107 protein-coding genes and 2 pseudogenes (2 of these 109 cut by a window edge) are annotated in these 115343 nt (G+C 61.6%); 80 read left to right on the forward strand and 29 right to left on the reverse strand.

Annotated elements, in window-relative coordinates; all coding sequences use genetic code 11:
• Both LB564_RS16680 and LB564_RS16685 read left to right on the forward strand, forming a co-directional pair.
• Positions 1-335, forward strand: the 3' end of a protein-coding gene (locus tag LB564_RS16680) for a ParB/RepB/Spo0J family partition protein (protein WP_224539322.1). The gene continues 1780 nt to the left of window position 1, outside the view; only the last 335 of its 2115 coding nucleotides appear in the window; the start codon falls outside the window, past its left edge; the stop codon is at positions 333-335.
• A gap of 764 nt (positions 336-1099) precedes the next feature.
• The gene (locus LB564_RS16685) at positions 1100-1411 is read left to right on the forward strand and encodes a DUF736 domain-containing protein (RefSeq protein ID WP_140682099.1); all 312 of its coding nucleotides are present in this window, start codon (positions 1100-1102) and stop codon (positions 1409-1411) included.
• A gap of 96 nt (positions 1412-1507) precedes the next feature.
• Here LB564_RS16685 and LB564_RS16690 read toward each other — a convergent pair whose 3' ends face one another.
• Positions 1508-2029 (reverse strand): MucR family transcriptional regulator, encoded by a 522-nt coding sequence (locus tag LB564_RS16690; protein ID WP_411961763.1) that lies wholly within the window; start codon positions 2027-2029, stop codon positions 1508-1510.
• Between the two features lie 435 nt (positions 2030-2464).
• Between LB564_RS16690 and LB564_RS16695 the strand changes: the two genes are divergently transcribed.
• Positions 2465-3670, forward strand: a complete 1206-nt coding sequence (locus tag LB564_RS16695; RefSeq protein WP_411961765.1) for a DUF932 domain-containing protein — start codon at positions 2465-2467, stop codon at positions 3668-3670.
• 235 nt (positions 3671-3905) lie between these two features.
• Here LB564_RS16695 and LB564_RS16700 read toward each other — a convergent pair whose 3' ends face one another.
• The gene (locus tag LB564_RS16700) at positions 3906-4121 is read right to left on the reverse strand and encodes a helix-turn-helix domain-containing protein (protein WP_224539327.1); all 216 of its coding nucleotides are present in this window, start codon (positions 4119-4121) and stop codon (positions 3906-3908) included.
• Positions 4122-4201: 80 nt separating this feature from the next.
• Between LB564_RS16700 and LB564_RS16705 the strand changes: the two genes are divergently transcribed.
• The 3 genes from LB564_RS16705 to LB564_RS16715 all read left to right on the forward strand — a co-directional run bounded on the left by LB564_RS16705 (position 4202) and on the right by LB564_RS16715 (position 5437).
• Complete coding sequence (locus tag LB564_RS16705) at positions 4202-4510, forward strand: DNA -binding domain-containing protein (protein WP_224539329.1); 309 nt, start codon at positions 4202-4204, stop codon at positions 4508-4510.
• 134 nt (positions 4511-4644) lie between these two features.
• Complete coding sequence (locus tag LB564_RS16710) at positions 4645-4974, forward strand: transcriptional regulator domain-containing protein (RefSeq protein ID WP_224539331.1); 330 nt, start codon at positions 4645-4647, stop codon at positions 4972-4974.
• A gap of 79 nt (positions 4975-5053) precedes the next feature.
• Positions 5054-5437, forward strand: coding sequence for a DUF2285 domain-containing protein (locus LB564_RS16715; protein ID WP_224539333.1), 384 nt, complete (start codon positions 5054-5056; stop codon positions 5435-5437).
• Here LB564_RS16715 and LB564_RS16720 read toward each other — a convergent pair.
• Positions 5419-5664 carry a hypothetical protein gene (locus tag LB564_RS16720; protein ID WP_224539335.1) on the reverse strand — a complete coding sequence of 82 codons (246 nt, stop codon included), beginning with the start codon at positions 5662-5664 and terminating at the stop codon, positions 5419-5421. The genes LB564_RS16715 and LB564_RS16720 overlap by 19 nt on opposite strands.
• A 265-nt stretch (positions 5665-5929) precedes the next feature.
• Between LB564_RS16720 and LB564_RS16725 the strand changes: the two genes are divergently transcribed.
• The 20 genes from LB564_RS16725 (at position 5930) to LB564_RS16820 (ending at position 24417) form a co-directional block, all read left to right on the forward strand.
• On the forward strand, positions 5930-6211 hold the full coding sequence (locus LB564_RS16725; protein ID WP_224539337.1) for a helix-turn-helix transcriptional regulator: 282 nt from the start codon (positions 5930-5932) through the stop codon (positions 6209-6211).
• 24 nt (positions 6212-6235) lie between these two features.
• Positions 6236-7102, forward strand: a complete 867-nt coding sequence (locus LB564_RS16730; RefSeq protein WP_224539339.1) for a replication initiator protein A — start codon at positions 6236-6238, stop codon at positions 7100-7102.
• A 312-nt stretch (positions 7103-7414) separates the two neighbouring features.
• Complete coding sequence (locus tag LB564_RS16735) at positions 7415-7879, forward strand: DUF2840 domain-containing protein (RefSeq protein WP_224539341.1); 465 nt, start codon at positions 7415-7417, stop codon at positions 7877-7879.
• Positions 7876-8436, forward strand: a complete 561-nt coding sequence (locus LB564_RS16740; RefSeq protein ID WP_224539343.1) for a S26 family signal peptidase — start codon at positions 7876-7878, stop codon at positions 8434-8436. Before LB564_RS16735 ends, LB564_RS16740 begins: the two co-directional genes overlap by 4 nt.
• Before the next feature lie 34 nt (positions 8437-8470).
• Positions 8471-8797 carry a DUF736 domain-containing protein gene (locus LB564_RS16745; RefSeq protein WP_224539345.1) on the forward strand — a complete coding sequence of 109 codons (327 nt, stop codon included), beginning with the start codon at positions 8471-8473 and terminating at the stop codon, positions 8795-8797.
• Positions 8798-9187: 390 nt separating this feature from the next.
• Positions 9188-9892, forward strand: a complete 705-nt coding sequence (locus LB564_RS16750; RefSeq protein WP_224539348.1) for a lytic transglycosylase domain-containing protein — start codon at positions 9188-9190, stop codon at positions 9890-9892.
• Positions 9893-10139: 247 nt separating this feature from the next.
• Complete coding sequence (locus tag LB564_RS16755; protein WP_224539350.1) at positions 10140-11879, forward strand: relaxase/mobilization nuclease domain-containing protein; 1740 nt, start codon at positions 10140-10142, stop codon at positions 11877-11879.
• A 33-nt stretch (positions 11880-11912) separates the two neighbouring features.
• On the forward strand, positions 11913-13901 hold the full coding sequence (locus tag LB564_RS16760; protein WP_224539352.1) for a conjugal transfer protein TraG: 1989 nt from the start codon (positions 11913-11915) through the stop codon (positions 13899-13901).
• A gap of 8 nt (positions 13902-13909) precedes the next feature.
• Positions 13910-14344 (forward strand): CopG family ribbon-helix-helix protein, encoded by a 435-nt coding sequence (locus tag LB564_RS16765; protein WP_224539791.1) that lies wholly within the window; start codon positions 13910-13912, stop codon positions 14342-14344.
• Between the two features lie 307 nt (positions 14345-14651).
• Positions 14652-15614, forward strand: coding sequence for a P-type conjugative transfer ATPase TrbB (gene trbB / locus LB564_RS16770; protein WP_224539793.1), 963 nt, complete (start codon positions 14652-14654; stop codon positions 15612-15614).
• The gene (locus tag LB564_RS16775; protein ID WP_263493360.1) at positions 15611-15961 is read left to right on the forward strand and encodes a TrbC/VirB2 family protein; all 351 of its coding nucleotides are present in this window, start codon (positions 15611-15613) and stop codon (positions 15959-15961) included. Before trbB ends, LB564_RS16775 begins: the two co-directional genes overlap by 4 nt.
• Positions 15961-16224 (forward strand): VirB3 family type IV secretion system protein, encoded by a 264-nt coding sequence (locus tag LB564_RS16780; RefSeq protein WP_224539354.1) that lies wholly within the window; start codon positions 15961-15963, stop codon positions 16222-16224. Before LB564_RS16775 ends, LB564_RS16780 begins: the two co-directional genes overlap by 1 nt.
• Before the next feature lie 12 nt (positions 16225-16236).
• The gene (trbE, locus tag LB564_RS16785) at positions 16237-18786 is read left to right on the forward strand and encodes a conjugal transfer protein TrbE (RefSeq protein ID WP_224539355.1); all 2550 of its coding nucleotides are present in this window, start codon (positions 16237-16239) and stop codon (positions 18784-18786) included.
• On the forward strand, positions 18783-19532 hold the full coding sequence (trbJ, locus tag LB564_RS16790) for a P-type conjugative transfer protein TrbJ (protein ID WP_224539357.1): 750 nt from the start codon (positions 18783-18785) through the stop codon (positions 19530-19532). The genes trbE and trbJ overlap by 4 nt, the downstream gene beginning before the upstream one ends.
• Positions 19533-19598: 66 nt before the next feature.
• Positions 19599-19853, forward strand: coding sequence for a putative entry exclusion protein TrbK-alt (trbK-alt, locus tag LB564_RS16795; protein ID WP_263493367.1), 255 nt, complete (start codon positions 19599-19601; stop codon positions 19851-19853).
• Complete coding sequence (gene trbL, locus LB564_RS16800; protein WP_224539361.1) at positions 19850-21244, forward strand: P-type conjugative transfer protein TrbL; 1395 nt, start codon at positions 19850-19852, stop codon at positions 21242-21244. The genes trbK-alt and trbL overlap by 4 nt, the downstream gene beginning before the upstream one ends.
• A complete protein-coding gene (trbF, locus tag LB564_RS16805) occupies positions 21241-21927 on the forward strand; it encodes a conjugal transfer protein TrbF (RefSeq protein WP_224539363.1) in 687 nt (228 codons plus the stop codon). The genes trbL and trbF overlap by 4 nt, the downstream gene beginning before the upstream one ends.
• 53 nt (positions 21928-21980) lie before the next feature.
• Positions 21981-22988, forward strand: coding sequence for a P-type conjugative transfer protein TrbG (trbG, locus tag LB564_RS16810; RefSeq protein ID WP_224539797.1), 1008 nt, complete (start codon positions 21981-21983; stop codon positions 22986-22988).
• Positions 22985-24193, forward strand: a complete 1209-nt coding sequence (locus LB564_RS16815) for a TrbI/VirB10 family protein (protein WP_224539364.1) — start codon at positions 22985-22987, stop codon at positions 24191-24193. The genes trbG and LB564_RS16815 overlap by 4 nt, the downstream gene beginning before the upstream one ends.
• On the forward strand, positions 24190-24417 hold the full coding sequence (locus LB564_RS16820; protein ID WP_224539366.1) for a DUF2274 domain-containing protein: 228 nt from the start codon (positions 24190-24192) through the stop codon (positions 24415-24417). Before LB564_RS16815 ends, LB564_RS16820 begins: the two co-directional genes overlap by 4 nt.
• Here the strand turns inward: LB564_RS16820 and LB564_RS31735 are convergent.
• The 5 genes from LB564_RS31735 to hisC form a co-directional block, all read right to left on the reverse strand.
• Positions 24409-24855 (reverse strand): LysR family transcriptional regulator, encoded by a 447-nt coding sequence (locus tag LB564_RS31735; RefSeq protein WP_411961760.1) that lies wholly within the window; start codon positions 24853-24855, stop codon positions 24409-24411. The genes LB564_RS16820 and LB564_RS31735 overlap by 9 nt on opposite strands.
• A gap of 83 nt (positions 24856-24938) precedes the next feature.
• Positions 24939-25535 (reverse strand): acyl-homoserine-lactone synthase, encoded by a 597-nt coding sequence (locus LB564_RS16830; protein ID WP_224539370.1) that lies wholly within the window; start codon positions 25533-25535, stop codon positions 24939-24941.
• Between the two features lie 80 nt (positions 25536-25615).
• Complete coding sequence (locus LB564_RS16835) at positions 25616-26395, reverse strand: helix-turn-helix transcriptional regulator (protein WP_224539372.1); 780 nt, start codon at positions 26393-26395, stop codon at positions 25616-25618.
• 82 nt (positions 26396-26477) lie between these two features.
• A complete protein-coding gene (locus tag LB564_RS16840) occupies positions 26478-27257 on the reverse strand; it encodes a TetR/AcrR family transcriptional regulator (RefSeq protein WP_224539374.1) in 780 nt (259 codons plus the stop codon).
• A 9-nt stretch (positions 27258-27266) separates the two neighbouring features.
• Positions 27267-28382, reverse strand: a complete 1116-nt coding sequence (gene hisC, locus LB564_RS16845; protein ID WP_224539375.1) for a histidinol-phosphate transaminase — start codon at positions 28380-28382, stop codon at positions 27267-27269.
• A 226-nt stretch (positions 28383-28608) separates the two neighbouring features.
• Here hisC and LB564_RS16850 point away from each other — a divergent pair, with 226 nt between their 5' ends.
• From LB564_RS16850 to LB564_RS16885, 8 genes are all read left to right on the forward strand, one after another.
• A complete protein-coding gene (locus LB564_RS16850; protein WP_224539377.1) occupies positions 28609-30252 on the forward strand; it encodes an ABC transporter substrate-binding protein in 1644 nt (547 codons plus the stop codon).
• Positions 30253-30297: 45 nt separating this feature from the next.
• Positions 30298-31338, forward strand: coding sequence for an ABC transporter permease (locus tag LB564_RS16855; RefSeq protein WP_224539799.1), 1041 nt, complete (start codon positions 30298-30300; stop codon positions 31336-31338).
• 85 nt (positions 31339-31423) lie between these two features.
• Positions 31424-32350 carry a nickel transporter permease gene (nikC, locus tag LB564_RS16860; protein WP_224539379.1) on the forward strand — a complete coding sequence of 309 codons (927 nt, stop codon included), beginning with the start codon at positions 31424-31426 and terminating at the stop codon, positions 32348-32350.
• Between the two features lie 17 nt (positions 32351-32367).
• A complete protein-coding gene (locus LB564_RS16865; RefSeq protein ID WP_224539381.1) occupies positions 32368-33213 on the forward strand; it encodes an ABC transporter ATP-binding protein in 846 nt (281 codons plus the stop codon).
• Positions 33210-34004 (forward strand): ABC transporter ATP-binding protein, encoded by a 795-nt coding sequence (locus LB564_RS16870; RefSeq protein WP_224539382.1) that lies wholly within the window; start codon positions 33210-33212, stop codon positions 34002-34004. The genes LB564_RS16865 and LB564_RS16870 overlap by 4 nt, the downstream gene beginning before the upstream one ends.
• An 18-nt stretch (positions 34005-34022) precedes the next feature.
• On the forward strand, positions 34023-35081 hold the full coding sequence (locus tag LB564_RS16875; RefSeq protein ID WP_224539385.1) for a porin: 1059 nt from the start codon (positions 34023-34025) through the stop codon (positions 35079-35081).
• 105 nt (positions 35082-35186) lie between these two features.
• Positions 35187-36362: a serine hydrolase domain-containing protein gene (locus LB564_RS16880; protein ID WP_224539388.1), complete on the forward strand. Its 1176-nt coding sequence runs from the start codon at positions 35187-35189 to the stop codon at positions 36360-36362.
• 75 nt (positions 36363-36437) lie between these two features.
• On the forward strand, positions 36438-37919 hold the full coding sequence (locus tag LB564_RS16885; RefSeq protein WP_224539390.1) for a M81 family metallopeptidase: 1482 nt from the start codon (positions 36438-36440) through the stop codon (positions 37917-37919).
• Positions 37920-37952: 33 nt separating this feature from the next.
• On the opposite strand, the pseudogene LB564_RS16890 reads toward LB564_RS16885, so the two are convergent.
• Both LB564_RS16890 and LB564_RS16895 read right to left on the reverse strand, forming a co-directional pair.
• A pseudogene (locus tag LB564_RS16890) lies at positions 37953-38413 on the reverse strand (Lrp/AsnC family transcriptional regulator).
• Positions 38414-38920: 507 nt separating this feature from the next.
• Positions 38921-39502 (reverse strand): amino acid synthesis family protein, encoded by a 582-nt coding sequence (locus LB564_RS16895; RefSeq protein WP_224539392.1) that lies wholly within the window; start codon positions 39500-39502, stop codon positions 38921-38923.
• 160 nt (positions 39503-39662) lie between these two features.
• Here LB564_RS16895 and LB564_RS16900 point away from each other — a divergent pair, with 160 nt between their 5' ends.
• The 25 genes and pseudogenes from LB564_RS16900 (at position 39663) to LB564_RS17020 (ending at position 70653) form a co-directional block, all read left to right on the forward strand.
• Entirely contained in the window at positions 39663-41462 is a 1800-nt protein-coding gene (locus LB564_RS16900) for a helix-turn-helix domain-containing protein (protein ID WP_224539394.1), read from the forward strand.
• Positions 41463-41617: 155 nt separating this feature from the next.
• On the forward strand, positions 41618-42595 hold the full coding sequence (locus LB564_RS16905; RefSeq protein WP_224539396.1) for a flavin reductase family protein: 978 nt from the start codon (positions 41618-41620) through the stop codon (positions 42593-42595).
• Between the two features lie 22 nt (positions 42596-42617).
• A complete protein-coding gene (locus LB564_RS16910) occupies positions 42618-44129 on the forward strand; it encodes an aldehyde dehydrogenase (protein ID WP_224539398.1) in 1512 nt (503 codons plus the stop codon).
• A gap of 32 nt (positions 44130-44161) precedes the next feature.
• Positions 44162-45238 carry an LLM class flavin-dependent oxidoreductase gene (locus LB564_RS16915; RefSeq protein WP_224539400.1) on the forward strand — a complete coding sequence of 359 codons (1077 nt, stop codon included), beginning with the start codon at positions 44162-44164 and terminating at the stop codon, positions 45236-45238.
• A gap of 2 nt (positions 45239-45240) precedes the next feature.
• On the forward strand, positions 45241-46068 hold the full coding sequence (locus LB564_RS16920) for an alpha/beta fold hydrolase (RefSeq protein ID WP_224539800.1): 828 nt from the start codon (positions 45241-45243) through the stop codon (positions 46066-46068).
• Positions 46069-46326: 258 nt separating this feature from the next.
• Positions 46327-47160 carry a transporter substrate-binding domain-containing protein gene (locus LB564_RS16925; protein WP_224539802.1) on the forward strand — a complete coding sequence of 278 codons (834 nt, stop codon included), beginning with the start codon at positions 46327-46329 and terminating at the stop codon, positions 47158-47160.
• A 52-nt stretch (positions 47161-47212) separates the two neighbouring features.
• A complete protein-coding gene (locus LB564_RS16930; RefSeq protein WP_224539402.1) occupies positions 47213-48187 on the forward strand; it encodes an amino acid ABC transporter permease in 975 nt (324 codons plus the stop codon).
• A complete protein-coding gene (locus LB564_RS16935; RefSeq protein WP_263493362.1) occupies positions 48184-48927 on the forward strand; it encodes an amino acid ABC transporter ATP-binding protein in 744 nt (247 codons plus the stop codon). The genes LB564_RS16930 and LB564_RS16935 overlap by 4 nt, the downstream gene beginning before the upstream one ends.
• 123 nt (positions 48928-49050) lie before the next feature.
• A pseudogene (locus LB564_RS16940) lies at positions 49051-49424 on the forward strand (IS110 family transposase); the annotation flags it as partial.
• Positions 49425-49967: 543 nt separating this feature from the next.
• Positions 49968-50648 carry a carboxymuconolactone decarboxylase family protein gene (locus LB564_RS16945; RefSeq protein ID WP_224539404.1) on the forward strand — a complete coding sequence of 227 codons (681 nt, stop codon included), beginning with the start codon at positions 49968-49970 and terminating at the stop codon, positions 50646-50648.
• Positions 50649-50788: 140 nt separating this feature from the next.
• Positions 50789-51616, forward strand: coding sequence for a BTAD domain-containing putative transcriptional regulator (locus LB564_RS16950; protein WP_224539406.1), 828 nt, complete (start codon positions 50789-50791; stop codon positions 51614-51616).
• 349 nt (positions 51617-51965) lie between these two features.
• Complete coding sequence (locus LB564_RS16955; protein WP_224539408.1) at positions 51966-52643, forward strand: DUF6008 family protein; 678 nt, start codon at positions 51966-51968, stop codon at positions 52641-52643.
• 213 nt (positions 52644-52856) lie between these two features.
• A complete protein-coding gene (locus tag LB564_RS16960; protein WP_224539410.1) occupies positions 52857-53066 on the forward strand; it encodes a hypothetical protein in 210 nt (69 codons plus the stop codon).
• Position 53067: 1 nt separating this feature from the next.
• On the forward strand, positions 53068-54057 hold the full coding sequence (locus tag LB564_RS16965; protein WP_224539411.1) for a DUF1702 family protein: 990 nt from the start codon (positions 53068-53070) through the stop codon (positions 54055-54057).
• Positions 54054-56006 carry a CRTAC1 family protein gene (locus LB564_RS16970; RefSeq protein ID WP_224539413.1) on the forward strand — a complete coding sequence of 651 codons (1953 nt, stop codon included), beginning with the start codon at positions 54054-54056 and terminating at the stop codon, positions 56004-56006. Before LB564_RS16965 ends, LB564_RS16970 begins: the two co-directional genes overlap by 4 nt.
• The gene (locus LB564_RS16975) at positions 56006-56998 is read left to right on the forward strand and encodes a hypothetical protein (protein ID WP_224539415.1); all 993 of its coding nucleotides are present in this window, start codon (positions 56006-56008) and stop codon (positions 56996-56998) included. Before LB564_RS16970 ends, LB564_RS16975 begins: the two co-directional genes overlap by 1 nt.
• On the forward strand, positions 56995-62595 hold the full coding sequence (locus LB564_RS16980) for a type I polyketide synthase (RefSeq protein WP_224539417.1): 5601 nt from the start codon (positions 56995-56997) through the stop codon (positions 62593-62595). The genes LB564_RS16975 and LB564_RS16980 overlap by 4 nt, the downstream gene beginning before the upstream one ends.
• On the forward strand, positions 62592-63095 hold the full coding sequence (locus LB564_RS16985; RefSeq protein ID WP_224539419.1) for an acyl-CoA thioesterase: 504 nt from the start codon (positions 62592-62594) through the stop codon (positions 63093-63095). Before LB564_RS16980 ends, LB564_RS16985 begins: the two co-directional genes overlap by 4 nt.
• Before the next feature lie 649 nt (positions 63096-63744).
• On the forward strand, positions 63745-64467 hold the full coding sequence (locus tag LB564_RS31740; protein WP_224539806.1) for a helix-turn-helix transcriptional regulator: 723 nt from the start codon (positions 63745-63747) through the stop codon (positions 64465-64467).
• Positions 64446-65774 (forward strand): ABC1 kinase family protein, encoded by a 1329-nt coding sequence (locus LB564_RS16995; protein ID WP_224539421.1) that lies wholly within the window; start codon positions 64446-64448, stop codon positions 65772-65774. The genes LB564_RS31740 and LB564_RS16995 overlap by 22 nt, the downstream gene beginning before the upstream one ends.
• Before the next feature lie 53 nt (positions 65775-65827).
• Positions 65828-66943 (forward strand): hypothetical protein, encoded by a 1116-nt coding sequence (locus tag LB564_RS17000; protein ID WP_224539423.1) that lies wholly within the window; start codon positions 65828-65830, stop codon positions 66941-66943.
• Between the two features lie 3 nt (positions 66944-66946).
• Positions 66947-68119 carry a hypothetical protein gene (locus tag LB564_RS17005; protein ID WP_224539425.1) on the forward strand — a complete coding sequence of 391 codons (1173 nt, stop codon included), beginning with the start codon at positions 66947-66949 and terminating at the stop codon, positions 68117-68119.
• On the forward strand, positions 68097-68657 hold the full coding sequence (locus LB564_RS17010) for a GNAT family N-acetyltransferase (protein ID WP_224539427.1): 561 nt from the start codon (positions 68097-68099) through the stop codon (positions 68655-68657). Before LB564_RS17005 ends, LB564_RS17010 begins: the two co-directional genes overlap by 23 nt.
• A gap of 5 nt (positions 68658-68662) precedes the next feature.
• Positions 68663-69124: an SRPBCC family protein gene (locus LB564_RS31745; RefSeq protein WP_224539429.1), complete on the forward strand. Its 462-nt coding sequence runs from the start codon at positions 68663-68665 to the stop codon at positions 69122-69124.
• Between the two features lie 170 nt (positions 69125-69294).
• A complete protein-coding gene (locus LB564_RS17020) occupies positions 69295-70653 on the forward strand; it encodes a peroxidase family protein (RefSeq protein ID WP_224539431.1) in 1359 nt (452 codons plus the stop codon).
• A 100-nt stretch (positions 70654-70753) separates the two neighbouring features.
• Here LB564_RS17020 and LB564_RS17025 read toward each other — a convergent pair whose 3' ends face one another.
• The 4 genes from LB564_RS17025 to LB564_RS17040 form a co-directional block, all read right to left on the reverse strand.
• Positions 70754-72097, reverse strand: a complete 1344-nt coding sequence (locus LB564_RS17025; RefSeq protein WP_224539433.1) for a tyrosine-type recombinase/integrase — start codon at positions 72095-72097, stop codon at positions 70754-70756.
• 272 nt (positions 72098-72369) lie between these two features.
• The gene (gene hsdR, locus LB564_RS17030) at positions 72370-74676 is read right to left on the reverse strand and encodes an EcoAI/FtnUII family type I restriction enzme subunit R (RefSeq protein WP_224539435.1); all 2307 of its coding nucleotides are present in this window, start codon (positions 74674-74676) and stop codon (positions 72370-72372) included.
• The gene (locus LB564_RS17035; RefSeq protein ID WP_224539437.1) at positions 74673-76526 is read right to left on the reverse strand and encodes a restriction endonuclease subunit S; all 1854 of its coding nucleotides are present in this window, start codon (positions 76524-76526) and stop codon (positions 74673-74675) included. Before LB564_RS17035 ends, hsdR begins: the two co-directional genes overlap by 4 nt.
• Positions 76523-77980, reverse strand: coding sequence for an N-6 DNA methylase (locus LB564_RS17040; RefSeq protein ID WP_224539439.1), 1458 nt, complete (start codon positions 77978-77980; stop codon positions 76523-76525). Before LB564_RS17040 ends, LB564_RS17035 begins: the two co-directional genes overlap by 4 nt.
• 349 nt (positions 77981-78329) lie before the next feature.
• On the opposite strand from LB564_RS17040, the gene LB564_RS17045 reads away from it, so the two are divergent.
• The 3 genes from LB564_RS17045 to LB564_RS17055 all read left to right on the forward strand — a co-directional run bounded on the left by LB564_RS17045 (position 78330) and on the right by LB564_RS17055 (position 80053).
• The gene (locus tag LB564_RS17045; protein WP_224539441.1) at positions 78330-79088 is read left to right on the forward strand and encodes an SDR family oxidoreductase; all 759 of its coding nucleotides are present in this window, start codon (positions 78330-78332) and stop codon (positions 79086-79088) included.
• A 165-nt stretch (positions 79089-79253) separates the two neighbouring features.
• Positions 79254-79565 (forward strand): ArsR/SmtB family transcription factor, encoded by a 312-nt coding sequence (locus LB564_RS17050; RefSeq protein ID WP_224539442.1) that lies wholly within the window; start codon positions 79254-79256, stop codon positions 79563-79565.
• 2 nt (positions 79566-79567) lie between these two features.
• Positions 79568-80053 (forward strand): SRPBCC family protein, encoded by a 486-nt coding sequence (locus tag LB564_RS17055; protein ID WP_224539444.1) that lies wholly within the window; start codon positions 79568-79570, stop codon positions 80051-80053.
• A 34-nt stretch (positions 80054-80087) separates the two neighbouring features.
• On the opposite strand, the gene LB564_RS17060 is transcribed toward LB564_RS17055, so the two are convergent.
• Positions 80088-80888, reverse strand: a complete 801-nt coding sequence (locus tag LB564_RS17060) for a class I SAM-dependent methyltransferase (RefSeq protein ID WP_224539446.1) — start codon at positions 80886-80888, stop codon at positions 80088-80090.
• A gap of 109 nt (positions 80889-80997) precedes the next feature.
• On the reverse strand, positions 80998-82134 hold the full coding sequence (locus tag LB564_RS17065) for a LacI family DNA-binding transcriptional regulator (RefSeq protein ID WP_224539448.1): 1137 nt from the start codon (positions 82132-82134) through the stop codon (positions 80998-81000).
• Between the two features lie 603 nt (positions 82135-82737).
• Here LB564_RS17065 and LB564_RS17070 point away from each other — a divergent pair.
• The 6 genes from LB564_RS17070 to LB564_RS17095 all read left to right on the forward strand — a co-directional run bounded on the left by LB564_RS17070 (position 82738) and on the right by LB564_RS17095 (position 88757).
• Positions 82738-83700, forward strand: a complete 963-nt coding sequence (locus tag LB564_RS17070) for a sugar-binding protein (protein ID WP_140703191.1) — start codon at positions 82738-82740, stop codon at positions 83698-83700.
• Positions 83701-83820: 120 nt separating this feature from the next.
• Positions 83821-85359, forward strand: coding sequence for a sugar ABC transporter ATP-binding protein (locus LB564_RS17075; RefSeq protein WP_224539808.1), 1539 nt, complete (start codon positions 83821-83823; stop codon positions 85357-85359).
• 54 nt (positions 85360-85413) lie between these two features.
• Positions 85414-86409, forward strand: coding sequence for an ABC transporter permease (locus LB564_RS17080; protein WP_140703193.1), 996 nt, complete (start codon positions 85414-85416; stop codon positions 86407-86409).
• An 83-nt stretch (positions 86410-86492) separates the two neighbouring features.
• Positions 86493-87272, forward strand: coding sequence for an SDR family NAD(P)-dependent oxidoreductase (locus LB564_RS17085; protein WP_224539450.1), 780 nt, complete (start codon positions 86493-86495; stop codon positions 87270-87272).
• Positions 87273-87280: 8 nt separating this feature from the next.
• Entirely contained in the window at positions 87281-87874 is a 594-nt protein-coding gene (locus tag LB564_RS17090) for an SDR family oxidoreductase (protein WP_224539452.1), read from the forward strand.
• Positions 87858-88757, forward strand: a complete 900-nt coding sequence (locus tag LB564_RS17095; RefSeq protein WP_224539454.1) for an aldose 1-epimerase — start codon at positions 87858-87860, stop codon at positions 88755-88757. Before LB564_RS17090 ends, LB564_RS17095 begins: the two co-directional genes overlap by 17 nt.
• Here the strand turns inward: LB564_RS17095 and LB564_RS17100 are convergent.
• The 4 genes from LB564_RS17100 to LB564_RS17115 all read right to left on the reverse strand — a co-directional run bounded on the left by LB564_RS17100 (position 88754) and on the right by LB564_RS17115 (position 93156).
• A complete protein-coding gene (locus LB564_RS17100) occupies positions 88754-89515 on the reverse strand; it encodes an SDR family NAD(P)-dependent oxidoreductase (protein ID WP_224539456.1) in 762 nt (253 codons plus the stop codon). The two genes, LB564_RS17095 and LB564_RS17100, sit on opposite strands and share 4 nt — an antisense overlap.
• Positions 89512-91062 (reverse strand): sugar ABC transporter ATP-binding protein, encoded by a 1551-nt coding sequence (locus LB564_RS17105; protein ID WP_224539457.1) that lies wholly within the window; start codon positions 91060-91062, stop codon positions 89512-89514. Before LB564_RS17105 ends, LB564_RS17100 begins: the two co-directional genes overlap by 4 nt.
• A 54-nt stretch (positions 91063-91116) precedes the next feature.
• Entirely contained in the window at positions 91117-92079 is a 963-nt protein-coding gene (locus LB564_RS17110; RefSeq protein WP_224539460.1) for a sugar ABC transporter substrate-binding protein, read from the reverse strand.
• A 66-nt stretch (positions 92080-92145) separates the two neighbouring features.
• A complete protein-coding gene (locus LB564_RS17115) occupies positions 92146-93156 on the reverse strand; it encodes an ABC transporter permease (protein WP_224539462.1) in 1011 nt (336 codons plus the stop codon).
• A 246-nt stretch (positions 93157-93402) separates the two neighbouring features.
• Here LB564_RS17115 and LB564_RS17120 point away from each other — a divergent pair, with 246 nt between their 5' ends.
• Positions 93403-94443: a LacI family DNA-binding transcriptional regulator gene (locus LB564_RS17120; RefSeq protein WP_224539464.1), complete on the forward strand. Its 1041-nt coding sequence runs from the start codon at positions 93403-93405 to the stop codon at positions 94441-94443.
• Positions 94444-94730: 287 nt separating this feature from the next.
• On the opposite strand, the gene LB564_RS17125 is transcribed toward LB564_RS17120, so the two are convergent.
• Genes LB564_RS17125 through LB564_RS17140 form a run of 4 tightly spaced genes read right to left on the reverse strand, consistent with a single transcriptional unit; the run spans position 94731 to position 98553 of the window.
• On the reverse strand, positions 94731-95909 hold the full coding sequence (locus LB564_RS17125) for a mandelate racemase/muconate lactonizing enzyme family protein (protein WP_224539466.1): 1179 nt from the start codon (positions 95907-95909) through the stop codon (positions 94731-94733).
• Positions 95910-95918: 9 nt separating this feature from the next.
• Entirely contained in the window at positions 95919-96908 is a 990-nt protein-coding gene (locus LB564_RS17130; protein ID WP_224539468.1) for a transketolase family protein, read from the reverse strand.
• Entirely contained in the window at positions 96905-97753 is an 849-nt protein-coding gene (locus tag LB564_RS17135; RefSeq protein WP_224539470.1) for a transketolase, read from the reverse strand. The genes LB564_RS17130 and LB564_RS17135 overlap by 4 nt, the downstream gene beginning before the upstream one ends.
• A gap of 5 nt (positions 97754-97758) precedes the next feature.
• Positions 97759-98553, reverse strand: coding sequence for an SDR family NAD(P)-dependent oxidoreductase (locus LB564_RS17140; RefSeq protein ID WP_224539471.1), 795 nt, complete (start codon positions 98551-98553; stop codon positions 97759-97761).
• Between the two features lie 120 nt (positions 98554-98673).
• Between LB564_RS17140 and LB564_RS17145 the strand changes: the two genes are divergently transcribed.
• The 11 genes from LB564_RS17145 to LB564_RS17195 all read left to right on the forward strand — a co-directional run bounded on the left by LB564_RS17145 (position 98674) and on the right by LB564_RS17195 (position 111957).
• Positions 98674-99894, forward strand: coding sequence for a mandelate racemase/muconate lactonizing enzyme family protein (locus tag LB564_RS17145; RefSeq protein WP_224539473.1), 1221 nt, complete (start codon positions 98674-98676; stop codon positions 99892-99894).
• 137 nt (positions 99895-100031) lie between these two features.
• Positions 100032-102425 carry a thiamine pyrophosphate-dependent enzyme gene (locus LB564_RS17150; protein ID WP_224539810.1) on the forward strand — a complete coding sequence of 798 codons (2394 nt, stop codon included), beginning with the start codon at positions 100032-100034 and terminating at the stop codon, positions 102423-102425.
• Positions 102426-102458: 33 nt separating this feature from the next.
• Positions 102459-103469, forward strand: coding sequence for a C-terminal binding protein (locus tag LB564_RS17155; RefSeq protein WP_224539476.1), 1011 nt, complete (start codon positions 102459-102461; stop codon positions 103467-103469).
• Entirely contained in the window at positions 103466-104191 is a 726-nt protein-coding gene (locus tag LB564_RS17160; RefSeq protein WP_224539477.1) for an E3 binding domain-containing protein, read from the forward strand. The genes LB564_RS17155 and LB564_RS17160 overlap by 4 nt, the downstream gene beginning before the upstream one ends.
• A gap of 82 nt (positions 104192-104273) precedes the next feature.
• Positions 104274-105044 (forward strand): GntR family transcriptional regulator, encoded by a 771-nt coding sequence (locus tag LB564_RS17165; protein ID WP_140703225.1) that lies wholly within the window; start codon positions 104274-104276, stop codon positions 105042-105044.
• Between the two features lie 264 nt (positions 105045-105308).
• Positions 105309-106373 carry a substrate-binding domain-containing protein gene (locus LB564_RS17170; protein ID WP_224539479.1) on the forward strand — a complete coding sequence of 355 codons (1065 nt, stop codon included), beginning with the start codon at positions 105309-105311 and terminating at the stop codon, positions 106371-106373.
• Between the two features lie 61 nt (positions 106374-106434).
• A complete protein-coding gene (locus LB564_RS17175) occupies positions 106435-107502 on the forward strand; it encodes a substrate-binding domain-containing protein (protein WP_224539481.1) in 1068 nt (355 codons plus the stop codon).
• A gap of 68 nt (positions 107503-107570) precedes the next feature.
• Complete coding sequence (locus LB564_RS17180) at positions 107571-109073, forward strand: sugar ABC transporter ATP-binding protein (RefSeq protein WP_224539482.1); 1503 nt, start codon at positions 107571-107573, stop codon at positions 109071-109073.
• Positions 109074-109130: 57 nt separating this feature from the next.
• Positions 109131-110108, forward strand: a complete 978-nt coding sequence (locus tag LB564_RS17185; RefSeq protein ID WP_224539484.1) for an ABC transporter permease — start codon at positions 109131-109133, stop codon at positions 110106-110108.
• The gene (locus LB564_RS17190; protein WP_140703233.1) at positions 110105-111073 is read left to right on the forward strand and encodes an ABC transporter permease; all 969 of its coding nucleotides are present in this window, start codon (positions 110105-110107) and stop codon (positions 111071-111073) included. Before LB564_RS17185 ends, LB564_RS17190 begins: the two co-directional genes overlap by 4 nt.
• A gap of 2 nt (positions 111074-111075) precedes the next feature.
• The gene (locus tag LB564_RS17195; RefSeq protein WP_224539487.1) at positions 111076-111957 is read left to right on the forward strand and encodes an SMP-30/gluconolactonase/LRE family protein; all 882 of its coding nucleotides are present in this window, start codon (positions 111076-111078) and stop codon (positions 111955-111957) included.
• A gap of 10 nt (positions 111958-111967) precedes the next feature.
• On the opposite strand, the gene LB564_RS17200 is transcribed toward LB564_RS17195, so the two are convergent.
• The 5 genes from LB564_RS17200 to LB564_RS17220 form a co-directional block, all read right to left on the reverse strand.
• Positions 111968-112660: an amino acid ABC transporter permease gene (locus tag LB564_RS17200; protein WP_224539489.1), complete on the reverse strand. Its 693-nt coding sequence runs from the start codon at positions 112658-112660 to the stop codon at positions 111968-111970.
• A gap of 3 nt (positions 112661-112663) precedes the next feature.
• The gene (locus tag LB564_RS17205) at positions 112664-113329 is read right to left on the reverse strand and encodes an amino acid ABC transporter permease (RefSeq protein ID WP_224539491.1); all 666 of its coding nucleotides are present in this window, start codon (positions 113327-113329) and stop codon (positions 112664-112666) included.
• A gap of 68 nt (positions 113330-113397) precedes the next feature.
• Positions 113398-114201, reverse strand: a complete 804-nt coding sequence (locus LB564_RS17210) for a transporter substrate-binding domain-containing protein (protein WP_224539493.1) — start codon at positions 114199-114201, stop codon at positions 113398-113400.
• 282 nt (positions 114202-114483) lie between these two features.
• Positions 114484-114699, reverse strand: coding sequence for a hypothetical protein (locus LB564_RS17215; protein WP_224539495.1), 216 nt, complete (start codon positions 114697-114699; stop codon positions 114484-114486).
• Positions 114696-115343: the 3' portion of a COG4280 domain-containing protein gene (locus LB564_RS17220; protein ID WP_224539496.1), read on the reverse strand. The gene runs 108 nt beyond the window's last position; 648 of the gene's 756 nt are visible here — the last part of the coding sequence; its start codon lies beyond the right edge, outside the window — the gene reads right to left on this strand; its stop codon occupies positions 114696-114698. The genes LB564_RS17215 and LB564_RS17220 overlap by 4 nt, the downstream gene beginning before the upstream one ends.

Here is a 115343-nt window from a genome sequence, read left to right on the forward strand (position 1 = left end):
CCTATCTCGGGCGGATCACCAAGGCGAACATCCTCGCGGCAGTTGGCGAAGCTGTCGGCGGTGAAGCGGCGGAGAGGCTTGCGGCGTTGAAAAAGCAGCCGATGGCCGAGGCCGCCGAACAGTTGCTGGCCGGGACCGGTTGGGTACCCGCGCTGCTTCGGACCATGAAGCCCGCGACGGTTGCGGGTCAGCCCTATGTCGAGGCCGGGGACGCTGTGGCGGACGAGGCTTCCGCTGCCGACCAAGTATCCTTGAGCGACACACATGCGGCCTATTCCGAGGGCGACGGTGCGAGCAAGGCAGCAGGTGAGGGCTTCGACGTCGCCGCCGAATGAAGGGCAGTACCCGGGCCGTTAGGGCGGCTCCGGGTACTGCTAGAATTTTCCGGCCACGCTGTTCAGCGTGGCCGGTGACCTCGACCGCACGACATTGGGACAAAGGCAACGCGGCGGCGGCTCCTCTCATGGCGATGCCCCGTCCGCCACATGTCTGTTTCTGCTTGAGGCGAATGGCACGACAGTCCATCGGTCCAGCTTGACGCATATTCGCCGTGTTGCTGATCTCGACCATGCCCGCATTGCGTCATCCGGATGAACCATTGGAGAGGTTCGAAGTGTGATCGTCTGGCCCTTAGGCATGTGTCTGCATCCGTGCCGCTACCGACGAGGTACCTGCCAGCGCGAGTGTCTTGCCTTGATTTCCATTCTCCAAGGGCGACGGCAATCGCGGCCTTGCCGACAAAGATGAGCTGGATTCAGATCGGCCCAGGAGCGTTTGCAGTCCCGATGAGAAGCACGACCACGTAGCCATTGTGGTGGTTCCTTCTGTCTGGCTGGCCGGCCACGCCCACTGCGTCCTCGAATGGATTGGTCTGACCGAAGACCGGCTTCGCCTCGATCGTCTTCCTGCAACGCCCAGCACTGGCCTTTTTCCGCCGCCGGCCCAGAAGGCCGGCTTTGCATCGCGAAACAAAAAAACCATCGCTGGCCGCCTTCCACTTCGTTCCAGCCCTGTGGGTGCAGACCGATCGTCCCCGGTCTCAAGACCTCCATCGAGGTCGCGATGGGCGCGGCCCGATCCAACAGAAGGAACCACCACAATGGCCACCATCGGCATGTTCACCAGCACCGCAAAGGGCTTCAAGGGCTCGGTCAAGACCCTCAACCTCAACGTCAAGGCCGTCGATTTCGTCCCCGCCGAAGGCGACAATGAAAAGGGTCCGGACTACCGCATCTTCGCCGGCGCCACCGAGTTCGGTGCGGCTTGGAAGAAGACCTCGCGAGAGGGCCGCGACTACCACTCCGTCAAGCTCGACGATCCGAGCTTCCCGGCTCCGATCTACGCGAGCCTGGTCGAGACCGAAACGCAGGGCGAATTCTCCCTCATCTGGTCCCGCCGCGCCGCCGAGTGAAATCGGCACCAAGCAGAACGAAGCCCCGTCCGCTGACGGGGCTTCGCCATGTTCAGATCCGCCACGCCCACAGGATATTCAGTTCGATGGAGCAGGCTAGGCCTTGGCAGCAGTTTTGCGCGGTTTCTTGGCCGGCGACTTCGCGGCCACCGTCGTGGTCGCCGCCGCGGCGGCGCGAGGTGTACGTTTTGATTTGGGCGTCGGTACAGGCTCTGCAGGCTTGCGGCCAAGCCCGATCGCCTTTGCCAGCACCGACCGAGCGGCAGCATAGTTCGGCGCGACCATAGGATAATCGGAAGGCAGGCTCCACTTCGCCCGGTATTCGTCAGGGCTGAGATCGTAGTGCGTGCTGATGTGCCGTTTGAGGGATTTGAACTTCTTTCCATCCTCCAGGCAGATGATGTAGTCCGGGGTCACCGATTTGCGGATCGATACGGCAGGCTCCAGTTTCACCACAGGCTCGGCCGCAGGCGCGCCGATCCCCTGCAACGCAGCATGAACGTCGCTGATCAGCTTTGGCAGTTCCGCGACCGGCACCGGGTTGTTCGCCACGTAAGCGGCGACGATATCAGCAGCGATGGATACGAAATCAGCTTTTTCCTGCTGCTCGTTTGAAATGGTCATGGATCTTTTCCTATGGTCATCGGATCGGTAAACGTGTCGGCGAAAAGTTTCTATTTCGGCAAACAAGAAAACAATTCGTTAGTCTCCCAACACTGCTCGCGGCATTGTGAAATTTCAAGGCGGCAAGCTTCGCTTCGGTTTTTTTGGAACAGCAGCGGACGAACTTTGCGCAGAGCCTTCAGGGAAGCGAAGGGACTTTCCCTCGCTTCCCTGCCATTGCCGTCTGTTGCAGAGCAGGGCCGCCGGCTCGCAAAGCGTCCGACTGATCCAACTCTCGAAATCTAATTCACGTCCGCTTCGCTCGACCGCGCAGCCCGGCTCCGCGCGACCGCATTGGCCCCTATCACTCCCGCGCGCTCACGCGCCCCCGGAAGGCATGCCGGGGGACATGCCTTCGGCTTTGACGGAAAAGGAGTGAGAACAATGAACATGATCACGAATACCAACGGCACCAATAGCAGCCCGCAGCAGCCTGTTTCCGGCGGCTTTCGCGTGGACATTTCGCGCGGCGAGCGCGTCGGTCGCGTGTCGTCGGAATGGTTTTCGCGACCCGACGATGAGCGCTATCTGTCGCTGACCGAGCTTTACCACGCCGTGCGCGCCCGTGCGGACCGAGCCACCGCCCGCACTGTGGAAAGCCGGGCAGTGAAGGTTGAGGCAAGTCGCGACAATGCGGAAAGGCTAGCGCTCATTGTGCCCGGACAGGACCAACCGATAGCCCCCACGCATTGGAGCTTCGGCCAGTTGTGCAGCCTTGTTGGCGCGCCCGCCACCTACATGCGCCAGCTTCCGGCGCCGCTGGCAGGCATCAACCTGCAGCATGGTCTGCTTTCCCATCGTGCCGAGCTTGTGAAAACCTTGGAGACGGAGGACGGACGCGTCGAGCTTCGCGCCGTCACCGGCCCGGATTACGGCCGCATCTGGGACCGTGAGCTTGTCGCGGCGGTCATGAAGATCGCTGGCAACGGCACCGGCGACACCATGTGGAAAGTGCCAGGCGTTCTGGATTGGGCGACCATGATGCATAATCCCTTTGTAGACATCACCAAGGATACCACCACGCTTTACGCCAGCGACCGCGACGTCTTCCTGTTTCTGGTGGACGACACCCATCCGATCGAGGCCGGGCGGCTGCCTAACGGAGAGCCGGATTTGTATTTCCGTGGCTTCTACTGCTGGAATTCGGAAGTCGGATCAAAGACGCTCGGCATTGCCTCATTCTATCTCCGCGCGGTCTGCATGAACCGTAACCTTTGGGGTGTTGAAGGCTTTGAAGAAATCAGCATCCGGCATTCGAAATTTGCAGCGCAGCGTTTTGCCCACGAAGCAGCGCCGGCCTTGACCAGTTTCGCGAACTCTTCGCCCGCGCCGTTCATCGCCGGCATCAAGGCGGCTCGCGAGAAGATCGTTGCCAGCAGCGATGACGACCGCGAAAACTTCCTGCGCAAGCGTGGTTTCTCGAAAGGTGAAACCGGCAAGATCGTCGAGTCCGTCTTGCAAGAGGAAGGCAGGCCGCCTGAAAGCATCTTTGATTTCGTGCAGGGGATGACGGCGCACGCCCGTACCAAATCCCATCAGGACAGCCGGCTTGAGCTTGAAGGAAAGGCAAAGGCACTGCTGGAAAAGGCGACCTGACCGTCCGACACATTGCGCGGCCGAAATTCGGCCGCGCAGCTTCATGCCGGAATTTTCAACCCATCCGCCATCCGGTTCGACGGCGGCGGCCGCGCTTGGTGGGCGGCCGCCGCTCGCCGTGCTCCGCCCGGCTCGCGATGCGACTGCAGGTCATGATGGCTGTCGAACGCATTTTTTGGGATTATGCACCGTCCCGTCAGTCGCAACGATCCGCTAAGAACTACCCAGTGTCGACTTACCGGTTTGATACTCTGATGAGCTCGCATGGGTCCACGTTAAGCGCAGTCGCGATTCTGCCGAGAACACTGACGCTCGCCGAAACTCGAGCACGCTCGATCGAACCGACGTAACGCATGCTCAACGCTGAGCGGGCCGCCAGTTCCTCCTGCGTCATATCCTGATCATGGCGCAAACGACGCAAATTGATCGCCATGATCTCCTTGAGATCCATGACGACTACGGACCAGAAGAGGAACTATCGTTCTAGGAATGATCGTTCCTATTCGTTATAGTCAGAGCCCGATCTGAAGAATGGTTCTGTTGAAATGGACAGTTCACACTGTGCTTAAACCTCTGCTCGATCCCGGTGTCGCAGACATTGCGCCGGACGCCTCCATCCTGACCGGCTACGACGAGGAGCGTCTTCTCACCTACATTCGGCTTCTCGATGCCGCAGCCGAGGATGCTGATTGGCGCGAGGTGGCTAAGATCGTACTGCACATCGATCCTGAGAAGGAGCCCGATCGCGCGTTCAAGGCTTGGGAAACACATCTCGCTCGTGCTCGATGGATGAAGACTAACGGCTACCGGTATCTCCTGGCCGGCGGTGCACCACACTAGGCCTGTCGAACCTGGAGCTGTGCTGAATCAGCAAAGCGGTTTGCCGACTCTCTGACTACCCAAGCGGACTGTCGCCTCGGAAGCTCATTGCGAAGCTCGCGATCGAATGCGGGTCTCCGACGAGGACCGTTGCCATGTCGCGAAGCGATTGGGCCGATCCGGGGGCATACGAACACATGTGCGGCTACGAAGCCGACAAGTTTGCCGCCGAATATCTGATCCGGAACGCTGATTTCGCCGCTGAATGCAGCCGGCAGGCATCACGTTCGCTGAAAGGAGAAGTCGTCGGTTCGCCGGACTTCGCCGACCGTTGGGGCGCGCGATTTCACAATTGTCGACGGGCCTCTATCCTCAGAACACATCATCTGGACGGAACAGGCTTCGCCACGGGTTCTTCGCGCAACGAGGTCGACAACTGCCTCGCCGCCGGCCCTTCGACATACTCAACTCACCAAGAGTCATAGGTGGACCGATGCTGAACAGGTTCATGTTCTCTGGCCGTCGCCATCGGGGCATCATATCGTCTCCGGCGAACCAGAAGGCTTGCTCGACTTCAACGCCGTTGTCCTGCCGCTCGATGGGAATTTCGAAACGAGGCTCGACGCTGCGCGCAGGTTCTGGCGGGAACTGAATGGCCGTCCGCTTGGCACCCTGTACGGTTCCCTACCTCAACAAACCAAGCTGAGGCACGTTCTCAATCTACGCGCCTTTGACGGAAGGCTCGCGCAGGCTCCCTATCGCCGGCTAGCGGCGGAACTGCTGTCGCGCGAGCCCATTGCACCGCGGGATTGGCGCGATCATCACCTTCGCCACAAGGTGCGGGCAATCCTGCGACGGGCCGACCGCCTGGTCGCCGGGGGCTATCGCGACCTTCTCATCTATCCTCAAAGCCGCCGTCGCAACGCCGTCTATGAAACCAGGCTCTGAGCGAAAATAGCCTTCGCCAAGAACGCGGTGAAGCAGTCCAACGCCTGTCGATGGAGGGGATTGCGCGGTGTCCAAGCCAGAAAATCTTCAACTGAAATCCATTCTTTGGGCACGGGAGCACAGCCGTAGTGGATGAACTCGATACATACGTGGAGCGCTTCGCGATCAAAGGCGATTTGCCATTTTCCAGCTTTATCTTCGGCGAGACGGCACGTGACGAGTGGCATGACGTTCCTCCTTTGCCGGTAAGAGCCCATAGAAAGGATCCGAGGTCGATCATCAGATCTTGGTATTGATCGTAGATTTGCCGATAGCCCCCACGACATGTGGCGCCGGTTCACCTGATCGAGCGTGCGAGCGGTAATCCGACGGTAGGGTGCAAAAACGCTCCTCTTATTTTTGCCCTCCCTCCCACTTTCTCACTTCGGCCATCGTCCGTTTCGCGCGTCCCGGCAGGCCAGGACGACAGCTGAACCGAATGGAGATCGTGCGATGTCGAAGGGTCCCGCAGACGCGCCCCCAAAATACCTACGGACGAAGGAGGCCGCGCCCGTCGTCGGTCTCTGCGCCCGCACACTGGAAAAGCACCGGACCTACGGCACCGGTCCCAAATATCGAAAGGTTGGTGGCCGCGTCCTCTATGACATCGACGACCTCCACGCCTGGATCGAACTCGGGGCGCGCACGTCCACCAGCGACACCAACGCGACCTACGTTCCGCCGGCCAAGCCACATGCGGCTCGCGCTCCGGCCTATGTCGGCAAGACGCGCTGAGAGGTCTAGGTGCGGGATACCAACATGCATCTTTCGCCAACAGCCCAGGAACCGATGGCGCTGTTTCATGCGCGCCCCGGCAAGATGGCGTTGCGCGATGCGCAGGACCTGATGGCCTGGCCGTTCTTCTCGCTGGCCAAATCGCGCCGCATCACGCCGATCGATTTCCGCATGGGCGAAATCGCCATCCGGGTCGAGGCGACCGTCGAGCATGGCATGGCGACGATCTGGGACGCGGACATCCTGATCTGGGCCGCCTCGCAGATTGTCGATACGCGTGACAACCGGCTGCGAACCTCGCGCATGATGGCAGCGACGCCACACGAGATCCTGACTTTCATCGGTCGCGGCACGTCCGCCCGTGAGTACCTACTGTTGAAGGCGGCGCTCGACCGTCTCCAGTCGACCACCGTCGCCACCTCCATCCGCCAGCCCACTGAGCGGCGTATGCACCGCTTCTCCTGGATCAACGAATGGAAGGAGCGGGCCGACCATCGCGGGCGACCGCTCGGCATCGAACTCGTCCTGCCCGACTGGTTCTACGCAGGCATCATGGTCGACGCCTTCGTGCTCACCATCGACCATGCCTACTTCGACCTGACCGGGGGAATCGAGCGCTGGCTCTATCGCCTTGTGCGCAAGCACGGCGGACGACAGGCGCACGGCTGGTCGTTCGATCTGCGCCATCTTCATGTCAAATCAGGCGCGCTCTCGGCCTACAAGCGCTTTGCCTTTGAGGTTCGCGGCATCGTTCGCCGGCAATCGCTGCCGGGCTACCAGCTTGAACTCGGCGTAACTCAAGCCGGCGAGCCGTTGCTCACCTTCAGAGCCTGCCACCGAGATCCGTTCAACCGTTTCGGGAAGACCAGGACAGTGGAGGACAGCCTGTGAATCAACACGTCATTTCAGGAACCCTCGGACACGGGATTTCGGGAACCCATTCCTCGTCATTTCAGGAACCCAAATCGCAATCAACCCATGAAAGCGAAAGACGAATTCGCGCCTCTAACTTATCTAACTTCGAATCCTTCGGATTCTTTCTAACGGAAGGCCCGGTTCCGGGGGATTGTGAACGGCCTCTGCAGTGTGGCCGTCGGCTTGCGTTGGCGAGATCGAAATCCGCCTACATGCCGGCAAGGCAGGAACTCGTTCGACCACCTCTTACGCCAATGCGGTCGTCAGTTTCTCGCAGCGGGGGACGACATGAGTGACCTCACCTATGTCGAATTGCTTTGGCTGAAGAAGCGAATTGAAAACTACATCCGCTTCGGCAAAACCGTCGAGAACAGGATCATCGACAAAAGCCGCCGCGTCGTCGCTTTTGGGGCTGACAGCGTCTTCGCCTTCGTCCGCTGGACCGCGAACGACTTCGGCACCATCGCCTCGCGCATCGACATTCTGCGCGCTGTCTGCGCTAGCACGCGCTGCTCGACAGTCGCCTATGTGCGGCCTGGCGCCAATATCCTGCTGACCGTCATCGGATGGCCGAACGTCGAGCGAGTGCTGCAGGTCATCGACGCCATCGAGGCAATCAACATCGACGCGATAGATGTCTCGCCGGAATACTGGCGACACGTCCATGGCCGGCTCGCCGTGCGCGAAAGCCCTCGGCCATACACACGGCAGCGACATGAAGCGTGGCTTTTGCGTCGGCGGATCGAGCCATGAACGCACGCGGCAAGATAGTCGGTGCGATGCTCGCCGGCACGGCGTTGATCGCTCTCCCAGCTACGATCGGATATGCTCCGAGGTTCATCTGGAACGCATCGGCAAGCGTGCCGCTCGGGCTCTATCGCGTCGAGCCTGGTCGCAGGATCGATGTCGGCGATCTTGCCGTTGTCATGCCACCCGAACCATCGGCGGGCTTGCTCGCTGAGCGCGGATATTTGCCACGCGGTGTGCGGCTTCTGAAGCACGTCCTGGCGCTCGGCGGCGCAACGGTCTGCCGTCGTGGGGCGGCCATTATCACTGATGGCAAGGTCTATGGATATGCGCGCGAGCGCGACAGAAAAGGCCGTTGGCTGCCTGTCTGGCAGGGCTGCCGTGTGCTTGCCGACGGCGAAGTGTTCCTCATGAACCGGGATGTCGCTGACAGTTTCGACAGCCGGTATTTCGGGCCACTTCCAGTCACCGCCATCGTCGGCCGCGCGGTCCCCGTCTGGACCCGAGACCGCACATCTCCGGCACCGCATGGCTCCGGCGAACCGGCTTCCCAGGGTTCCTAACAGCTCACTTACATTGCAACGAGAGGACAAGCGCGTGAATCAAATCGGCATCTTCACCCGCAACGATGACGGCTTCTTCGGCAACATCTCCACGCTGACGATCGGCGCCAAGCTTTCCATCCTGCCTGCAGAGAAATCGGACGCCGAACACGCGCCGGAACATCGCATCTACTGCGATGGCGTCGAAATCGGTGCGGCGTGGGACCGCACCGGCGAAAAGGCTGGCGCCTATCTCTCAGTGCTCATCGACGATCCGGCTTTTACGCAGGCGATCCGCGCCAACCTGTTCCAGGCTACTGCCGAAAAGGATGTCTGGAACCTGCACTGGAGCCGGCCTTCGAAGCGCGAAGACCGAGCCTGAAGTCCAATGCTTCGATCGCGTTCACGCGGCCCTGCCCGCTCAAACCCTTTGATCGATCCAGCGCCGGTCAAACCCTTCGACCCGATCGCCTGCTCGGCGGCCGCCGCGCGCACCGGAGGTCAAGGGCGGCCGGCCGCTTCTCCATCGATCCATGCGCTGCTTGCGCTGCTACCTATGGGAAGTAGGTCCGGCCGGCGAAGCCTTGCCCTTGACCGAAGCGAGCACGGTGGCAAGCTGTCGGTGTGTCGGGACGGTGGTGCGCGCATCACCGTTCGGCGATGCATTGCGATGCTCTCAGTATGCACGTTGCTTATGCTTGGCTCTACCGTCGACGCAGCGGAATTACCGCCGCGAGCGATGCTAAAACCTTGCGCCTGGGCAGCGATCGTGATGAACGGCGACTGGTCCGGTTACGTCGGCGAGGCTGCCAAACGTTTTGACCTTCCCGAGCGCTTGATCCGCGCCGTAATGCATGTCGAGAGCGGCGGGGATGTTCGCGCCGTCTCGTCCGAAGGCGCAATGGGCTTGATGCAGGTCATGCCCACCACGTGGGAAGAGCTGCGCATCAAACACAATCTCGGCAAAGATCCATTCGCACCCCGTGACAACATCCTGGCCGGAGCGGCCTATCTCCGCGAGATGCTTGATCGGTTCGGTTCGAAGGGGTTTCTCGCCGCCTATAATGCCGGCCCACAACGCTTTGAGGAGCATCTTTCCAAGGGGCGGCCGCTACCCCGGGAGACGATCGACTACGTCGCGAAGATTATGCCGCTGATCAACGGAGCGGCTGAGATTCCGCACCACTCGCGAGGGTTAGGAAGCAGGTCGAGCGCAGATCGGCCGCAGCTTTTTGAGCGCGGCGCTACTGCGATAGATGACGCGGTTTCGCGCGGTAGCGGAGGCGTCGATCGCATTGACCAGACTGTATTCACGGAGATTCGTTCAGCCGACATGCCGTCTCGGATCGACACTGCGGTGAACGATCTGACGGCGCTTGAACCGACTCCGGCCACTGCGTCCGAGGGTGCTTATCCCATGCCAAAGCCGGCTGCGAACAACCTCTTCATCCCCCGACCTCTCGGCGCATCGCGATGATCACCGGATTTGTCGCAAATCGCACGCTGGCCTGTTCCGTCGCGGGTTTGGCGGCGGGAGGGCAGGTAACCGGGGAAGTCGTGGAGGGATGGCGAGATAAAAGGCCGCGAGGTGCGGCTGATGGCGGACGTGGTTTTTCAGCGGCTTACAAGCCGATTGCGCGATGTGCGCAGCATCCGCGCACATCGCGGCTTCGAGGCCTCGCCAATGATCTCTATAGCTTGATGCGATGTGCGGCGGTGCTGCGATGAAAAACGGGGACGATTTCCGTATTCGGCCTGGCCGCATCCGCTCGACCGGCGCGCAGCAGTCCAGGCCCTTCATCGCCCAGGCGCTCGCCGCGGCCCAGAAGGCTGGCGGCCACGTCTCACGATCCGGCAGGATCACATCGGGCAACCGCTCGCGCTTCGGCCGCGGCATTCGCGCGACCATTCAGGCCAACCGCCTGCTTACGGGACGCTCCCGCATCACAGTCATCAAGACGCGCGTGGTTCGGAACCTGGCGCGTTCGGCGCCGCTGTCCGCCCACCTCAGCTATCTCAGGCGCGAGGGCGTCACCCGGGACGGGGAGAAGGCGCGACTATTCGGGCCAGAGACTGACAATGCTGGTTTCAAAGATTTCGCGGAGCGCTGCGAGTATGACCGCCATCACTTCCGCTTCATCGTCTCGCCCGAGGACGCGGTGGAAATGGCAGACCTCAAGACATTCGCTCGCGAGCTGATGGGCCAGGTGGAGAAGGACCTCGGCACCAAGCTTGACTGGGTCGGCGTCGATCACTGGAACACCGACAACCCGCATGTCCATATCATCTTGCGCGGGCGAACCGACGACGGCCAGGACCTCGTCATCTCTCGCGACTATATCAGTCAAGGAATGCGCGATCGGGCGCAGGATCTCATCACGCAGGAGTTGGGGCCACGCACCGATCATGAGATCCGTCGTAATCTCGAACGGCAGATCGAAGCGGAACGCTGGACCACTCTCGACCGCCAGCTTGCCCGCGACGGTTATCGCGCCGGTGTCATCGACATGGCGCCGCTTCCCGACCGCCAGCCAGACCAATCCCATGCGATGAAAGTCGGGCGGCTTCACAAACTCGAAGCCCTCGGTCTCGCCGATCAGGTCGGCCCCAGCCAATGGGTCATGTCGGAGAACGCCGAAGCGACGCTGCGCGAACTCGGTGAGCGCGGCGATATCGTCAAACGCATCCATCGCGGCCTGACTGAGTACGGGATCGAGCGTGGGGCATCCAGTTATGTGCTGGCAGCCGAAAGTCTCGATGATCCCGTTATCGGCCGCCTGGTCGACCGTGGTCTCGACGATGAGTTGAAGGGTACGGCCTATGCCATGGTCGACGGCACGGACGGACGCACCCATCACATCAAGCTGCCCGACCTCGACTCCGCCGGAGACAGTGCCCCGGGCTCGATTGTCGAGCTGCGCAAATTCGACGATGCGCAGGGTCGCCGCCGGGTGGCACTTGCCATCCGCTCCGACCTCGACATCGAACGGCAGGTCACCGCGACCGGGGCCACCTGGCTCGACCGTCAGGCGATCGCGCGCGAGCCGGTGGCCCTCGGCGGTGGCGGCTTCGGCGCCGAGGTGCGCGCCGCCATGGACCGCCGCGCCGAGTACCTGATCGAACAAGGTTTTGCCGAACGGCAGGGCGGCCGCCTGATTTTCACCCGAAACCTGATCGACAGCCTGCGCAAACGCGAAATCGAGGCGCTGGGCGAAAAGCTCGCCGGCGAGACCGGACGACCCTTCAACCGATACGCGAGCGGCGACTATGTTGCCGGCACTTACCGCCAGCGTTTCGCGCTCGCCTCCGGTCGCTTCGCCATGATCGACGACGGGCTCGGCTTTAAGCTGGTGCCTTGGTCGCCGTCGCTGGAAAAGCAGCTCGGCCAGCATGTCTCCGGCGTAACGCGCGGCGATGGCGGCATCGACTGGAGTTTTGGCCGCAAACGCGGGCTCGGCTTGTGATCCCGTCCTCGTCTTGAAGAAAGGAGCGCGGCCATGTCCGCCACCAAAATCCTTTGGGGCCAGATCTGCATTGTCGTCTTCATCGTGCTCACTACGACCTGGGCAGCGACGCAGTATGTGGCCTGGCAGCTCGCATTTCAGCCGCAGCTCGGACCGCCATGGTTCCGGATCTTAGGGATGCCGGTCTACTTGCCTCCAGCTTTCTTCGCGTGGTGGTTTTCCTACGACGCCTATGCACCGGAGATCTTCACCAGGGGCGCTTTCATCGCGGCATCAGGCGGCTTCATCTCGATCGCGGTCGCTATTGGCATGTCGGTCTGGCGAGCTCGTGAAACCAAAAGTGCTGAGACCTATGGCTCTGCGCGCTGGGCCGAAAAAGGCGAGGCCGACTCGGCAGGACTGCTCGGTCCCGAAGGTGTCGTGCTCGGCAAGCTGGAGCGCGATTATCTTCGCCACGACGGGCCAGAGCATGTTCTGTGCTTCGCGCCGACACGATCCGGCAAGGGCGTCGGCCTCGTCGTGCCTTCGCTTCTGACGTGGCCGGGTTCCGCGATCGTGCATGACATCAAGGGCGAGAACTGGCAGCTCACCGCCGGCTTCCGGGCCCAGCATGGCCGCGTCCTGCTGTTCGATCCAACCAATGCGAAATCCTGCGCCTACAACCCACTGCTGGAGGTGCGCCGCGGCGATTGGGAGGTGCGCGATGTCCAAAACATTGCCGACATTCTGGTTGACCCCGAGGGCTCGCTTGAGAGACGCAACCACTGGGAGAAGACCAGTCACGCCCTCTTAGTCGGAGCGATTCTACATGTCCTCTATGCCGAGACCGACAAGACGCTTGCCGGGGTCGCCGCCTTCCTATCCGATCCGAAGCGGCCGATCGAGTCGACGCTCGCGGCGATGATGAAGACGTCCCACCTTGGGCAGAATGGCCCACATCCGGTCATCGCCTCGGCGGCGCGGGAGCTTCTCAACAAGTCCGACAATGAGCGCTCCGGAGTGCTGTCGACCGCCATGTCGTTCCTTGGCCTTTACCGCGACCCTGTTATTGCCGAGGTGACACGCCGCTGCGACTGGCGCATTGGCGACATCGTCGGCGGCAGTCGTCCGGCGACGCTTTACCTCGTCGTGCCGCCATCGGACATCAGTCGGACCAAGCCGCTGATCCGCCTGATCCTCAACCAGATCGGCCGCCGGCTCACCGAGGATCTCAATGCGAAGTCGCACCGCCACCGCCTGCTGCTGATGCTGGATGAATTTCCGGCCCTGGGAAGGTTGGATTTCTTCGAGAGCGCGCTTGCCTTCATGGCCGGATACGGCCTGAAGGCGTTCCTGATCGCGCAATCGCTGAACCAGATCGAGAAAGCCTACGGCCCGAACAACTCGATCCTGGACAACTGCCATGTGCGCGTCAGTTTCGCGACCAACGATGAGCGTACGGCCAGGCGGGTGTCGGATGCGCTGGGCACCGCCACCGAGATGAGGGCCATGAAAAACTATGCAGGGCATCGCCTGTCGCCCTGGCTCGGCCACCTGATGGTGTCGCGATCCGAGACTGCGCGGCCGCTGCTCACACCCGGCGAGATCATGCAGCTCCCGCCTTCCGATGAGATCGTCATGGTGGCAGGCACGCCACCGATCCGCGCGAAGAAGGCGCGCTACTATGAGGATATCCGATTTCAGGAGCGGATATTGCCGCCGCCGCTTTTGGCAAAACCAGAGACTGCGCAGACGGACGACTGGAGTGTGCTGCCGCTCCCGGTCCGGCCGCAGACCGAGGCAACTGGTTTCGACAATGGGCGTGCCGGTGACGAGGATCCGACGCAATCGGAGCGCCGGCATCAGCCGGAGTTGAGCAAGGCCCAGACTGTCGAAACGAAGAAACCGATCGACAATGAGTTCGCGCTCGATGCAAGCGACGACGTGGAGGAGGATGCCGTGCGCAACAGCCGGCTGAAGCGCATGATGCAGGGCGTCGCCCGGCAGGTTTCGCTCGATCCCGATGACGGCATGGAGCTGTGATCGTAATGCTGAAGAAGCCTCCCAAGAAACAGCGCCTGTCCGTCTATCTAGACCCGGACGTCATGAAGGCGCTGGCCGCTTACGCGGCACGCCGCGACCAATCCCGGTCGCTGATCGCCGAAGCTGCAATCGCTTCCTTCCTGTCGCCGGATGCCGCCGAGCGGCAGGAGGCGGCAACCATCAAACGCCTCGACCAGCTCGACCGCCGGATGACTCGCATCGAACGCGATCTCGGCATCTCGGTCGAGACGCTGGCGGTCTTCGTGCGCTTCTGGCTGACCACCAATCCACCGTTGCCGGAACCAGCGCAGGCGGCGGCGCGAGCCAAGGGCGCGGAACGGTACGATGCATTTGTCACAGCCCTCGGACGGCGTCTCGCCAAAGGACCGAAATTGAGACAGGAAATCTCGGAGGACATCTTGCCCGAGGATGGGGGGAATTAGATCGGGGGGCTGCTTGGACGTGGTCGCCCGCTCGGCAGATAGGAGTAGCCGTCTCATCGATCCTGCCGGCGTCGCCTGCTGACGCGGATGATTCTTCAGCGGATAGCGAGCCGGGTCAGCCAGTGAGGGCGCCTGCACCGCATTTCGCAAGTCGCTTCACGTCCATGCGCGATCGCCGGTTTTGCTTGTTGCAAGGTCCGTGTTCCTGCCCCTTCTAATCATCCCCGATCGCGGCAGCGAGGAAACGGGGATTAGCGTGGCATCCAATAATCATGCTGGCAGGGAAGCGGCCGCGCGCGGCGCCCGCATGCTGCGGACGGCGCTCGGTCCAGCGATTGCCGTCTATCTCGAAGACCCCGCCATAGTCGAGGTGATGCTGAATCCCGACGGGCGCCTGTGGGTCGACCGGCTGAGAGAGGGGCTGTCCGCTACCGACGACATCCTGACCCCAGCTGATGGGGAGCGCATCGTGCGCCTGGTCGCCCACCATGTCGGCGCGGAAGTTCATTCTGGTGCGCCTCGCGTGTCGGCTGAGCTCCCAGAGACGGGAGAGCGGTTTGAGGGGCTACTTCCGCCAGTCGTGGCGGCACCGACCTTCGCCATCCGCAAGCCTGCCGTGGCCGTGTTCACGCTTCAGAACTACGTCGCATCCGGCGTCGTGACCGAGAGCCAGGCCGACCTGCTGCAACTCGCCGTCGCAAGGCGCAAGAACATCCTAGTTGCCGGCGGGACGTCTACCGGGAAGACCACCCTGGTCAACGCGCTGCTGGCCGAAGTCGCGAAATCCTCGGACCGCATCGTCCTGATCGAAGATACGCGCGAGCTGCAATGTGCAGCCCCCAATCTGGTGGCGCTTCGCACCAAGGATGGCGTCGCATCGCTCTCCGATCTGGTGAAGTCGTCACTGCGGCTTCGCCCCGATCGCATCCCCATCGGCGAAGTGCGTGGCGCGGAAGCGCTCGATCTCTTGAAGGCGTGGGGCACGGGACATCCGGGCGGCATTGGGACTATCCACGCCAGCTCTGGACTTGGGGCGTTGCGTCGCCTTGAACAGCTCGTTCAGGAGGCCGTCGTCACCGTTCCGCGCGCGCTGATCGCCGAGACGATCGACATCGTCGCCGTGCTTGCCGGCCGCGGTTCGTCCCGCCGCCTCGTCGAGATCGCTCTCGTCGAGGGGCTCGATCCTGCCACCGGCGACTACCGCATCCTCGAAGCCCAAGTCGAGGCCGACCCAAACCCGAATTCACAGTCCTCTGGAGCCTCAGAATGAGTCCGATAGCCTTCATTGCATCGTCTGCCCGTAGAATTGGTGCGGTCCTTCCGCCGGCCGCCGCGACCACTGCTGCCGCGGCCATCATGACCGCACCTGCCTATGCCGCCGGTTCCTCCATGCCATGGGAACAACCGCTTCAGCAGATCCTGGAATCGATCGAGGGACCTGTGGCCAAGATCGTGGCGGTGATCATCATCATCGTCACCGGCCTGTCGCTCGCCTTCGGCGACACCTCGGGCGGATTCCGCCGGCTGATCCAGATCGTATTTGGGCTATCGATCGCCTTCGCGGCGAGTTCTTTCTTCCTGTCGTTCTTCTCGTTCGGCGGTGGAGCGCTGATCTGATGGAGGACGATGTCCGCGGCTTCTTCGCGCCGGTCCACCGCGCGCTTACCGAACCGATCCTGCTTGGCGGTGCGCCTCGCGCGGTCGCTATCGCCAACGGAACGCTGGCCGGTGCGGTTGGGCTCGGCCTCAGGCTCTGGCTCGTCGGCATTGCGATCTGGGCGATCGGGCATTTCGCCGCCGTGCTCGCGGCGAAGCGTGATGCGCAATTCGTCGACGTGGTGCGCCGGCACCTTCGCTATCCCGCACATTTCGGCTGCTGACAGGCTTTCCCAATGATGAACCTTGCCGAGTACCGCAAGCGCTCGCAAACCCTCGCGGACTATCTGCCCTGGGCCACATTGGTGGCACCTGGAGTCGTCCTCAACAAGGACGGCTCTTTCCAGCGCACCGCAAGCTTCCGCGGCCCCGATCTCGACAGTGCCACGCCGGCCGAATTGGTCGGCACGACAGGACGTCTCAACAATGCGCTGCGCCGCCTTGGCTCCGGCTGGGCCATCTTCGTCGAAGCTGCTCGGCTTGCTGCGCAACATTATCCGGAAGGTCTTTTCCCCGACAGTGCTTCGGCGTTGGTGGATCTCGAGCGTCGTGAACAGTTCGAGGGCGAGGCTAACCAGGGACCGCCCCAATGGGGCGATCGACAGACGCACGGTGAACTGTTCGAGAGCAGCTATTTTCTCACCTTCGTCTGGTTGCCGCCAGCCGAGGAAGCATCTCGCATGGAGAGCTGGCTCTATGAGGGTCGGGAAAAAAGCGGCGTCGACTCGTGGGAGCTATTGAAGGGTTTCGTGGATCGCACCGACCGCGTGCTGAACCTGATCGAAGGCTTCGTTCCGGAGGTCGACTGGCTCGACGATAGTCAGACGCTGACCTACCTGCACTCGACGGTCTCGACCAAGCGCCATCGCGTGCGTGTTCCCCAAACGCCGATGCATCTCGACGCGCTGCTGGTCGACCAGCCGCTGGCCGGCGGGCTGGAACCGCGGCTCGGCGAGTTCCATCTGCGCACGCTGAGCGTCATCGGATTCCCGACCACGACTTTTCCCGGCATCCTCGATGAGCTCAACCGACTTGCCTTTCCCTACCGCTGGTCGACCCGGGCAATCATGCTCGACAAGACCGACGCGACCCGCCTGCTGACCAAAATCCGCCGGCAGTGGTTCGCCAAACGAAAATCCGTCGCGGCGATCCTCAAGGAGGTGATGACCAATGAGGCGTCGGTCCTGGTCGACACGGACGCTGCCAACAAGGCCGCCGACGCCGATGCGGCGCTGCAGGAACTCGGCTCAGACCAGATCGGCGAGGCATACGTCACCGCGACGGTGACGGTGTGGGATGTCGATGCAGGAATAGCCGACGAGAAGCTCCGCCTGGTGGATAAAATCATCCAGTCCCGCGATTTCACTGCCATCGTGGAGCGTGTCAACGCCGTCGAGGCCTGGCTAGGCAGTGTCCCCGGTCATGTCTATGCCAATGTCCGCCAACCCCCGCTTTCCACACTCAATCTCGCCCACATGATCCCGCTCTCGGCGATCTGGGCAGGACCGGCAACCGACGAGCATTTTCGAGCACCGCCACTGTTCTTCGCCAGGACGGAAGGTACGACACCGTTCCGGTTCAGCCTGCATGTCGGCGACGTCGGCCATACACTTGTCATCGGTCCGACCGGCGCCGGCAAGTCGGTTCTGCTCGCGCTGATGGCGCTGCAGTTTCGCCGCTATCCAAACAATCAGATCTTTGCTTTCGATTTCGGCGGATCGATCCGGGCCGCGGTACTTGGCATGGGCGGAGATTGGCAGAATCTCGGCAGCAATCCGTCGAGCGGGCAGAGCCCGGATGATCCGCTGGCGCTGCTCACATTGGCTGACCTGTCCGACGACACCGGCGACGTTTCGCTGCAACCCCTGGCCGGCATTCACCACACGCCCGAAAGGGCTTGGGCAGCCGACTGGCTCGTCGACATTCTCCTGCGCGAAGGCGTGCCCGTCACGCCGGAGGTGAGGGAATATCTTTGGTCGGCGCTCACCTCCCTGGCTTCGGCGCCCGTTCCGGAACGGACACTGACCGGACTGTCGGTGCTGCTGCAGTCATCGCCATTGAAGCAAGCGTTGCGACCCTACTGTATCGGCGGGCCTTACGGCCGGTTGCTCGACGCAGAACTTGAGCGTCTCGGCGAAGCATCCGTTCAGGCCTTTGAGACCGAGGGTCTGATCGGCACGGGCGCGGCGCCGGCCGTGCTCGCCTACCTCTTCCATCGCATCGAGCAGAGAATGAATGGGCGGCCAACGCTGCTGATTATCGATGAGGGCTGGCTGGCGCTGGACGATGGCGGCTTCGCCGACCAGCTTCGCGAGTGGCTGAAAACCCTGCGCAAGAAGAATGCTTCCGTCATCTTCGCCACGCAATCGCTTTCCGACATCGATGGCAGCAAAATTGCACCGGCAATCGTCGAGGGCTGTCCGACGCGGCTGTTCCTTCCAAACGAGCGCGCCATCGAGCCGCAGATCACCGATATCTATCGGCGCTTTGGATTGAACGACCGCCAGATCGAGATCGTCGCCCGGGCGACCCCGAAGCGCGATTATTACTGCCAGTCGCGGCGCGGCAATCGGCTGTTCGAACTCGGCCTCGGTCCGATCGCGCTCGCTCTTTGCGCCACCTCCTCAAAGACCGATCAGGCGGCGATCGACCGGATCTTGGCCGAGAGCGGTCGCGAACATTTCCTCGAGGCCTGGCTCTCCGATCGCGGTCACTCCTGGGCCGCCGACCTTATTCCTCACCTAACCAATATCACCGAGCAATCTGCGAAGGAGGTTTCATCATGAATTCCGTCCGTAACCGTCTCCGTATCCGGCATTTGGCTGCCGCGAGCGTTGTCGCCGTCGGCATTGCTCTATCATTGACGCCCGCATCGGCATTGATCGTCTTCGACCCCCGAAACTATGCGGAGAACGTGCTGTCGGCTGCCCGCGCGCTGGAGCAAATTCAGAACCAGATCACCTCGCTCCAGAACGAAGCGCAGATGCTGATCAACCAGGCGAAGAACCTGACCTCACTGCCGACGTCGCTGCTTGGCCAGATCGAAGGCAATTTCTCTGAGATGAAGAGCCTGCTCGGCGAGGCCGACAGGCTCGCCTACAGCGTCCAGGACATCGACAGCCAGTTCAAGCCGACCTACCAGAATTTCGGTTCGGATTTGTCCAGTCAGCAGCTCGTCAAGGGCGCCCGCGAACGCTGGCGGACTTCTGTGTCCTCCTTCGAACATGCGTTGAAGGCTGGAGCTGTCGCGGTCGACAATATCGAAGGGACGCGGGAGCAGACGAGTTCGGCGGTCAATGCCAGCCAGTCGGCGGTCGGTATCCTGCAGGCGACCCAGGCCGGCAATCAACTTCTCGCTGTTCAGGCAAGGCAGGTCGCCGACCTCACCGCAATGATGGCCGCGCAAGGGAGGGCTGCGGCGCTGGAGAGCGCCAGGCAGGCTGCGGCGCAGCAACAGGCGCAAGAACAGTTCAGCCGCTTCATGAAGGGCAGCAGCTACAGCCCGTCCTCGGTTCGCATGTTCCACGACTGAGGCTTCTCTCAAATGATTCTCAAGATCGCCGCCCGGATGACAGTCGTTCTTGGCCTTTGCGCTGCCATGGCCGCCACCCTCATGGCATTGCGCGGCAACGGCTTGCAGGACGCGTCCTCCCCGCGGTCCGCACATCCGGGCGGCGAGCCGGCCACCCTCGAGTTGGCGCGATGCCGGGCCATCGGTGTTGCTGCGGCAATCGATCCTGCGTGCCACAGAGCGTGGGCAGAAAACCGCCGCCGCTTCTTCGGCATCGATTCGCCGCCTATGCCGATGCCGGAGCGGTTTGGTCCGTCAACAAACCGCCCGGTGTCGCCATGAACGACACCGGCGTAATCGATCGCTTTCTCGAAACCTTCACCCGCTACATCGACAGCGGCTTTGGGCTGCTCGGCGGCGAGGTCGCCTTCCTTACCTCGACCCTGATCGCCATCGACATCACGCTCGCGGGGATATTCTGGGCCTGGGGCGCCGACGAGGACGTGCTGCACCGGCTGGTGAGGAAGACGCTCTATATCGGCTTTTTCGCCTTCATCATCGGCAACTTTAATCGGCTCGCCGGCATAGTCTTCGAGAGCTTTTCCGGACTTGGCCTGAAGGCCGGAGGATCATCGCTTTCCGGTTCCGCACTGCTGCAGCCGGGCCGCGTCGCGCAGGTCGGCATCGACGCCGGTAATCCCATCCTTGAAGCCGCCAGCCAGTTGATGGGCTACGTCTCCTTCTTCGAGAATTTTGTCCAGATCGTCGTCCTGATGGTGGCCTGGGCCATCGTGCTGATCGCCTTCTTTATCCTGGCCGTGCAGATCTTCGTCACGCTGATCGAGTTCAAGCTGACGACGCTTGCCGGCTTCGTGCTGATCCCGTTCGCGCTGTTCAACAGGACGGCTTTCCTTGCAGAGAAAGTGCTCGGCAACATCTTTGCCTCGGGCGTGAAGATTCTCGTGCTCGCCGTCATCGTCGGGATTGGGTCTGGCCTCTTTGGCGAGTTCACTAATGGCTTCGCGGAACAACCCACGATCACCGATGCACTGTCGCTAGTGCTTGGCGCGTTGTCGCTGATGGGTCTTTCGATCTTCGGTCCCGGTATCGCGACGGGACTGGTCTCCGGCGCCCCGCAACTGGGCGCGGGTGCCGCCGTCGGCACCAGCCTTGCAGCAGGTGGCCTAGGTGCTGCCGGCTACATGGGAGCGCGTGCCGGGTTGAGCGGTGCGGCGACTATGATCGGTGCCGGAGGCCGCATGTCGGCCGCCGCGGCGCGTGGAGGTGTGCATCTGGCGGGAATTGCATCGGCCGCCTACGGGCTTGCCGCCGCAACGTCAGGACAGAGGGGCGCGGGCGCCGTTGCAGCCGGTCTCGGTGGTGTCACGCGAGCTGGCGTCGGCTCTGCAGCCCAGCCCGTCAGGCAGGCCATGTCGCGTGCTGCGTCAGCGTTAAGCAGCAGTCATCAATCGGGTCGCTCCTCCGCATGGACCGCTACCGGCGGACAATCAACCGGCAGCATGGGCGAAGCCGTAAAAGATTCCTCTTTTGCAAGCCCGTCCTCCGCGGCCACTCCCAGCTCATCTGCCGGGACGCCGCCGGCCTGGGCCGCTCGGATCAAGCGCGGCCAGGCCATGAGCCATGGCGCCAGCACGGCCGCGCATTCCGTGCGTTCCGGCGATCATGGCGGTGGCTCGATGAATGTTTCTCTCCATCAGGATGATCACCGATGAACCCCTTCAGACGACCTTCAGTTCGTTATGGCACCACGCCCCAGCCCGAGACGCCGTATCAGCGTGCAGCACAGGCCTGGGATGAGCGCATAGGCTCGGCCCGGGTGCAGGCAAGAAACTGGCGGCTGATGGCCTTCGGTTCGCTCGTGCTCGCCGGTGGCTTCGCGGCGGCACTGGTCTGGCAGTCGGTGCGCGGCTCCGTCGTCCCCTGGGTCGTCCAAGTCGACAAGTTTGGCGAGGCGCAGGTGGTCGCCTCGGCCATAGCCGACTTCAAGCCGACCGATCCGCAAATCGCATGGCATCTCGCCCGCTTCATCGAACAGGTGAGGAGCATTGCGGACGATCCGGTCGTAGTGCGCCAGAACTGGTTGCGCGCCTACGACTACACGACTGATCGCGGCGCCATCACGCTCAACGATTATGCCCGCCTGAACGACCCTTTCGCCAAGGTTGGCAAGATCCAGGTCGCAATCGAGGTATCGAGCGTCATCCGTGCCTCGCCGGATTCGTTTCGGGTCGCCTGGGCCGAGCGCCGGTACGAAAACGGCAATCTGGCCAGCACCGAACGTTGGACCGCCATCCTCACCATCGTGATCCAGCAACCCCGCGATGCCGAGCGGCTGAAAGCCAATCCGCTCGGCGTCTACGTCAACGCCATAAACTGGTCGAAGGAGCTTTCATGATGCGTGCGGCATCGACACGGAAACCGGCGAGACTAACCGCGCGCAGCACGACGATGACGCGCATGCTTGCAGCAGCGTTGTTGTCCGCCACGGCGCTTGCCGGTTGCGCCTCGAAAAAATACATTCCGCCCGAGATCGCCTACGACGATGCCGCGCCTGCCGTCCGCAAAGCCGATCCGCCCGGTCCGGTGAAGGTTGTGGAGGTCCCAAAACCGCTACCACTGCCCGGCCAGTTGAAGCCAGTCGGGATCAGCAAGGCGAAGACTGAGCCGGCCGATCCCAAACAGCGGATCAGCCAGGCCAATGAGGCCGCGCGCATGCAGCCCGTCCGCGATGGCTTCATCAACGCAATCCAGCTCTATCCCTGGAGCGAGGGTGCGCTCTACCAGGTCTATGCCGCGCCTGGCCAGGTCACCGATATAGCTTTGCAGCCGGGTGAGCAGCTTGTCGGCTCCGGACCTGTCGCCGCCGGCGACACGGTGCGCTGGATCATCGGCGATACGCAAAGTGGGGCAGGGGAACTGCTTCAGGTTCACATTCTCGTAAAGCCGACCCGCCCCGATCTACAAACCAACCTTGTCATCAACAGCGACCGTCGTACCTATCATCTCGAGCTGCGCTCGACCGAGAAAACCTACATGGCCTCGGTTTCCTGGCAATATCCGCAGGACCAGCTGATCGCGTTGAGGCGACAGAACGCCCAAGCTTCCGCCGCCCGGCCGGTCGCTTCCGGCGTCGACATCCAGAAGCTCAATTTCCGCTATCGCATCGAGGGTGATGCGGCCCCCTGGAAGCCGCTGCGCGCTTTCGACGACGGCGCAAAGGTCTACATCGAATTCCCATCCGGGATCGGCCAGGGTGAAATGCCGCCGCTGTTTGTCATCGGCCCGTCAGGCGGCTCGGAACTGGTCAACTACCGCGCCCGCCAGAATTACTATGTCGTTGACCGCCTGTTTCCCGCGGCCGAACTGAGGCTGGGCGACAAGACGAGCGAGAAACGCGTCCGCATCGTGCGCACGGATGGAAGAAAGCCACAGCGCAGCGTGGGGCTGTTTCGATGAGCGACACCGCCACTTCGTCGAACCCGGATGTCAGCGCGGAACTGCGGCTGCGGCCAGAACCGGCCAGGGTGACGCGACTGTCGCGCAAGGTCCTCATCGGTCTCGGCGGCGTCGCCAGCGTTGCCATCCTCGGAACGCTCATCTGGGCGCTAGACACCAGACGTGTCCACGAGCAAGCATCCGAACTTTTCACGACGGAAAACCGCACCACCGCTGACGGGCTCCAGACACTGCCGATGGACTATGCTGGTGTTCCCAAGCTCGGGCCCGCATTGCCTGGCGATCTCGGACGTCCGATCCTGCGCGCGCAAGAGCGCGGACAGCCGGCGGTAAGGGGCATCCACACACCACGCGTCGATCCAGAAGAACAACGCCGCCTGGCTGAGATCGAGGCCGCCCGCGTGGCAAAATTGTTCACCGGCGCCAAGGCCTCGGCAAATCCCGCGAGACATGGCGCTGGTCCTGGAGACACCGTCGTCGACACCATGTTCGGCATGGCGCTGCCGACGGAACCGCCAGCGCTCGATCCAGGCACCGATCCAAACCTGCAGGACCACAAAACTGCCTTCATCAACGCAGCACCGGACCGCCGCACGACAAGTGCCGACCACCTCATGGAAAAAGCCTCGCCTTATGTCGTTCAGGCGGGCACGGTTATTCCAGCGGCCCTGATCACCGGCATCCGCTCCGACCTGCCTGGTCAAGTGACTGCTCAGGTCACCGAGAATGTCTATGACAGCCCGATCGGGACCTACCTGCTGATACCGCAAGGTTCGAGGCTGATTGGGCAGTATGACAGCCAGGTTGCTTTCGGTCAGTCACGAGTGATGCTGGTCTGGACTCGGCTCATCCTGCCCGATGGCAGCTCCATTGTTATGGAGCGCCAGCAGGGAGCGGACTCTTCTGGGTTTGCCGGCCTTGAAGGCGATGTAGACCATCACTGGGGCCAGATGTTTCGGGCCGCAGCACTCTCGACCCTCCTCGGTATTGGGACGTCGCTTGGCTCAAGCGACAACGAAAGCGACATCGCCAAGGCCATTCGTGAAAGCGCTCAGGATTCGGCAACGAACATCGGTCAGCAGATCGTGCGCCATCAGCTTGACGTCCAGCCGACGCTCACCGTGCGACCTGGTTTCCCAGTTCGCGTCCTCGTCAATCGCGACCTTATGCTGGCGCCGTACGGCGCCGAGAAGGGGCCTGCATGACCAAGCTGAAGCTCTCCGCCATTGCCGATGACCGGCCAGTCAAAGTGACGGTCGAACTGCCGGCGTCCGTTCACCGGGATCTTGTCGCCTATGCAGAGGTGCTTGGCCGCCAAACGGGGCAGGCCGTTGCCGACCCGGCCAAACTCATCGCGCCGATGCTTGAACGGTTCATGCTGACGGACAGGGCATTCAGTCGAGCCCGGCGCGACAGCAAGTCAGCGTGACTGTTCAGGGCCACGCTTTGCCTTCACCAAACGGAGCTCGACGTCCGGGCGCTCCCGAATAAAGTCGACAACCACGTCCAGGAACTCGGTTACCTGCATCAGGGCGTCGGGTCCGGAAGTCAGGTTTCCGACAGCTTGTGCCTTTCTGTTTGGCTGCGCTATTGCGAGCGTGTCGTCGAGGTCTGAAAGGACACGACTGAGATTGCGCAGGAGTTTCGCCCCGAGCCTGGTCGGACGAACACCAGTCGCATGGCGTTCGAAAAGTATTACCCCAAGCGAGTCCTCAAGGTCACGGATGCGTCGACTGAGCGCGGAATGGTGGATTCTTATTCGTCGAGAGGCGCCGAGGAAGCTGCCTTCCTCGGCGACCACAAGGGCACAGTCGAGCGTAACGAGTTGGATCCGCCGGCGCAGTGCGCTTCTGTGGCTTAGTGACAAATCACGGCTCTATGGCTGAGCAACGAGGAGCGGTACTTCCTTATCGGCAGGAGCAGTAAGCCGCATTGTGCGAGCGCCATCGCCTATACCGAGAGCGCACTCGCCTTGCGGGTCTCATGCAATCGTCTTAGCGTCCGCTCATCAAACCGCGCGGTCACTGCAACCGTCTCTTCGCCCCCGATAAATTGAGGGACCCCGAGCGGCGTTACCCTGAAATGCAGTTGCACAAGCCGCAGCAGCCAGAGCGGATTCATCTCGATGATGATTGTGTCGACCCCACTGCGAAGGCCCCACTCGACGATGCCGCACAGAAGCGCGTTAGCGACCGGACTGAGCATTCTGCCGCGCTCGCGATACCCGGCCGCGACGCAGTAGCGCGTCCATTCCCAGATATTGGATCCAGCAGGCGGCTCGCCTTCACACAGATTCCGCAGAACGTCCGTGAGAAGGTGTGGCCTGGTCGATGGGAGCATCCGCTGGTAGCCGATAACCCGGCCATCCGCGATGAAAAGCATGTGGACAGCGTGCTCATCGTCAAAGCGGTCCCTTTCGCGACCGTCTTGTCGCGCTAGTTCGATCCAGTTTTTCTCTTCTACGAAAACCTGGTGGCGGAGCTGGAAAGCTTGATCCAACTCCGCGCGATAGAGCTCGGCATTCTGATTTGTCACGATATGCAGCATCAGGGTTGTCCTCCGTTTTGAGTCCAACCCAAGCTGCGCTTTTCAAAAGTGGCGGCGTATCACGCGATCCCGTGAGCTGCTCAACTGATCACGCCGAGGCGCAAGGCTTCCGCCACGGCGTGAATAGTGCTCGAAACCCTCAGCCGCTCCCGGACAGCGCGCAGATGGCTGTCCGCTGTGTTGCTGCTGATGTTCAAGCGTTGAGCGATCTCATCGACAGTCAGGCCTTCCGACGCCCACCGAAGAACGTCACGCTGCCTCGGCGAAAGGTGCACAGATTTACGATACTTCCCTTCACCGACGAGCGCTGAGGCGCAACCAAATGCGTAGGCCATAACGAACTGGAGAGCCAACCTGTCACAAGGGTCGGAATTCAATTTCTCCCCGGCAATCGAAAATCCAACTGGATTTCGCTCGAGTGTCGAGAAAGGTATGGTGAGTCCCTGACCCAGGCGAAACTCCTTAGCCTCATCCATGATACGGCGGCCAGCCGGGCAGACCTTGCATAGTTCCCCGACCTCGCTCCAGTGAAACGGCGCGCTGGCCTGTCTGACAAGCTGGATCGTTGGGTCTCGGGCAAGATAGCCATTCGAGAAATAGCGGGCAGTCCATTCCTCGGGCCAGGCCGCCAACACCACATGCGCTAGCTGTTCACGTCCAGACACGAAAGGTGGTGGAATTACGCCAGCCAGCAGGTTCGTGGCGCCAAACCGTCCAATGTAACCCAACAATAAATTGCAGATGCCTTGGGGACTGCTGCATTTGCGCATCTCATCAAGTGCTACGGAGGTTTCGCTCAGTCTTCGGCGCCAGCTGCCAGAAACTATTACCGATGTTGATGAACCAGCTTTTTTGGGCACTGCTTTTCACACGGGGTATAATCGGGCTCAGCAGTCCATCACGGTTCCGGTGCAGGGCAAATCGACAGTCCCAAGCGCGAGGTCAGCCATCGGCACTTGGGGCTGGTAGGTCAGCTTGCCTGTTCCGGAGGCCTCTGGCCTGGGCCTCAAGACCAAGGATGAGGGTTTCGATCAGGAAGTTGTAGCCTTCGGCAAGGGGCGCGACATCGCCGCTTTTCCACCGCATCACAAACGATCGGTTGTACATTTGCGGCAGATGTCGCTTGACCAGCGGAAAGCGCGTTTCCTCGAGCGCATCCAGACCCATATCAAAGGCCTCGACCCATTCTGAACCTTCGGTGGCGCCGTCGGCGGCGAGTTCCATCGTGATGTAGCCTTCGAGTGCACCGACCACAGAGTTGAAGGCGTTGATCAGAGCATGGTCTTGAAACCCGGCCTGCGTCAACGCCTTGAGGATGATCTCAACCCAAGGCGCATTGGGGGCACCGTTTGAGCGAATATGCGGACCGAGCAGCGGCGCGGCGCGAGGATGCTCGTGGACGCGCGCACGAAAGCGCTGGAACAGAAGTCGGATCGTATCGCGCCAGTCACTTGGGAGGTCGGTCGGCTTCATGAGGGTGGCAATCAGCGCACCCGAGATTTCGGCGAGCAAATCCGACTTGGCCCCGCCAATATGCCAGTACAGCGCGGCCGGATAGACGTTGATGCGACGGGCGAGGGCACGAACCGAAAAACCCGCTATGCCTTCATCGTCGATCAGCGCAATTGCTGCCTCGATCACGCGCTCCCGGGTCAGGCCAATGGCTGCCGCACGCCCCACGGAGCGCTTTTCCGACACAGCCTTTTTCGTCAATGCACCCACCGTTTTCCCCTAGGCAAGCGCCAGGGTGCGAGCAAGCTCTTGCGCAAATCTCTCATTGTCCTCTGCTTTTCCGACACTGACCCTGAGGTGGTCGGTGTAGCCCGTCTCCATCCATGGTTTGACGATTATGCCCTTTTGGAGCAAGGCGCCAGCCACGCGCGCAGCATCTGTTTCCAGATCGAGGAACAGGAAGTTCGCCTGGGAAGGAACAACCCGAATGCCAAGACCGCGTAGACGGTCGGCAAGACTGGCGCGACTGCGGCGCATCTTTGCAGTGGTCTCTTGCATCCAGTCCCTATCCTGGAGCGCGGCAGCGGCAGCAATCTGCGCCGCGGCGTTGACGTTGAAGGGCGTCAGACACGCGCGCATGGCCCGGGCGATGCAACAATGCGATGAAACCCCGTAACCCACGCGCAAACCCGCAAGGCCGTACGCCTTCGAGAATGTGCGCAGCACTACCCAGGCCACCCCCTGCCGCTCATTCAGAAACTTCAGACCGTCGGGATAACCCGGGTCGACCATTTCGAAGTAAGCTTCGTCCAGCACGAACAACGTCCCGGGCGGGACGGCGTCAACCAGGGGGGCGAGTTCCTGCCGCGAAAGCGCCGCTCCGACCGGATTGGAGGGCGAGGAGATGAAAAGGATTTTTGGTCCCAGTGCCAATTTCTGCGCCAATGCGTCGACGTCATAATCAAACTCTTTGGTCATTGGCACCTTGACCAACTGAGCGCCCGCCGCCATCGCCTCGATCTCGTGCAAGCCAAAGCAGGGCGAAATGGTCAGAACGATGTCCCCATTTCGCAGATAAGCCCGGCAAAGTGCCGAAATCAAATCCTCCGATCCATTGCCGCAGACGATCCGGTCGGGGACAATTCCGAGCTTCTCCGAAAGCGCTTGCCGCAGTGCGCTGCACGCCGGGTCGCTGTAGCGGGATGGCACCAGGGACCCCAGTGCCTCGCTGACCCGCGGCGACGCACCATAGGGATTTTCGTTGCTGGCTAGTGCCGCGATGTCGTTCCGGCCACTGATCCGCCTCGCGGCAGCAAAGGTGATTCCAGCATTGTATGCCGGCAGTGCCGCCACTTCCTCACGCGGCGCGGGGGCGTTCTCGTGATCTGTCTGCATTGTCCCACCTTTCATGATCTCGGCCAAACCTCGGGAACTTCGGCCGCCGCGATGCTGCGCCCACGGCGGGCGAAAAAGCACCATTGACACCGGAAAAGTATATACATAATGTTTTTATTGTCCACCGAACAATAAACCACGCAACGGCGGACAAGGGTCCTCCAGGCCGCAGTCGGCTCAGGATCACCTGGAGTGAGGAGCTCCGGCAAAAAAGGGAACAGTTCACATGATGATGAAAAAGATTGCCTCTCGTCCCCGGCACTGGCTCACAAGCACGGCTCTGTCGGTGCTGCTCATCAATGCCGTGCCGGCGTTTGCGGTCACGCCCGCCGACACGCTGGTCGAAGGCTTCGCAATCGACGACATAATCACCATGGACCCGGCGGAAGCGTTCGAGCTGTCGACCGGCGAGGTAAGCGCGAACATTTACGACCTTCTGGTGCGGTTCGACCGTACCGACACCTCGAAGGTCAAAGGGGATCTTGCCGCGAGCTGGAGCATCTCGGAGGACGGTCTAACCTACACATTCAAGTTGAGGCCCGGCCTGAAATTCGCCTCGGGGCACCCACTCACCGCCCATGACGTCGCTTGGTCGTTTGAGCGCCTCATCAAGCTCGACAAGAGCCCTGCCTTCATCATTGGCCAGCTGGGCTTGACCGGCGATAATGTGCCCGAGAAGGCGAAAGCCCTGGACGATACCACCTTCCAGTTCACCGTCGACAAAGCCTACGCGCCGAGCTTCGTGCTGAACTGCCTGTCGACGACCGAGGCCGCGGTGGTGGACAGGGAACTGGTGCTGGAGCACGCCAAGGCCGTAACGCCTTCCAATGAATATAAATACGACAATGACTTCGGCAATGACTGGCTGAAGATGCATACGGCCGGATCGGGACCGTTCAAGCTACGCGAATGGCGCGCAAACGAAGCCGTCGTCCTGGATCGCAACGACAATTATAACGGCGAAAAGGGCAAGCTTGCGCGCGTCATCTACCGCCACATGAGGGAAAGTTCCGCCCAGCGCCTCGCGTTGGAGGCAGGCGACATCGACGTGGCTCGTAACCTCGAGCCGAACGACCTTCAGGCCGTTGCCAAGAACCCCGCCATCAAAGTCACCAGCGCCGGCAAGAACACGATCTACTACATCAGTCTCAATCAGAGGAACGGGAACCTGGCCAAGCCCGAGGTTCGCCAAGCCGTCAAATATCTCATTGACTACGATGCCATTGGGGCAACCCTGATCAAGGGCATAGGGCAGATCCACCAGACCTTCCTGCCCAAGGGAATGCTGGGCGAGCTCGATGAGAGCCCTTTCAAGCTGGATGTCGCCAAGGCCAAGGAGCTTCTCGAGAGGGCAGGGCTGAAGGACGGCTTCAGTGTGACCATGGATGTCCGCAACAGCCAGCCGGTGACGGGCATCGCCGAATCCATTCAGCAGACCGCGGCGGAGGCCGGCATCAAGATCGAGATCATTCCTGGCGACGACAAGCAAACGGTGACCAAGTACCGCGCCCGCAACCACGATATTTATATCGGCGAGTGGGGCGGGGATTATTTCGATCCCAACTCCAACGCCCAGACATTCGCGTCCAACACCGACAATTCGGACGAGGGCAAAAACAAGACACTCGCCTGGCGCAACGCATGGGATGTTCCTGAACTCACCAAGCAGACGGAAGCCGCTCTGCTTGAGAAGGACACTGCCAGGCGCGCGCAAATGTACCGGCATCTCCAGCAGGAGGTTCTCGACGCCGGTCCTTTCGCCATCATCTACCAAAAGACCGAAGTGGCGGGACTGCGCGACAGCGTCAAAGGCTTCGAACTCGGGCCAAGCTTCGACACCAATTTCTTGAGCACCATCACAAAGGAATAGCCGGTGGAACCGTCGAGCTTGAGCGCTGCTGGAAGACCGGCCGCGATGGGCCGCGGTGCAGAAAGTGCCATTGCGCTTCTCGCATCCGTCGCCTCTTTCGTCGCCATCGCGGCAATCACCTATCTCGGTCTACTCGCTGTGACGTTTTTTATTGGCCGGGTCATACCCATCGATCCGGTGCTGGCCGTGCTTGGCGATCGGGCACCAGCCAGTGTCGTCGAACGTACCCGGCGCGAGATGGGTCTCGACCTGCCGTTGCTGGAACAGTTCTACCTCTACATCAAGGGAGTCCTCAGTGGTGATTTCGGCAGATCGGTGCTGACCACAAACCCGGTGATGGTCGACATCCGCCGCGTCTTCCCGGCTACCGTCGAACTGGCAACCGTGGGTACCCTGATCGGTTCGTTCATCGGCGTGCCGCTCGGCGTGTTGGCGGCTGTCCGGCGTGGCAGCCTTGTCGATCAGATCGTTCGCGCCATAGCTTTGGTCGGCTATTCGGTCCCCATCTTCTGGCTGGCGCTTCTTTGCCTGCTGCTGTTTTACGCGGAACTGCACTGGGTGGCATTCCCCGGCCGCATCGACATCACATACGAGTACAGCTTCGAGCCCCTTACCGGCTTTTACCTGATCGATGCGGCTTGGCAGGGACAGTGGGATGTTTTCCGGGACGTCTTTCGCCACCTCATCCTTCCGGCAGCGTTGCTCGGTTACTTTTCCCTCGCCTACATCAGCGCCATGACGCGCTCTTTCATGCTGAACGAGCTGTCCCGAGAGTATGTGATCGCGGCGCGGGCGAAGGGCCTCTCGGAAACACGCATCATATGGAGGCACGCGCTGCGCAACGCCGCCGTGCCGATGGTCACCGTCGTCGCGCTTTCCTACGCCGGGCTGCTTGAGGGCTCGGTGCTGACGGAGACTGTGTTCTCGTGGCCAGGTATCGGCCTCTACATCACCAACTCGCTGCAGAATGCGGACATGAACGCAGTGCTTGGCGGCACCGTCATCATCGGCTCGGTGTTCATCGCGATCAACTTGTTTGCGGACCTGCTCTATCGGGTCCTCGATCCAAGGACGAAACCGCAATGACCTGGCTGTCTGCCTTCGCGCCAGGCAGCTGCCTCGCGCCGGCCTGTGAGAGGCTCCTAAACGGCATTCCTTGGAACGATCGCTCATGAGCTCGTTAGAACAAACAACTCTGTCATATCGCCGCTGGCTGCTTTCGGAGCACCCTTCGTCACGCTCGCAGGCCCGCCTCGGTCGCGCCTATACGATGTGGCGACGTCTCGTTGCAAACAGGCTGGCAATGGTCGGGGCCTTCATTGTCGTGGCCCTCCTGTTCACCGCCGTCTTCTCCGACCAGCTCGCGCCCTACTCGCCGCTCGTCGGTGACTTGAAAAACGCCCGGCTGCTGACGCCGAACGCCGAGCATTGGTTTGGCACCGACGATCTGGGTCGCGACATATATTCCCGCATCATCCATGGTTCGCGGCTGACGCTTTTCGTGGTTGTGCTGGTCGCCATTATTGCAGCACCGATAGGCCTCGTGGTTGGCACGACGGCCGGTTATGCTGGCGGCTGGGTCGATGCGGTGCTGATGCGCATTACTGATATCTTTCTTGCGTTCCCAAAATTGATCCTGGCGCTGGCCTTCGTCGCCGCCCTCGGCCCCGGCATCGAAAACGCGGTGCTGGCCATCGCCATCACCTCCTGGCCGCCTTATGCTCGCATTGCGCGCGCCGAGACACTGACCGTGCGCAACTCAGACTACATCAAAGCCGTCCAACTCATGGGCGCCTCGCCCCTGCGGATCGTGCTGCGACATATCATGCCGCTGTGCACCTCATCGCTAATCGTCCGGGTGACACTCGACATGGCTGGCATCATTCTGACTGCGGCCGGCCTGGGCTTCGTTGGCTTGGGTGCGCAACCGCCGCTGCCGGAATGGGGCGCGATGATTGCCTCTGGCCGCCGCTTCATCCTCGACCAATGGTGGGTCGCTGCCGCGCCAGGCGTTGCCATACTGATTGTCAGCCTCGGCTTCAACCTTCTCGGTGAGGGGCTTCGCGATGCACTCGATCCGCACGGTAACGAGCAATGAACATGAGGCCCGCCAACATGAGTGCAGCGAGCAGTGATCTGCTCCAAGTAAAGGATCTGCGCGTCACCTTTCCGACCCGCACCGGCATGATCGAGGCGGTACGCGGCGTCTCCTTTTCGCTCGGCCGCGAGCGCCTGGGCATCGTCGGCGAGAGCGGCTCGGGAAAATCGCAGACCGGCCGCGCCCTCATGGGGCTGACGCCGCCCGAGGCGCAGGTGTCGGCCACAACACTAACCTTCGACGGGCTCGATCTGCTCACGCTGCCGCCGCGCAAGCGGCGGAGCTTGCGAGGAAAGCGCCTCGCCATGATCCCGCAGGATCCGAAATATTCGCTCGATCCGGTGATGAGCATCGGCCGCCAGATCGTCGAGACGCTGCGCACCCACGAAAAGGTCGGCAAGGCCGAGGCGCGCGAGCGCGCGCTGGCCATGCTCGAGGCGGTGCAGATCCGCGATCCCAAACGCGTCTTCGACCTGCATCCCCACGAAGTCTCCGGCGGCATGAGCCAGCGCGCCATGATCGCCATGATGCTGATCGCCGGACCGGAAATGATGATCGCTGACGAGCCGACCTCGGCGCTCGACGTCACGGTGCAGCTCGACGTGCTCGGCATTCTCGACAGGCTGGTCAGCGAGCGCGGCATGGGGCTGATCTTCATTTCGCACGATCTGCGCCTGGTATCCTCCTTCTGCGACCGCGTCATCGTCATGTATGCCGGCAAAGTCGTCGAGCAGCTCAAGGCGTCGGAATTGAGTCAGGCCCAGCATCCCTACACGCGCGGGCTGCTCAACTGCATGCCAAAAATCGGCGCCGACCGTCACCCGCTGCCGGTGCTCGACCGCAAGCCGGAGTGGGCGCAATGACCGCAGCCATCGCCATTTCCGGCCTGGAGGTCACCTTCAACAGGTTTCGCGCGCTAAAGGGCGTAAGCCTTGTCGTGCAGCCCGGCGGATCATTCGGGCTTGTCGGCGAATCTGGCTCTGGCAAGTCGACGCTGCTGAGGGCTATCGCTGGGCTGGCGCCGATCACATCCGGGACTGCGCTGGTCCAAGGCCGGCCGCTTGGCCACCACCGCGACATGGAATTTTATCGCCAGGTGCAGATGGTCTTCCAGGACCCGTACGGTTCGCTGCATCCGCGCCAGACAGTCGATCGGCTGCTGCAGGAGCCTCTCGCGATCCATGGCATCGGCGATGGCGAGAAGCGGATCCGGCGAGCGCTCGACGAGGTCGGGCTGGGCTCTGGCTTTCGCTTCCGCTACGCGCATCAGCTGTCCGGCGGCCAACGCCAGCGCTTGGCAATAGCGCGCGCCCTTATCCTCGAACCATCAATCCTGCTGCTCGACGAGCCGACCTCGGCACTCGACGCTTCCGTGCAGGCCGAAGTGCTGAATCTCCTGCAGGACCTGCGGCAGCAGCGCAAGCTCACTTTCCTGATGGTCAGCCATGATCTCGGTGTGATCCACCACATGTGTGAACGGCTGATGGTGATGCAGAACGGCGAGAGTGTCGAAGAAGTCACAGCTGAAGACCTCGTGGCCGGCCACGTGCGCGAAGAATACACCCTCAATCTGCTTCGGGCCAGCAAAGGCTTCGAGCGCAGCGAAAGGCCTTTTGGACTGAGCGCCGCGAGCCGAAATAGATCAATTCCATAACCAATAAGGTGGGAGATGATGAGACAGGGCCAGATCCTTGAAGGCCAAATTCTTGGCTGGATGAGTGCTGTACTGTTCGAAGTGCCGCTCGTTCACGCGACCGACGCCGTATCCCTCAGGGATTACGATCCTTCTCGAAATGTAAGTATTTGTATTGCAATGGGGGAGGGGTTTGTCCAGCTCCCGCAAAGCCCCACCTGCATAAGGATCGGCGGATCCGTCGAGTACGAAATCACAGCCGGCGCCGACCCTTCCTCTGGTGAGCGCCGAAAAACCTGGGGCCAATCCACCAGCGCAACCCTGTACGGTGATGTCCGGACCCAAACTGAACAGGGGATGCTGCGCGCATATTTCGAATTGGAATCCAACATCGTTGACGGCGTCAATGAAGGCGTCACCTTTTCCGAGGGGGTTATTGGCCTGGGTGGTATCCAGGTCGGCGCCTCCAGCTCGCAATTCGATAGCTGGCTGGATTCGGCCGGCAATGTTCTAAACGACGATGTCATCCCCTACGCCGGCAGCAACACAAATCAGCTGAATTACACGGCCAGCCTCGGGGGTGGCATTTCCGCGATGCTTGGCGCCGAGCAAGGGGACGAAGGCGACGATGAAAAGGGCGATGAAGGGCATGCAATCGACAGCTATATGCCTCACCTCGTCGGCGGCCTGAAACTCGAACGAAACTGGGGGGCGATTGGGGCGGTCATCGGCTACGACTCAGTGGCCGAAGAAGTCGCGGCAAAGGCGCGGCTGGACCTCAAGCTTGGCGACACTTTCTCAGTCTTCGTCATGGGTGGGTATCAATCAAACCCTGGAATCCCAAATTATTTTGGAGCATGGAACGGGAGCTGCGCGGCGTGGGGCGGCGTTTCTGTGTTCCTGTTGCCAAAGCTCACCCTCAATGGCCAGACGGGCTATGAAGATGCCGGCATGTACGCCTTGGCGTTCAACTTTGACTACGAGATTGCTCCAGGGTTCACGGTAACGCCCGAACTCAATTACACCGTCTTCGGCAGCGACCCCTCGAAACCGGGCGACGCGCTGGGCGGCATGATCAGCATTCAGCGTGATTTCTGACGGGAGCATGTCGCCAAGCGATTGCTCGAGTGACGCCCACTGGTGCGCGGACCAGTCCATCAGAAAATTCAATCTGCCAGACACTTCAAGACAAGGAGAATGATCATGACCTCAACCCGGCGTTCGCTGCTTAAGATGGGACTGGCCGGCTTGCTTGTGCCACAGGCGACGGTTGTTCTGGCGGATAAAAAGCCAAACCAGACCTTCGAGACCTGGCGCCGCAACTTCGAAGCCGGAGTTCCGGCACGCATGGCGGCGGCCAAGGTTCCAGGAGCCGCCGTGGGCATAATTTCGAAAAACGGTTCAACCGGCTATTCGGCCGGCTTTGGTTTTGCCGACATTCAACAACAACGAAAATTCACTGCAGACACCCCAACGCATCTGGCCTCCGTCAGCAAGCTGTTTACGGCCTCCGCCCTTGTCCAGCTGTTTGAGCGCAAGGGTCTCGACCTGCATCGAGACGTGAACGAGTTCATCGACCTTACCGTTACAAATCCCTACCATCCCAACATACCGATCACGCCGCATCAACTCATCACCCACACGTCCAGCATCTCGGATGACCGATATGGGGACTACTCCGTCGTGGGAGATCCGACGCAAAGCCTGTCTGGCTTCCTTCGCGACTATCTTGTGAAGGGTGGGCACACCTATTCGCCCAGGAAATCGTACTACAAAGCAAAACCTGGCAAGAGGTGGTCGTATTCCAACGTAGCCGTTGCCCTGGCAGGTTATGTCGTTGAGTGTCTCAGCAAACAGGGCTTCTCCTCTTATGTGGAGAAGCAAATATTCGAACCCCTCGGCATCGGCAACGCGCATTGGTATCTGAAGCAATTTGCGCCGGACGTGATTTCGAGACCCTACAGGTTTGAAAAGGGGGCTTTCGTTCCACTGCCTCAGGAAGGTTATCCGGATGTCCCTGCAGGCATGTTGCGCTGTTCGGTCGACGACCTTGCAAAGATGTTACGTGCAATGCTCGGGGGTGAAACCGCCAGTCAGGAAATCCTATCGCCAGCCGCCGTCACCGCCATGCTGCGCGACCAGATCGACCCAGCGATCGTTCACTATCAGGGGCTCGGCTGGATCGAGGAGGAAATCAACGGGACACCCTTTGTTGGTCACTCCGGCAGCGATTTCGGTGCTTCCAATATGGTTGTCCTGACAAAGGACCATGGCCACGCAGTCGCTGTGCTGATGAACATCGACGGGACGGGAAAGACCGACACGTTCAGGAGTTCGATGGTTGAAGATCTCCTAGTCGGCGCAAAACTTTCGGCGTGAAGCAATCCCGGAAGCGAGCCCACTCCGAATATATAGCGGATTCATTCCGCGATTGCTCCTTAAGAGGACGAGCAAATGACGCATTGTGTTTTGACCGCCGAATTCACCCACGAAACGAACACCTTCAACGTGATCAAGACGGACTATGAAGCCTTTCGGAGCAGCCGTATCCAGGTAGGCGAGGAGGCCATTTCGGCTCGAGGGGATGCCAATACCGAACTTGCCGGATTTCTGGATGTTGCGCGCAAATATGAATGGGACCTGGTGCATGCGATAAGTGCCGATGCCGAACCTGCCGGACCGGTAACGCGTGACGCGTTTGACCGCATCTCGCATGAGATCTTGGCCAAGACGGCGGCTTTGGGCGACAAGCTTGACGGCATTTTGCTTGGCTTGCATGGCGCAATGGTGACCGATTTCTCTTCAGATGGCGAAGGTGAATTGCTTGAGCGTCTACGTCGAGTGCTGAAACGCCGGATACCGATCGCCGTCACACTGGACCCGCATGCCAACGTTACCGCCAGCATGTGTGAAAACGCGGACGTCCTGATCTCTTTCAAAACCTATCCGCATGTCGATATGCGCGAAACCGCTCGCCATGCGGCCGAGTTGCTGCACAAGGCAGTTCAAGGTTCCATCAGACCCAAGACTCTATTGGTGCGAAGGCCAATGCTGGAGGAGGCAAATGCCGGCCGCACCGATATCGGGCCCATGGTCGATTGGATAGAAGAAGCAAGGGAGCATGAAAAGAGCGCCGGTGCCCTCGCGGTCAGCATCAACGGGGCCTTTCCAGGTGCCGATGTCAAAGAAGTCGGCCCCACTGTGGTGGTGAGCTATGACGGCGATCCCGACAGACACATAGCTTTTGCGGAGCGCATCGCCGACAAAATCTGGAACAATCGCGAGAATGTCCTCAACAAGTTCTACACGCCTAAAGAGTCCGCCGAGATTGCTCGCTGCTACAGGGGTGAACGGCCGCTAATCATCGCTGACTACGCCGATAATCCGGGTGCCGGCGCGTATGGCGACGCCACCGCGCTTCTCGATGCGCTCTTGAAGGCGCGCGTCCAGAATGCGTGTTTTGGCCCGATGGTTGATGCCGGGACAGTTAACCAGCTATCCAATGCGAAGATCGGAGATACCGTTTCCGTTTCCCTGGGCGGCAAGATGGACCCGCGCTTTGGCGGAGCACCGTTGCAGGTTGAGGCTAAGCTTTTCCGTCTAAGCGACGGAAAGCTTGTAGGCACCGGGCCGCAGTTGGGCGGGCTCCAATTCAGTTTCGGTCCCACGGCGGTCATCTCAGTCGGTGGAGTGAAGGTGCTCGTCGTCACTGAGCGCTCGCAGTTGCTGGATCAGGAGCAATTCCGAGCCTTCGGCATAGAGCCGACTGCACACGACGTGATTGTTGTAAAATCCCAGCAGCATTTCCGCGCGGACTTTGAACCCATCGCTGGAGAGATCATCGTCTGCGATTGCGGTGCCCTGTCGACGATGGACTACGCCAAAATGCCGTTCAGGAACGTGCCACGGCCGATTTACCCACTCGACAAGTTCTAGCTTGGCCCGAGAGGACGATCCCGAGCGCCGCTGCTACGTTAGGCGTGCTCGCGTCGTGCGCGGCGTAGCCACTAGAAGGCTGGTTTCGCTGCCGGTTATGCCGCCAATCAGGCGGATGCGGCGCAGTACCCAATCGAAATCAGTCAGCGAGGCGGTTCCAAGTTCGACAACCAAATCCCAGCGGCCGTTGGTGGTATGGATGGTCGAGGCTTCAGGGAAGCCGCCAAGCGCCCGGATCACCCGATCGGCGGCATGGCCTTCGATCTCGATCATCATGATCCCACGGATGCGCTGATCGACCGCGTCGGCACGCAGCACCACAGTGTAGCCAATGATCTGGCCGGACCGTTCCAGCCGCACCATTCGCGCGCCCTGACGGTGGCGCGCGAGACGTCAACATCGACGGCCAGATCTGACACGCTACGGCGCGCATCCTGCCCTGAGTATTCCGTGAATGTCTTTGGAACATTCTGGCAATCACGGCCGCTATAGATGTCGACCGTGTCCCCTCCCGTCAGTTTGAGTGTCCCTACTCGCTCCAACCATAAGCTGCCAGGCTGATTCCGGCCCCGTCTCCACCCCGAACCGGGACAGCGCGATTGCGACGACGCAACAAAAGCCGCCCAGCTTGGCTGTGCCCCTAAACAACCACGACAATCCCAAGCTACAGCACCTTCGCAACCCATCACCATTTACCAGAATAAATTTGCTCTCTTGCGAGCCTGCACTTCTCGAAGGGTAGGCGTTACGCCCTTTACAAATCAGAACGTGCCAAGCTTTGTCACCTGGCCGATACCTCTGAACCAACGGGCGTGCCTGCGATAGGCATCTCGTCCCTTTTGGCTGTGTGTTTATGTCTCTGATATCGCTACCCCGGTGATTGCCTTGCGAGCCCGCTGCTGGGAACTGTGCTTTCCATGGACCCCACCTGGTCGACCTTTGAGACCGGCTGCGCCGGTTCCCGTAAACGCACATAATCGATGAGAATGTTGCGATCGACGCTAAATTGCCATCTCCTTTTCCATTTCCTTCATGTCCTGAAAACGGTCCGCAATCCGCGGATGGATCCGGCCGCCGTCGGCCGCGCCAATGGCCACGACGATTTCGTCGGCGCCCGGGCCGTCGGCGATCTGAAAGTTGGCGGTGATGAAATGCGAGCGGCGGCCGTTCTCGCTCTTGTGCATCATCGGCAATGACAGAAGCGCGCCCGGCGCATTGCGGGTGTTGCAGAATTCCAGATAGGTCGTACCGCCAACGGCGTCGCGGAACACGTTGCCGAAGCGCAGCGTATGGATCATTGCCGAGGCGTGTTCGATCTCGCCTGCGACCCCGACAGCAGCGGCCTTGCCGTAGCTCTCGATGCGCTCCGCAGGCATAAGTCCGAGCAAGCGATGCGTGAGTTCATACCCCAGCCGGGGCGCGATGGCCACGATCTCCGGCCGCAAGTTCTCGACGAAACCGCGCCCGGCCCACGGATTGCGCAGGACGGCGGCGACGACGATCGATGTTACCGGCTTGGCAGCCGCCTTGCCCCCTTCGATGCGCACTTCCTCGATGAAGGTGCAGACTTTTCGCAATTCCATGATTTTGGGCCCTGTTGGTGGAAGCCCAGCCTAGTAAGGCCCAATGGACAGGTATTCCTCCGGTTCGTAGGAAGAATCGGCGTGCACCTCGCTTGGAAGCGGTGTAGCGTTCGTAGATCGCGACGGCTTAAATTGGCCCTTGCGAGGCGGAAGACCGGGCGTGGACCACGAGTCGCAAATTCTCTCTTTGCGGGACGCCGCCAGCCTCATCAATTCGGGTGGCGATCTCCAGTCAGTGCTGCGCGACCTCGTGTTGGCAGCCTGCCGCCATGCCAAATGGACCCTGGGCTCGATCATGAGCATCGATGCGCCGCATGGCCACGCATATGTCATCGTCCGTCACGACCCGACGCTCATCCAACGCATGCTTCCGGACCGTTGGGAACTCGCGACCAGTCCTTCGATCGTGGCGCTCAACCGCAACGAACCCGTCTACATCAGGGATGCGCGGGTGTCCGAAGAGTTTCCGGGCTATCGACGCGAGGCGTTCGAGCGCGACTACCGCAGCGTCCTGGTGATGCCGATGAACTGCGTCGATGAAGACGGCCGGCCAATGGTGCTGACCGTCGTCTCGCGCGAGATCACCGAAGTGAGCGCCGAGGATATCGCCTTCATCGGCATGATCGTGCATCTGGGCGAGATCGCGGTGGAGAAGCAGCATCGCCTGCGCCAGGAGAAGCAAGCCGGCGAGCGCCTGCAGCGCGCTTTGCTGGCGCACACCACGCTTCTTCAGCAGGCCCTGTCGGAAGGATCGGTGGTCTCGCTCGCCGAGAAAGTCGGCGAGTTGTTGCCCAATCCGGTCGTGGTCATCGATTTCCACGCCAACCTAGTCGTGGCTGGCCGCTCGCCGAGCGAAGCGCATTTTGATGCAGCGACCTGGCAACAAGCCGTCAGCGGCGTGCTCAACCGGCAGGTATTCAAGGTCGCGCGCGGCGCGTCCGAGACGCGCCAGAGCGAGACGCTGTTCGTCGACGGCGGCACGCACCGGCTCAAGCTTTCGGTGCGCATCGAGCCGCTCACAATCGATGACGAAGTGGTTGGCGCGCTGATGATTTTTCCGACGCCACAGCAATCCGGCCAACTCGACCAGATGCTTCTCGACAGCGCCAAATTCGCGCTCAGCGTGCAGATGATGCGTAGCTTCGTCCGCTTCCGCTTCGAGACCAGATCGCTGACCGAGCTTTTCCTGGAAGTCGTCGAGCGCCGCTGGCGCGACGAGGCCGATATCGTCAATCACGCGCGCCGCTTAGGGGTCAACCTGACGACGCCGCAGAGAATGATTGTGGTCGACTACGCCGACGAGGCCGGGAACGGCGGCAGTGGTCTTGCTGATCCGCATCATGCCCTTGTCCGGCTTCTGGAACAGGCAGGCATGGCAGGCATCGTTATCGCCAATGAAGGCGGCCTCGTCTGTCTCGTTGCAGACGATGCCGGTCAGGACAGCGTCCGTCTCGCGAAATTGCCGAACAGAATCGCCGCGGAGCTTGGCCGCTATTTCGAACGTGAGCCGGCGGTCCTCGTTTCCGAAATATGCGCCGCGCTGGCCGATTACCCGACGGCGTGGGAGCGTTGCCGCCGCATGATCCGCATCGGCCGCTCCTTCGGGCGCACCGGCGTCTTCGCCGGCCAGGATTTTGGCCCGCTGCCGATGCTGGTCGCCGCCGCCGATGTGCCCGACGTGCGCAACTTCGTCGACAAAAGCGTCGGCGCGCTGGCCGCACATGACCGCGAGCACGGCACGCCTTATCTGGACACGCTGTTTGCCTATCTACGCGAAGGCTGCCGCAGCCAAGCCTGCGCCGACGCCCTCGGCCTGCATGTCACCACCTTGCGCTATCGCTTGTCGCGCATGGAGGAGTTGTTCGGCATCCGGCTCGACACGCCCGAACAGCGCTTCGCGGTCGAGCTGGCGATCCGACTCAGCGGCATCATCGACAGCCCCGTGCCGACGGTCCGCTAGAACCGGGCCATCCCAACATTCCGCCGACATATGGTGCGTCGCGCTCGCGCTTGCTCGGGATGGCAGCAGACTGTCGCGAAGTCTTTCCTACAGATCGGAGGAAGAAGCCGTGCCGGCTCCTGCCTAGGTTCCATACCGCAATGTGGAGGAAAGCGATGGCGGACGCGGTGGCACAAAGGACGATCGACCCGATCGCTTTGCGTCGCGCCTTCGGCACCTTCGTCACCGGAGTCACCGTGATCACCACGCGCGACAGCGACGGCAATCCACGCGGCATGACGGCCAATTCCTTCACTTCCGTCTCGCTCGATCCGCCGCTGCTACTGGTCTGTGTCGGCAAATCGGCGGCGAGCTTTCCAGCCTTCAGTGAAAGCCAATCCTTCGCAGTCAATTTCCTGCATGAGGGGCAGGTCGATGTTTCATCGGTGTTCGCATCGAAGGCTGCGGACAAGTTCCAGTCGGTGAACCACGATCGCGCCCACACCGGCGCGCCGGTCCTCACCGACAGCCTGACCTGGTTCGATTGCACCGTTCACAATCGCGTCGAGGCCGGCGACCACATCATCCTGATCGGTCAGGTGCAGGCCTTCGGAACCAGCCCGTCAGCGCCGCTCGGGTTTTGCCGCGGCCGCTACGCCAGCGTGAAGGATCCGCTGCCGGCCGGTTGGCTGGCCTCGCAAGACATGATCATCGGCTATCTGGTCGAGGCTGGCGATCGCATCCTCTTGCGCAACGACGGTAAAGGCGGCTGGATGTTGCCGACGGCAAGGCGCCGCAAGGCGGATAGCAACCTGATCCTAGATGGCGGCGAGGCGCTGAGCCTCGTTCCCGAAAACACCTTCCTCTATTCGGTTTTCGATGTCGCCGACAGCGATCCCGGCTACCTGATCTACCGTGCCGAGCTGAGCCGCGAGGGTGCTGAAGCCGCCCTGCCGGATGGCCACGCCTTCTTTCCAGTCGACATGCTGCCCTACGAGCGGATCGCCACGCACGAGCTGCGCGCCATGCTGCGTCGCTATGCGCGCGAGCGGCAGGACAAGCGCTTCGGCATCTACATGGATACCGGCGACGGCGGCCGCGTCGCAATGATCGACGGCCAGTCGCAATCGTGGACGCAGGCCGCGTCCGAATGATGATCCACGCAGGGCAGACAGCATGAAAACGACGGTCGCATCGCTCGAAGGCTCACGCCAGAACCTTTTCATCAACGGCGCGTTCGTGGCGCCGAGGAGCGGGCAATATATCGACAGTTTCGACCCGACCACGGGCAGGCCCTGGTACCAGTTCGCCGAGGCCGACGCCGAGGATGTCGGCGCGGCGGTCGAGGCGGCTCGCGAGGCCTTCGCCAATCCGGCCTGGCGACGTATGACCCAGACCGACCGCGGCAGGCTGGTGCGCCGCCTGGCGGAACTGGTCCTCGACAATGCCGACGAGCTGGCGCTGATCGAGACACGCGACAATGGCAAGCTGCTCAAGGAAATGCGGGCGCAGATGCGCGCCATGCCCGACAGCTACACCTACTTCGCCGGCATGGCCGACAAGCTGCTCGGTGACACGATTCCCGTCAACAAGCTCGACATGCTCAACTTCAACCTGCGCGAGCCGATCGGCGTCGTCGGCATGATCACGCCGTGGAATTCGCCGCTGATGCTGCTCACCGGCACGCTGGCGCCCTGCCTTGCGCTCGGCAACACAGTGGTCGTCAAGCCGTCCGAGCATGCTTCGGCCTCGACACTCGCTCTGGCGGAGTTGATCATGGAAGCCGGTTATCCCGCCGGGGTCGTCAACGTCGTGACTGGCACGGGAGCTGTCGCGGGCTACGCGCTGACCAGGCATCCAGGCATCGCCAAATTCGTCTTTACCGGTTCGACCGCAACCGGGCGGCGCATTGCCGCCAATGCGGCGCAGAACCTCATCCCCTGCTCGATGGAGCTTGGCGGCAAGTCCCCTCACGTCGTCTTCGGCGACGTCGACATCGATCATGCCGTGAACGGCGTTGTGTCCGGTGTCTTCGCGGCCGCGGGCCAGACCTGCGTCGCCGGCTCGCGCTGTTTCGTAGAGGCGAGCGTCTATGACCGCTTCGTCGAGGCGCTGGTCGAACGCACAAGGCGGGTGCGGGTCGGGCTGCCGATGCTGGAGGACACCGATATCGGCCCCCTCGCGCTGTCGGCACAGCTTGCCAAAGTGGAAGGCTATGTCGCTTCCGGTGTGCGCCAAGGCGCGCGGATCGCGGCCGGCGGCGAGCGTCCGCAGGCGGACGAGCTTGCCGGCGGCTGGTATTTCGAGCCGACGGTGATGACCGAGGCCGAGAACGGCATGGAGTTCATGCAGGAGGAGCTGTTCGGCCCTGTCGTCGGCGTCATCCCGTTCTCGTCGGAAGACGAGATGATCCGGCTCGCCAACGACACGCGCTACGGGCTCGCCTCCGGCATCTGGACACGCGACATCAACCGCGCACTGCGCTTCGCCAGGGACGTCGAGGCCGGCACGGTCTGGATCAACACCTATCGCGCCTCCTCCTTCATGTCCGCCAATGGCGGCTTCAAGGAGAGCGGCTACGGGCGGCGGGGCGGCTTCGACGCCATGGAGGAGTTCTCGCGCCTGAAGAACGTCGTCATCGACTATTCGGGCGCCATGCAGGACCCGTTCGTTATCCGCCTTCGCTGACCAAGACCCGACGCAACGACCGGGAGACCGACATGCAATTCGCCGTATCGCTGACCATGGAGCGCTTCTCGCCCGATATCCCGATGGCAAGGGTGAAGAGCAATCTCCTGGACCTCGCGCGCATGGCTGACGAGGGCGGTTTCGAAACGCTGTGGACGGCGGAGCATCATACGATCGAATGCACGATCTCGCCCAACCCGCTGATGACGCTGACCTGGCTTGCCCAGCACACCGAACAGATCCGGCTCGGCACCTCGACGCTGGTCGCGCCCTACTGGAGCCCGATCCGGCTGGCGGGGGAGGCCGCGCTTTGCGACCACCTGACCGGCGGGCGGCTGGAATTCGGCATCGCGCGCGGCTCCTATCAGTATGAATTCGACCGCATGGCCGGCGGCATGCCGCAGCAGGAAGGCGTCGCCTATCTCAAGGAGTTGGTGCCGGCGGTGAAGAGGCTGTGGGCCGATGACTATGCCCATGACGGTCACTACTGGAAGTTCCCCTCGGCCGCCGGCGTGCCGAAGCCGCTGCAGAAGCCGCACCCGCCGATCTGGGTGGCCGCTCGAGACCCGGGCACATTCGACTGGGCGGTCGGCATCGGCGCCTCGATCCTGTCGACGCCGCTCTCGGCGCCGGCGGCGGAGATCGCCGTGCTCGGCGAGAAATTCCGCAAGGCCGTGGCCGATCATCCGGAGGTGCCGCGGCCGCGCCTGATGATGCAGCGTCGCACCTGCGTCTACGAACGGGCGCAGGACTGGGAGGTCGCGGTCGGGCATGCCATCGACTATGGCCGCGCGTTCGAGAACCTGTTCCAGAACATCGGCACGGTGCGCAGCGGCTTTCCCGAAGCCGTGCCCTACGACAGCGTCAAGGGCAAGAACAACTACAATCCCGAAAACATCCGCCGCAACCTCATGTTCGGTACGCCGGACGAGGTGATCGAGAAGCTGCTCGACTATGAAGCGGCCGGCGTCGACCAATATTGCCTCGGCCTGACGTTCAACCTGCCGTTCGAGCTGCAGAAGAAGACGATCAAGCTTTGGGTCGACGAGGTGATGCCGGTCTTTGCAGCGCGCGAGCGAGACAAGGCGCGTCAGGCGGCGAGGGCGTGAGAGTGGCGCGTTCCGGCCAGCTCGATGTCGAAGGCGTGCTGCTCAATTGGCGCCTCGAAGGCGAAGGCGGCGTGCCGCTGGTCTGCATCCATGGCGTCGGCTCCTATCTCGAAGCCTGGAATGGCGTGGCCGAGCGGCTGAAAGATCGCTTCGCGGTCCTTACCTTCGATTTGCGCGGCCACGGCCGCTCAAGCCGGGTCAAGGGCCGCTACGAGATCGATGCTTTCGTCGGCGAGACGCTGGCCCTGGCCGATCATCTGGGGTTTTCCACCTTCAATCTGGCAGGGTTTTCCTTGGGCGGTCTGATCGCGCAGCGCCTCGCGCTGACGCATGCCGAACGCCTGCAAAAACTGGTGCTGCTGTCGACGGTCGCAGGCCGGACGCCGGAGGAGCGGCATGCGGTGCGCGGCCGGCTGGCGGCGCTGATGGCGAGCGATGCATCGGCGCATCACGCCGCCTCGCTGTCGCGTTGGCTGACGGAGGATTTTCAGAACAGGAACCCTGAGATCATCGCGGAACTGCGCCGGCGCGACGCCGAGAACGACCGTGACTGCTATGCCGCAGCCTACCGGGTTCTCGCCGAAACCGATTTCGGCGGCATCCTTGACCGCATTACCTGCCCGACGCTGATCGTGACCGGCGAGCACGACCAGGGATCCAGTCCGCGCATGGCGCGGCTGATGCACGAACAGGTTCAAGGTTCGCAAATCGCCATCCTGCCCAGGCTTCGCCACTCGATCCTGATCGAGGCGCCGGCTCTCGTCGCCGACACGATGGCCGACTTCCTGCTGGGCGTCGATCACGCGAGAGGGGCCGTCGCCCATGGTTAGCGATCTTCGCGGAGCAGGTGAGGGTGTTTTGTTCAAAGCACCGGGCGGCACTTCGCTGGCAAGAGGCCAAAGCTTTCCCCGTGAGCGAGGGAATGATTGCTGCAGACATCCGCAGCGGAAGACCTGCTCGGCGCGGGCGTCGCTAAATCCGCGGGCCATCCGGAGGATGTCGATCTCGTCGGCAAGGGATCGCGAAGTCATGACCGGCTGAACGGCCATGAGCGCATGGGACTGAACAAACAACAGGGGAATACGCACATGACATTCTGGAACAGACGACAAATGGCGATGGCCGCGCTGGCGCTTGCACTCGGCGCATATCCTGCCCACGCCGGCGCGGTTCTCGACCGCGTGACCGCGGCAGGCACGCTCAAGGTTGCGACGGACGCCAACTGGGCGCCACAATCCTTCGTGAACGCCAACAATGAACTCGACGGCTTCGACGTCGACGTGGCCAAGGCGATCGGCAAGCATCTCGGCGTCAGGGTCGAGTTCGTCACGCCTGGCTGGGACATCATCACCGCCGGCAACTGGGCGGGGCGCTGGGACATGCATGTCGGCTCGATGACGCCAACCAAGAAGCGCGCCGAAATCTTCGATTTCCCGGCGGTGTACTACTACACGCCGGCCGCGGTCGCCGTGCACAAGGACAGCAAGGCCAAGACCCTGGCCGACCTCGACGGCAAGGTGGTTGGCGCCACCAGCACGTCCACCTTCGAAGCCTATGCGAAGAAGGATCTGACGCTCGACGCCGCCGGCGCGCCGGCCTTCGAGTACAAGCTCAACCCGAAGGAAGTCCACTCTTACGAGAACTCGACGACGGCCTTCGACGACCTTCGCCTCGGGGATGGCGTGCGCCTGGACGCGGTGGTGTCGTCGTTGCCGTCGATCCTCGATGCCGTGAAGGCCGGCTATCCGATCAAGCAGATCGGCGATCCGGTGTTCTACGAGCCGCTGGCGATCGCCATCGAGCATGGCGATCCGGAACTGTCGGCCAAGATCGCCGACGCCGTGAAGGCGATGAAGGCGGATGGCACGCTGAGCAAGCTCTCGGAAAAATGGTACGGCCAGGATTATTCGAAGACGAACTAGCCCTTCAAAGGCGGCCTGCCCTGGCAGGCCGCCGAACCGCCGGTGCTCAAAGATGCTCTATCCGGATACCGTCGAGGCCGAAGTCCTCGTTCACAAGCCCTGGTTCGTGGCGACGATCTTCGGCATCGTTCTGCTCGTCTTCATGGCTTTCAACATGTCGGGCACCAGCTTTGCCGAACTCATGCGTCCGATAATCGGCGAACCGTCGACGAGCGGCCTCTACGGGCGCTTTGCCATCGGCTTCGCCATAGCGGTGATCTTCACGCTGAACGTCGTGCTGATCGGCTTCGCGCCGCTCAAGCTGCAGATCGGCATCGTCTGGCTGGAGCTGCTGCTCCTGTTCATCGGCTTCTTCGAAACGTTCCATCTCAGCCTGCCTTTCATCCGCGAGAAACTGCCGTTCCTGATCAGCCAGGGCGTCGTCACCACGCTCTACGTCTCGGCGATTTCCATCGTCATCGCTTCGGTCATCGCGGTGGCGGGCGCCGTCGCCAAGCTCTCCAACAATGGCTTCGCCTACGCGATCGCCAGCTTCTACACCTCCTTCTTCCGCGGCCTGCCGCTGCTGATGCAGGTCTACTTGATCTATCTTGGACTGCCGCAGTTCGGCTTCGTCATCAATGCGGTCCCAGCCGGCATCCTGGCGCTGTCACTCTGCTACGGCGCCTACATGACCGAGATCTTCCGCTCCGGTATCCAGAGTATCGATCGCGGCCAGTGGGAGGCTTCGCGCTCCATGGGGTTCGGTTTCGCCTTGACCATGCGCCGCATCATCCTGCCGCAGGCATTGCCGGTCATCATTCCGCCGACGGGCAACCAGTTCATCTCGATGCTGAAAGATTCCTCGCTGGTATCCGTCATCGGCGTTTGGGAATTGATGTTCCTGGCGCGCACGCTCGGCCAGAAGACCTTCCAGCACATGGAAATGCTGATCTCGGCCGCCATGATCTATTGGATGCTGTCTATCTGCCTCGAACTTGTCCAGTCCCGGATCGAGCGTCACTATGCCAGGAGCAAGGTGCGATGACCGCCCAAGCCATCATTGAAGCCAGGGCCGTGTCCAAATGGTACGGCCAGTTCCACGCGCTGAAGGACATCAACCTGACCGTCCACAAGGGTGAACGCATCGTCATCTGCGGGCCTTCAGGCTCCGGCAAGTCGACATTGATCCGCTGCTTCAACCGCCTTGAGGCGCATCAGGCCGGCGAGATCGTCGTGAACGGCGTTGCCCTGCATGGCAAGATGAGCAACGTCGCCGCAATACGTTCCAACGTCGGCATGGTCTTCCAGCACTTCAACCTGTTTCCGCACATGACGGTGCTGATGAACTGCATGGCCGGGCCGATGTGGGTCAAAGGTGCCTCCGCCACGGAAGCGCGCAAGACCGCGCTCCAGTTCCTGGAACGTGTGCGCATTCCCGAGCAGGCGAACAAGTTCCCCGTCCAGCTTTCCGGCGGCCAGCAGCAGCGCGTGGCGATCGCTCGCAGCCTGTGCATGAAACCCGATGTCATGCTGTTCGACGAACCCACATCCGCCCTCGACCCGGAAATGGTCTCCGAGGTGCTGGAGACGATGACTGGACTGGCGCGCGACGGCATGACGATGGTGTGCGTCACACATGAGATGGGCTTCGCCCGGGCGGTGGCCGATCGCGTCATCTTCATGGACGCCGGACAGATCGTCGAGGAGGCCACGCCTGACGAGTTTTTCGGCCACCCGCGCCATGATCGAACAAAATTGTTCCTCAGCCAGATCTTGAAGCATTAGCCTTCCGGGAGAAGTCTGCTTTTCGACTCTGCTTCGGAACAGTAATAGTCCGCTTGTGATGCGGTGGACGGCTCTCCTCCCGCGCTGCGGTGTGATCGTGGGGGCCAGAGCTGGAGGAGATCTATGACGGGCAACGTTACGACGAATGGTCTTGATGTTGCGAAGTCAGTGTTTCAAGTCCACGGGTGCTGGCCTTCTTCAAGAGCCTGCCACGTTGCCTGGTCGGTATCGAAGCCTGCAGCTCGTCGCATTATTGGGCGGGAGAACTGACTGCACGTGGCCATGATGTCAGGCTGCTGCCGGCACAGTACGTGAAGCCTTATCTGAAGCGGCAGAAGAATGATGCTGCAGATGCAGAGGCGATCTGCGAGGCGGTCACACGGCCGACCACGCGCTTCGTGCCGGTGAAATCACCCGAGCAGCAAAGTGTGATGATGCTGCGCCGGGTCCGGTTAATGCTCAACCGCCAGCGCACGCAGATATCGAACGCGTTGCGGCACACCTATCATACCGGCTAGGCATCTTCCGGAACGAGCACGCGACTACATTCGCCGAACGGCTTTTCTTGTTGGCGCGCGGATGAGCGGGCATTTGTCTACCGATGCACTTGATCTTGATCACTGCCTTGATCTTGAATTCGAGCCACAGACTACGACGCCTCGAGCAACAGTGGAAAGGCGCCGGAAATTGATCCGAAGCTAATCAGGCGACTTGCTCTGCCCCCGCTCACCGAAACCGACGACGCATTGTTCCGTTAGCGCCTGCGCGCAAACATTAACGTGCCTGAATTTGTGCGACGCAGCCTCTGATTTGCTGCGTGCCAGGGCCAATCGACGTGTAGCACAGGCAGCCTGCATCATCGGAACCGGCAGCCCTGTTCCTCAAGTCGTCAGGCCAACCTATGTCCTCGCTCCAGCCTGGGGACCGCGCGGATCTAGGACATAGTCGAAAGATAAAGTTGCAATTCCTTCGTGACCGGGTAGGCACAACACGCATGCATTCAATCCGATCTGGAGCACATGCAGCACAGGGACGAGTCGATGGGTGAGCACCAGCACGCGAGACAGGCTGAAAGAACGTTGCGGGCGACCGAAACCCCGATCGTGGACGGACTGCCGGACTTTCCGGGAATTCTGACCGCCATGATGATTTCAGCGGATCTGGCGACGCCGCTGAGGTTGCTTGCCGACGCCCTCCTTGTGAAGCCATTTCCAGGCTCGACATTAACCAGGCCCGAACGTGAGCTGATTGCAACGGCAGTATCCGCCGGTAATGACTGCTTCTATTGTATGGACACGCACGCTGCGTTTGCGGACGCGCTGCTGCAGCGAGAAGGGGTTGGCGCGGACCGCTCGCGAGGTCTGGTTGACGAAGTAAAGGATGGCAGACTGACCGGTTTGGCTGAGAGGACGCGGCAGCTCATTCGCATCGCCTTGATAGTCAGAAGTAGTGGTCGAAAGCTTGCCGGGCGTCACATCGCCGCGGCTCGCTCTTCCGGTGCCAGCAATGCCGATGTGCAGCTGACGATTCTGATCGCATCGGCGTTCTGTATGTACAATCGAATTGTTGACGGATTTCGCGCGCGTACGCCGTCAGACCCCACTGCATTCGGGGAGCGCGCCCAGCAGATCGCAAGCTATGGATACGCGGACCCACGTATCACAGCAGTGCCAACTGCCGCGTCATGTGTGCCGGCCATGTCTTATTTAAGCCTCGCCTGATAAAATACTAGGAAGTCAGATCGATCCGTGATTTTATGGTGAGCGAACTCTGCATTATTGTCAGACAGCAAGCAACATCGCGATCGGCCAAGTGAAGAGAGGGCCGGCGCATGCGGTTCCCTTGTGTTTGGGGGTAGGTCGTGCTGCAGGTCAATCTATTGGGATCGTTTGCGATCACGGTGAACGGTCAGCGGGTCCATTCCGACCTCGGTCCTTCCGGGCAGAGGATGGCCGCATTCCTGTTTGCTTTCCCCGGAAGGCTTCACCGTCGGGAACGGATTGCAGATCTCTTCTGGCCGGAGATGAACACCGAGAGGTCGCGGGCCGCATTGAACTCGGCGCTATGGCGCCTCAGAAAGATCCTCGGCCAGGAGCCGGAGAGCAATGGCGGCAGAAATCTGCGGTCGATTGGCGACGATGTGGTGCTGGACCAGGAGTCATGGCTACATGTGGACTCCAGCGCGGTCACCGCGCTGGCAAAAAAGCTGGCTGCCGGATCAGATCCTCGGGAGACGCCATCGCTCGCTGCCATCAGAGCTGCAATCGAATTGTATCAGGGACCGTTCCTCGATGGCGAGGAAAACTCTCTGTTTCTGGAAGAACGCGAGAGAGTTCATACGTGTTTTGTCACGCTCGCCCATAACGCGCTGGCCCGATATGTCGCGCAAAAAGACTATGCCGACGCCATTGCCGTATGCCGCACGGTCCTGTCATTTGATCCGTTCCGCGAGTTTTTCGTGCGAAATATTCTGGGCCTGTTGTGTCTGGATGAGCAGCGCGCCGAGGCAGCTAGGTTTTTCGACCGGTGGCAGAAAGTACTTCGTACGGAAATCGGAGTCGGGCCGATGCCCGAAACGGCCCGACTTTTCCAGCTCGTCCGGGAATGTGACAACTACGACGACATAGAGTCGATCCGGCGGGCACTGTGTCTTGAGAAGGCTGGCGCGCTGACTTCTCACGCTTTGTAGCGAGGGCATGCAAACAGCGTCGAAGCGGACCGGCTGACTTATGTTCGCAGAGCTTCATGGTCGACAGCGCTCGTTTCGTATCTCACGCGGTCCGCCCTGCAGTTGGGCATTCTGAGAGGCAAACCTCCTGATCGGAAATTCTGTCCGGTCGATCAGTGACCGCTCCCGCAAATCATGAACTGACGGAGGGAAAGTGGTGGCGCCCGCTGGGTTTATCGATCAGAATTTCATCTCGGGATAGTGTCGTTGCCATGGAGTATTTCGTGAGGGTTCGGGAATTCTGGCGCGAGGGTTGCAGCCTAGGCTCTGGCCTGCGACGACCTCATCGCTACCGAGCCTGGAACCCGAGATGGCCACTTCAGAACTCTCCCAAACCGCCGAAGTTACAAATTTCAAGCTTGTATTCGGAACCATTGCCGCTCTTAGCCTGATTTTCCAGGTTGGCCATTTCGCGGAGCACGCGTTCCAGTTTGGCGTGTGGGTCCTTGGCGACTGGTCGAACATCTGCGGCCGGGACACGCCGTGGATGTCGCCATGGGTTATGAATCTCGTTGACAAGGTCGGTCTCATCGTCGCACCTGCCGCCGATCCTGCGCGCCGCACGATGCTGGGCATGGAGGTCCTGCATCTGATCGGCAACGGAATTTTTCTGACAGGTCTGGTCTGCCTTTATGTGTGCCTGCCCTCGAAATGGGTGCGCTGGGCCTTGTACATCGAGACTTTCCATCTCTACGAGCACATCATGCTTACCACGAGCGCGTTCTTTGTCGGAAAGCCGATCGGAATGAGCACCCTGTTCGGAGCGGCTGGTGTTATCGGCAGCCGGGATTTCGCAGTAGGATTCAGGGTGACCTGGCATTTTGCCATGAACCTGCTGCCAATGCCCTTCGCAATGATCGGCATCATGGGATATGAGCGCATGCGGAATGCGCTGGCCGAAAGAAACTCTGTCGGCCCCTTTCGTGGGCTGCGACTGGTATCGGCCCGCAATTCACTTGAGGGCGAAGATCCCGGGCCAGGCAGATGAATTTCTGCTGCTTCTGGCGGTGGTTCAGCAAAATTCCGGGCATACCTGCATGGGCGCGCGGCATCTGTCGAATATCGCGAACCCTGCAGGTCGTGAGGCTCTCGTGAGAATCTCCCGAGAGGCCTCACTCTGTTCCCCCACTTCGCCGCGACGTATTGATGAGACTGCGCACACGACCTCACGAAATACTCCACCTATCGAAGGAGCCTGGTCGTGGGACAAAAGAAAGAGTCGGGCCAGCCGGACAGGGTGTTCGTACTCCGCTTCTGGCTGGACCCGGGAGGTGAGGCACGCACCTGGCAGGGAGAGGTCAAGGAGCTTGGTGCAAGCAGGCAGTCTGACCAGCGGTTCAAGGTGTCCGGCGTGTCGGGTGCCTGCGAGGTCATCAATGCGCAACTGAAAAGACCGGCCATGAGGGAATGACATGATCCCCCTTCCGTTCGACCCGTTTGATCCCCCGATGCTGTCGCCTTCAAGAATGCTGTGGGGCCTCCTTCTCCTGTCGCCTTCGGAAGCCAGTTTTGAACGACGCGGTTTCAACTCGCCATCGAAGGAGCGAAGAACCCGGCTCGAAATAATCGGCGAGGCCTTTATCGCGGGCTATAACACGGCTCTGCTTGCCAGGAGCGCCGCAGAGGTACGCGTGGCCACTGCCGACATTGATCCGTTCTTTCGGGGGTTCGCGGTCGAAGGCAGCGCCATGGGGGTGGCGGTCCATGACGCGTTCTCGTTGCGGCGACCGGTTCTTCCCGAATTGCTGGCCGAGTTTGATCCTGATTTCACCTATCTGGCCCACGTTGGGTGCGGATGGGCCATGGCACGATTGCCATGGCGCAGGACACCCATACTGAGAGTTCTCGATCCGGTCCTACGCTGGCTCGCGTTCGACGGAATGGGTTTTCACGACACATACTTCAGGCCACGTCGCGTCCTGTCATTGTGGCGAAGGGTCAGGACTGGCTACGGCGGGCGCGCGTACGACCAGGGTGTAGGTCGCGCACTATGGTTTGTCTGCGGCGGCTCACTCTGGGATGCTGTTCTGGCAATCCGGCGATTTCCTCCATCGCGACAGGGCGATCTCTGGGCCGGGCTCGGTCTCGCCATGGCGTATGCCGGTTGTGGTGACCAGGCAGATTTCAGAATCGGCCTGAAAGAGGCGGCGTCCGACAGGCGGCATTTCGCACAAGGTATAGCATTCGCCTGCGAAGCGCGCGCGCGCGCCGGTGCGCCACCTCAGGTTGCCGACCTTGCGGCGATGACTGTCTGCAACATGTCGGCCCTTAAGCTCTCCCGGCAGGTCACGACAGCTCGGGAGGGTCTTTCCCAGGTCGATCCCGATGTTCCGGACTATGAAGTCTGGCGAGACCGGACATCTTCTTCGCTGGCTGCCGGGCGACTGGAGGCTGCCGAATGAGACGCTTTCTTTTGCGGCACGCAGCAAAAATCGCGACCCTGTCGATAGCCCTGGCGCTCTACCTCGCTGCGTCTCCGGGTCACCTCACGGCGCAAGCCTCTGCCGATCTGGCTGCGCCGCTAAGATTGTCGCCCACCTATCTCCAGCCAGCGGACACGGGACGGCCTTTCAGAACAATCCGCGACGTCAATCCTTCGCTCAGGCGCATCGATGGATGGATCTCGTCGGTAGGTGCCGGAATCGCCCTTGCAGACATTCAGGGTACAGGACTGCCGGCTGACATATGCCTGGTCGATCCGCGCAACGACAGCGTCACCGTGTTGCCGGCTCCGCAGACCGGCGATCGCTTCGCGCCATTTGCTCTGGAGGCTCCCGACAGAGGCTTTGACAGCCGGACAATTGCGCCAATGGGCTGTCTTCCCGCGGATGCCAACGAGGACGGCCGGATGGACCTGGTCGTCTACTACTGGGGCAGAACGCCGGTAATTTTCCTTCGCAACGATCGTCCGGCTCTTGATGCCGCGGGATTTACGCCGATCGAACTGGTTGACGCTGCGGAGATATGGAATACGAATGCGGCCATTCTTGCCGACGTTGATGGCGACGGCCATCCGGATCTCGTCTTCGGGAACTACTTTCGCGATGGCGATCGGGTCCTTGATGCGCTATCGGACAAGCCGGTTGCAATGCAGCACTCCATGTCACGCGCCGAGAACGGCGGCAGGAACGGGCTGTTCCTCTGGCAGTATGCGACCAAGACTTCTGTCGCCTACCGGGACGCAAGCACCGCCTTTACCGACAGTATGGCAGACGGCTGGACATTGGCGCTTGCCGCGCGCGATCTGGATGACGCCTCGCTTTCAGGCGAGATGCAGAAATTTCGCGGCCTGCCGGAGATCTATGTCGCCAATGATTTCGGCAACGACCGGCTTCTTCTGAACCGGTCCAGTCCTGGCAATCCCCACTTCCAACTGGTCGAGGGAACCAGGACTGTTGGCGTTCCGCGTTCCAAGGTGCTGGGTCTGGATTCATTCAAGGGGATGGGCGCCGATTTCGGAGATCTGGTCGGCGATGGCCGGCCCGCCCTTGCCGTAAGCAACATCTCGTCACCTTATGCTCTTCTTGAGAGCAATTTCCTGTTCGTCAACAACGGTGACGACACCGCTTGGCTCAGAGATGTCGCGCCTTACGTCGACCGGAGCACGCAGTACGGGATCTGGACGAGCGGCTGGGGCTGGGACGTTAAGTTTGCGGACCTGCTGAATTCCGGACGACCGGCTATCCTGCAGGCCATCGGGTTCCTGAAGGGGACAACGAACCGATGGCCCGAGCTCCAGGAGCTTGCGATGGGCAACGACGAGCTTCTGAAGTTTCCTGCAGCCTGGCCCCGTTTTTCTCAAGGGGATGAACTTTCCGGGCGGGATCATGATCGCCTGTTCCTTCCGACGGGAGACGGGAAGTATTCCGATGTCTGGAATTTTCTCGGACTGGATTCAGAAACTGTTTCGCGGGGGATTGCTACTGGCGACGTCTATGGCGATGGCCGGCTTTCGGTTGCTATCGCGAGGCAATGGAGTCCCTCACTCTTCCTGAGAAATCGTTCGGAGAACGTCGGAAAATCGATCGTTGTTGATCTGAGAGTGCCAGGAGCAGTGGCGGGTACAAGGCCTGCAATTGGCGCGGAAGCGAGCGTCACTCTTTCCGATGGCCGTGTTGTCACCTCGGTCGTGGACGGAGGGTCCGGTCACGCCGGCAAGCGTGCGCCCGAAATCCATCTCGGTCTGGGCAAGGTGGCCTCCGACGCGCAATTCGATGTGCAGTTCAAATGGCGCAGCGCTTCTGGCCAGCAGACTGTGACGATGAAGCTGACGCCCGGGCGGCACCGGATCGTGCTAGGCGGCGCACTAGCCGCTGCTTCGCAGGATACCACCGGGAAGAGGGGTGGCTGATGTCAATAGAAACAACTGCACCGACTGCTCGAGGCGTTGACCGGTTCGAAGCTGTTGCGGAACGCTGGTATTCAGAGAAACGTCTGGGCGGTCTGTCCCGCTTTGCTTTTGCGATCACTGTGCTCAACGTTATTGGCCACGGCTTTCTGGGGTTCGAGCAGTCGTGGGTCACCCCTTTTGTCGCGGTCGGAACAACCTATTCCGTAGATCTGATCGGCGAGACCCTGGAAGCGCACGCTGCCGGACGCAAACCGCGTTACGCGGGCGAGTTCCTCAATCTGGTGAGGTTTCTGCTGCCGGCTCACATCAGTGGACTGGCGGTCGGCATGCTGTTGTATGCGGCCGATAATCTGGCCGCCGTTGCTTTCGCGGCCAGCGTTGCGATGGGATCAAAATATGTATTTCGGGTAGTTCAGGGGAAAGACAGGGACGGCAAACCGGTTCAGAGACATTTCCTCAACCCGTCGAATTTTGGCATTACGGTAACGCTGCTGCTGTTCCCGACAGTCGGCATTGCACCTCCTTACCAGTTCTCCGAGAACACATGGGGTTTCGTTGACTGGCTTCTGCCGCTTGTCATCGTCGGAACCGGAAGCTACCTCAACAGAAAAGCAACCGGCAGGATTCCGCTGATACTTGCATGGGTCGGGGCGTTCGCTGCGCAGGCGATCATTCGTGCCGCCATCAACGGCACACCTATTACATCCGGCCTTGTGCCGATGACGGGCTTTGCTTTCATACTGTTCACTTTCTACATGATCACCGATCCGGCGACGACCCCTGCCCGAACGCGCAGGCAGGTCGCTTTCGCTGTTGCGGTCGCTCTTGCATACGCAGTCCTCATGGAACTCCACGTGGTTTTCGGGCTGTTCTTTGCGCTCACTGGCGTGACCGCAGGACGGGGAGCATTTATGGCAATGGCAAATGTGGGTCTCAAGGTGCGGTTTGCCGGCCAGAGACGAGGGCCCGCTGCCCTCTCGCCGGGCGAATGATGATGCCGCAAACCAGGATTGCCATCGTCTCGCTGTCCTGCCGGTTTCCTGATGCGGAGAGTCCAACAGCGTTGTGGCAGAATGCAATGGAAGGGCGAAGGTCGTTCCGGTCCATCCCTAGGGAGCGACTGAACCTCGAACAGTATGCAGAATCCCTTCTCGGCGAAGCCGACTCGATCGCGCCGGTGATGGCGGGGCTCCTTACAGGCTGGGAATTTGACCGCGCACGATTTCGCGTCCCCGCGCCAACCTTTCAAGCAACCGACATGGCTCATTGGCTAGCACTTGAACTTGCAGCCGACGCGATCAGCAGGGCGGGCCTCGACAGACTTGATCGCAGCCGGACGGCGGTGATTGTTGCAAATACCCTGACCGGTGAATTCAGCCGGGCCGCGATGCTCAGGCACCGGCTGCCCTTCCTTGACACGATGCTGGCAAATGCCGTCGAGACCGAGGGCATCGAGTCGACTGTCGGAGCGAGGCTTCGGCAGGCTTTTGGTCGGGAGATCCGCCGGAAATTCCCGGCGCCAAACGAGGACAGCCTTGCCGGTGGACTGGCGAACACCATAGCGGGCAGAATTGCTAACCATTTCGATTTGCGAGGCGGCGCATACACTGTCGACGGCGCATGTGCATCTTCGCTGGTTGCGGTGGCTGATGCAGCGAATCTGCTCGCATCTCATCAGGCCGATGCAGTCGTTGTTGGCGGTGTTGATCTCAGCATTGATCCATTCGAGCTGGTTGGATTCTCTCGAAACGGTGCGCTTGCCATAGGTGATATGCGGGTCTTCGATGTCAGCTCGAGAGGCTTCTGGCCGGGAGAAGGAGGAGCGTTCGCCGTAATTGTGCGAGACTGCGACGCAGGCCGTGCCGGTCTCGACCGGCTGGCCGTGCTCCGTGGCTGGGGAATGTCTACGGATGGAGCAGGGGGATTGACCCGGCCATCCAGCACGGGGCAACTTCTTGCATACAGGAGAGCCTACGAAGGCGCCGATGCGGATCCGGCGGATCTGGCCTTCGTCGAAGCCCACGGCACCGGGACTGCTGTAGGCGACCCAACCGAAATACAAGCTCTGGCTTCATTGCGTGGCGCGACATCGAATCCGCTCCTGATTGGATCCATCAAGGCAAACATAGGCCACACGAAAGCTGCGGCCGGTTTCGCGGGCCTGGCAAAGGCGATCGAGGCTTTGCGACAGGGTGTCCTGCCGCCTCATGTCGGGTGTCGTGATCCGCATCCGGCCTTTGCAGAAACAGAAAACAGAATTCAGCCCTCACTCATTCCAAAACGGATTGATGGGACTCTCGCCGGCGTGTCGAGCTTTGGGTTCGGCGGAATTAACGCGCATATCGTCATCGAGCAGGTCGGCAAACCCCGGAGGACGTCGGTATCGCTGCGCGCTCCCGCTGCCTTTGATGCAGAACTTTTCCTCTTCTCGGGCACTCAGCGAGATGAAGTCGCGCGCGATCTGGAAGTCCTGCTGGCAAGGGCATCGTCGATCTCGACCTCAGAACTTTCCGAGGCTGCGGCAGCCGTATGCCGGCGACAGTCCGGCGGGAGCGTCAATGTCGGCATTGTGGCCTCAGACGCCGGAGAACTCATTGATCGGCTATCTCATGCCAGGTCCGCGCTCGAGAACGGGCGGCCAGTATTCTGGCGGGAGCAGGGCGTGTTCGTGGGGGATGGAAGCGCCCCTCCCCGAATAGGCTACATCTTCCCCGGACAGGGGGCGCCATCGCATATGGATGGAGGACTCTGGGCGCCATGCTTTGGCGCTGCCGATGAGTTCCGCCGCCTGCTGCCAAAGGATCAGCAGCACAAAAGCATTGCCACTGAAGTCGCGCAGCCCACAATAGTTGCCGCCAGCATGGCGGGACTTGCAGTTCTCGACAGCATTGGCATTAACGCCGAGACGGCAATTGGCCACAGTCTCGGCGAGATTTCCGCGCTTTCGTGGGGCGGCGCGATAACCAGAAATGATGCGATTGCGCTTTCCGCGATGCGCGGCACGATCATGGCCCGCTATGCTGTGCCTGGCGGCTGCATGCTGCGCGTTGCGCTGTCTTCGCGAGAAGCGGAGGCGATCGCTGCGCCGGTCGGCGATGTTGCGGTGGCATGCGAGAATGGTCGCGCAGAAACCGTTCTGTCTGGGCCATCGCGATCGATTGAGCGCCTTGTTTTGCTCCTTGACCACGCGTCTATCGATTACACGCGGCTTGCGACATCGCATGCGTTCCATAGCGCGGACATAGCGCGGGCCGTTGATCCGTTTCGGCAGGCACTTGAAAGTGTTGCTCTGGGCCAGTGTCACAAACTCGTTCTTTCGACCGTTACAGGCGCCCCGATTGATGAAACTGTTGACCTGCGCACGCTTTTGACAAGCCAGCTTGTCGGTAGGGTGCGCTTTGAGACGGCGCTGGTAAACGCGCGACAGCATGCGGACATTTTTGTAGAAGTGGGCCCGGGTCACGGCCTTGCCAGACTCGCCGAACTGTCAGGGGTGCCGACGTTACCCATTGACGCCTTCGGGGCGTCGGTCGCGCCACTGCTTCTGACCCTTGGAGAGCTTCATGCCAAGGGGCATCATATTGACGCGACGCCGCTCTTTGCCGAGCGCACCATCCGGCGCTTTGATGCCTCGATCCCCTCGTTTCTGACCAGTCCGTGCGGCTCAAGGGACACAGGCAGGACGCAAGCACCATCCCTGCCTCCTGTAGCTTCGAAAGCGAGCAACCATGTCGCGGATGACGCGCCATCGACGGTGATTGCCGAGACGGTGATTGCCGACAGTCTTGGGGCCATTCTGTCATTGATTTCAGCTCAGACAGGCCTTCCCCACGAATCAATCGGCCCCGACGACAGGTTTCTGGATAGTCTGCACCTGAACTCATTGTCCGTGTCACGGATCGTGATTGCTGCGGCCAGAGCGGTCGGCGCCCGATCTCCGAGGGCGCCTACCGAGTTCGCAAATGCGACCCCGCGCATCCTGGCCAGCGCGTTAGACGAACTGCGCGAGTTCAGTCAGGCAAAAGGTGATCTTGATCGTATTGCAGGGGTCCGCCCGTGGGTGGACACATATTCGATGCGCTGGGCAGATGTGATGCCGTCCTCTCTGATCTCCGAAGCGGTGATGTGGTCAACCGTTGCGGTTTCAGAGGAGCAGGACCTGTCTGCGCTGCCCGATACACGCGATGGCTGGCTCCTGCGGCTGCATGGCTCATTCTCCCGGGCAACTGCCGAGTCATTGATTGCTATCGCTGCCGAGGCTGCCCGCCGCGGAGTCCGGAATCTGGGCATCGTTCACAGCGCAGCACCGATATCGGCCTTCGCGCGGTCACTCGCACTGGAGAATGCCTTCCAGACGGTTCGCGTCCTGGGTGTGGTCGAGGGCGACGGAGACGACCAGTCGTTTGAAAATGCGCTTCAGGCGCGGTCGGGACGATACACTGAGTTCCGGTTTGACAAGGAAGGGTCGCTGAAGTCGCCGGTGTTCGTTCCAGTCTCCTCATCAAGCGATGCTTCCGGTTTAGCCATTGGTGCTGGCGACGTCGTAGTGGTGATTGGTGGAGGCCGCGGTATTACGGCCGAATGCGCTCTGGAGCTCGGCAGAAAGGGTGCCGCGCTGATACTTGTCGGGCGGTCGCCCGCAGAGAGCAAAGACGTTTCCGACACTCTGGAACGGGCTTCGAAGCTGGAGGTTCGGTGTGCATATGTCTGTGCCGACGCATGCGATGCTGCGCAGCTGGAAGCCCGACTGGTTCCTGCAATCTGCGCAATAGGGAAACCGACGGTGCTTATTCACGCCGCAGCGGTGAACGAACCGATGCAGATCGCGAAAGTCAACGCGCTCACTGCGCGTCGCTGCCTTGCGACCAAGCTGGATGCGTTCACAAATGCGATCTCATCGTGTGGCCCCTCGTTGCGAAAGGTTCTCACCTTTGGCTCTCTGATAGGTCGCATCGGACTCGAGGGCGAGGCGCACTACGCGCTTGCAAACGAGGCGCTCTCAGATGCTGCCGTGACGTGGGCAAGCGCGGCGCCGGGTCGCTCTGCATTGGCACTGGAATGGTCGATCTGGGGCGGGATCGGCATGGGCGAGCGGCTCGGGACTATCGAGCGCCTTGTGGCCCAGGGGGTCGATCCCATTTCTGTCGACGATGCACTCGCCAAATTCGATCAGCTTGTCCAGGCAGGGGCCGAAGGTACGATCGCCGTGACGAGCCGCTTCGGTCAGCCTCGTGACCTCGATCTGGGTCGAGCAGATCTGCCGTCCTTGCGCTTCGTGGATCGTCCGCTCCTTTACTATCCAAACAAGGAAATCATCCTGGAAACGGATATTTCGAGAGGCCGCGACCGCTACATAGACGATCATGTCATTGCTGGTCAGGCGATACTGCCAGGCGTCATAGCTCTGGAAGCAATGGCGCAAGCCGCGTCGTGCCTATGCAATGGCGATGTCATCACGTCGATAGAGAGTGCGTCTTTTGAGCGTGCAGTCCAGCTGGACATGAGACAGACGCCGCTTCGTCTGGCGGCACTGCGCCGTGAGGGTCGTATCGAGGTAGCCCTTTCTGCAGGCGCAGACGACTTCAGCGCTCCAGCCGCGCGGGCCGTTTTCAGGCATCTATCCAGGCGACCCGACAGTGCAACGGCTAGTCCTCGCCGGGACCTGGACGGACAGGGGTTTGATGCGAAGTCACTCTATGGCCAGTTATTCTTTAATAGAGGCCGTTTCCAGCGGATTAACCGGTTCTTTTCGTTGAGTTCGCGCCACGTCGTCGCAACCCTTCTGCCAGACGTAGGGGGTGGGTGGTTTGGCTCCTACGAAGCAAAGGGACTAGTCTTGGCAGATCCGGGTGCCGCAGACGCCTGCCTGCACGCGTTGCAGGTGACAATCCCGCACAAGCGCGTGGTGCCGGTCTCGGTTGAACGTGTTGACCTGATGAACGGCGGTCCGCCGGCTCTCGTTCGCGCTGTCGAACGCGAGGTGCGATCCGGCTATTATATTTTCGACATCGATGTTGAAGACAGTGAAGGCCGCTGCGTCCAGCGCTGGAGCCGCGCGGCTTTCCGGTCGATCGGCAAAGTGGATATTGCCAGCACGCTCAAGAGCGAATTCTGGCTGAAGGCGCCATTCGTGGAGCGATCCGCCAGGGAAGCGTTCGATGACGACAGTATCAAGGTCGCAATAATTAACGACGACCTGAACACGCGCGAAAAGCGGCGCGTTTCAGCCTTCGCCGTCCTTGGGATCACAGACAGCATAGATCGCCGTTCAGACGGGCGGCCGATCCTGAGGAATGGCGAGGGGTTTATCACTCTCGCACACCGGGAAGGGATGACACTCGCCCTGTCGGCGGACAACCACATAGGCTGCGATCTGGAGACTGGTGACGCAAGCGGCGCACAATACCGGTTTGCAGCGATCGAAGCGTGTCGGAAGGTGGGACGGCAGGCCACAATTCGTCCGACAGAAGAACTTCGCCGCGGGGAACCCTTCCAAGTTGATGGCGTCGACCTTCTGCTCGTGGACCTTCCCGACCAGGAAAGCGGGAAAACGATCGCTCTAAGCTCGATCCGGGGGTTTAAGGCATGAACGAGCAGATTGGCCGAACCGGGCATGTCTCGCTCATCGGGAAGCCATTTATCTATCGACACATCGTCTCGTTCGAGGAAACCAATGTTGTCGGAAACGTCTATTTCGCGCGACACGTTGCCTGGCAAGGACGTTGCCGAGAAATGTTTCTTGCTCAACACGCGCCGTCTGTAATCGATGATATATCGCACGAGCTTAGGCTTGTAACTATCACGGTTAATTGTAATTACTTCGACGAAATATACGCGCTGGACGAAATAGAAATTACGATGCATTTGTCGTACATTCGTCGTCATCGGATAGGTCTCGATTTCGATTACTCGAAGGTGTTAGCAGGTCGAAAGGTGATCGTTGCCCATGGGTTTCAGGAGATTGGCTGCATGCGCAAAGATCGGGATGGCATGTCACCGATCGCCCCTCCAAAATCGCTTGCAGACGCGTTGGACCAATTTGCAGCTAGGAACAGTCAGCAACAGTTGCACTTCCCGGTAGGGGGCTAACGAGGCCGACTTTGTCAGGACCGACCGAACGTTCAGAGAGCTGACCTTGGCGATCTCCTATCGATATTGACGGGGCATTGTAACCGTTCCGGTAGATAAAACGTCCCACCGATCCTTGGCTCGTACCGAGTGAACCATAGAGCCGTCATGCGGCTCGTTCTTCACGAGAACCAACTCGGCACATGCGAATGCGGATTCCAGACGCTATCGAGAACTGGGAACGTTTGGAAAAGCCAGCCCAGAGCCGCCTCTCTGTAAAAGCAAGACCCAAGACGACCTCAGGAATGAGCCAACCAAGACGACCGGGACACCGAGCACCTGATGGGCGTTCTGACACGCAATCCAAATTGCATCGTGAGAGCGTCGCTAGAGCGACGTGCAGATATTCCGATAAGACTTCAACAATCCAGACGGCAACCAATTGCTGACAGGAATATGTCGGTCAATAGGGGCAGGTATACGCTATGAAGTTTAATGTATCAGCCGCAACTGCGGGGCTGTCGGGCTCCCTAAAAACGGCTGCATGGACCGCGCGTTCGCCATTGCTGGCGCGGAGCGCCTGATTCTCATGGATGCGTCTATATCCGATTACGTCGGTTCCCAGGGTTCAAGGACACTCCGCAGCTCCATCTCGCAAGTTACCGATGCCATGCGAGCAAACCCAGCGTCGCGAGCGCGAACCGGGAATATCGCGGCACGTCTGGGCGTGTCTCCCTTTGCATTCATCCGCGCCTTCAAATGCGAAACAGGGTTGTCGCCTCAGCGATTTCAATCCGCAATCCGCATCGAGAGAGCAAAGCAACTTCTGCTGAAGGATGACCGGCCGGTAACCGAGATCAGTCTCGATGTGGGCTACGATTCGCTCGGCTCCTTCATTCAAACCTTTACTGCGTTGACCGGTATATCGCCGGGGCAACTAAGGAGATTAGCTAGGAGCGCTCCTCCCGACGAGCTTTTCACCCCGACCGCCGATTCATACGCACGACCCGCCCCAGCCGAGATGACTATCTCTGCATGCGTTTCTGATGCCCTAGAATCTGAGTTCCTCGTCGCGGGTCTCTTCGAACGCACCTTCCCGGCTGGCATCCCGCTGGACGGATGCTTTATTCGGCCGGACAGTACTTCATTCCACCTCCAATATTTCTCTGCTGGCCGCCGAGCCTCTCTCCTTGTCGCAGCGTTCCGACCGCTCACTTGGCTGGATGCTTGGAGCGGGCACTACGAGGCACTCCGCGTCTGTCGCATCGATCTCCGCCTTGATCGCCGGGAGATTCCGACTGTTAGGCTTCGACCTGTAATGGCTACGGATCCGCCTTTGCTGACACCTTTGCCTTTGCTTCAAATTTTGAGATGGACCGGACCACAAAACTGAAAAGCGCCGATTTATTTCGGTTTATGGGATTTCTGCTGCTTGCGATATCAAGCAGTGTGTCCCTATTGCCCGCGTTGCTTCGCTTTCGCTTTGATCGCGACCGAGCTGCCTGGCAAACAGTGCTCGGAGCGGAACTGGCGCGCTACTGCGAGCGATGCGGGCCGGCAGCTATCAAGGTCGCGCAGTTAGCTTCGTCGCGAGAAGATCTGTTGCCCAAAGCTCTTTCAGGCCAACTGTCTCGGGTTCAAGACAAAGCACGTCCACCGACGCGCCGCTCAATCAGCCGAGCTTTGTCGCGCGCCTATGGTTCGTTGGAATCGGTCCCCTTCACAATGACCTCTTGGGTGCCTGTCGCGGCCGGTAGTATTGCAGTTGTTCTAGAGGCCAGGTTGCCATCTGGTGAGCCCATCGCGGTCAAACTTGTCAGACATGGGGTACGCCAGAAGGTTGCCAGCGACCTGCGCATTATCTATGTGATGATGCGGCTCGTTGAGCAACTCCCCCGTTTTCGGCCATTTCCACTCTCCGAAATCGTCACCGACCTATCCAGATTGATTCACGGCCAATGTGACATGTGCACCGAGGCTTCGATAGCGCGCCGATTTGCTGCGATGGCTGGGGACGATGTGCACATACCTTCACCGCTAATTGAGTTCACGCGCGTCGATGTTCTGCCAATGCTCTATCTACGCGGAACTCCCTGGTCGGCCGAGGAGGCCGCAGGCGAGATCTATAAGAATGCCTGCCGGCGGCTTCTACTTTTGGTCTACCGGATGATTTTTGTGCATGGGCTGGTGCATTGCGATTTGCATCCCGGAAATCTTCAAATCGGCACCGATGGCGTCCCCATCCTTTACGACTATGGATTAGTCGCTGAACTTGATCGCCGTAATCGCCAGATATTCCTCGGATTGTTTGTGGCTATCGCGACCCGCAATGCAGCTCGAGCAGCGTTCGAGGTACTGCGCAGTGCGAGCAAATTGCCTGAGAACCTGGATCGTGCGGCATTCGAGGCGGAAATGGCCCTGATTGTCGAACGTTGGGGCGGCCGCCCGGCAGGAGAGTTCTTGGTCGCAGCGCTGGTTCGCGATTTGTTCGCCTTGCAACATCGACATCAGATACACAGCGCCCCGGGATTTATCTCAGCGGTTTGGTCGTTGGCAACATTTGAGGGTTTAGTCAGGCACCATTATCCGGAATTGGATTTTCAGGGGGAAGCCTTGAATTATATCCTATCAGCCCAGTGTCATGGGCGAGTGCAGACAGTCGACACTCCGATCTGCAATGTAGGAGAAGCGCGTCCATAACGGTTGGGCTAGCGTATATCCGGGAAGCGGCTTCTCAGGATGTGGAGAGAATGATGGCTGATCAGGTTTGGGCCCAGCCGCAATTGTCCAACGTCATCGACAATCCATCGCGGGATGATTCGCTCGTGCCAATTTGGCGGACGGCTAGGGGTTCTCTCGGTGTTTCTTTTGACGGGTTTTCTGCATCTTTCTCGCCGCCGACAAACCGAATATTTGGTCAGATTAATAGCGCAGTTAGATTCGCCCCGGGGGACTTGCTGTTTAATGTTCACCCGGACAACATTTGTTACCATTTCTCCCAGGAGACTCGGAAGTTTAGCTACGTATTTGAGGCAGATTGGGGTCCCGGATCACTTCTTTGGTCTTGCTGCCCTGACGCGTACGGAAATATCTTTGCAACAATGTCAGGCATGCGGACACCGCCACCAATAACGGATGTTGCGTTTGGTAATTGGGGTGGGATCTTCGTAGTATCTCCTCGTAAACATGTCATGCGCACGCTCATCGAGCGGAACCTAGTAGTCGATCCTTATAGTATCCAGATCTTGGCCGACGGGCGCTTGCTTATCTGTGATTTTGGAGGCTTCGAAGGGAGCGGCCGCGTATACACAGTAGAGCCGCTCAATGGCCATCTGCAAGTGGTGGTTGAAGGCGCTAATTTGATCGATCCTACCTCGGCATTTATGGATGGTGATGGGCAGATTTGGATAGCCAACGGCGACCAAAACGATCAGGACGGGGAGGTACTCTGTTTTGATCCGGCTGCAGGAACCCAAAGGGTGGTTTACCCTCGCGAGGGTAACATGAGCGGGGCCCTGTTGGGCGTCTTTCCAGCGCATGACCCAGATTTTCTCCTTGCAACGAAGAATGAGTGGGCCAATCGCGTCAACACTTGCGTCTTACTTATTAACAAGGTTGACGGAACGGCGAGAAAAATACTCAGCGGATCGGAAGATATTCCGAAGTTTTTTTCCACAAAAGGTTGCGTAGTCGGCAGTACTTTGTGGATAGCCGAGTGCGTAAATCGAGAATTGCTTGAGGTAGATTTGCCAAGTGGGAATATAATAAGCCGCACTGATCTTCGTCCAATCATGGGAGGGCATTGCGGTATGCGCAATTCCTTCGACGCCATTTCGGCAATTTATGATGTTCCGGCAAGTAGGAGGTAGCGTATGACGCTTCGGTTTAAGAACTGGATGGACGAGCGGGCCGAATCTCCTGAATTTGGCTTTGATCACGCCGACCTAGTTACGTTCAACAGCAAGGTCGTGGAACTGCCCTCGTTTGACCGACGAAGCGTTGGCGAACTAGACCATGTGGCTCGTCTCGATGCTAGTCCTATGCAGCGTGAACGTGCCATTTGGGAGCTATTCTATAGAGACGCATCGTCTATAGGTTACTCGGTACGAAAATACTTCGATATGGAGCAAGATTCACGAGTAAGAGCAAATTTGCTTTGGCTAGCACGTAAGTGCGCACCGTTTGACGCTATCAGCTTAGTTGAGCACGCAATAAACGACAGCAGCCGAGAAGTTCGCGATTGGGCCAAACTTCACGCATCGGAAATCCGCGACGTTCCCTTCCAGTCGGAATACGATAAAGGCACCTACGTGCGGGGACGTAGCTTCGACCAGACATTGCCGCTGGAAATTGCTGGCTTCGCCGTTATGCCATTTGGCGACGTCGATTTACGCGTCGTTCTATCGCCACTTTGGTTTGCGCATATCCAGGGTAGAGTGATGGCTTGTACCCGTGACGAAACGTTTATGACGCGGCTCACCATTGAAAAGCGTTATGCAGGGTTCCATCCTGACGGTTCGGATCACTATGAGATATATCCGTTCATCGGTAAATCGTGGCGTAGCAGTGAGTTTGACACGGAACATCGCTATCTGACCAACGCGCGTCAGCGATTTTATCTCAGTGGAAGAGTCGAAGAGGATCCATCGGAGACGTGCGACGTGCGAATGGGAGCAGGCCGGGCGGCGCAAACAACCGGGCGGTTGATCGATGTCGAGGAGCGTGAGATAGGCCGGAAGAACTACACGGTGCGCCGAGTAGTCTCGCATGTAAAAGGCCAGTATTTTGGCTGGGCCCATGCGAGCGTAAGGCATTATTTGGAGAGCGGAGATATTCTGCCTGGCACCATCCAACTCATCAATCCAACTGAAACTTCTCTCGCTCCGCTGGTAAATTGTTACATATGTGGAACATTCCGCGGAAAAATAGCCGATCATAACGGCGACGGTCTCCTTGATGTGAATGATATCGTCTGTCACGGCTTGGAGGATGGTCGGCTCGACTACCAAGGGGATATGAGCCTTGCGCCAGACCCCTTCGCTTAGTGGTCAGTTATCGGACCTTGGGCCTCCGTTTTGCCGGCTGAACGTCGGCGATATTGAGCAAGTTTTCGAAGTGATGAGGTCGGCGGCGGGGCCGGGAGTCATACCGCCGGGCTTCAACCTGTCGATTGACGACGCAGCCAAACTATTCAGTCCGCCAGTCCATATAGATCTGGTACCCGCACTCGGGGTTTTCGGTTTGTTCGAAAACGATACTGGACTCGGGGGCTTTATCGCCCTCGCAGAAATCGAAATCGATGACAAGCCATGCTTGGAATTTTATATTTTCTTCAAACCTGGCTCCCGTAGTCCTGGCATAGCATTAGAGGGTGCGAACCGGCTAACACGGTTGGCTCGCTCGAGTGTAAAACATCCAATTTGTACCTTAATCTATTCTGAAAACGAACGCGGCAAGAGGTTCTATTCGAAGGCAGGCTTCTGCTTCGATCGACGAGTTGATCTCGATGGCATGGTTCTTGAGTTATGGATTTGGCATGATCCCATGGAGCGAACATCTCAAATGACTGAATATTTAGGCTAAAACAGATGCCACTCGCAGTTGAGCACAGGACCTTCATCCGATCTACCCCGGAGGATCTTTATGCCCGCTTGACCTCTGGGTCCGGGTGGGAGGGGTGGTTTGCTACCGAAGCATCGATCGGAGATAAAATAGGGAGCCCGGTTTACTTTCGATGGCAGAATTTTGGGGCGGATAGATACTCTGCCGAGGATTACGGGCATGTGGCCACGCTGGATGACGGAAGATCTTTCGCATTTACTTGGCATCCAGGTAGTACTGAAACGTTGGTGTCGTTCACATTTGAGCAATTTGGCAATGGCTGTATGTTGATAGTCAAGGAGACGGGTTACTCTGGCGCAGAAAGAGATATCGCGACCGCACTATCGGTAGCGAGTGGCTGGGGCGAGGCTTTGACTCTGTTCAAGTTTTTCGTCGAGCACAACCTTCTCTACGGCCCAGTTCCGAGTGACCGCAAATGGCACGTTTAAGGCATGGGGAGGTTCCGCCAGTCGGCCCCTCAATACATGTTCAAGACCTCGACCATAGGTTGGGCGCTAGAATCAAGGATGCTAACTTCAAGGCTGAGACACCTGACTATGGTTTTATGTTCGAGGCACTGGTAGGGGATCCTTCTGCACACCTTCCGGCAGGGCCGGATATGGGCCGCAAACTGTTTGCACTTGCGTCTGTGATGACAGCGAACCACAAAACGCAGATCGGCGACGATAGCGAGATCCCTGCAGCCTACACTTACTTTGGCCAATTTATCGATCATGACATTACATTGGAAGAAATTAGCGTCGACGGCGAGAATCTACCCCTGTCGCTGCAGCCGCTTGTCGATCCTACGAGGTATCTAGCCAACGCGCGCACCGCCGCTCTCGACCTCGACTCGGTCTACTCCTCGCCGGCACCTCGCGAAGTGGGAGATGACTCGAAAATGCGCCTTGGGACGGTTGCCACGGCTCCGCCGCGCCCTTCCGGAAAGGATCAGTGGAACGATCTTCCTCGTCAAGGCCGCAGCCACGACATCAGGAATGATCGTGCGGCATTGATCGGTGATCCGCGAAATGATGAAAACCTAATCGTCGCTCAGCTCCATGTTGCTTTCCTCCGCGCCCACAATGCGCTTGTCGATGAGGGCGCGAGCCATGCCGAAGCGCGATTGCGTCTCCAAACGATGTATCAGTCAGCGATCTTCGGTGATTTGCTTCCGCAACTTGTAGACGTCACCGTTCTGGAAGATGTGCTTGATCGTGGGCCGCGCTATTGGCGGCCAAGCCGGTCTGAGCCGTTTGTTCCGTTGGAGTTTGCCGTCGCCGCATTTCGCTTTGGGCATTCCATGGTTAGGCAAGAGTACGACATTAATGAATCGTTCGGACTAGCGGGCCGCCTTGGCAAAGCTCCTCTCGCAGCAATGTTCACGTTCACAGCGATGAGCGGCAGTTTTAGTTCGCTGGCCGGCCAAGACTTCGACACTTTGCCAGAAAACTGGTTAATCGAGTGGCATCGTCTTCTCCAGGTTCCCAGTATGCCACATCCCGTGATGGCACGCCGTATAGACACGACGCTTTCGTCCGGCCTTGATGATCTGCGTGGTTTGGAAGGCGAGCGTCTACCAGAGCCCGTGGCGGTCCGGCTGGCGGCCCGTAATCTCCTTCGAGGCTATCGTCTTGGACTGCCGACCGGGCAGGCGGTGGCACGGATCATGGACAGTAAACCCTTGGCCGGCGTCGAACTTCTCGAAGCGCTCCCAGAAGCGCAGCGTAAATTAGTCGAGGCACTGGGATTTCACGAGATCACTCCTCTGTGGTTCTACATTTTGGCCGAAGCCGGTGACATGCGCGCGGGAAAGCCAAACGGAAAGCGACTCGGTAAGGTTGGCTCAACAATTGTCGTCGAAACACTTTACAATTTGGCTAGGTGGTCTTCTGGTTCTATCTTCAATGAGGATGGCACCAAGCCAAAGTTACATTGGACACTCCTTGATATTTTGCGAAAAGGGGCCGTTGCGTGAGCGTTCTGCCTTTTCAGGTGCGCGTTATATTTATAGGGAGGTGGAATTTATTATTCGATAATATCGCCATTGTTGGCCACGAGGCGAAAACGGCACTTGCCTATGCTGCAAGTGCTTCGACGTCAGCTACGACCTCTGAAAAGAGACGCGAAAGAGCGGCCTCTCTTGCAGGGCGATCGAGGGCGTATGAGGTCCGCGCAAAGTGCACCCCATCAAGAAGTCCGTTGATATAGCCCGCAATCGTATCGGCGGCCATGATCAGTGCGGTATCAACCGTATGGATGTATCGGCTCGTGACTGTGCGACGTGAATGACCGAGCAGAGACGCAACGGTTGCTTCTGTAAAACCGAGGTCGTTGGCGATGCTCGCGAAGCTATGGCGGAGCACGTGAGGCGTTATACCTTCAAGTGTGGTCCCCTTGAGAACCTTCTTCCAGTATTTAGGGAAGCCAACCAGCGGTTTCCCCTCGATCGTGCCCGGAAAAACGAAGGTGCCACGTTCGCCCTGCTCGCCCTCACTTAGATCGTCGGTCATGTTTAGAACCGGCAGCCCGATAGGCCTAACTGAGGCTCCTTCCTTGCTGTCCTCGAGCCGTAGGCAGCTGTTTTCAACATCGACCTCGATCCACTTCAGGCCTACTATTTCGCTTCGCCGGCAGCCCGTGAGAGCAAGGAACCGTATGGCGGCGAGAGAGGTCCCCAAAGCATCATTCTTCCGCGCAATCCGTAGAAGAGCTCCAAGTTCCCGATACTCTCCTTCTGTCAGACGGCGATCCTTGACGCGATCAGCTTGCTTCCGGACGCCGTGAGCTGGGTTTCGCTCGATGATCCCCTGCTCTATCGCGTATGTGAAAATACCGCCGAGCAAGCCGACTGCACGAGCGGCGGTACCCGCGCCGCCACGAACAATGGCGCGACCTCGCATCTTGGTCTTCACATTGGCCTTGGTCCTGCCTGCAGTGACGTCCCGGACGAACCGGCTTACGTCAGACGAAGCGATGTCCTTCACGCGACGGGTGCCGAGAAGAGGGATGATGTGACGGCGGATCCGACTCCTATCGATCGTCAGCGTAGATAGCTTCTTTGGTCGGCGCGCTTTGCCCAGGATCAGACCCTTGTCAGCGTCTTGAAGATATAGATCGCAGAGCTCCTTGACGGTGATAGCTTGATGGTCCAGCCGGCGCTGCTCGGACGGATTTTCGCCCTGGGCGATTCTTCCGAGAAGCACGCGCGCCTCCCGACGGGCAGTCTCGGGCGTCCATACGCCATGAAGTCCTATCGTATAGCGCCTCGTTCTGCCGGCGGCGCGATACTGGACAAGGTAGCTCCTCTTCCCGGACCGAAACACGCGCAGTCCGAAGCCGGGCAACTCATCATCCCAGAGGAAATAATCCGCACCGCGCGCTGCGACAGCGTCCACAATGCGCTTTGTCAGCCTAGCCATATTGGCCTCTTTCTTCGGCTCTCCATCTGCTTCCGCGGAAGCACCACGGAAGCAGATGGCAGAAAATTACGACCTGCCGCAGCCTACGAAATTCGGCGCAGATGTCAAAATAAATATGTTGAATCAATGCGATGGAGAGATACGGCGTGCAAAGAGAAACTCAAGGGAAAGCCGCGAAAATTTCCTCCGAAGGCAGAGGTCACAGGTTCGAATCCTGTCGGGTGCGCCAATTTGCGAAGGTTCACCCGTCTAGCGTAAGGGTCCGGCAGCGCTTATGAAAACAGGGCTTTCTGCGCGCCCAAAAACGCGTCGTTTATTTGTCCGGCCGGGCCGAGCAGCGCAATGGCATCGTTTACGCTCTGATACTTCAGGGTCAGCAGCGGAGCAAGCTTTTCGCGGTCCAGCTCGCCGACGCCGTCGCGAACATATTGCCCCATGACGAAGTCGAGAAACGCTACAAGCTTGGCATCCTGACCGTCGATGATTGCTGAGCGGCGCTCATTGACCCTTTCTTCACGGCTGATTGGAGGTACAGCGAACGCGATGTAGGCCAGGACATCGAAGACATCGCTTTTCTCTGCGGCGATCATCCTAGCGATTTCGGCCAATTGTTCGGGGCCGAACCCGCCCTCACGTAACGCCTCAAGCAGGCTCTTGCGCGTTTCCGGCTCGCTCCAAACCGCCCGCAGTTGGGACTCATCCTTGAAATAGCGCGGCAGTTCACCGAACAGCTTCTCGATCATCTGGTTGGCCGACATAGGCTTGCCGTCAGGCGCCCAGTAGCTCGTCGCCATCATCGACTGGATTGCGCGCTCCTTGCCATCCGCCAGCTTGATACGGATCGTTTTTGGTCCGTCGGCAGGCGCTGGCGGCTCATACAGCACTCCATCCTCGTCCCAGCCTTCCGGCTTTTCCTGCTTGAGCGGCTGTACAGCCGGCTCCAGGGGTTCGCCGTCCCACTCCGGATCGTTAAAGTGCTCGTAAGCCTTCACGAAATCGTAGATGGTGAAATAGTCCTTGCCGTCGAACAGTCGCGTCCCACGCCCGATGATTTGCTTGAACTCGATCATGGTGCCGATCTGACGCATCAGCACAATGTTGCGTACATTGCGCGCATCAATGCCAGTCGACAGCTTCTGCGACGTGGTCAGGATCGTCGGGATGGTCTTTTCATTATCCTGAAAGGTTTCGAGAAATTCGTCGCCACGCGCACCGTCATCGGCCGTCACGCGCACGCAGTAGTTGGGGTCCTTCGATGCTTTCATCTGGTTGATCAGATCGCGCACCAGCGCCGCATGGCCTTGTGTGGCGCAGAAAACCAGCGTCTTCTCGTGCTGGTCAATCTCACCCATGAAAAGCTCGACGCGATAGCGCTCCCGCTCCTCGATTTCGATCGTCCGATTGAACTGTGCTTCGGTGTACCGCCTGCCTTCGACGATCTCGCCGTCAATCAGCCGGTCGTCCGGTGTGTACACATAGTCGTCCAAGGTTGTGGCTATCTGCTTCACCTTGAACGGTGTCAGGAAGCCGTCATTGATGCCGTCCTTCAGTGAATAGATGTAAACCGGTTCGCCAAAATAGGCGTAGGTGTCGACATTGTCCTTGCGCTTCGGCGTAGCCGTGAGGCCCAGCTGCACCGCAGGCGCGAAATATTCCAGAATGCCGCGCCAGCTACTCTCGTCATTGGCGCCGCCGCGATGGCATTCGTCGATGATGATGAAGTCGAAGAAGTCTTGCGGATAGTCGCCGAAATAGGGCGCGTCCTCTCCATCCACCGTCTTGCCGCTCATGAAGGTCTGGAAGATCGTGAAGAAGATCGAGGCATTCTTCGGTACACGCCCCTTCTTTCGGATTTCGTCCGGCTTGATGCGTGCCAGCGCGTCCTCAGGAAACGCTGAGAACGAATTATAGGCCTGATTGGCCAGCGTGTTGCGGTCGGCCAGAAACAGGATGCGTGGCCGCCGATTTGGCTCCCTCGACAGGTTCCAGCGACTCTGGAACAGCGTCCACGCAATCTGGAAGGCGATTGCGGTCTTGCCGGTTCCCGTCGCCAGCGTCAGAAGGATACGCGGCTTGCCGGTCGCGATCGCCTCAAGCCCATTCTCGATGGCATTGTGTTGATAGTAGCGCGTACTCCATTTGCCGCTGGTCTTGAAGGGCACGGCGGCGAAGCGGTCGCGCCAGTCGTTCGGCGTGGCAAACACGGCCGCCCATAGCTCGTCAGGTGTCGGCCAGTGATCCACATAGCCTTCGCGGCCGGTTTTCATATCAATGCAATAAATGCGCCGACCGTTGGTTGAGTAGGCAAAGTGCGCCTGCAGCTTTTGCGCGTACGCCTTGGCCTGCGCAACGCCCTCCGTCTCGCCCTGACCCTCCGCCTTCGCCTCTATTACCGCCAGCTTGTGGTTGCGGAAGGTCAGCGCATAATCGGCGATCTCCTGCTTGCCGCGCCGCCCTGCGCCTTCAATGCGCCCAGGACAGATTGTCTCGCGCCGCACTCGGCTGTCGGCCACAACGCCCCAGCCTGCTTCGCGCAGGGCAGGATCGATCAGCTCGGCGCGGGTCTCAGCCTCGTTCATAGCGGAAGCTGTGCTTGGGCGGGCGGGGGCACGTAGCGCCCAGTTCCCTTTGGGTTGTAGGCCGATTGCCTCACTTGTTGAAGCCCTTCAAAAAAGACTGGTCGGGGGATCTCAAGTTTCTTGATGTGCCAATCTTCTCGAGCTGCCCGTACAATCTCCTCGTCGGTGGGCGTCTTTCCCTCAAGCAGGAGGTTGTTCCAAGCCGCATAGATCGTTGCAAATACCTCTGCCTGCCGTGTGCTCATTGGAACGACCAGATCAATGACTTGTTCGATCTTCTTGCGAATTGTGGGCTCGATGCTGCTTGCCAAGTTCAAGAGTTTCTCGAATTTGGCCATCGGTTGGAATTGGTAGTTCCCAGCTTCAAGCCTTGATACTCTAAAATACTGATTTGCCTCCGCCCATCCTTCCGCAGCACGCATGTGCAGAAAGTCGTTAGGTCCTGCGGCATCCCGAATTGCCTGCCTGCCCAGCGGGTGATCAGCCCCGGCCTCGACCAAATGGAGGATCTTCTGCTGTTTCGTGTGTGCGAAGGTCCTTTCTCGCCGATGAAATTTGTGACGCTGGTAGGCGAGTGCCAACACCATCGCGGTGTCAAGATTGGGATCTGTTGAAGTCCTTGAGGGAAATGGAACGACGGGAGTCGTGGCTTTGGCTGAGAGCCCGCCGGAAAAGGCTTTGTGCAATATCGATTGTTTAAGGGCCTGGATTTCAGATATTCGCGAGGCGTACGCCGTGTCCAAAGTTGCCGTATCATTGGCAACTGCTTCGAGTCTTTGACCAAGCTCGCGTTGCTTCCACACAGGTGGCAAAGATACCCTTACCTTTCTGAGGTCGGCAATATTGATCTGCATTAAGGCCGTGCCATACGTCTTTTCCCGGATTTGATTTTGAATTCCTGGTGCCTTCATCAGATGATAGCCGAATTGCGTGTCGACCAGGCGTTCATCAAACCGAATGGGCACGATGCCACGCGTGACGTTTGCCCCCAACAACTCATGGGGAGCGATTGAAATAGTTCCCGTAGAGCCTCTCACGCATAAGAGCAGTTCACCGCCTTTCAGGCGGGTCCGGTCGTAGGATTTTGCTAACGCCGGATCGATCAATTTAAGCCCATTGCGATCGACCACCGGTCGAGTCAAGTCGACTGGTCGCACGATCGGTAGGCCTCCTGGGAAATCTTCGCCCGGCTGCACAATGCCGTATGAAAGTGTGCAGTCCGCAGCCACAATTTGAGCCAGAGTTGAAGTGACCCAGTCAGCATGTGGCGTGAGGATCGAAGAGGCGAGACTCTGGTTCAACTCCCGCGCATTTTCGAGGTTTCTCTCAGCGTTGGCGGTTGCGATCGCCAGCCCGGCAAAAGCCTCGTCCAGAATGGCGACGACACGTCGTTGTTCGGCTAGCGGGGGAAATGGAACTCGGAACCGTTTTAATGCCTCTCCGGTAAAGTGCTGAATGCCCGATCCGGTGAAATGGCTAGGAAGTGAACCGTCGATGTCGCAGAGATGGAGATAGTACAGGACCCATTTGGCGCGCTCAGGCTCGTTAAATCGAACCCGGTGGATCGCTTTCTGAAAGTAGACCGGTTCTTCATCTGACCAGATCGCGGCTCGGCCTGGATAGCCACCTTCGCAAACGAGGAGATCGCCCTTTCTTGCCGTGTAGCGCTCACGCTCACCTTCTTCGAAGCGCATCTCTAACATGTCGCTCTTGTCGAAGTTGAACCAGCGCACATTCAAGTTACGCAGATATCGCTTTAACACACCACGGTTTTTGTTCTTATCCAACATCTTCCCGAGCGATGCGTGGCCCATCTCTACGAGAGAACGAATCTCCCACCCCTCCCTCACAACATCGCCTCGATGCGCTTCAGGATCGCCGCCGTTTCCCTGTCCATCGCCACCATTTCTGCGATGATCCCTTTCGGGTCGCGCAGTTCGGCTTCGCCGACCTTGTTGGGGTTGTTGACCGACAGATCATAGGTTGCCATGTCGATGTTGTTCACCTCGACCGCCCAAGAATTGTCGCTGTCTTCGAATATCGCTTGTTTGGCAACGAAATCCGCGAGGTCCACGTCATTCAGTGGATTGGTCTTGCCAAGGTTGCGACCGGGCTCGCATTTGTAAAACCACACCTTCCGCGTCGGCGCGCCCTTCTCGAAGAACAGCACGACCGTCTTGACCGCCGCGCCCTGAAACGTCCCGCCCGGCATATCCAGAATGGTGTGGAGATTGCAGTCTTCTAGCAACTGCTTGCGCAGCGCAACACTGGCATTGTCCGTGTTCGACAGGAATGTGTTCTTGATAACGATGGCGGCGCGGCCGCCGCCTTTCAGCATCTTGATGAAATGCTGTAGGAACAAGAATGCCGTTTCGCCGGTCTTGACGGGAAAATTCTGCTGAATTTCCGGCCGCTCCTTGCCTCCAAAAGGCGGGTTGGCCAGCACGACGTCGTAGCGGTCCCTGTCCTGGATATCCCTTATGTTTTCGCCCAGCGTATTGGTGTGCTCGATGTTCGGCGCCTCGATGCCGTGCAAGATCATGTTCATGATACCTATGACATAGGCGAGGCTTTTCTTCTCCTTGCCGTAAAAGGTGCGCGTCTGCAGGATTTCGAGGTCGCGCGTCGACAATTTGTCACGCCGGCGCGTCATATAATCGAAGGCTTCGCACAGGAAGCCGGCCGAACCGACCGCTCCATCATAGACGCGCTCGCCGATCTTCGGAGCGGTGACCTCGATCATGGCGCGGATCAGTGGACGCGGCGTATAATACTCGCCGCCATTGCGGCCGGCGTTGCCCATACGTTTGATCTTGTCTTCGTAAAGCTGCGACAGTTCATGGCGCTGCGCTTGGCTGCCGAATCTCAGTTGATCGATCAGTTCCAGCGCATCGCGCAGCGAATAGCCCGAGCGGAACTTGTTCTCGATCTCACCAAAGATCTCACCGATCTTGTATTCTATCGTGTTCGGCCCTTCAGCCCGGAAGCGAAAGCCCTTGAGGTAGGGAAACAACTCACGATTGACGTAAGCGATCAGGTCGTCACCTGTCAGCGCCCGGTCGTGATCGAAGCTGCCGTCTGCCTTCTTCGGCGCGGCCCATTTCTCCCATCGGTGCTCGGCATTGATGATTTGACGATGCGGTTTCCCCGAAAGCGCCCCCTCGTCCGCACGCGTCCTCTCCAGGTCGTCCAGGTACTTCAGAAACAGCATCCATGAGGTCTGTTCGGTGTAGTCCAACTCGCTCTGGCAGCCGGCCTCCTTCCACAACACGTCGTCGATTGCTTTGAATGTCTGCTGATACAAAGGTGCGCTCCTCGGTTGCGCCGCAACCTATCTCGGTGAATGCCTCATGCCAACGGGCCACACGATGGCGAGCTTCTGCGGGAGGAAACGAAGGTTGTGCCGAGTCTCATCTCGCGCAAGCATGCCACATTCGGATACGCCTCACGCCGAAGCGGCGAACGGCTTCGCCTCATAACGTCTTCCAAGGCACCTTGTTCTCCTGCAAAGGACCGAAGCGTAATCCTTCCATCGGGTTGAACTGTCCCGATCTCACTGAAGGACAAAAAATGCTACGTCGAGTGTCGCCGGTTGCGCCCTTCCACCGCGCCATCGAGCAGCGTAGCAATAAATCCCTCCCAAGGAGCCTGACTTGGCCACAACCACCACCAGGCGCGTCCTGATCACCGGCGCCGGCGCTCCGGACGGCATCGGCTTTGCCATTGCCCGTCAGTTTGGCCTGGCCGGGCACGCGGTTTTCCTCACCGGTGCCAGTGCGCGGGTGCTGGAGCGTGCCGTCGCGCTTCGCGGCGAGGGCATCGATGCCACGGCCGCGGTCGCCGATCTCACCATTGCCGCGGAGGTGGAGCGGTTGCGGGCCGAGGTCGGCGCGGTCGATATCCTGGTCAACAATGCCGGCATGGGATCGCTGGCCTCGCCATCCGTCGACAAGGCTTTCCTGGCGATGAGCGAGGCCGAGTGGGATCGGGGCATCGAGACCAGCCTGAAGACCGCGTTTCTCGTCACCAGGGCGTTTCTGCCGGCGATGGTCGAAACGGGGTATGGGCGCATCGTCAATGTCGCGTCGGTGACCGGGCCGCTGGTCTCCTACCACGGCACCGCCGCCTATTCCGCGGCGAAGGCCGGGATGGTCGGCCTGACCCGGACATTGGCGCTGGAGGTCGCGCGACACGGCGTCACCGCCAATGCCGTGGCGCCGGGCTGGATCGAGACAGGCGCGTCGAGCGAGGCGGAGCGGATAGCGGCCCTGCATGCGCCGCCGGGCCGCGCCGGCCGGCCCGATGAGGTCGCGGCGGCGGTCGTGTTCCTGGCCTCCGAAAGCGCCAGCTATATCAACGGCGCCTTGCTGGTGGTCGACGGCGGCAACAGCCTTGAAGAACGCAAGGGATAGACCCCTTGGAGTAGCCCTTTGCCTGGGTGGATTTCGACTTTCTGGCGCAGCTCCTTCCACCCGAAATGAACTTGGTCCGTCGGAAGAAATTTCCACGCAGTCAGACTGAACCTGCGAGACGCCTCCAGGCTTGACTCTATCATCAGTCCAGACTAATCATAAGTCATGACTGTTGATAGCGCACAGCTCGCCGCCCTGGGCGATCCGACCCGAAGGCAGATTTTCGAACTTATCGCGGAGCGGCCGCGCTCGGTGGCGGATGTCACGCGGCAAGTCAGTGTCTCGCAGTCCGCGGTGTCGCAGCACCTGAAGGTCCTCAGGGATTCGCGGCTGGTGCGCGCGGAGCCGAAGGGCGCCAGCAACGTCTACCACATCGATCCGCACGGGCTTGGCGAAATGCGCGCCTGGCTCGACCGGTTCTGGAGCAAGACGCTCGCGGCCTACAAGCTGGCCGTCGAGACCCCACCAGAGGAGTGACCATGAACACCCAGATCCCCATCGCCTCCGTAAAACAGTCCGTCGTGGTCGAGGCGCCGATTGAGCGCGCCTTCAAGGTTTTCACCGAGGATTTCGGCAGTTTCAAACCGCCAGAGCACAACCTGCTCAAAACCGAGATCGCCGAGACGGTGTTCGAGCCTCGGGTCGGCGGCCACATCTATGACCGCGGTGTCGACGGCAGCGAGTGCCGCTGGGCGCGTGTGCTGGCCTATGAGCCGCCCAACCGCGTGCTCCTGAGCTGGGACATCAGCCCACAATGGCGCATCGAGACCGACCCGGCCAAAACCAGCGAGTGGGAGGTGCGGTTCACCGCCGAAACGGCTGAGCGTACCCGCGTCGAGATCGAGCATCGCAACCTGGAGCGCCATGGCCAGGGCTGGGAGGGCGTGCGCGACGGCGTCGCCGGCGACCAGGGCTGGCCGCTCTACCTGCAGCGCTATGTCGACCTGATTGCGCGGCAGGCCTGATAGCAGCGTTTAATGGCGCTTCACTGCGGGGCGGTCAGGGTACCACGCCCCTGCACGCCCAAGCGACATTGGCGAACGATCTCGGCCCGTCCGGTCGTCCGGCCTGATAGGCATCGCGGACGGCAGTTTCAGTGCGCTCGCGCTCGGCTGCCTCCAGCGTGGTTATGTATTTGCCGAGCGGGCCTTCGCCCGCTGATATCGGCGTCCAATAATCGGCGAAGTCTTGGTAATCCATGCGGATCATCAGCTCGGTTTCGGTCACGTCGCCCAGTCCCTGCTCGATGAAGGTCCGCTTCATCTCGCCGGGCTGCATCATCGGCTGAAAGCAATAGCGGCTGCGCATCTGGCGCCCGCTTTCGCTGAGCGCCGCCACCGTGTCGATCATCATGCGCATGCCCGCCATGCCGCCGAGATGATCCCACACCACGGCTGCGACCACGCCGCCCCGCCGCGTAACACGGCGCATTTCGGCAACCGCCTTGCCGGTTTCCGGCACGAAATGAAGCACCAGCAGGGCCAGTGCACGGTCGAACGTGCTGTCCGCGAACGGCAAGGCGGTGGCGTCAGCCTGCTGGATCTCGATGCGTGGATCGCTGTTGCGCCGCTTTGCCGCCTCTACGAAAACAGGCGAAAAGTCGATTGCCGCGATCGCCGCGAGTTCGGCGGATTTCGCAAGCTCGAACGTCAGGCTGCCGGTGCCGCAACCGACGTCGAGTATCTTTTCGCCAGGGGCGAGTCCGGCGAAGCCGATGAATTTGGGCGCGAGCTTTCGGCTCCATCGGCCCATGAGTTGCTCATAGCCGGACGCGTCATGAACGGTGAAACTCGATGTCATATGCCCTCCCCCTGCTGCAGGCGCAGGCTAGACCTCTATAGGGATGAAGCCAAGACACGGGGAGTGCGGTCAATGCCTGCATCCGGGACGGGACAAGAGGATCGGTGGTTTATGCGACGCCCTTGAACGTCGCCACACTCTCCCGCTCCACCAGCGGGCACTCCAGCTTGGTGATGGGATAGCGCCCTCGTCCCGCCACCGCCGGCGCTTCCAGTTGCTCGATCGCCCATTGGCCCATGGCCATATGCGGCAGGATCGAGGTGGTCAGTGGCGGGAACAGATGGCGGGCGATTTCCTCGTCGTCGTAGCCGACGACGGAGATATCGGCGGGGATGTGCAGGCCGGCCTCCTTCAGGGCTTCGTAGCAGCCGATGGCGGTGCGGTCGTTCTGGCAGAAGATGGCGGTGGGGCGGTCCTTGAGCGCCAGCAGTTTTACCGTCGCGGCGTAGCCGGCGCTGGCCGACCAGTCGCCCTCGACCACCAATTCGCCGTCGAAAGGGATGTCGGCGGTGGCGAGCGCGCGGCGGTAGCCCTTGAGGCGGTCCTGTGCCGCCTGCATCCAGGGTTCGCCCGTGATGGTGGCGATGCGGCGGTGGCCATGGCTGATCAGATGCCGCGTCGAGCTCTGGCCGCCGGCGATCTCGGAGGGAACCACGGCTGGGAAAGCGTAATCCGACGTGTAGCAGTTGAGCAGGATGACCGGGATGTCGAGGCCATAGAGAAAATCGCGCGCGGTGATCTCGCGGGTGAAGATGGTCATATAGATCAGCGCCGAGATGCCGCGCCGGGTCAGCGCCGAGATGGCGCGCGGCTCCATCACGGCGTCGCCCATGGTCTGCGCCACCAGAAGCACGTTGCCGGCATTCCACGAGGCCTGGCGCGCGCCCTCGATGGCGACCACGGCTTCCGGGCTGGTGGCGAGCTGGTCGACGGCAAAACCGATCACGCCGTCGAGCCCGTCGAGGCCTGGCCCATAAAAACCGGGTCCACCGAAGGCGGCAGGCGGCTTCTCCAGCGCCGAGAAGGCGGGGGCGCTGTAGCCGAGCGCGCGGGCCGCCTCGATCACCCGCTCGCGGGTCTGCTGCGAGAGGCGGATACCCGGCGAATTGTTGAGCACGAAGGAGACCGTCGCCTGCGAGCAGCCGGCAGCGCGCGCGATGTCGGTCATGGTGACGCGGCCCTTGGGCTTCGCCGGCGCCTTGCGGCGCCTGGCGGTCGCGATGGCCGGATCCGTCGTCTCGCTCATGCGGCAGATGTTCCCCAATCCCGGGCCTGTCTAGCGGCGGCCCGCCGGGCCGACAAGATGGCGCGACGCTGCCGATCCCTGAGAACGTCGACTTTGTTTATAGTTATTATCACGCACGCATTCCACCAGTCATGCAGACGCAAAGCACCTTCAAACCCCGGGATTGCAGGTCTTTCGACTCGGCACATAGGGATCGCGGCATCGGCAGAGCCGTGCAGCCATGGCACTTGCCGACCGCGATGCCGATCCTTTGCTAATAGTGTTTACTAATACAAGAATGCGCTGTACCGTCAATCCATCGCATCCGGCCCGGCCGGGTCCGGGGCGCGGTGGAAATGTCCGTGAACGGTCCGATGGCGAGCGGATATTGCCTGCGCGAGCCATGTCTCGGATATGTGATATGTCAGACAAATCGGACTATTTACGAACGAAGAATGGTTGTCTAAAGTCCGTGGTCGTGGCTGCAAACGACGCCATTCTTCAGTGCCGGGAACCCTTGAGGAGGAGGGCGTCCAAACCACGAACGGCAATTCAGGTGAGCAAGGCAATTTTAGTGAGCAAGATGGGTCAGCCCTTCGGCTGGACCAAAACGGGAGGTTGAACATGAAATCCTTGATACGCAATGCATCCGTGGCCGCCGCGGCCCTGGTTGTCGGCCTGACGGCGACGGCTATCGCGCGCGCCGACGACAAGCCGACACTGGCCTTCGTCGTCAACGGCGCTTCCGACTTCTGGAAAGCGGCCGAAGCCGGCGTCAAGAAGGCGCAGGGCGAACTGCCCGACTACACGCTCGAACTCAAATATCCCGAACAATCCTCGGTCGCCATCCAGCAGCGGCTGATGGACGACCTGGTCACCGCCGGCGTCAAGGGCATCATGGTCTCGGCCGTCGATCCCAAGACCTCGACCGACGGGCTGAACAAGATCGCCTCGGAGACGGCGCTGTTCACCACCGACTCGGATGCCCCGCAGACCAAGCGCGTCGCCTATATCGGCTCGTCCAATGTCGATGCCGGCAAGCAGGCCGCCGAAATCGCCAAGAAGGCGATGCCGAACGGCGGCAAATGCCTGGGCTTCGTCGGCTTGCTCGGCGCCGACAACGCCAAGGAGCGCATCCAGGGCATGAAGGATGGCCTCGCCGGCACCAAGATCGAACTCGTCGACGTGCGCGGCGACGACATCGACCAGGCGCGTGCCAAGAAGAATGTCGAGGACGCGCTGGTCGCCAGCCCCGACGTCACCTGCATGGTCGGCTTCTACTCCTACAACACGCCGCGCATCTACGAAGCGCTGCGCGACGCCGGCAAGCTCGGCTCGATCACCGTCGTCGGCTTCGACGACGATCCGATCACGCTGGGCGGCGTCAAGGAAGGCACCATTGCCGCCACCGTTGTGCAGCAGCCCTTCGAATGGGCCTATCAGGGCATGAAGTTGATGGCCGCCTATCTCAAGGGCGACAAGTCGGGCATCCCGGCCGGCAATCTGATCATCATCCCGACCAAGATCATCGGCAAGGACGACGTCGACGCCTATGCCGCCAATCTCAAGGCGATGGCAGGAAACTAAGACCACAGGCAGTTCAGCCGGCTCATCTCACTTGAGCCGGCTGTTCGCATTGACGAACCCTGCCGGGGTCGTCAGTCTGCAGAACGGGCCGTTTTGGCCCACCGGCTGCTGTCAGGCATGATGAACTATTCCGACACCTCCATCGCGGCGACCACTCCGTTCCTCAGTCTCGAGAACGTGCGCAAGACCTATCCGGGCGTCGTGGCGCTGGACGGGTTTTCCATGGAGGTCAGGCCGGGCGAGGTCATCGGCCTGGTCGGCGAGAATGGCGCCGGCAAATCGACGCTGATGAAGATCCTCGGCGGCGTCACCACGCCCGATACCGGCACCATCACGGTCGACGGCACCGCCCATAACAGCCTGAGCGTGGAGGGCAGCCTGGGTTCGGGCATCGCCTTCGTCCACCAGGAACTCAATCTGTTCGAGAACCTCGATGTCGCCGCCAACATCTTCTTTGGCCGCGAGCCGCTGCGCGCCGGGCCGCTGAAGCTGGTCGACCGGGCGAAGCTGCGCGACATGGTGGCGCCGCTGTTGAAGCGCGTCGGCGCCAATTTCTCCGCCGACACGCAGGTCGCGGATCTGTCGCTGGCGCAGCAGCAGATGGTCGAGATCGCCAAGGCGCTGTCGATCAAGGCCAGGCTGGTCATTCTCGACGAGCCTACATCGAGCCTGCCGCTCGCCGAGACCGACAAGCTGCTCGACGTCATCAAGGCGCTGAAGGCCGACGGCATCTCGGTCATCTTCATCTCGCACCGGCTGCACGAGATCGAGCGCGTCGCCGACCGCGTCGTCGTGCTGCGCGACGGCATGCTGGCCGGTACGCTCGGCAAGCGCGACATCAACCACGACCAGATGGTCAAGCTGATGATCGGCCGCATGCTGAAGGAGCGCGAAAAGGCCTCCGAGGCGGCGCGGGCGCCGGGCGCCGTGGCGCTGTCGGCCAAGGCAATCCGCACCCCAACCTATCCCGGCCGGCCGGTCGATCTCGAGGTCAGGCGCGGCGAAATCCTGGGGCTCGCCGGCCTCGTCGGCTCCGGCCGCACCGAATTGGCGCGCGTGTTCTTCGGCATCGACGCCAGCCTTGGCGGCGTGCTGGAGCTCAACGGCAAGCCGCTTACCCTCGGTTCAGCGGCGGACGCCGTCGCGCAAGGCATTTTCCTGGTGCCGGAAGACCGCAAGCTGACCGGCATCCTGCTCGACCTCTCGATCGCGCAGAACATTTCGCTGCCCAACCTGCCGGCGCATGCGAAGCGATCCCTGGTTTCCGCGAGTGCCGAGACCGTGACCGCCGAGAAGCAGAAGAAGGACCTCGGCATCAAGGCGCCTTCGGTGCAGACGCGCACCGGCACGCTGTCGGGCGGCAACCAGCAAAAGGTCGTGCTCGGCAAATGGCTGGCCATGAACCCGAAGGTGATGATCCTCGACGAGCCGACGCGCGGCATCGACATCGGCGCCAAGGCGGAGATCTACGGGCTGATGCGGGCGCTGGCCGATGCCGGCGTCGCCGTGCTGATGATCTCCTCCGACATGGAAGAGGTGATCGGCGTTTCCGACCGCATCGCCGTCATGCATGAGGGCCAGATCTCGGGCATTCTCGACAAGGACCAGTTCAGCCAGGAAAACGTGCTTTTGCTCGCGGTGGGCAAGCAGCCGAAATAATTTGCCTGGGTCGCGCAAGCGCGATCCGTCCAGGTCGGCATTGGGGAGAAGACGATGACAAAGAAAGATCTCGGCCTGCTGATCCTGATCCTGGTGGTCGGAGCGATCGTTGCCATCATCAATCCGCGCTTCCTGTTGCCGATCAATCTCGCCAACACCTCGAACCTGATCGGCCTGTTCGGCATCCTGTCGATCGGCCAGGCTTTCGTCATCATCACCGGCGGCATCGAACTCTCCGTCGGCTCCGTCGTCGCGCTGCTGGGCACGCTGTTCATCGACTTCATCGCCGTGCGCGGCATGGGATGGCCCGTTGCCTTCGTGCTCATCCTGGTGCTCGGCGCCATCATCGGGCTGGCGCATGGCTGGCTGATCACAAGGCTGAAATTGCAGCCCTTCGTGGTGACCTTGTGCGGCCTGTTGATCTATCGCGGCGTCGCGCGCTTCTATACCGCCGACGGCACGGCGGGTTTTGCCTTCGGCCAGAATTTTCCCGATCTCGAATTCCTCACCGCCGGCCGCTCCTGGGGCGTGCCGAACTCCTTCTTCGCGCTGATCGTCATTTCCATCGTCATGTGGGTGGTGCTGCACCGCTCGGTGTTCGGGCGCTATCTCTACGCCATCGGCAAGAACGAGGAGGCGGCGAAATATTCGGGCATCCGCACCGGGCGTGTCGTCATGGCGGCCTATGTCATCTGCGGCGTGCTCACCGCGCTGTCGGCGATCTATTTCGCCATGTATACGCGCTCGATCTCGCCGGCCAGCCATGGCCAGTTCTACGAGCTCTACGCCATCGCGGCGGCGGTGCTCGGCGGCTTCTCGCTGCGCGGCGGCGAGGGCTCGCTGATCGGTGTCCTCCTCGGCACGGTGCTGCTGCAGGAATTGCAGAACCTGGTCAATCTGCTCGGCATCCCCTCCTCGCTCAACTTCGCGGTGATGGGCGGCGTCATCCTCATCGGCGTGCTGGTCGACCAGCAATGGGGCGTGTTCCGGGCACGCCGGCGGATGGTTGATGCCGCCCGCAAGGGCGCGGTCGGCGCGGCGGCGGAATAGTCCCTGTCGCCCGCGTAACTGCTTGTCCCTGCCGGTAGATTATTATAATAGCATAACCGATGCTGGCGGGGAGCTGACGGGACATGCGCTGCGATTTGCGAGGCAAGGTGGCGTTGGTCACGGGAGCCGCCGGGGCCATCGGCGGCTCGATCGCCAAACGCCTGTCGGACAATGGCGCGGCGGTGGTCGTGGCCGACATCAATGGCGCAGGTGCAAAAGAGGTCGCGGCCGGCCTGGGCGATGCGATGGCCTGCGCCACCGATATCCGCGACCCCGCCTCGGTGGGCGCCGCGATCGCCGCGCTCATGCAGCGCTATGGCCGCCTCGATATCCTGATCAACAATGCCGGTGTCAACACGCTGGCGCATCGCGTCACCTTGGAGGAATTCCCGACCGAGGAATGGGACCGCATCACCGGCATCGACCTCGACGGCCTCTACATCATGAGCCGCGCGGCACTGGCCCCGATGCTCGCCGCCGGCAAGGGCGGGCGCATCGTCAACATCGCCTCGGTGGTCGGGCTTGCCGCCATGCGGCTGCAAAGCCCGTTCGTCGCCGCCAAGGCCGGCATCATCCATCTGACGCGCTCGATGGCGATCGAACTCGGCGGCAGGGGCATTCTCACCAACGCCATCGCGCCGGGTTCGGTGATGACGGCGCTGACCGCCAAGCTGTTCTACGGCGAGGACGGCAAGTTCGCCGGACGCACGCAGGAATTCCTCGCCCATGTGCCGCTGGCCCGGCCGGCCCAGCCGGAAGAGATCGCCGAGGCGGTGCTGTTCCTGGCCTCGCCGGCGGCCAGCTATGTCAATGGCCAGGTGCTGGCCGTCGATGGCGGCTGGACGGCGGGATACATGATGTGAGCGGGGCCATGGAAATCGATCTCGCTGGCGCGACGATAGAACTGGAAGGCGCCAGCAATCCGGTTGCCGAAGCCGCACTCGCCGCCTTGCGCGCCAATGGCGGCCGCATCATCGAAGGGGCGCGGGCCGCCGGCGTGCCGCCTCCCGACATCGTTCTGGTGTCATGCCCGTTGCGTCCGGGCACCACGGCGGAAAATCCCGGCACCTTGTATGCGGCCGCGCGCAAAGCGGCGGTGGCCATGACCGAGCGCGGCGGCGGACGCATCGTCTTCCTGCTTTCGGTGACCGCCGGCATGCCGATGCGTCGCCATCCGCGCTTTTCCATGGAGAACGCCTCGATCCTGGCCGGCATGCGCACGCTGGCCATGGAGTTCGGCCCCAAAATCCTGGTCAATGCCGTCGGTGTCGGCTTGGTTGAGGACGAGGCCATGGTTTCGGGCGACAAGGCGATGCTCAGCCACGTCCCGGTCGACCGCGCCGGCAATATCGAGGAAGCGGTTGCGGCCGTGCTGTTCTTCTGCGATCCACTCAACACCTATACGACGGGCCAGATGCTGGGCGTCGACGGTGGATGGATGGCGGGCTATGGGCGTAATTTCTGAACCGCTGACACTGAAGGCCGGCGCGCTCGAGGTCGGGCTTGTGCCTGACATCGGCGGCTCCGTCAGTTCACTGCGCTGGCGCGGCGTCGATGTGATGCGCCGGCTTTCGGAGGATGATCGCAAAGCCGGCAATGTGCTCGGCGTCGCCATGTTTCCGATGACGCCCTATGCCAACCGGATCGCCGGAAATGTCTTCGGTTTCGCCGGGAAACGCTGGCAGGTCGCGCCCAACAACCCGCCGGAGAAGTACAACGTGCATGGCAGCGGCTGGCAGCATGCCTGGACTGTCGTGGAGGCAGGAACGGCCAGCGCGATCCTGACACTGGATATCGCCGCCGGCGCCGACCCCTATTCCTATCGCGCGACGCAAGCTTTCGTCGTTTCCGGCGAAGGGCTTGGTGTGACCATGACACTGACCAACTCCGGGCCGGTTGCCCTGCCGTTCGGCTTCGGCCTGCATCCCTGGTTCGACCGCGATCCGGATGTGACGCTGCAATTCAAGGCCAGGCGTTTCTATCTCGAAGAGCCCGACGGCGTTTCCGGCGATCGCATCAGCCTGCCACCCGAACTCGACTTCGCCGAAGGCAGGCCGTTGCCGGCGGGCTGGCGCAACAATGACCATGGCGGCTGGAACGGCGAGGCATGCATCCGCTTTCCAACGCGCTGCGTCGGGCTGCGGATCACGGCCGATCCGATCTTCAGGCATCTGATGCTCTATGCCGATCCGACCAAGCCATATTTCTGCGTCGAGCCACAGACCAACGCATCCGGGGCCTTCAATCGGGGCCAATGGGATGATCCGGAGGAAGGCGTGATCGTGCTGGGGCCGGGCCAAAGTGCCATCGGCACGGTCTCCTTCGTGCCCTTCGCACTTGAAACCTAAAGCAGCCGCGCCAGCAGGCCGCCATCCACCTGCATGGCGCTGCCGGTGACGAAGGACGCGGCGTCCGAGATCAGGAAGCCGATTGCCGTGGCTATCTCGGAAGGGTTGGCGATGCGGGCGATCCGGTTGGGCTCGAAGGAGAGGCCCAGCGCTTCCGCGCCGCCGGCGGCCTCCAAGCCGTCGAGCGTCATTCTCGTGGCGACCGAGCCGACCAGCACGGCGTTGACGCGGATGCGGTCGACGGCATAGTCGAGCGCCATCTGCCTGGACAGGCCGACGACCGCTGCCTTGGTCGCCGCATAGGCGGGCACACCTGGAACCGTGGCGTCGGCATGCACGGAGGCGATGTTGACGATCGAACCGCCGCCCGCCGCGCGCAGCAGCGGCAGGGTTGCCCGGCAGACCCGGAAGATCGCCGTCAAATTGACGGCGATCGTCCTGTCCCAATCCTCGTCGGAAAGCTCTTCCAGTCGCTTGCCGGTCGGATAGATGCCGGCGCAATTGACGACCGCGTCGAGCCCGCCAAACCGCTCTTGCGCCGCCACCACGGTGGCCTGGACGTCCGCTTCGCGGGTGAGGTCGCTCTCGCGGAAGATCAGCTGGCTTTCGCCGTAGCGGCTTGCGAGTGCCTTGCCGTCATCGCCGTCCAGCCCGGCGCCAAGGACCTTGGCGCCCTCGGCGACAAGATAGTCCGCCGTCGCCCGGCCGATCCCCGTCGCCGCGCCAGTGACGAAAACGCGTTTGCCGGCAAATGTCATGCTGACACCTGTGCCTGGCGCTCGGCCTGGGCCTTGGTCACCGAACGCAAGACGCGGTCCTCGCCGCCTTCGCCACGGCCGAATTCGTCGACGATGCGGCCGTCAGCGACAACCAGGCAGCGGTCGCAGAGGCCGATCAGTTCCTCAAGTTCCGAGGCGACGATCAGCAGCGCGACGCCCTTGTCGGCCAGCTCGACCACCAGCCTATAGATCTCGTGGCGGGTTGCGGCGTCGACGCCCTTGGTCGGCTCGTCGAGCAGCAGCACCTTCGGCGCCCGCATCAACACGCGGGCAAACAGCAGTTTCTGCTGGTTGCCGCCCGACAGATGGGTGACGGCGGCCTGCGGCGACGAGGCCTTGACGTTGAGCGCGCGCATGGCTGTAACGATGGCGCCGCGCTCCAGCCCGCCGCGCACCACGCCGTGCCGCGACAGGGGCGCGAGATTTCCGATGGTGATGTTGGCGCCGACCGGCAGGTTGAACAGCAGGCCGTCGCGCTTGCGATCCTCGGTCAGCAGCGCGATGCCGGCGGCACGGGCATCCCTAGGCGATTTGATCGATACGGCTTGCCCGCCGACATGGATCTCGCCCTCGGCCGGCACCCGGCCGTAGATGCCGTGCAGGATCTCGCTACGTCCGGAGCCGAGCAGACCCGCCAGCCCGACGATCTCGCCGGCCGCGACGGACAGGTCGATATCCTTCGCGCCGTGGACGGCACCGCCATGGCCGGCGACGGTAAGATGGCGAACCTCCAGCGCGGCCGGTGCGCCGACAGGCGCGGCGTGCTCGGGGAACAGCCGCTGCAACCTTTGGCCCGACATCGAGAAGATGAAGGTCTCGGCGTCGAAATCCTCGCGTGCGATGCGCACCGCCACCTGCCCGTCGCGCAGCACGGTGGCGCGGTCGCAGATGGCGAGCACCTCCGGCAGGCGATGGGTAATGTAGATCATCGCCACGCCTTGCGCCTTGAGCCGGCGCAGCACGGAAAACAGCGCATCGACTTCGGTGCCCGAGAGCGAGGCGGTCGGCTCGTCCAGCATCAGCACGCGCGGCTTCAGGACGATGGCACGCGCGATCATCACCAGATGGCGCTGCGCCGAGATCAGCGACGCGACATAGGCCCTGGGGTCGATATCGATGCCAAGATCGGCGAAGATCTCGGCCGCCCGTTGCTCGAGCTTCCGCTGGTGAACCAGCACGCCGTCGCCCAGACCGGTACGGCCGGCAAAGACATTCTCGGCGACGGAGAGCTGTTCGAGCACCTCGATTTCCTGTGGGACGTAACCGACACCGTTCGACCGCGCGTCTGCCGGCGAGGCAAAGCTGACGGGCTGGCCGTCGAGCTGGATGGTGCCGGTGTAGGAACCGGCCGGATGCACGCCGTTGAGAATCTTGACCAGCGTCGACTTGCCGGCGCCGTTCTGGCCGAGCAGAGCGTGAATTTCACCAGGGACCACGTCGAAATCGACACCGCGCAGTGCCTGCACGCCGCCAAAATTCTTGGCGATCGCGGTGGCTGAAAACAGCGGCGCTTGGGTGCTCGACACAATTGTCCCTCGGGATGTTGCCGGGTCCGCGGGATGCGGGCCCGGCGGCAGGTGTTACTGACCGGCGCTGTCCAGCATCTTGTAGTAGGGGTCGAGGTCGGCCGCGGTGATCACCTTGGCCGGCAACGGATTGCTGTAGGGAACCGTCTTGCCCTGGGCGAGGTCGCCGAGCAGCTCGGCAACCTTGGCGCTCTCCTCGTAGAGCGGCTGCGCGACGATGCCGTAGGCGGCGCCCGATTTCACCAGGTCGAGGTTCTGCCTGATGTAGTCCATGCCGATGATGACGACGTCGCGTCCGGCCTTGCGGGCGGCGCCCGACCAGGTCTGGATGCTGTTGCCGGTGGTGCCGAAGGCGGCGGTCACGTCGGGATTGCCCTGCAGGATGGCCACCGCCTTGGCTTCGGCCGCCGAAGGCTCGAAGCCTTCCATCTGCGTGTCGAGCACCTTGATGCCGGGATACTTTGACGCGATGGTCTTGCGGAAGGCGTCCGACATGGCGTTTTCGGTGTCGTTGGAGGCGCCTTGCGTCAGCGCCACCGTGCCCTTGCCGCCAAGCTTGTCGCCGATGGCGATGGCCGCATTGGCGCCGACCTCGGCGATGTCTTCGCCGGTCGCCGCCTTGAGGCCGTTGACGGTGCCTTCCGGCGGCAGGACGTGCCAGGTGACGATCGGGAAGCCCTCCTTGGCCAGTTTGGTGATGTAGGAATAGATCGCCGGGTCCACCCCGTAGACCCCGATGGCGTCATATTTGGTGCGGGCGAGTGCTGCCTCGGCAAGCGGCAAGGTCGCGGGAATGTCCCAGTTGGTGGCGCTCGGGTCGCCGACGACCTCGCAAGTATAGCCGAGTTCCTTGCACTTGTTGAGGAAGCCCGCCTGCATCAGCCTGTGCACGGGGTGATCCTTCATCGCCTGCACCCACAGCAGGTGGACGTCGGCCGCGCGGGCTAGGCCCGCCGAACCCAGTGCGGTGGCGACCGTCGCCGCCAGCAGCGCGGCGCGGATCAAGCTTTTCTTCAAGTGAATTCCCATGCCTTACCTCCCTTGGTTCGCCGGCATTTTTGCCGGCGCAATATCCCGACCGGCTCAGGCGCCGGCAATGAAGTAGCGGCGGCGCACGATGTCCAGGCCAACGGCCATGACCATGATCACGCCGACCGCGATCTGCTGCCAGTTGGAGTTGACGCCGATGACGACGAGGCCGCTCTGCACCACCTTCAGCATCAGGATGCCGACGACACCGCCGGCGACCGTGCCGGCGCCGCCGAACAGGCTGACGCCGCCGACCACGACACCGGCAATGACGGTCAGTTCCCAGCCGCTGCCGATCGAGGTGCCGCCGCTGCCGAGATCGGCCATGACGAACATGCCAGCGATCGCCGACAGCGCGCCGACGGTGATGAAGGCGCCGATCTTGTAGGCACTGGTGTTGATGCCGACGAGATGCGCCACTTCCTTGTTGCCGCCGGTGGCGTACATGTTGCGGCCGAGCACGGTGCGCCGCAGCACGAAATCGGCGACGACGGCGGCGATGATGAAGAAGGCGAAGCTCCAGCCGAGGCCAAAGGCGAGATCGATGCCGCCGATCGTATTGATCGCCTCCGGAAGCGGATAGACGGGATAGCCGCCGGTCACCACCTGGATCAGGCCCTGGCCGATGAACAGCATGCCGAGCGTCTGGATGAAGGCCGGAATGCCGAGTCTGACGACGATCAGGCCGTTTAGAAGGCCGATCAGGCCGCCGACGCCGATGCCGCCCAGGATGCCGACGCCTACCGGTAAAGCGGCCGCGGTCATCAGCTTGGCGGCAACCACCGCCGACAGTCCCGCGACCGAGCCGACCGACAGGTCGAACTCGCCGGCAACCAGCAGAATCGTCTGGCCGATGGCGATGATGCCGACGAACGACACGACGTTGAGAATGGCGCGGATGTTGCGCTCCGACAGGAAGGCAGGTTCGAGCAGCCAGAAGAAGGCGACCAGCAGCGCCATCGCCGCCAAAACGCCAACTTCGCCGACGGCAATGAAGCCGATCAATCGCCGCCGGAACGACTGCGCATCCCGGGGCGGCGAGCTCACCTCAGCCGCACTGTTCATTCCTGACCTCCCTGGCGACGCCTTTCGGCGGCCTCGGGCCGCCGATCGCACCCACGCCGATCCGGCGCGCTCCTCTCCGGCATTAAGATTATAATATTATAACTTGTCAACGGCGAAATGTTCAGGCGGTGCATTAGCCGGGTCGATCGCTGGAAAGCATCGGCGGCAAACGCTATGAATGGACGTTGCAGCGCGATCCCCGGCCCATTGCCATGGTGGATCGTCGGCGCTTTGGAGCCATTCGAGATGACCGATCGGCCAGGGGACGGCCCAGGCGGGAAGAAACCGCCGCGACGCCTCGGTGTGCGCGAGATCGCCAAGCGCGTCGGCGTCGCACCGATGACGGTGTCGCGCGCGCTGTCCAATCCCGACATGGTCTCGCCGGAGACGCGCGCCAAGGTGCTCGAGGCGATCGAACAGGCCGGCTTCGTGCCCAACCGGCTGGCCTCGAGCATGCGCGGCAACGGCCGCATGATCGGCACGGTGGTGCCGCCGCTGATCAATTCGGGCATTGCCGAACAGGTGCAAGGCATGTCCGACGAATGTCACGAGAGCGGCTATTCGATGCTTTTGGTGCAAGGTGAATTCACGCAGGAGGCCGAGGACAAGGCTATCCGGGCTCTGCTCGGCTGGCGTCCGGTCGGCATGATCCTGCAGAGCTTCGTGCAAAGCGAGACCGCGCGGGCCTTGCTGAAGAACAGTGGCGCGCCGGTGGTGGAAATATCAGAGATCAAGGGTCGCAAACCGATCGACATGGTGGTCGGCGTCTCCAATTTCGAGACCGCCTATGCCATGACCATGCATCTGGCGGCCAAGGGCTACAAGCGGATCGGCTTCGTCTCGACGCCGATCCATGGCAATGACCGTCTCCAGCAACGCCGCACCGGCTACCACGCGGCCTTGACCGAACTCGGCTTCAAGAACCATGCCGACCTGGAGGTCGAGGTGCCGATTACCGCGCAGGGCGGTGCGGAGGCGCTGGTGACGCTGACCTCCCGCCACAAGGATATCGACGCGATCTTCTTTTCCAGCGATACGCTGGCCGTCGGCGCCGTGCAGGAATGCCACCGGCGCGGCTGGGCGGTGCCGGGAAAAATCGCCATTGCCGGCTATGGCGACATGGATCTGGCCGCGCAGCTTCATCCGCCGCTGACCACGGTGAAGGTCAACCGCTACGAGATGGGCCGGCGCGCCGTGCGGCAATTGCTGGCAAGGCTCGGCGGCGACACCAAGGTGCCGACCATCACCAGCCTCGGCTTCGAGATCGTCGACCGGGAGAGTGCTTGACGTCTTGATGTTAGCCGAGACGCGCTCTCCAGCTTCGTCATCCTAGGGCGGAGCAACCGCAAAGCGGCGTCGCGGAGACCCTAGGATCCATTCCGTGACCTCAATCGAGGGCGCGGCGGAGCAGAATTCTTCACCGTTTTCAACGCCTTAGCGGTACGGCATGGATCCTATGGTCTGCGCCGCGTCGCTGCGCTCCTTGCTCCGCCATAGGATGACGAAGACAGTGAGGATCGGTCATCTCGAAGACTCGCGATTTGCTTTCCAACGGTCATCACTATCCGAGATACCTAACCACGCATCTCCGTCTCTTCCCGCCGCCCCAACCGCTTCTCCCAACCCTGCGCGTGAACATTGAGATAGGCGTTGGGGTCGTAGGGATGATCCTTGATCGCATCGATGTCGAGGTCGATGCCGAGCCCCGGCGCATCGGGCAGGGACAGGTGGCCATTGTCGGGATTGACGGTCGGATGCCAGCTGACAAGCTCGCGCGTCCAGGGGTCGTTGAAGGCGTCGAAATGCTCCTGGATGAGGAAGTTCGGCACTGCCGCCGCCAGTTGCAGGCAAACCGCCGTCGCCACCGGCCCGCCGCTCTGGTGCGGTGCGATATGGCTGCCATGGGCAAGCGCCAGATTGGCCACCTGCATGGATGGCGCAATGCCGCCGAGCGACATCGGCTCGGGCTGGAAGATGTTGACACCGCCGCCTTCCGCCAGTGTGTAGAACTGACCGACCGTGTCGTACATCTCGCCCGTCGCCACCGGGATCGGCGAGCGGTGCGCCACTTCGTGGACCGTCTCCTGCCGGTCGCGCGAGGTCGGCTCTTCCCACCAGTAGATGTCGAGGTCGGCGAACTTTTGTGCGGCCTGCAGCGCCGCGATTTCGGTGAAGCGGGCGTGCACGTCAATCAGGATCAGCGTGTCCTTCGACAGGTGATCGCGCAATGTCCGGCAGATCGCATAGGAGAGATCCAGTTCCTCGCGCGAAATAAAGCCTTGCGCGGTGCCGAACGGGTCGAGCTTGAACGCCTTGAAGCCCTTGGCCAGCACAGCCTTCGCGGCCTCGAGAAAGGCTTCGGGCGTGCGCTCGCTGCGGTACCAGCCATTGGCATAGCCGAGCACGCTGTCGCGCACCTGGCCGCCGAGCAGTTGGTGGATTGGCACGCCAAGGCTCTTGCCCAGTATATCCCAGCAGGCGACCTCGATGGCCGCGATCACCGTGCGATGGATGTGGCCACCGTCGAGCGAGACGCTGTCCAGCATGCGCTTGGCCAGCGCGTTGATGCGGCGCGGGTCCTGGCCGATGGCGAGGTGCTTGAGCTCGTGCACGCCGGCTTCGGTGGTCTTGATGAAACCGTTCAGCGTGCCTTCACCGATCCCATGGATGCCCTTGTCGGTATGCACTTTGACGAACAGCCAGTTCTTCCAGCCGGCGCCGACGGCAAAGGTCTCGATTTCAGTGATCTTCATTTGGCAGTCCTAATCCAGCGCGGCAATGGTCGCGATGACGGCCTCGGTCGTCAGGCCGTATTTCGCCTGCAAGGTCGGCACCGCGCCGCATTCGATATAGCGGTCCGGCAGGCCGATGCGCGTCACTGTCTTCGCAATGCCGGCGTCGAACAAGGTCTCGACCACAAGGCTGGCAAGGCCGCCGACGACGACATGGTTTTCCACTGTCACGATACGGTCAGCCGATGCGGCGAATTCGGCCACCGCCCCGGTGTCGAATGGCTTTATGGTCGGCACATGCAGCACGCCGGCGGCAATACCCCGTTTTTGTAAGGCATCGGCTGCATCCAATGCCCTTTCGGTCATCAGGCCGGTCGAGATAATGCCGACATCGCTGCCATCGCGCAGGCGGCGTGCCTTGCCGATATCGAAGACATAGCCGGGCTCGAGCACGATGGGCACGCTGCCGCGCAGCAGCCTCATATAGACCGGTCCTCGATGTTGGGCGATGGCCTCGGTCGCGGCATCGATCTCCGTCGCATCGCAGGGATCGATGATGGTGAGACCCGGGATCATGCGCATCAGCGCCAGGTCCTCGATCGCCTGGTGGGTGCCGCCATAGCCGGTCGTCAGACCGGGGAGGCCGGCGACGATCTTGACGTCGAGGTTGGAGTGGGCGAGCGCGATGGCGACGAAATCATAGGCACGCCGGGTCGCGAACACGCCATAGGTGGTGGCGAACGGCACCTTGCCGGTACGCGCCAGACCGGCGGCGACAGCCACCAGATTCTGCTCGGCCATGCCGACATTGAAGAAGCGCTCCGGGAAGGCATCGCGGAACGGCAGGATGTCGGTATATTTGCCGAGATCGGCAGTCAGCCCGACAATGTCGAGGCGGCTCTCGCCGAGCCTTGCCAATGCCCGGCCGAAGGGCGCCTCAACGCTCCGCCGTCCGCCGCCGACGGCCTCGTCCTGGCCCATGGCCAGCGTGCGGCCGGCCTCCATCGCCGCGCCGCTCATCGGTCCGCTCCCACGGTTTTCTCGAATTCGGCGATGATGCCGTCCCATTGCGCCACGTCGATGCGGAAGAAGTGCGACTTCTCTGAGGTTTCGATGCGCGGCACGCCCTTGCCGGGCAGTGTGCGCAGCACGATCGCCTTCGGCTTGCCGTTGCGGTTTCTCGCATCCGTCAGCGCGCCAACCACCGCTGCCATGTCGTTGCCGTCGATCTCCGATGTCTGCCAGCCGAAGGCGCGCCATTTGTCGGCGACCGGCTCCATGTCGAGCACGACAGGCCCATCGGCCTGGATGCCGTTGCAGTCGATCAGCGCCACCAGCCCGTCGAGCTTGAAATGGCTGGCCGACATGGCTGCTTCCCAGGTCGAGCCTTCCTGCATCTCACCATCGGACAGCTCGACGAAAACGCGCGCGTCGGAACGGTCGATACGCAAGCCGAGCGCCTGGCCGACGCCTTGCCCGAGGCCGTGACCGAGCGAGCCGCCGATCATTTCGACGCCGGGCGTGGTGTCGAGCGTCGACATTTCCAGCCGGCTGTCGTCGGCGCCATAGGTGACGAGTTCATCGACCGGAAGGATGCCGGCTTCGGCCAGCGCTGCCCACAGCGCGATGGAATAGTGCCCGGTCGACAAAAGGAAGCGGTCGCGGTCGGGCCACGCCAGATTGGCGGGATCGTAACGCAGTTCGTGAAAGTACAACGCCGCCAGGACATCGGCGATGCCAAGGCCCTGACCGATATAGCCCTGGCCCTGGCCGCGCGCCATGGTCAGCATATGGCGGCGCAGCAGCATTGCCTTGCGTTCGAGCGCGCCGATATCGGCGCTGCCGGGGGGAGAGTTTCGCGGCATCTGGATCAGTCCTTGTCGAGGCCGCCCGACATGTTGAGCCGCTCGGCGGTCATGTATTTTGGCGCGTCGAGGCAGAGCCACACCACGGCCTCGGCCACCTCGGAAATTTCGGCGCGACGCCCGATCGGGATCCTTCGCGTGCGTTCGTCGAGGAAGGCCTGCAGGTCGTTGCGGCCATTGGCACGGGCCAGATCAATTTCGGTCGAGCGCTGCATTTCGGTGTCCATCATGCCTGGCGCCAAGCTGTTGACCAGTACGCCATAGGGCGCGAGCGCGACCGCCGCGGCGCGGGTGATGGAATCGACGCCGGCCTTGCTCGCGGTGTAGGCGGTGTAGTCGGGCAGCGCCATGCGCGAACCCGGCGAGGTGATGTTGACGATGCGCCCCGAGCGCTGCTCGCGCATCACCCGGCCCGCCGCCTTGCAGGCCATGGCAAGCGCAGTGACATTGAGCGCCAGCGTGCGCGTCCAGGCCTTGAAGGTGGCGTCGAGGAAGGGCTCGATGACGCCATAGCCGGCATTATTGACAAGGATGTCGATGCCGCCCCAGCGCGCGACGACTTTTTCGACGGCCGCTTCCGGTGCGCCTTCCCCGGTGAAGTCGCTGACGATGCTTTCGGCTCCCGTGCCGGTGCCGGCAATCTGCCTAGCGGTCTCGGCAAGCCCATCGCTGTTGATATCGGTCACCGCGACGAAACAGCCGCGACGCGCCAGCTGGATCGCCACCTCGCGGCCGAGGCCGCCGGCGGCGCCGGTGACCAGGGCTCGCTTTGACGTCGTGTTTTGATTTTCGGCAGGCAAGCGAACACCCTCCCCGGTGACCATCTTGACGTAATTGATACCGGTACCATAAATGCCTGTCAACGAGGATATGCTATTGTCCTGTCGACCGATCCGGTCCGTTGGAGTGGGGAGAGAAAGATGAAAGTCGTCGCGCTCGAAACGCTGCAGCTGGCGGAATTCCCGTTCCTGTTCTGGTTGCGCGTCCACACCGACGCTGGCTTCGTGGGCACCGGCGAGACCTTTTGGGCGCCAGGTCCGGTCGCCGCCTATATACATGACAATGTCGCGTCCTATCTCCTGGGCAAGGACCCGCGCGACATCGAGCTGCATGACCGTACGCTCGGCAGCGTCTATGTCGGCGCGCGCGATTCCGGCGCCGAGGTGCGCGGAAATTCCGCCGTCAACATCGCGCTGTGGGACATTTATGGCCAGGTGCTTGGCGAGCCGGTCTGGCGGCTGCTTGGCGGGCGCACCCACGGAAGCGTGCCTATCTACAACACTTGCGCCGGCTACAAACATGTCCGCGCCACCAGGAAGAACGCGCTGTTCGAACGCGGCGAGGACTGGTCGCTCAAATCTGGCGATTCGAACGAAGGCCCGTATGAAGACCTGCTCGCCTGGCGCTACAATGCCGGCGATCTCGCCAGGAGCCTGAAGTCGGAAGGCATCGGCGCCATGAAGATCTGGCCGTTCGACATCGCCGCCGAGGCCTCGAACGGCACCCGCATCTCGCTTGCCGACCTCGACAAGGCGCTGGAGCCCTTCCAGAAGATCCGCGACGCCGTCGGCCGCGACATGGAGATCATGGTCGAGCTGCATGGGCTGTGGACCTTGCCGCCTCTGCTGCGCATCGCCGAGGCGCTGAAGCCCTACGACGTCGCCTGGCTGGAGGAGCCGATCCGCTACAACGAACTTGACGCCATGGCCGAACTCGCCCGCCACACCTCCATCCCGATCGCCGCCAGCGAAAGGCTGGCATCGCGGCAGATGTTCAAACAACTGATCGACAAGCGCGCCGCCAGCGTCATCATGATCGACCTCGCCTGGTGCGGCGGCCTCTCCGAGGCGCGCAAGATTGCCAACATAGCCGAAGCCAGCGAACTGCCCGTCACCTTGCACGACTGCACCGGGCCGATCGTCTATGCCGCGAGTTGCGCCTTGTCGGCGACCTTGCCCAACGTCAACTACCAGGAAGCGGTACGCGCCTATTTCACCGGCTGGTACAAGGAAATCGTCGCCGACATCCCGCCGGTCAGCGATGGGCAGGTCGCGCCGCTCGAAGGGCCGGGGCTTGGTCTCAGCCTGCGGCCGGAGCTGTTCCAGCGGCCGGACGCCACCGTGCGGATCACCAGAATCTAGCTTCTTACGCGGCTCGTTCGGACCCAGTAGACATTATGCTATTATAATCTATGATGCGTCGAAGCGGGCGATCAACAAGCCCCCCGCCGGCGCTCTGCCGCCCGGTGCCAGACGCATTCAGGGAGGCTTTGGTGGCAATGTCTGCGGCGCGCGCACGCGAGGATTCCAGGAGTGCGTCAAATCTGCCCGACCGGAAAATCCTGCTCGACCTGTTCGAACGCATGGTGCTGCTGCGCCGCTTCGAAAGCATCGCCCAGATCGCCTGCCGCAAGGGCGAAACGCCCGGTTTCCTGCACCTCTATATAGGCGAGGAGGCGACCGGCGTTGGCGTCTGCGCGCATCTCAGGCCAACCGACTGGGTGACGTCGACCCATCGCGGTCACGGCCATGCACTGGCCAAGGGCGCGGACCCGGGACGGGTCATGGCCGAACTGTTCGGCAAGATCGACGGCATCTGCGGCGGGCGTGGCGGCACCATGCATCTCTACGACCGCTCGGTCGGCCTGTTCGGCACCAACGGCATCGTTGCCGCCGGCATCGGCCATGCCGTCGGCATCGGCATGAGCGCGCGCCAGCAGGGCCGCGACGACATCGGCGTCGCCTTCTTCGGCGACGGCGCCGCCAACCATGGCGGCTTCCACGAGGCGCTCAATTTCGCCGCCGTGCAGCGTGCGCCGGCGGTCTTCGTCTGCGAGAACAATCTCTACGCCACCGCCACGCCGCTCAAATCCGTCACGCTCAATCCCGAGATCGCCAGCAAGGCAGCGTCTTATGGCATGCCCGGCGTGGCGGTCGACGGCAACGACGTGTTCGCCGTCTGGCTGGCGATGAAGGAAGCCACCGAACGCGCCCGCGCCGGCAAGGGCCCGACGCTGATCGAGGCCAAGACCTACCGCACCGTCGGCCACCATGAGGGCGACCCCGTCATCGGCACCTACCGCACGCAGGAGGAACTCGACGCCTGGATCAAGCGCGATCCGATCGACATGTTCCGCAAGAAGCTGATCGAGGATTACGGCATTGCCGACGCCGAAGCCCTCGCCGCCATCGAAGCCCGCATCGAGAAGGTGGTTGAAGAAGCGCTGACCTTCGCGCGCAACTCGCCGGTGCCTGATCCGGCAACGGTGCGCCTGCATGTTTTCGCCGATCCGATCAATCCGCCCGCCGCCCTGCAGCCGCGCGCGGTCGGCGAGACGCGCACGCAAGGCTGGCTCGAAGCCGTGCGCGACGGCATCGCCGAGGAAATGCGTGCCAACAAGGCGATCCTCTATTTCGGCGAGGGCACCGGCGAGCGCGGCGGCAGTTTCGCGCACACCAAGAACCTGTGGCAGGAATTCGGCGCCGAGCGGATGGTCGATACGCCGATCTCCGAACAGGGTTTTACCGCCGCCGCCGTCGGCGCCTCGGCGACCGGCGCGCGAACCGTCTCGGACCTGATGTTCGCCGACTTCGCTTTCGAGACCGCCGGCCAGATTTTCCTGCAGGCCGCCAAGCTGCGCTACATGACCAGCGGCCTGATGAGCGCGCCAATGGTGGTGCGCGTCGGCGCCGGCGCGCTGCGCAGCTCTGGCCCGCATCACAGCGGCATCTACCATCCGGTCTTCGCCCACATGCCCGGCCTCATCGTCTGCGTGCCTTCGACCCCGGCCGATGCCAAGGGGCTGATGAAGACCGCGCTGCGGGCCGGCGATCCCGTCATCATGCTGGAGCCCAAGGCGCTGTTCGCGTCCAAGGGCGAGGTGCCTGTCGGCGAACATTATGTGCCGTTCGGCGTCGCGCGCATCGCCCGGGCCGGCACCGACATCACCATCGTCGCCGCCGGCCAGATGGTGCAGCGAGCGCTGGAGGCCGCGGAAACGCTGGCCGGCGAAGGCGTCGAGGCGGAGGTGATCGACCCGCGCACCATCATGCCGCTCGACATCGACAGCATCGTCGCCAGCGTGCGCAAGACGCATCGCCTGCTCATCGTCGACGAGGCCTGGGCGATGTGCGGCCTTGGCGGCGAGATCGCCCAGGCGATCAACGAACTCGCCTTCGACGAGCTCGACGCGCCACCCGGACGATTGCACACGGCGCCGACCTCGCACCCTTTCGCCCCGGTGCTGGAACGCGCCATGCTGGTCGACACGACCCGGATCTCACAAGGTGCGCGCGACGTCATATCGGGCAAGCCGCCGGTCCCGGATCACTGGTACACGGTCGGTCTGAAGAGTGCTGCGCCGGCTAAGCCAGCCCCCGCCCCCGCCAAGGCGGCGCCACCCGCGCCATCGGCCCAGACGCCTGTCGCCGGCAGCGACGACGAGCCCATAACGATGCCGTTCGGCGACCTCACTGTCAGCGAAGGAACGGTCGTCAAATGGCTGAAGGCGGTGGGTGACTCTGTCAAGGAAGGCGAGCTGATCGCCGAGATCGAAACCGACAAGGCCGTGGTCGAGATCGAAGCGCCGGTCGGCGGAACGCTTGCCGCCATCGATCAGCCGGTCGGTGCTGTCGTGCCGATGGGCGGCCGCATTGGTGGCATCAAGAAATAGATCGTTTTCGACCACGAGATCCGAAGGACTGGCATGAAAATCCTGTGCGCCAACTGGCAAGCCGCCGACGAGGCCGAACTCGAGCGCGAGCATTATCCCCACATCGAGTTCATCCTTGCCCGCTCGACCAATGACAGGGCCGCCGCGCTCGATCCGGCGGCCTGCGAGACGGTCGATGCCGTCATCAACTATTCGCCGACCCATAATGTCGCCGCCGCTCCAACAGCCTTTCCCAAGGCGCGCATCGCGGTGCGCTCAGGCGTCGGCTTCGACAATATCGACACGGCTGGCTGGGGCGCGCGCAAGATCCCGGCCTGCAACGTGCCCGACTATGGCACGACCGAGGTGGCCGACCACGCCATCGGCCTGATGCTGGCACTGACGCGCGGCACGTCAGCCTATGGCGCGGAACTCCGCGGCCATGGCGCCGAAGGCTGGCATTTCTCCAAGGCGCCGCTGGTGCGCCGGCATAAAGGCGCCACCTTTGGCATTGTCGGGCTTGGCCGCATCGGACTCGCCACCGCGCGCCGTGCCGCAGCCTTCGACATGAAGGTGGTGTTCCATGATCCACACCTTCTGTCCGGCGTTGATCTCTCGACCGGCTACGAACGCGTCCATTCGCTGGCCGAGCTGATGGGACGGGCCGATGTGGTGAGTGTCCATGCGCCGCTCAGTGAGGAAACTCGCCAGCTGCTCGGCGCGGCGGCCTTCGCCGCCGCCAAGCCAGGCCTCGTGCTGGTCAACACGGCGCGTGGTCCGATCGTCGACCTCGACGCACTGGAAGCGGCGATGCGCAAGGGCACGGTTGCCGGGGCCGGGCTTGACGTGCTGCCGAACGAACCCGGCGATATAGACCATCCGCTGCTTGTGGCATGGCGCCGGCGCGAGCCGTGGATCGCCGATCGCCTGATCGTCACCCCGCACGCCGCCTTCTACAGCCCGGCATCGATGCGCGATCTCCGGCTGAAGTCGATCGAGGTCGTGCATGCCTATCTCGCCGAGGGCCGGCTCACCAATTGCGTCAACGCAGAGTTCCTGAAATGAACATGGCCGTGGCGCCGACCCGGCGGCTGGCCGTTTCGCCCTATGCGCGGCGTCTGGCGCGTGAGCGTTCGCTGCCGCTCGAAGCGCTCAGCGGCAGCGGCCCCGGCGGGCGCATCCTGGCCGCCGACGTGATGGGCTTTGTCCCGGTCGCCGTAGCGGGCGGTTCTCCCGAACTCGCCCTTCCCCCAGCGACGTCTTCGATTACGGCGCCCCGCATCGCGGCCTTCGCGACTTCCGTCGCGCTGGCCGCGCTGAAGGAGCTTCTGGCGGCGCTCGAGAATTCGGGGCGCGCATTCGATATCGATGATGTCCTGCTACGCGCCGCCGGCCGCGCATTTGCCCAGGTGCCGGACGCCGTGGCTGGCGAGGCGGCGGTGGCCCTTGAACTGGCAGGAAGGCAGGCTGTTTTCTCGATGGTCCCAGAGGTGCCGCTGACATCGCTGCGCGCGATGCGGCTTTCGGCCTTGGGCGACAGTCGTGACGCGGCGGAAAAGCCGGCGGTGCTGTCCCTGCGGATGCTGCCCGCAAGCGACATCCGGCCGGTGATGATGCCGCTTCTGCCGGGCCGGGCCATGCGTCTGGCCGTCTCGATCGGCACGCCAGGCGACCATGCCGAATGCCTGTTGACGGTGGATGCCGCAAGCATTGATGAAGCGACAGCAGCCTTATGGCTTTCGGCGCTGAAATCGACCATCGAACATCCGCTCAGGCTCTTCGTCTGAGACGGTTGACGATCGTCGGCCTTACCTAGCCTCGGGCGACGGAAGCTATTATAAAAGCTTCGACACAGGCGCGACGAGGCACATGGACCATTCCGTTCCCACCATCGAAAGTCTTCCCAAGCGCACGCTCGGCCGCGCCAACGGGCCACTTTACCGGCAGCTCGCCGATATCCTGCGCGAGCCGATCGGCAACGGCACCTTCCCGGTCGGCGGCGAGTTGCCGAAGGAGGCGACCATCGCCGAGCATTTCGGCGTCAGCCTGATCACCGTGCGCCAGGCGCTGCGCGATCTCGAGGCCGACGGCCTGATCAGGAAGCGCTCGGCCAAGCCGGCGGTAGTCGCGGCGCGCAGCCCCTCGGTCAATCTGAGCTGGAAGTTCAAGAATTTCGCCGACATGGCGGCCTTCACCAAGGACGCCAAGCTGGCGGTGAAATCCTACCGCAAGGAAGTTTCGCCCGTGCTCCAGCGCCATTTCGGCATGGGCAAGGACGAGGCCGGCTATTGCCTGCGCAGCGTGCTGTCGATCGGCGAGCAGCGCAAGGCGCAGATCACCACCTATTTTCCTCCCGATGTCGGCGCCCGGTTGAAGCGGGAGGACTTTTCCGACGTGCTGATCTTCCGCTCGGTGCAGAAACATCTTGGCCTGCGGCTCGATGTGGCGCATGTGACGGTGCGCGCCGAGATCGCCGACGAGGCGGTTGCCGCCGACCTCGGTATTTCACTTGGGGCCGCCGTGCTGACGGTGGAGATGCTCTACCAGTCGGCGGACCAGCGCAGCATCGAATTCTCCGTCGCGCGTCACCCCGCCGACATTTTCAGCATCACCTATGATGCGCCCAACGACCTGTCCTGAAGCCCGCCCGAGGCGGTATTTTCTGATGTTGTCCGCATAGACAGGACCATAAAATTATAATAGCATGATAGCTAGGCTGAGATGCCTGCTTCGGGAGGCGTCGCTGGGGAGGAATCCGGCGAAATCTTGCCTGCAGGCGTAGCCTTGGGAGAGCCCCGGTCAAATTGACATCTGTAATTGGTACCGGTATCATGCAAACACCTTCTCAACTGATCAAGATGGCGCAGTCCGTCACCGGCTGGGTAGGAACACAGGGAGGAGACCATGAAATTGAGGAGCTTGAGCGCCTGCTTCGTGGCGTTTGCAGGGTTCGCGGTGTCTATGTCCGCCACGCCTGGCCATAGCGAAGACAAGAAGCCCTACACCATCTATCTCTCGAACAATTTCGTCGGTAACGACTGGCGCCAGCAGATGGAGCGCGTCGCCAATGTCGCGACCACCAAGGGGCCGCTGAAAGGCCGTGTCGACCTCAAGATCGAGAACGCCGAAAACACCGTCCAGGCGCAGATCAATTCGCTGAACAACATCATCCGCCAGAAGCCCGCCGCCATCCTGATCGATGCGTCGTCGGCCGAGGCGCTCAATCCGACCATCAAGAAGGCCTGCGACGCCGGCATCGTCGTCGTCAGCTTCGACCAGACCGTGTCGGCCGAATGCGCCTACAAGCTGCATTCCGATTTCGACATAATGGCCAACAACCAGGCCGAATGGATGGCCTCCATCCTCGGCGGCAAGGGCAAGGTGCTGATGGACCGCGGCCTTGCCGGCGCGCCGATCTCGGAACAGTTCGAGAAGAATTTCGGCGCCGTGCTGAAGAAATACCCCGGCATCGAGATCGTCGGCTATTTCAACGGCAATTACGCCGCCGGCCCCGAACAGGAAGGCGTTGCCAGCCTGCTTGCGGCGCACCCGCAAGTCGACGGCATCTTCTCGCAGGGTTATGGCACCGGCGCCATCAAGGCGCTGCAGAATGCCGACCGGCCGCTGGTGCCGATCGTCGCCGCGGCCTTCAACGGCACTGGCGTCACCTGCGCGCAGACCAAGGGCGCCAAATGCTGGCTCGGCGCCAATCCGCCGTCGCTTTCGGCCGAGGCCATCAAGCTCGCGGTCGACATACTCGACACCGGCAAGAAGCCGGCCGACACCACCGTGCTGTTCAATTCACCCGGCCTGACGACGGATATGGTCGACGCCAAATACGCGCCGAATTCCTCGGCGGTGAAGATCCAATTGGGCAAGACCGTATTTCCCGATCTGGCGCCGGGTCTGTCCTTGCCGGTGTCGCCGAACTGGGTTGAAATCACGCCCAAGGAGGCCTCGGGAACCTGACTTTGCGGATGCAATGCGCCACTGTCCGGCGGCGCTGTTTCGAAAACGGGAGGAGAAAATCATGAGAACGTTGAGCCGTAACATCGGCCTTGCTGCACTTGCCGTCGCCATGACGGCGATCGGCATGCAGGCCGGTCACGCCGAGGACAAGAAACCCTACACCATCTATCTCTCCAACAATTTCGTCGGCAATGACTGGCGCCAGCAGATGGAGCGCGTCGCCACCGTCTCGGTTAGCAAGGGGCCGCTGAAAGGCCGCGTCGACCTCAAGATCGAGAATGTCGAGAACACCGTCCAGGCGCAGATCAATTCGCTGAACAACATCATCCGCCAGAAGCCGGACGCCATCCTGGTCGACGCCGGCTCGGATTCGGCGCTCAACCCGACCATCAAGAAGGCCTGCGACGCCGGCATCATCGTCATCAGCTTCGACCAGGTGGTGACCGAACCCTGCGCCTTCGCCGTCGCTTCCGATTGGGACCGCATTCCCTCCGTGATGGCCGAATGGATGGCCACGCAGCTTGGCGGCAAGGGCAACATCATCCTCGACCGGGGCCTCGCCGGTGCGCCGATCTCGGCGCAGTTGCAGGGCGGCTATGAAAAGGTGCTGGCCAAATATCCCGACATCAAGGTGGTCGGCTATTACAACGGCAACTACGCGCTTGGGCCGGAACAGTCTGGTGTGGCGGCGCTGCTGGCCGCCAACCCGAAGATCGACGGCATCATGACGCAAGGCTACGGCTCGGGCGCCATCCAGGCGCTGAAGGATGCCGGCCGGCCGATCGTCCCGGTCGTCGGCTTCTCCTACAATGTCGCCGCCGTCACCTGTGCGCAGACCCAAGGGGCCAAGTGCATCCTTGGCTCCAATCCGGCCTACCTTTCCTCGGAAGCGATCAAGCTGGCGGTCGAGATCCTCGACACCGGCAAGAAGCCGGCGGAACGCTCTGTCTCGGTCAAGGGTGATTTCGTCACCACCGATCCCTTCGAGTCCAAGCTCTATCCCGGCACCAAGATGATCAAGATCGCGGTCGGCGAAAACGCCTTCCCCGACCAGGCGCCCGGCCTGACGCTGCCGATCACGCCCGACTGGGTCGAGATCACCGCTGCGGAAGCGGCCGGCTCGAAGTAACATCGCGAGACCACGACCCTGTCTCCCGGCATCGCAAGATGTCGGGAGAGCTTTTCGAAGGCGCTTCCATGGACCTCGTTACCGTCACAGGCCTGTCCAAACGCTATGGCGGCATCGTTGCGCTGAGCGATGCGACATTCAGCGCCCGCGCCGGCGAGGTGCATGCGCTGCTCGGCGAGAACGGCGCCGGCAAAAGCACCTTCATCCAGATCCTGTCGGGTGCCGTACAGCACGATGGCGGCTCGATCCTGGTCGACGGGCAGGATTATCGCCCGGTCAATCCCGACGCGGCGCAGGCGCGCGGCATCGCCGCCGTCTTTCAGGAACTGTCGCTGGTCCCCGACCTCAGCGTCGAACAGAACATCTGGTTCCGCCACGAGCCAAGGACGTGGCTTGGCACCGTCAACCGCGCCGAGATGCGCCGCAAGACACTTGCCTTGCTCGAAAAGTACATTTTTCCGGCCCTGCGCCCCGACCAGGAGTTGCGGCGGCTGACGCTGGCCGAACGCCAGATCGTCGAGATCGCCAAGGGGCTGGCCAAGGACCCGCGCATCCTCATCCTCGACGAGGCGACTTCGGCGCTGCCCGCGCGTGAAGCCGAATGGCTGCTGAAGCTCACCCGGCAACTGGCGGCGGAAGGCAGGCTGGTCATCTTCATCTCGCACCGCATGGCCGAGGTGCGCGCCATCGCCGACCGGCTGACCATCTTCCGCAATGGCGCCACAGTCGCCGCGCACGAGGCCAACGCCGTGTCCGACACCGAGATCGTCACCCAGATGATCGGCCGGCATCTCGACCGGCTCTATCCCGAGCGGGTGGCCACGGCAACGGATCGGGTCGCGCTCAGCGTCAAGGGCCTGTCGAGCGGCAGCCGGCTCTCCGGTGTCGACTTTGCCTTGCGGGAGGGCGAGGTGCTCGGCGTCGGCGGCCTGCAGGGCCATGGCCAGCGCGAACTGTTCCAGGCGCTGTTCGGCGCCAGCAGGGCGAGCGGCGCCGTTGAACTCTGGGGCAAGCCGGTCTCGATCAACAATCCACGCCAGGCCTTGACCGGCAGGGATGGTATCGCTCTGGTGCCGGAGGACCGGCGCGGGCAAGGTCTGCTGCTGACCAAGAGCGTGCGCGAGAACCTGACGCTGTCGGTGATCAAGCGCTTCACCGAAAACGGCTTGCTCAGCCGGCAAAAGGAAGCTGCGCTGGTCAAGGAAATGGTCGATTTCCTGCGCATCAAGGCCGACACGCCCGAACAGCTCGCCGGTACCCTGTCGGGCGGTAACCAGCAGAAGGTGATCTTCGGCAAGATGCTGCTGACGCAGGCGCGCGTGCTGTTGCTCTACGACCCGACGCGCGGCGTCGATGTCGGCACCAAGGGCGAGATCTTTCAGCTGATGCGCGACCTCGCCGCGAAGGGTTATGCGATCCTGTTCCATTCCAGCGACATGCCGGAACTCGTCCACGTCGCCGACCGCGTGATGGTGATGCGTGACGGGCGTGTCGCCGCGACGCTGGAAGGCGATCGCATCTCGGAGGCCGGTATCTTGCGCGCCGCCATGCTTGAACGCGAGGCGGCCTGAGGCATGGTGATGGCGAGCGCGGAGCAGACTGGCGAGACGATGCAAAGGCCGGCCGATATGAAATCAACCACGCCGGCCATCGACTGGCGCGGCCGCGCGCTCAACCGTGCGCCGTTCCTGGTTGCCTGCCTGATGCTGGCATTGATTGTCGGTATCTATGGCAGCCTGCAATCCGGCGTCTTCACGCTGGACGAACTCAATCTCGACACCGCGGCGGCGATGACGCTGATGCTGGCGGCGACGGGCCAGACCATCGTGCTTTTGCGCGGCGGCATCGACCTGTCGATCGGCGGCATGATCAGCCTCGGCACGGTGATCGCCGCGACGCGGTTCACCGATGATCCGTCGACCACCGCGCTCTGGGCATTGGCCATCCTTGCGCTCGGTTTTGTCATTGGTGCGCTCAACGGCCTGCTGATCTCGCTGCTCAAGCTGCAGCCCTTTCTCGTCACGCTCGCAACGTGGTCAATCCTCAACGGCGTCGCCATGATCATCCTGCCGACGGACGGCGGCAGCGTGCCTTCCTGGTGGGTTGGCTTTGCCTCCACGCAGCTCTTCGGCCTCACCAGCCCGGTCTGGATGTTGCTGGTCCTGTTGCTGTTCTGGTGGTGGTTCCGCGCCGCTCGGGTCGGCATTTCGATCCAGGCAACCGGATCGAACGAAAAATCGGCCTTCCTGTCGGGTGTCTCCATCACCCGCGTCAATCTCGTCACCTACGGCCTGTCCGGCCTGTTCGCGGCGGGCGCGGCGCTGTTTTTGGTGACACAGACCGGTGCCGGTTCGCCGACCATCGGCAAGGACTACATCCTGCCCTCGGTGGCGGCGGCGGTCATTGGCGGCGTCAGCCTGTTCGGCGGCCGGGGCCATCTCGCCGGCACGCTGATCGGCGCCTTCGTCCTCACCCTCATCGGCAACCTCGTCTTCGTGCTGCATGTGTCGAGCTACTGGCAGCCGGTCGCGTCGGGTATCATCCTGCTGCTCTCGGTGCTCGCCAGTTCCGTCGCCGAAAAGGCCGCAAGGGGCCGCGTCCAATGAGCGCTTTCCTCGCCCGCAACCGGCTCATCGTGCTCGCCTATGCCGGCATGGTCGTGCTGCTCCTGGTCACGGCGCTGTTCTCGCCGGGCTTCCTCTCCGTCTCCAACATGCGCTCCACCGTCGTGCTGGCGGCCTTTGTCGGCATCGTCGCGCTCGGACAAACCTTCGTCATCATCGGCGGTGGCATCGATCTCTCCGTCCCCTGGGTGCTGAATTCGGCGGCGATCATCATGGCGCTGCTGTGCGGCGGGCAGGACCTGCCGCTCACCTGGGTGATGCCGCTGCTGCTTGCCGGCGGCGCCTTCATCGGGCTGGTCAACGGTGTCGGCGTCGCCCGGTTCGGCGTACCGCCGATCATCATGACGCTGGCAACCAACGTCATCCTGCAAGGCCTGATCCTGGTGCTGACCGGCGGTTCGCCGACCCCCTCGGCGCCGGCCCTGATCCAGTTCCTGTCGGTCGGCCGCATCGGCGGCTTTCCGGTCATCGCGCTGATCTGGCTCGCGCTGACGCTGGCGGCGACCGTGCTGCTGTCCAAGGCAGCCTTCGGCCGCCATCTCTATGCGCTCGGCACCAGCGCCACCGTGGCCGAATTCTCAGGCGTCCCGACGGCACGCACCACCATCCTGACCTATGTGATTTCGGGCCTCACCGCCGCCTTCGCCGGCATGCTTTTGACCGGCTATTCCGGCCAGGCCTATCTCGGCATGGGCGACGCCTATCTGTTCACCTCGATCGCCGCGGTCGCCATTGGCGGCGCCTCGATCCTCGGCGGCAGCGGGCATTATCTCGGCACAGTCGCCGGCGCCATGGTGCTGACCATCCTCACCGGTCTTTTGCCGGCGCTCAACCTGTCGAGCGGCGCGCTGCTCATCGTCTATGGCGCGGTGATCCTGCTCACCGTCTCGATCGGCAGCGAGGCCTTTGCCGGCCTCGGCGGCAAGCTACGCAGAAAAGAGGGCTGACCATGGTCGAAATCACCTGTGTCGTCGATGCCGGGGCCGAGCTTGGCGAAGGCACGCTCTGGGATCCCCAAGCCGGCGTGCTGTGGTGGATCGACATCTGGAAGAAGCTGATCCATCGCTACGACCCGTCGACCGGCCAGGACGAGGTCTTCGAGACGCCTGAATATCTCGGCTGCCTCGGTCTGCGCGAAAAGGGCGGCCTGGTGCTGACCATGACCGATGGCTTCCATTTCTTCGACCCGGCGACCGGCCGGTTCGAGGCCATCGTCGATCCGGAATCGCATATGCCGAAGACCCGCTTCAACGACGGCAAGCCGGACCGCCAGGGCCGCTTCTGGTCGGGCTCGATGTTCGAGGTGCCGGGCCAGCCGATCGAATTCATCGGTGCGCTCTACCGGCTCGATGCCGATCTCTCGGTACACAAGATGATCGACGGCATCGGCTGCTCGAACGGGCTGGCCTGGAGCCCGGACTCGAAGACCATGTACTTCTCCGACAGCCATGCCGGCGCGGTCTGGGCCTATGATTTCGATCCCGCCACCGGCGATATCGAAAACCGCCGCACCTTTATCGACATGACGGTGACCGGCGGCGTTGCCGACGGCGCCACCGTCGATGCCGAGGGCTGCTACTGGGTGACCATCCCTGTGACCGGCAAGGTCTGCCGCTACGACCCCCAGGGCAGGCTGATGCAAACCGTGCTGCTGCCAACCGACCTGCCGACCTGCTGCGAATTCGGCGGCAAGGACCTCGACATCCTCTACGTCACCTCGGCCGTGCTGAAGCGCCCGGCCAGCCATTTCACCGGCCAGAAGAATCCGGGCGGATTGTTCGCGCTCGAGGTCGGCGTCAAGGGCCTGACCTTGCCGGCGTTCAAGGGATAGGCAGCTTCGCTCAGACCGCCGACATCACCAGCGACGTCTCGACCTTGCGCGTCATTCCGGTAGCGAAACGACGCTCGAGATAGCCTGCGTAGAGCGACAGCGGCCAGCACAGCGCGAAGTAGATCAGCGACACCGTGCCGAACACCATCACCGGCTGGAAGGTCACCGTGTTGACCTGCGTGGCGGCGCGGGCAAGTTCGGTCAGGCCGATCAGCGAGGCGATGGAGGTCGTCTTGACGATCTGCACCATGAAGCCGGCGGTCGGCGGCAGCATCAGCCGCACCGCCTGCGGGATGATCACCAGCCGCAGCGTCCTGACGAAGCGAAAGCCGAGCGCGGTCGCGGCCTCCCATTGTCCCTTGGGGATGGCCTCTATGGCGCCACGGAATATCTCGCCGAAGAAGGCGCCGCCATTGAGCGAGAAGGTGACGGCCGCAGCCACCCACGGATCTGGCCGGTAGCCAAGGAACGAAGAACCGTAATAGGCCATGAAGAGCTGGATCAGGATCGGCGTGCCCATGAAGAACTGGATGTAGCCGGCCGCCAGCCAGCGCAGCGGCCGCGCCGGCGCCACCCGGATCGCCGCCACCACGAGGCCGATCAGGCCGCCCCCTGCAAAGGCGATCAAAGCCAGAAGGATCGTCCAGCGGGTCGCGAGCAGCAGGAACATCAGTTCATTGGGACCGAAATCGCGCAGGCTCATGGTTCAGACCTTCCAGCGGAACATGAGCTTGCCGATGCCGGCAAAGAGCAGGCTGGCAGCCTGCACCAGCACGAAATAGATGACGCCGATGACGATATAGACCTCAAAGCTGCGGAACGTCTGCATGACGAGATTGTTGGCCACCGCCGTCAGTTCCTCCGCGGCGATGGCGCCGACGATTGAGGTGCCCATGATCTGCAGGATGAACTGTGCCGACAGCGACGGGTAGACCGCGCGCGCCGCCGGCACCAGAACGACATGGCGGATGATGCGGTAGCGGCTGAGGCCGAGCGATTTGGCCGCCTCGATCTGGCCTTCGGGGATGGCCTCGATGCCGGCGCGCAGTATCTCGGTGGCGTAGGCGCCGAGATGGATCGACAGCGCCACCACCGCCGCCGTGTTGCTCGACAATTTGAAGCCGAACAGCGGCAGCGAGAAGAAGACGAAATAAAGCTGGATCAAGAGCGGCGTGTTGCGGATCAGCTCGACATAGCAGGCGATCGGCCAGGATAGAAATCTCGGGCCGAAGCTGCGGCCGACGGCCCCGAGCACACCGATGACGGTGCCGAACAGGATCGACAGCGCCGCCAGCTGGATGGTCTTCTCCAGGCCGCGCAGCAACAGGTCGAGATGCACCAGGATGGGGCCGAATTGCAGGGCGGTTTGCATAGGCATTCCGTCACGAGGTCAAGAAAGCTTGCCGCCGCCATGCGCGGCCCGCTCATGGAATGAAACGCTCAGAAGACCGGCAGCACCGGCAGCGGCTGGTTGCGGTACTTCATCGACAGCGCGTCCAGCGTGCCGTCGGTCTTCATGGTGAACAGCCAGGTGTTGATCCACTGCCGTAGATTGTCGTTGCCCTTGGCGACGCCGATGCCGAAATAGAAGGTCTTCAAAACGTATTTCTGCTCGAAGGCGTCCCCATTTCCAGCCTTCTTCAAATAGATCTCGCCGTAGTCGCCGCCGCCCATGGCGTCGATCTGGCCCGAGACCATCGCCTGCAGCAGCGAGGAATAATCGTCGAAGCGCAGGATCTCGATGCCTGGATTGGCTTCGGCGGCCTTGGTCAGCAATCCGTCCTCGCCGGTGCCGCGCGTCAGGCCGACCTTCTTGCCGACGAGGTCGGCGACGCCCTTGATCGCGGTGCTCCTAGGCGCGATCACCACCGCCGACTGGCCGGCATAGGGGATCGAATAGTCGATCTGGATTGCGCGCGCCGGCGTGATCGAGAAGATCGAGATCACCGCGTCGACCTGCTTGGTCAGCAGCGCCGGGATGCGGCCGGGCGAAGTGACGGTGACGAATTCGACGGGCACGCCGAGTGCCTCGCCCATCTTGTTGGCGACCTCGATGTCGAATCCGGTCGGCTTCAGATTGGCGTCGAGAAAGCCGTAGGGCGGTGTGGTGGTGTCGATGGCGACGACCAGCTTGCCACGCGCGATGATGTCCTCGACCGACTGCGCCGAAGCGATCGACGGCAGCAGCGCCGACAGTGCCAGCACGATGCCGGCAAGCATCGCGCCCCTCAGGAAAGTCCGCATGTTTTCCTCCCATGCATTTTCTGGCGCCTCGTGGCGATATCGACGGTGCGGGGCGCGTGTGGCCGCCCGACAATTTGAAACGGCTCGCTCGCCGACACCCTTGCAAACCGGAGAGTCAACGGCTCCTCTGCGAGTTATAATGGTATGCTATTATAATGTTATTTGCCTGTCCATGAGCGTTCGAAACGGGAAGTCGCCGCCCATTATGATACCGGTACCATGATTTTTCATTTTGAAGCTGCCGTCAAGGACTTCGCGGGTAAGCCCACCTATTGGCAAGTGCTACCGACGGGTCTGGCGTGCCGCGCGACGAACGCTTTGCAAAAGGATGGCTAGGCAGCCGACCAGCAGCAGCCCACCGCCAAGCAGTGGCGGCAGTGCCAGGAGCTTCACCCCCGCGCTAACGGCGCCCACCAGGACCAGCGCCAGCAGCGCCAGACTGCCGTCGTCGACGAACATGCCGAGGAATTCCCTGGCGACAAGACGGAGGACGTTCATCGGGCGAGCCCTCCGGCGGCTGTGGGATTGGTGCCGCGCAGCCAGCGCACCATGGCGAAGGATGCCAGCGCGACGATGGCGAAGATGGCGAGCAGAGCAAGATCCTCGCCAGGCCAGTCGGCGCCGATGCCTTCGCCGGTCCAGAAGATGCCGAAGCTGGTCAGCATCAGCCCGACCACGAATTTGAGGGCGTTTTCCGGCACGCGCGCCAGCGGCCGGTGGACAGCGAGGCCAACAAGCATCACCAGGACGAAGGCGGCCAGCGCGCCCATGCCGGCGTAAAATGTCTGTCCATGCGCGGCGCCGACGGCGATGACGATGAACACCACCTCCACACCCTCGAGCAGCACCGCCTTGAACGAGGCCAGCCCGGCGAGGTAGTCGGCGCGGCGGTCGTTGGCCTGCCGGTTCAGGGCGGCGGTTTCCTTGGCGAAGGCCGCCTCTTCGTCATGCAGGGCGATGACGCCGACGCTGCGCAGAATGGCTTTCCGCAGCCAGCGCATGCCGAACAGGATCAGCAGCACCCCGACGACGAACTGCAACGTGGTGATCGGGACAAGCGCCAGCAGCGGCCCGAACGCCAGAACCAAAGCCGCTAGGACCGCCAGCGCCAGCGCGGCGCCCGTCAGTGCCGCACGCCAGCT

Source organism: Mesorhizobium sp. ES1-6, from assembly GCF_020164775.1.
GTDB lineage: Bacteria > Pseudomonadota > Alphaproteobacteria > Rhizobiales > Rhizobiaceae > Mesorhizobium.

Bases quoted from the DNA above. Each gene is read 5' to 3' on its own strand.
- LB564_RS16685 (WP_140682099.1), top strand. From the start codon at position 1,100: ATGGCCACCATCGGCATGTTCACCAGCACCGCAAAGGGCTTCAAGGGC.
- LB564_RS16695 (WP_411961765.1), top strand. From the start codon at position 2,465: ATGATCACGAATACCAACGGCACCAATAGCAGCCCGCAGCAGCCTGTT.
- LB564_RS16700 (WP_224539327.1), bottom strand. From the start codon at position 4,121: ATGGATCTCAAGGAGATCATGGCGATCAATTTGCGTCGTTTGCGCCAT.
- LB564_RS16705 (WP_224539329.1), top strand. From the start codon at position 4,202: ATGGTTCTGTTGAAATGGACAGTTCACACTGTGCTTAAACCTCTGCTC.
- LB564_RS16710 (WP_224539331.1), top strand. From the start codon at position 4,645: ATGTCGCGAAGCGATTGGGCCGATCCGGGGGCATACGAACACATGTGC.
- LB564_RS16720 (WP_224539335.1), bottom strand. From the start codon at position 5,664: ATGCCACTCGTCACGTGCCGTCTCGCCGAAGATAAAGCTGGAAAATGG.
- LB564_RS16725 (WP_224539337.1), top strand. From the start codon at position 5,930: ATGTCGAAGGGTCCCGCAGACGCGCCCCCAAAATACCTACGGACGAAG.
- LB564_RS16730 (WP_224539339.1), top strand. From the start codon at position 6,236: ATGCATCTTTCGCCAACAGCCCAGGAACCGATGGCGCTGTTTCATGCG.
- LB564_RS16735 (WP_224539341.1), top strand. From the start codon at position 7,415: ATGAGTGACCTCACCTATGTCGAATTGCTTTGGCTGAAGAAGCGAATT.
- LB564_RS16740 (WP_224539343.1), top strand. From the start codon at position 7,876: ATGAACGCACGCGGCAAGATAGTCGGTGCGATGCTCGCCGGCACGGCG.
- LB564_RS16750 (WP_224539348.1), top strand. From the start codon at position 9,188: ATGAACGGCGACTGGTCCGGTTACGTCGGCGAGGCTGCCAAACGTTTT.
- LB564_RS16755 (WP_224539350.1), top strand. From the start codon at position 10,140: ATGAAAAACGGGGACGATTTCCGTATTCGGCCTGGCCGCATCCGCTCG.
- LB564_RS16760 (WP_224539352.1), top strand. From the start codon at position 11,913: ATGTCCGCCACCAAAATCCTTTGGGGCCAGATCTGCATTGTCGTCTTC.
- trbB (WP_224539793.1), top strand. From the start codon at position 14,652: ATGCTGCGGACGGCGCTCGGTCCAGCGATTGCCGTCTATCTCGAAGAC.
- LB564_RS16775 (WP_263493360.1), top strand. From the start codon at position 15,611: ATGAGTCCGATAGCCTTCATTGCATCGTCTGCCCGTAGAATTGGTGCG.
- LB564_RS16780 (WP_224539354.1), top strand. From the start codon at position 15,961: ATGGAGGACGATGTCCGCGGCTTCTTCGCGCCGGTCCACCGCGCGCTT.
- trbE (WP_224539355.1), top strand. From the start codon at position 16,237: ATGATGAACCTTGCCGAGTACCGCAAGCGCTCGCAAACCCTCGCGGAC.
- trbJ (WP_224539357.1), top strand. From the start codon at position 18,783: ATGAATTCCGTCCGTAACCGTCTCCGTATCCGGCATTTGGCTGCCGCG.
- trbK-alt (WP_263493367.1), top strand. From the start codon at position 19,599: ATGGCCGCCACCCTCATGGCATTGCGCGGCAACGGCTTGCAGGACGCG.
- trbL (WP_224539361.1), top strand. From the start codon at position 19,850: ATGAACGACACCGGCGTAATCGATCGCTTTCTCGAAACCTTCACCCGC.
- trbF (WP_224539363.1), top strand. From the start codon at position 21,241: ATGAACCCCTTCAGACGACCTTCAGTTCGTTATGGCACCACGCCCCAG.
- trbG (WP_224539797.1), top strand. From the start codon at position 21,981: ATGACGCGCATGCTTGCAGCAGCGTTGTTGTCCGCCACGGCGCTTGCC.
- LB564_RS16815 (WP_224539364.1), top strand. From the start codon at position 22,985: ATGAGCGACACCGCCACTTCGTCGAACCCGGATGTCAGCGCGGAACTG.
- LB564_RS16820 (WP_224539366.1), top strand. From the start codon at position 24,190: ATGACCAAGCTGAAGCTCTCCGCCATTGCCGATGACCGGCCAGTCAAA.
- LB564_RS16830 (WP_224539370.1), bottom strand. From the start codon at position 25,535: ATGCTGCATATCGTGACAAATCAGAATGCCGAGCTCTATCGCGCGGAG.
- hisC (WP_224539375.1), bottom strand. From the start codon at position 28,382: ATGCAGACAGATCACGAGAACGCCCCCGCGCCGCGTGAGGAAGTGGCG.
- LB564_RS16850 (WP_224539377.1), top strand. From the start codon at position 28,609: ATGATGATGAAAAAGATTGCCTCTCGTCCCCGGCACTGGCTCACAAGC.
- LB564_RS16855 (WP_224539799.1), top strand. From the start codon at position 30,298: ATGGGCCGCGGTGCAGAAAGTGCCATTGCGCTTCTCGCATCCGTCGCC.
- nikC (WP_224539379.1), top strand. From the start codon at position 31,424: ATGAGCTCGTTAGAACAAACAACTCTGTCATATCGCCGCTGGCTGCTT.
- LB564_RS16865 (WP_224539381.1), top strand. From the start codon at position 32,368: ATGAGTGCAGCGAGCAGTGATCTGCTCCAAGTAAAGGATCTGCGCGTC.
- LB564_RS16870 (WP_224539382.1), top strand. From the start codon at position 33,210: ATGACCGCAGCCATCGCCATTTCCGGCCTGGAGGTCACCTTCAACAGG.
- LB564_RS16875 (WP_224539385.1), top strand. From the start codon at position 34,023: ATGAGACAGGGCCAGATCCTTGAAGGCCAAATTCTTGGCTGGATGAGT.
- LB564_RS16880 (WP_224539388.1), top strand. From the start codon at position 35,187: ATGACCTCAACCCGGCGTTCGCTGCTTAAGATGGGACTGGCCGGCTTG.
- LB564_RS16885 (WP_224539390.1), top strand. From the start codon at position 36,438: ATGACGCATTGTGTTTTGACCGCCGAATTCACCCACGAAACGAACACC.
- LB564_RS16895 (WP_224539392.1), bottom strand. From the start codon at position 39,502: ATGGAATTGCGAAAAGTCTGCACCTTCATCGAGGAAGTGCGCATCGAA.
- LB564_RS16905 (WP_224539396.1), top strand. From the start codon at position 41,618: ATGGCGGACGCGGTGGCACAAAGGACGATCGACCCGATCGCTTTGCGT.
- LB564_RS16910 (WP_224539398.1), top strand. From the start codon at position 42,618: ATGAAAACGACGGTCGCATCGCTCGAAGGCTCACGCCAGAACCTTTTC.
- LB564_RS16915 (WP_224539400.1), top strand. From the start codon at position 44,162: ATGCAATTCGCCGTATCGCTGACCATGGAGCGCTTCTCGCCCGATATC.
- LB564_RS16925 (WP_224539802.1), top strand. From the start codon at position 46,327: ATGACATTCTGGAACAGACGACAAATGGCGATGGCCGCGCTGGCGCTT.
- LB564_RS16930 (WP_224539402.1), top strand. From the start codon at position 47,213: ATGCTCTATCCGGATACCGTCGAGGCCGAAGTCCTCGTTCACAAGCCC.
- LB564_RS16935 (WP_263493362.1), top strand. From the start codon at position 48,184: ATGACCGCCCAAGCCATCATTGAAGCCAGGGCCGTGTCCAAATGGTAC.
- LB564_RS16945 (WP_224539404.1), top strand. From the start codon at position 49,968: ATGGGTGAGCACCAGCACGCGAGACAGGCTGAAAGAACGTTGCGGGCG.
- LB564_RS16955 (WP_224539408.1), top strand. From the start codon at position 51,966: ATGGCCACTTCAGAACTCTCCCAAACCGCCGAAGTTACAAATTTCAAG.
- LB564_RS16965 (WP_224539411.1), top strand. From the start codon at position 53,068: ATGATCCCCCTTCCGTTCGACCCGTTTGATCCCCCGATGCTGTCGCCT.
- LB564_RS16970 (WP_224539413.1), top strand. From the start codon at position 54,054: ATGAGACGCTTTCTTTTGCGGCACGCAGCAAAAATCGCGACCCTGTCG.
- LB564_RS16975 (WP_224539415.1), top strand. From the start codon at position 56,006: ATGTCAATAGAAACAACTGCACCGACTGCTCGAGGCGTTGACCGGTTC.
- LB564_RS16980 (WP_224539417.1), top strand. From the start codon at position 56,995: ATGATGATGCCGCAAACCAGGATTGCCATCGTCTCGCTGTCCTGCCGG.
- LB564_RS16985 (WP_224539419.1), top strand. From the start codon at position 62,592: ATGAACGAGCAGATTGGCCGAACCGGGCATGTCTCGCTCATCGGGAAG.
- LB564_RS31740 (WP_224539806.1), top strand. From the start codon at position 63,745: ATGCGAGCAAACCCAGCGTCGCGAGCGCGAACCGGGAATATCGCGGCA.
- LB564_RS16995 (WP_224539421.1), top strand. From the start codon at position 64,446: ATGGACCGGACCACAAAACTGAAAAGCGCCGATTTATTTCGGTTTATG.
- LB564_RS17000 (WP_224539423.1), top strand. From the start codon at position 65,828: ATGGCTGATCAGGTTTGGGCCCAGCCGCAATTGTCCAACGTCATCGAC.
- LB564_RS17005 (WP_224539425.1), top strand. From the start codon at position 66,947: ATGACGCTTCGGTTTAAGAACTGGATGGACGAGCGGGCCGAATCTCCT.
- LB564_RS31745 (WP_224539429.1), top strand. From the start codon at position 68,663: ATGCCACTCGCAGTTGAGCACAGGACCTTCATCCGATCTACCCCGGAG.
- LB564_RS17020 (WP_224539431.1), top strand. From the start codon at position 69,295: ATGGGCCGCAAACTGTTTGCACTTGCGTCTGTGATGACAGCGAACCAC.
- LB564_RS17025 (WP_224539433.1), bottom strand. From the start codon at position 72,097: ATGGCTAGGCTGACAAAGCGCATTGTGGACGCTGTCGCAGCGCGCGGT.
- hsdR (WP_224539435.1), bottom strand. From the start codon at position 74,676: ATGAACGAGGCTGAGACCCGCGCCGAGCTGATCGATCCTGCCCTGCGC.
- LB564_RS17050 (WP_224539442.1), top strand. From the start codon at position 79,254: ATGACTGTTGATAGCGCACAGCTCGCCGCCCTGGGCGATCCGACCCGA.
- LB564_RS17055 (WP_224539444.1), top strand. From the start codon at position 79,568: ATGAACACCCAGATCCCCATCGCCTCCGTAAAACAGTCCGTCGTGGTC.
- LB564_RS17060 (WP_224539446.1), bottom strand. From the start codon at position 80,888: ATGACATCGAGTTTCACCGTTCATGACGCGTCCGGCTATGAGCAACTC.
- LB564_RS17065 (WP_224539448.1), bottom strand. From the start codon at position 82,134: ATGAGCGAGACGACGGATCCGGCCATCGCGACCGCCAGGCGCCGCAAG.
- LB564_RS17070 (WP_140703191.1), top strand. From the start codon at position 82,738: ATGAAATCCTTGATACGCAATGCATCCGTGGCCGCCGCGGCCCTGGTT.
- LB564_RS17075 (WP_224539808.1), top strand. From the start codon at position 83,821: ATGAACTATTCCGACACCTCCATCGCGGCGACCACTCCGTTCCTCAGT.
- LB564_RS17080 (WP_140703193.1), top strand. From the start codon at position 85,414: ATGACAAAGAAAGATCTCGGCCTGCTGATCCTGATCCTGGTGGTCGGA.
- LB564_RS17085 (WP_224539450.1), top strand. From the start codon at position 86,493: ATGCGCTGCGATTTGCGAGGCAAGGTGGCGTTGGTCACGGGAGCCGCC.
- LB564_RS17090 (WP_224539452.1), top strand. From the start codon at position 87,281: ATGGAAATCGATCTCGCTGGCGCGACGATAGAACTGGAAGGCGCCAGC.
- LB564_RS17095 (WP_224539454.1), top strand. From the start codon at position 87,858: ATGGGCGTAATTTCTGAACCGCTGACACTGAAGGCCGGCGCGCTCGAG.
- LB564_RS17100 (WP_224539456.1), bottom strand. From the start codon at position 89,515: ATGACATTTGCCGGCAAACGCGTTTTCGTCACTGGCGCGGCGACGGGG.
- LB564_RS17115 (WP_224539462.1), bottom strand. From the start codon at position 93,156: ATGAACAGTGCGGCTGAGGTGAGCTCGCCGCCCCGGGATGCGCAGTCG.
- LB564_RS17120 (WP_224539464.1), top strand. From the start codon at position 93,403: ATGACCGATCGGCCAGGGGACGGCCCAGGCGGGAAGAAACCGCCGCGA.
- LB564_RS17125 (WP_224539466.1), bottom strand. From the start codon at position 95,909: ATGAAGATCACTGAAATCGAGACCTTTGCCGTCGGCGCCGGCTGGAAG.
- LB564_RS17130 (WP_224539468.1), bottom strand. From the start codon at position 96,908: ATGAGCGGCGCGGCGATGGAGGCCGGCCGCACGCTGGCCATGGGCCAG.
- LB564_RS17135 (WP_224539470.1), bottom strand. From the start codon at position 97,753: ATGCCGCGAAACTCTCCCCCCGGCAGCGCCGATATCGGCGCGCTCGAA.
- LB564_RS17145 (WP_224539473.1), top strand. From the start codon at position 98,674: ATGAAAGTCGTCGCGCTCGAAACGCTGCAGCTGGCGGAATTCCCGTTC.
- LB564_RS17150 (WP_224539810.1), top strand. From the start codon at position 100,032: ATGTCTGCGGCGCGCGCACGCGAGGATTCCAGGAGTGCGTCAAATCTG.
- LB564_RS17155 (WP_224539476.1), top strand. From the start codon at position 102,459: ATGAAAATCCTGTGCGCCAACTGGCAAGCCGCCGACGAGGCCGAACTC.
- LB564_RS17160 (WP_224539477.1), top strand. From the start codon at position 103,466: ATGAACATGGCCGTGGCGCCGACCCGGCGGCTGGCCGTTTCGCCCTAT.
- LB564_RS17165 (WP_140703225.1), top strand. From the start codon at position 104,274: ATGGACCATTCCGTTCCCACCATCGAAAGTCTTCCCAAGCGCACGCTC.
- LB564_RS17170 (WP_224539479.1), top strand. From the start codon at position 105,309: ATGAAATTGAGGAGCTTGAGCGCCTGCTTCGTGGCGTTTGCAGGGTTC.
- LB564_RS17175 (WP_224539481.1), top strand. From the start codon at position 106,435: ATGAGAACGTTGAGCCGTAACATCGGCCTTGCTGCACTTGCCGTCGCC.
- LB564_RS17180 (WP_224539482.1), top strand. From the start codon at position 107,571: ATGGACCTCGTTACCGTCACAGGCCTGTCCAAACGCTATGGCGGCATC.
- LB564_RS17185 (WP_224539484.1), top strand. From the start codon at position 109,131: ATGAAATCAACCACGCCGGCCATCGACTGGCGCGGCCGCGCGCTCAAC.
- LB564_RS17190 (WP_140703233.1), top strand. From the start codon at position 110,105: ATGAGCGCTTTCCTCGCCCGCAACCGGCTCATCGTGCTCGCCTATGCC.
- LB564_RS17195 (WP_224539487.1), top strand. From the start codon at position 111,076: ATGGTCGAAATCACCTGTGTCGTCGATGCCGGGGCCGAGCTTGGCGAA.
- LB564_RS17200 (WP_224539489.1), bottom strand. From the start codon at position 112,660: ATGAGCCTGCGCGATTTCGGTCCCAATGAACTGATGTTCCTGCTGCTC.
- LB564_RS17205 (WP_224539491.1), bottom strand. From the start codon at position 113,329: ATGCAAACCGCCCTGCAATTCGGCCCCATCCTGGTGCATCTCGACCTG.
- LB564_RS17210 (WP_224539493.1), bottom strand. From the start codon at position 114,201: ATGCGGACTTTCCTGAGGGGCGCGATGCTTGCCGGCATCGTGCTGGCA.
- LB564_RS17215 (WP_224539495.1), bottom strand. From the start codon at position 114,699: ATGAACGTCCTCCGTCTTGTCGCCAGGGAATTCCTCGGCATGTTCGTC.